We start from the raw sequence: 115,343 nt of genomic DNA on the forward strand, positions 1-115,343 counted from the left end.
ACCTTCACCTTCACCGACACCCCACCCGTCGAAGGCGACGCGAAGTACACCGTCTCCTACGCGGGCGACACCACCCACGGCGCCGCGTCGGGCTCCGACACGGTGGCCGTCTCCCGGACCGCGACCACGGTGACGGTGAGCGCGCCCGCCACGGCCACCCGCGCCAAGCCTCTGACCGTCACCGGCAAGGTCGCGAACACCGACGCGCTGCCGGCCGGCACGGTGCTCACGGTGAAGCGGACGGACCTGGAGTCGCCGTCGGGCAAGGCGCTGGCCTCGGTGAAGACCAAGGCCGACGGCACCTTCTCCTTCACCGACACCCCGCCCGCCGGCGGCGCCGTGAAGTACACCGTCTCCTACGCGGGCGACGCGACCCACGGCGCGGGGTCGGGCTCCGACACCGTGGCCGTCTCCCGGAACGCGACCACGCTGAGCCTGAACAACAACGGCACGGTGTACTCGTACGACAAGGACGTCACCTTCACCGCGCACCTGGGCACCACCTACAAGAACCGCACGGTGGAGATCTGGGCCAACCCCTTCGGCTCGGACAAGCCCGACGTCCTGGTGAAGAGGGCGACCGTCAACTCCAGCGGGAACGTCTCCGCCGTGGTGGACATGAAGCGGGACACCACGGTCACCGCGGTCTTCGCCGGTGACGCCCGCACCGCCCCGAAGTCGGTCAAGGTCACCGCGTACGCGCAGGTGAGCGTCTCCACCTCGGTCACGAAGCACTACAAGACGGGCAAGGTCGGCGGGAGCTCGGAGACGTACTACTGGTTCCGCAAGAACGTCGGCCCGCTGTTCACCACCACGATGAGCTACTACCCGGGCCGCCACCACCGGCTGGACGTCGACGTCTACGTCCAGGGCCAGTGGCACCGCGGTTTCGAGGAGTACTACGCGCTGGGCGCCGACGGCAAGAGCGTCATCGACCTCGGCTCCTCCGACGAGGCGGGCCTGCGCGTCCGGATCCGGTCGGCCTACGTCAACGACTCCTCCGGCGACACCGTCAACTCCACCACCTACAGCTCCTGGAAGTACCTCTACTTCACCAACTGACCCGAGGCGCCGGGCCGTCGGCGGGGAGACCCAGACGGCCCGGCGGCCGAGACTCAAGCGATTTCGATCAGAGACTGTCCTTTTCGGTCACTTCGAGGCCGCGGTCGGGTGGCAGTGGACAAGGCCGGGCGCCGAGGCGCTGCCGCTCGGCCGCGCCGACGGCCGGGCCACCGCCGACCTCGCCACCGTCGCCGCCCCACCGCCCCGCTTCACCCCGGCCCGGCTGGACGCACCCCGGCCGGGTGGTCGCGCTCCGGCCCGATTGGACGGGCTCCAGCCCGCTTCACCCCGTTCCGGACGGGCGCGTCAGATCGGCCGAAGATCGACGGCCGACGCCGGGATGATCGCCGCGATCGTTGATCGCTGTCCGACTAACTCCTAGTGTCGTCAGGCCAGTTGACATTCACCAGGGAGGTTCCGTGGAAGAGCAGACAGACGAGCCGTACGTCGCTCCGATGCTGATCGAGGTCGGTGAGTTCAGCGAGGACACGCTCGGCTTCGGCGGGTGGCACCTCGACTCGATCTTCGGTCTCTACACCTGATCGACGATGCCGTTCGTGATCTTGCCGGACACGGCAGCCGCCGCGGCGATGCGGGCGCGTACGGCGCTCGCCTCGCCGCGCGCGGTGTCGCACGTGTCGGGCCGGCCGTGGCTGGTGGGTTCCTGGACGGACGACCGGATCACGGTGGCCACGGCCGGCCCGGTGCGGGTGGCGGTGATCGGCGACTGCCCGTTCGGTACGGAACGGCTGTCGGAACTGGCGGCCTCGATCACCACCGTCGCCGACGTGGACGGCCTGATACCACTGCTGCCCGGCACGGCTCACCTGGTGGTCTCGACGGGCGGCCGGGTACGTGCGCAGGGCAGCGTCAGCGGGCTGAGCCGGATCTTCCACGCCCGTCTCGACGGCGTCGATCTGGCGTCAGACCGGGCCGATGTACTGGCCGAGACGCTCGGCGCCGCGATCGACGAGGAGTCCCTGGCCGTACGGATGGCCGGCGGCCTCGCCCTGCCACCTCCGCTGAACGAGCGGTGCCTGTGGTCGGGAATCTCGTCCCTGGCCCCGGAACGCTGCCTGGTGTGGACCCGGGACCGGGCCGAGGAGCGCGTGTGGTGGAACCCTCCCGCGCCGCGACTGGGCCTGAGCGACGGCGCGGTCGGCGTACGCGAGGCACTCGCCGCGGCGGTGGGGGACGGCGCGCCGCTCCGCGGACCCGTGAGTGCCGACCTGTCCGGCGGAATGGATTCGACGTCCCTGTGCTTCCTGGCCGCCCGCCACACACCGGAACTGCTGACGCTGCGCTGGGCCGAGGCCGACACGGCCAATGACGACGCCGACTTCGCCGGCCTGTCGATCAAGGCCCTGGACCGGGCCGAACACCTGGTGGTCACCCAGCGCGAGCTCCCCTCGATCTTCGACCTCGAAGGCGTACCGACCGATCCCGAACAGCCCATGGTCACCGTCCGCGCGCTCGCCCGGTTGCACCACAACGCGCGACTGCTGGCCCACCGCGGATCCCGCCGGCATCTGGCGGGCCACGGCGGGGACGAACTGTTCGCGCCCGCCCCGGGCCACCTCGCCCCGTTGCTGCGACGCCACCCGGTGCTCGCGCTCCGACGGCTCCGCCAGAACCGGGCGCTCAAGCGCTGGCCGCTGGGCCCGGCCCTCGCGGGCATGCTGCGCCCGGGAAACGTGGCCGACTGGTGGCAGGCCCAGGCGGACGGCCTCGGCGCGCCCCGCCCGCCGCGGGCACCGGCCATGGGCTGGGGCCTGCACGCCGTACAGGTCCCGGACTGGATCACCCCGGCGGGCCGCGACCTGGTCCGCCAGGCACTGAGAGACACCGCGCGGCGGGCCCGGCCACTGAGCGAGGATCTCGGCCAGCACCAGACCCTGCTCGCGGTCCGCACCACCGCGGCCCACTACCGGCTCATGGCGCGGCTCTTCGCCGACGCCGGAGTGCACCTGGACCTGCCCTACTACGACCAGCGCGTGATCGACGCCGTCCTCCGGGTACGGACCCACGACCAGGCCGATCCGCGGTCCTACAAGCCGCTGCTGGCCACGGCGATGCACGGCGTCGTGCCGCCGGCGATCCTGGGCCGCGCCACCAAGGGCGAATTCGGCCAGGACCTGCGCCACGGGCTCACCGAGAACCTTCCCGCGATCCTGAGCCTCTTCGGCGACTCCGCGCTGGCCGAGCGCGGGCTCGTCGACATCGACGCCCTCCGTCGCCGCCTCCTGGCGCCCCAGCGTGACCTCACCGCCGTCTTCGCGCTCGAAGCCCTGCTCGGCTGCGAACTCTGGCTGCGTGCCGCAACCCGACCCGCGGCACGGACCGCCACCACCCGCCCCGTCGCACAGACTGTGGAACCCGATGCCCCTGCACCTGCACCCTGACGTGGTCACGACCGACACCGACGGCGGCGCCGTCCTGCTGCACCTGCGCACGGGCCGCTACTTCCAGCTCAACACGACCGGTACGAGCGTGCTGCGCGGGCTGCTCGACGGCGGCACGCCCGACGACGTCGCGGCCGAACTCGTCCAGCGCCACAGGATCGGGTCCGAGCAGGCCGAACACGACGTCCACGCCATCCTGGACCAGTTGAACGCCGCCGGCCTGGTGGTGACCTCATGAGCGTCCCCGTCACCCTGGCCGAACGGCGGCGGCTGCCTCCGCACCGACGGGTACTGCCCCTGCTGGCCGTCGCCCTCGCACGTCCCCTTTCCACCGTCAGGCCCGCACGGCTGCGCCGGATCCTGGAACTCTGCCGCCGCGGCGCCAGGCCCGCCGGTGCCGACGATGCCCTCGCCGCACGGCAGGCGGTGGTGTCGGTCAGCCTGCGCTGCGCCGGCCAGCACTGCCTGCAACGCTCCATCGCCACCGCCCTGCTCTGCCGGTTCCGGGGCACCTGGCCGACCTGGTGCACCGGTGTGCGCACTCAGCCCTTCGCCGCCCACGCCTGGGTGGAAGCCGAGGACCAACTCATCGGTGAGCCCTACCCGAAGGGCCACTACCGGCCGCTGCTGACCGTCGGCCCCGTACCGGACAAGGCCGCCGACGCCTGAGCCCGTCCCGGCCGGCACGCGACCTCCGACGTACGGACGCCCGACCCTGGTCGCGCGAACGCCTGAGCCCGCCCGCGGGGCTCGACGCCGGACGCGACGGCCGGACGACGGCCGCGGTCGCCCCACAGCCACGGCCGCGGTCCCCACAGCCACGGGCGCGCCGCCCCCTGTGACCCTCCGTGACCCCGCGCGCCCCCGCCTCGTGCCAGGACGGCCGGAGGAGCACACTTTTCTTAGGGGATTCGCCGGGGGCGGCTGCTTCGGAGGTGATCGCTATGACACAGATGACAGCGATGGAGGCACGGACCACGGTCGGCTGGCACGTCGAGCTGGAATTCCAGGAGGACGACCACCGCACGCGCGCGGCCGCCCTGCTGCGGCTTCCCGACGGCAGCGAGGTACGGGCCCACGGATACGCCAGCCGCCACCCCTCCGACTCGAACCAGCCCAGGGTCGGCGAGGAGGTCGCGGGCGCGCGGGCCCTGAACGAGCTCGCCATGCAACTGCTGACCAAGGCCCACGACGAGATCGACGCGGCCTCGGGCAGGACGTCCCACACACTGAGGTGACACCGCCGGACTCACCGAGGTGATCGGCGGCCGCCTGCGAAATGTTCCGCCGGACCACGAAGCGGCGACTCTCAAATCAGCCCGCGCGGGATGTCGCCGGGGCGCCGCAGATTCAAGCGCGCGAATGGTCATGTCGCCGCAGTCTCGCGTGCGCTTTGGCTCGAACCGCTTTGCGTCGACGCCATCGACACGATCGCATTTCCGGATCTCGCCTCGGGCTCCGACCAGTGCCAGATTCGAGCAGCGGGCGATTCGGCCTCGTCCGAACGTCATCAACGGCAGCCTCTGCTCGGGCCCGCGACCAGTCGATGGTGTGGCTGGGTGGGGAGCTCCTTGGGGAATAGAACTGCCCTACGCAGCAACACCTATTGGAGTCCCGCGATCAGCCCCTGGAGGTGCCGGCTCACTGGGCCTCGACAGGTCGGCTGGGCCATGGAACCGTTCTCTCTACGGATGCGCTGAGTCGTCCGGACAAGCGGTGCTCTCAGGGGGTTGGGCGTGCGGCGCAGCCGAGCGGTGCGGACACGTGCCGGAGCAGGTGCCGCCATCACCGGACTGGGAGCCTTTGTCGCGGTGGTGATGGGGACCGTTGCCGAGCGTGCAGGCGCTGCGGTGCCGGAATGGGCCGGCCACCCCTGGGTGGTCTGGACGATTTTCGGATTGCTCAGCGTTTTGAGCGCGGTCCTGGCCACCGCGAGCCGTCGACTGGAGGTTCCGGCCGAGGACAGCAGCGGATTGGCATCCGGTGCCCGGACCGGTTCACTGCACCCGCCGCACGTGGTCCTTGAGCACGTGCACGGGCGCGAGCGGGAACTCGCCCGCCTCATGGCTCTGCTCAAAAATCCCCACGGCCGGTTCGCTGTGGTGTGCGGGGCAGGAGGCATGGGCAAGACAACGCTTGCAGCAGCACTTGCCGAGCAGGCCCGCCGCGACGGGTACGCGGTGTTCTGGATTCGCTGGCGCGGTCCGGAGATCCTCTCGGACGACTTCGTCCAAACAGCAGTTGGCTGCGGTCTGCCGCGCAGCGCGATCAGCGCGGCACAATCCGGCAGCGACAATCTGCCCGACACCGTGTGGCGCCAACTCGCCGGAAAGAAAAAGTGGTTACTAATCGTCGACAACCTCGACGAGGCCGAACAGATCAGCCTCGAAGGCGAGCGTGTCGCCGACTACCGCAGTTGGGTCCGTCCCTACGGGCGCGGTCTGTTCCTCGTCACCAGCCGTGACACGTCATCCACCACCTGGGGACCTGCCGCAGAACTGATACGGGTCGAGCCGCTGGACGTCGCGGCGGGCGGCAGGGTCCTGCTGGACAACGCACCTGGTGGCGGTACGGCAGCCGAGGCTGAAGCTCTTGCTTCCCGGCTCGGCGGGCTGCCGCTCGCCCTGCAGGCAGCCGGGTCCTACGTGACTGGATCCACCAGCAGACACCGTGGCTTCGCCGCTTATCAAAGCGCGCTGGAAGAGGAGTTGACTGCGTTGGTGGGAGCCGATCACCCACGCCCCGATGATCCGAACGCCTCCAGGTCCACCGTCCGGCGCACCTGGGAGGTCTCGCTGGATCAACTCGACCGAGAAGGCATTCCGCTGGCCCGTCCGCTACTCCGCCAACTGGCACTGTTCGCCCAGGCACCAGTGCCACTGGCCATCATTACACCGGAGCTTCTCACTACGGCCCTCCGTCAGCCCGTCGGCCAGGCCGCCGTCGACCAGGCCTTGGCCGGCCTCGAGCGCTACGGCTTGCTCGGCGTACCGGCAGAACAGCGGCACCCATCCGGCGCCGGGCCTTACGCCGGGCGCAGCGTCACCCTCCACCCACTCGTCCGCGAGATCACCGCGCTGACTGTGACCGCCGACGAACCGGACCGTCTCCAACACTACGAACAAGCAACGGTCAACGCCCTGCGTGGCGAGGTTGCGGCGCTCAGGATCGTCGGCACGGCGGGCTGGAACGCCGCACGGTTGCTCGCCCCGCATCTGCCTCTTCTTCTCGACCATCCAGGTCTCGTCCCAGCCGAGGACGCCTGCGCCGCGCTCAACACGCTGGCGGATGTGCTGGGCGACGCCGGAAGCTACGCCCTCCAGCTCAGTCTGCGGCAGGCCGTTCTCGACCATCACGTCGAGTCTCTCGGCGACCATCACCCCGACACCTTCACTGCCCGCAACCACTTCGCCAACAGCCTTCACTGCCTCGGTTGGTACGAACGGTCGGAGAGTATCCATCGCCAGAACCTTGCCGACCGGATGCGCGTGTTGGGTCCAGAGCATCCCGATACGCTCACGAGCCGCAACAATGTTGGATACGTACTGAACCTCCGCGGCCAGTATGCCGAGGCCGCCACCCTGCACGCTCAGGTGCTCACAGACCGCACCAGGCTCCTTGGGGAGGATCACCTCCTGACCCTGACCAGCCGCGACAATCTGGCCAAGTCATTCGGCCGGCTTGGTGACGCCTCCGCGGCGATCACGCTCCACACCCAGAACATCGCCGAATGCACCCGTGTACTGGGCTCGGACCATCCCCTAACGCTCACGAGCCGCGACAACCTCGCCGCCGCGGTCAACCGTGGCGGCGATCCGGCCCGCGCCGCAGAACTGCACCAGGCCGTGCTCAGAGATCGCACCCGCACCCTCGGCCCGGACCACCCGCACACGTTGACCAGTGGAAACAGTCTCGCGGACGCTCTGCACCGCCTGGGCAGACACACCGAGGCCGCCGAGTTGCTGGAACGGATCCTCACCGACCGCGTGCGCATCCTTGGCGCCGATCACCCGGACTCTCTGGGCACCCGGTTGCAACTGGCTACGTGCCGGTCCGAGTCCGGGCGGCAACAGCGACGCTGAAGCCACCCCGCTCCTCTGGCTCGAATCGTTCTCTCAAAGCCAACAGGAATCTTCCCGGCCCGCCGGATAGCGGACCACCACGTGCCCCAGAAGGTGGGCTCCGGTACGACGGCCACCCGCGAAAGCCGGGTCACAGCCGTACGGCCCCGGACCCATCCCTTGATCATCGAGAAGGTGTTCGGGGCCTCGCCGTATCGAGTGAACCCTGCTTCGACCAGCAAAAAGCCCTCCCGAAGGGGAGGGCGGAGACTGGCGCCCCCGGCAGGACTCGAACCTGCGGCCAAGCGCTTAGAAGGCGCCTGCTCTATCCACTGAGCTACGGGGGCCGGTTGTGTCGGCCTGTGTCCTGGTGCCCGGGTGTGGGCGGATCCGTGACCTTGCCGGGGACAAGGATAGGGCTCCCACATCCCTGTCCCTCGCGCTTCGCCTCCGTGGCTCGATGTGGAGGTTGCGTGAAGCGGTCCTGATAATCGCAGGCGGGTACGAATCGTGCACCGCTTTTGGCGCCTCGCGCATCGGGTGTTGTGCACTCGTTATGCCTGCGCCCCAGTCATCCCTTCCGCCCCGTGTGTCCTGTCGGCGCGCAGACATACCCATATGCTTCAGAAAGACTCCAAAATTGGGCATTCTTCGCATGTGGTGACCTTGGACGTACGGCCTCAGCTGCTCGACGCACTTTCCGCCCTGCGCGACCGTGTCGCCGCCGCACGCTTTCCGCTGCCCCTGGCAGGGGCTCCACGCGCGCGTGCCAACCGCGACGAACTGCTCGCACAGCTCGACGACTATTTGGTGCCCCGGTTGAGAGAACCCGAAGCACCCCTTCTCGCCGTCATCGGAGGGTCCACCGGTGCCGGCAAGTCCACCCTCGTCAACTCCCTTGTGGGGCGCCGGGTCAGCGAAGCGGGCGTCCTGCGCCCGACGACCCGTACCCCGGTGCTGGTGTGCCATCCGGAGGACCATCACTGGTTCAGCGGAATGCGCGTGCTGCCCCAGCTCACGCGCGTGTGGATGCCCCATCGGGAGCCCGGCGACGATCTCCCCGCCACCACCGAACGCGGCGAGCGCGTGCTGCGGATCGAAACCGCCGACACGCTCCCCCGCGGCCTCGCCCTCCTCGACGCGCCCGACGTCGACTCCCTGGTGGCCGAAAACCGGGTACTGGCCGCCGAACTGATCTGCGCCGCCGACATCTGGGTGATGGTCACGACGGCCGCGCGGTACGCGGACGCCGTGCCCTGGCATCTGCTGCGTACCGCCAAGGAGCAGAAGGCCACCCTGGTGACGGTCCTGGACCGGGTGCCGCACCAGGTGCTGTCCGAGGTCTCCCGGCAGTACGGCGCGCTGCTCACCAAGGCCGGGCTCGGCGAGGCACCCCGCTTCACCGTGCCCGAGCTGCCCGAGTCCGCCTGGGGCGGAGGTCTGCTGCCGGCCACGGCCGTCGCCCCGCTGCGTACGTGGCTCACCCACCAGGTCCAGGACCCGGGAGCCCGTCACGGGGCCATGGCCCGTACCGCCCATGGTGTCCTCGACTCGCTGAAGGCGCGGATGCCGGAACTGGCCAGTGCCACCGCCGCACAGTACGCCGCCGCGACCCGGCTCACCGCCGCGGTCGACGGGGCGTACGACAGCGAGCACGCACGCGCGAAGGGACGCCTGCAGGCCGGAGCCGTGCTCTCCGGGGACGCGCTCAAGCGCTGGCGCGCCTACCCCCTCGACTGCACCGCCGAGGAACTGCTCGACGCGCTCGTCGAGAGCCTGTCGGCCCTGCTGCTGTGTTCCGTCACGGCCGCCGACGAACGCGTGGACGACGCCTGGCGCCGTGAACCGGCCTCGGCCGCACAGGGGCTGACGGACCGTGATCCGGCGCTGGAGAGCGCGGAGCACCGGATCGGCATGGCCGTACGGCGCTGGCGGCGCGTCCTGGAGGAGTACGCCGAGGACGAGGTGCGCGATCTCGACAAGAGCGTCGCGCCGGACTCCGCGGTCGTCGCCGCGCTGGTCGCCACCGCGCTCCTGGGCGGCCGCAGGGCGCGCAACGCGGGCGAGGGACTGGCCGAGCGGATCGGGGCCCACGGCGCGCTGCGGCTGCGCGACAAGGGCGGCCGGCTGCTCACGGACCTCGTCGACAGGGCACTGCAGACCGAACGCGAGCGCCGGCTCGCGCCCCTCGAAGCGCTCGACGTCCATCCGGAACCCCAGGCCGAACTCATCGCCGCGCTGTCCGTACTGCAGAAGGAGAGGTGACCGCGGTGACTGCCGTCACTGACCACACGGATCAAGCCGATCGTCCCGGGGACGGGGGGACCGGAGACGGAGGCCCCGGGGACGGGGGACCCGGAGTCGGGCGTCCCGGAGACGGGCGGCCGGAGGACGGCCGTCCCGCCGAGGGCCACTCCGGGGACGGCGTGGGCGAGAACGCCACCTCCCGCGACAACGCCGCCTCCCGCGAAATCACCCCCTCCCAGGCGGTCGCCTCGGACGACAAGCACACCGACCGCGCGGAGGGTGCGGACGGCGTGAACGGCGTGAACGGCGTGAACGGTCTGAACGGCGCGGACCGTGCGGCCCCTTCCGGTGCCCGGTCCCTGGAAGGCGCCGGAGAGGCCACCGGGGCGGCCACCGGGGACGACCGGGCGGGTGGCGGCGTACGGACCGCACGGAGCGACGGTACGAGCGGACAGGGCGCCTCTCGGGACGCCTCCTCCGGAGCGGAGCCCCCCGCGCGTGGGGAGGGCGACGACCCGGCACGCTCGGAGGACGGCCCCGTCTGGGACGACGGCCTCATCGCGCGGCGCGTGACGGAGGCGGCCCCGGCCCGGTACCAGACGCCGTTGGCGGAGACCAGGACAGCCGTCCCGGCGGTGCCCGCCCCCCTCGCGTACGACGGGCCGCTGCGCTCGCGCCTGGACGCGCTCCGCGAACTGGTGGGACTGTCCCGCGCCCGGCTCGACAGCGGAACGCTCGCCGAGGCGGGCCGGGTCCTGGACGAGGCGGCGGCCCGCCGCAGACTCTCCGGGGAACACACCGTCGTCGCCATCGCCGGCGCCACCGGCAGCGGCAAGTCCCAGCTCTTCAACGCGCTCGCGGGCGTGGCGATCTCGGAGACCGGCGTCCGCAGGCCGACCACCTCGGCGCCGATCGCCTGCACCTGGAGCGACGGCGCGGCCACCCTCATCGACCGGCTCGGCATCCCCGGGCGGCTGCGCAGACGCCCGTTGCAGAGCGCCGAGGCGGAGGCACAGCTCCGCGGCCTGGTCCTGATCGACCTGCCCGACCACGACTCGGCGGCCGTCCAGCACCGCGAGCAGGTGGACCGGGTCCTCCGGCTGGTCGACGCCGTCATCTGGGTGGTGGATCCGGAGAAGTACGCCGACGCCGTGCTCCACGAGCGCTATCTGCGGCCGCTCGCCGGGCACGCCGAGGTCACCTTCGTGGTCCTCAACCAGGTGGACCGGCTCCCCGGAGAGGCCGCCGACCAGGTGCTCGACGATCTGCGGCGGCTGCTGGACGAGGACGGCGTCGCGCTCGGCGAGTACGGGGAACCGGGCGCGACCGTCCTGTCGCTGTCCGCGCTCACCGGCACCGGGGTCCCCGAGCTGCGGGAGTGTCTCGGCCAGTTCGTGGCGGACCGGGGCGCGGCCGCGCGGCGGATCTCGGCCGACCTCGACGCGGCCGCGGCGCGGCTGCGCCCCATCTACGCGACGGGACGGCGGGTCGGGCTCAGCGAGGAGGCGCGGGACGAGTTCGCGGACCGGCTCGCGGACGCGGTCGGCGCCGTGGCGACCGGCGAGGCCGCCGAACGGTCCTGGCGCCGCAACGCCAACCGCGCCTGCGGCACCCCCTGGCTGCGGCTGTGGCGCTGGTACCTGGAGCGGCGCGAACCCCCGACCGGGCGGCTGCCCGTGCGCGCTCCCGCGGACGAGGAGGCCACCGCCCGCCAGCGGGTCGAGCAGGCGGTGCGGACGGTCGCCGAACGGGCCGCGTACGGGCTTCCCGCGCCCTGGGCGCAGGCGGTGCGCGAGGCGGCCGTACGGGGCGCGCAGGGGCTTCCGGAGGCGCTGGACGACATGGCGGCGCGGGCGACGGCACCGGCCGGACGGCCGCCGCGTCCCGGCTGGTGGCCCGTCGCGGTGCTGGCGCAGGCGGCGATGACGATCGTTCAGGTCATCGGCGGGCTCTGGCTGGTGGGCCAGATCATCGGGGTCATGGCGCCGAACCTCGGGGTCCCGGTGCTGCTGATGGTGTCGGGCATCGTCGGCGGCCCGGCCGTGGAGTGGGCCAGCAGAATGGCGGCCCGCGGGCCGGCCCGGCGCTACGGCCTGGAGGCGGAGAGACGATTGCGCGAGGCGGCCGCGGCGTGCGGCAGGGCCCGGGTGCTGGATCCCGTGGCGGCGGAACTGCTGCGGTACCGCGAGGTGCGGGAGCAGTACGGGCGGGTCGTCGGAACGGTGCCGGCGGGGACGGCGGGGACGGCGACGGTGGGTGCCGCCGTCGGGTGAGCCGGTCGGGCGGCCGACCCGGCCATCCGCTCGCGCGGCCGACCCCGGCTACCCCCTCGGGTGGCCGACCCGGGCCATCCCGTCCGCTGGTCAACCCGGGCTACCCCCTCGGGCGGCCGACCCGGGCCCCCTCGGGCGGCCGACCCGGGCCATCCCGTCGGGTGGCCTGGTCCCGTACCCCGTCGGGTGGCCTGGTCCCGTACGCCGCCGAATGGCCTGCGCGGGATACCGCACCGGGGGCCTGCTCGGGATACCCCAGCCGTCGGGTGGCATGCTCCGGGCGCCCCGGCCGTCGTGTGACCTGACCGGATACGCCGGCGGGTGGCCTGCCCGGGGTTACCCCGGCGTCGAGTGACCTGACCGGGCACCCCGTCAGATGGCCCGCTCGGGCCACCCGTCGGACGACCGTCCAGGGCCACCCGCTCGGGTGACGCGGTTTTCCACAACCGCCCGGCGGCCCACAGGGCCCAGCGCGCCCGGCCCGGCGGAGGCAGTCTGATCTCGCGGCGATCGCAGCGCATGCGGTCGCCACGGCAGACGCATCCGTACGGGAGGGCTTGACGATGAACGAGACGATGGTGTGCGCGGTGGGCAACGTGGCGACACAGCCCGTGTACCGGGATCTGGCGAACGGCGCGTCGGCGCGGTTCCGGCTGGCGGTGACCTCGCGGTACTGGGACCGCGAGAAGAGCGGGTGGACGGACGGGCACACCAACTTCTTCACGGTGTGGGCCCATCGCGCGCTCGCGACGAACGTGGGCGCCTCGGTCTCGGTGGGCGATCCGGTCATCGTGCAGGGCAGGCTGAAGGTGCGCACCGAGACGCGCGACGGGCAGAGCTGGACGTCGGCGGACATCGACGCGGTGGCGATCGGCCACGACCTCTCACGCGGCACGTCGGCCTTCCGGCGTCCGTCCAAGGAGGGTGAGCCGACCGCGGCGCAGCGCCCCGAACCCAGTTGGGAATCGGTCCCCGACACCCCGCCGGATGGCGCGACCCAACCGCGTCCGGAACCGGCCGGGGTGACGTGATGTCAGCGGAGTGATCGATCCGACCGAACTGCGGCTTATCGACAAATACATGGCGAACAGCCCTTATAGCTTTGTCGATAGTCGCAGTTCACGGAAGCGATCGCGATAACGATTCCGAGTCAGATCTGTTGTCGGACGACATGACCGGGAAGAGCGATGCGGCGCTTCTTTAGGATGCCGAACACAGCTCTCGGGGCTTCTGATTCTGCTGGCGGGACCGTCCCCCATGTCAAAGGGTCCTGCGCGAAGGGGAATTCTGTGTCTTCTGCGTTCTCTGTGTTGTCAGCACGCGGGCGAGGGGCAGCCCGTCTCGCCGCAGCGGCCCTCGTGTGGGGGCTCGCCGCCGCGGGGACGGTCGCCGCCGCCGGCACGGCCGACGCCGAGGAGATACCGCAGAGCCAGGCCGGAGCGAGCGCCACGATAGGCGACCTGAAGACGTACGGTTCCGCGGTCATCCACGAGAACGGCGAGGACTCCTGGGTCTCGGCCGGGCTGTTCGAGATGACCGTCGAGAACGGCGGCATGCTGCAGACCTATTGCATCGACCTCCACAACCCGACCCAGCGCGACGCCCGTTATCAGGAGACCTCCTGGAACGGCACGTCGCTGAGCGGCAACAAGGACGCGGGCCGGATCCGCTGGATCCTCGAGAACTCCTACCCGCAGGTGAACGACCTGGCGGCACTGGCCGAGAAGGCCGGTGTCTCCGGTCTGACCGAGCAGGACGCGGCGGCCGGCACCCAAGTGGCGATCTGGCGGTACTCGGACGGCGCCGACGTGGACGCCGCGGACCCGCAGGCGGAGAAGCTCGCGGACTACCTGGAGAAGAACGCGCGGAGCCTGCCGGAGCCCGCGGCCTCACTGACGCTCACGCCGGCCGCGGTGTCCGGCCGGCCCGGTGAGCGGCTCGGCCCGGTCACGGTGCACACCAACGCGGGCAGTGTGACGGTGACCCCGCCCACGGGTATCGCCGCCGCCGGGGTGAGGGTCGTCGACAAGGACGGCAGGCCGGTCACTTCCGCGACGGACGGCAGCCGGATCTACTTCGACGTGCCCGAGGACGGCGCGGACGGTTCCACCTCGCTCACCGTGCAGGCTTCGACGACCGTGCCGGTCGGCCGTGCCTTCACCTCGGAGACCCGCAGTCAGACGCAGATCCTCGCCGGCTCCAGCGAGTCCACGGTCTCCGCGACGGCGAGCGCGAACTGGGCCGCCAAGGGTGCGATACCCGCCCTGTCCGCCCAGAAGAACTGCGCCAAGGGCGGTGTGGACATCACGGTGGCGAACAAGGGCGACGCGGCGTTCACGTTCGAGCTGATGGGCGACGAGCACACGGTCGCGGCCGGGATATCCGAGACCCTCACCATCCCGCTGCAGGAGGACCAGGTCTACGACTTCACGATCGGCGGCGCAGACGGCGGCGGGAAGCGGTTCAAGGGCGTGCTGGACTGCAAGACCCAGGGCACGGCGAGCGACCTCTCGACCCAGACGCTGAGCGAGCCGAGCCCGGCGTCGGTGGGTGGTTCCGGCGGGGGCACCGACCTCGCCGAGACCGGCGGCTCCGGACTGACTCCCGTCATCGCGGGCGCGGCCATCGGTCTCGTCGTGATCGGCGGTGCCGTGATGGTGCTCCTCGGCAGGAAGCAGACCCCGCCGCAGGCCTAGGGCCTGTCTGACGCGTGTCGGCGAAGACTCGCCCGCCCGCCGCGCGGACGACGCGACGGTGCGGACACGCACGAGAAGTCGCCGCCGCCCCGCAGTGTCGCCGCCGCCCCGCCGACGTGAGTTGACGGGGCGGCGACAGCGGCAGGGCTAGGAACGGGCGTTGCGGACGCGTACGACGGCGAACGCGGCCGCGAGCAGACCGAGGACGCCGACGATCAGGCCCGCGGTGCCCAGGGCGCGCGCGGTGGAGTCACTGCTCTTGGCGCTCGCGGTCGACTCCTCGGCGCCCGAGGACGAAGAGGACGAGGACGGGGACGACGCGTCGGAGCCGGAGGCCCCGGTCCCGGTCGAGGCCGGCTTCTCGGCCGCGCCCTCGGCGGTGAGGGCCAGCACCGGAGCCGGGCTCTCCGGCTCGTCCCCGCCCTTCTGCGCCTGCTCGATCCAGCGGACCACCTTGCCGTCCGAGTAGGTCTGCAGCGTCTTGAAGGTCAACTGGTCGACGTCGTCCGGGAGCTGACCGAAGGCGACCTGGAAGTCCTGGAACTCGCCGTGGCGGATCCGGCCTCCGGTCCAGGTGATCTCGGAGACGGCGTCCGTGATCGTGCCGTCGTCCGTCTTGACGGGCTTCTTCAGCTTCACGGTCGTCGCCTTCGCGGTCCAGCCCGCCTGCGGGGTGACCAGGACGCCCACGACCGGGTGGTCGGTGGGCAGGAAGATCTGCACCTTGGTGGTGCTGGCGGTGTCCTCCTCGTTGGGGACGCGGAAGCTCAGGAGGCCGTCCGTGGCTCCCTTGGCATAGCTCTCGGGGTGGACCGTGACATGCGCGAAGGCCGCGCCGGCGGCGGCCAGGACGCCCGCGGTGGCGAGGGCGGCGACGGTGCCGGTGCGGCGCAGAGTGGTGCTGATCGGGGACATCCGGGGAACTCCGTACTGAGGGGGAACGTGGTCAGGTCGTGAGGGCGAGCCCGGCCGGCGGTCCCCGGCGCGTGACGGCGTGACGCAGCAGCGCCCGGCCGAGCGGCCACGGTTCGGCGGGGGTCCGGCCCACGGCACCCTCGTACGGCCGCACCGGGGGCGGACCCGTCCTCGACCTCCACCACGCGGCGAGTCCCGGCACGAGTGTCGCGGCACGGCGCAGCAGGGACCACAGGGCCGCCTCGCCGCGCCGCAGCCACCACGTCGCCAGCAGGGCGGCGGCGACGTGCGCGGCCGTGGCGTGCGGGGTCAGGGCGTGTGCGGCCGGGTGCGCCATGTGCATCCCGTGCATGTTCATCGTCATGCGCGGCCGGGCGGCCTCGAAGCCGAGGTGGAGGCCGGCCTGCGCGACGAGCATGGCGGCGCCTATCCCGGACAGGGACCGTTCGCGGCCGCCGAGCGCGCAGCCGGCGGCGAAGACGGCGAGGAGTCCCGCGCCCTCGGCGCGGAGCGGCGGCGCCTGGCCGGTGGCGAGGGCGTGCCCCCCGGCGGCCAGCAGCACGCACAGTACGGCGAACACCGCGGCGCGCAGACTCCGTACCGCCGGCGACGCATTCATAGTGCCCAGATACTGCCATGGGGAGGGAGTGACCGTCGCGGCTTCCCCCCGCGACCCTCGGTCCCGGTCCGCCGGGCTCCCCCGCTCACCGCTCGGGTAGGGTCCGGCTGAGCCTGAAGGGACCCGAAATGCGTCTTCGCTGTGCCGTGCTGGACGACTATCAGAGCGTCGCGACCCGGATCGCCGACTGGTCGTCCGTCGCGGACACCGTGGAAGTCACCGGATTCGACCGGCACTTCGGCGACGAGGACGCGCTGGCCGCCGCGCTGGCGGACTTCGACATCGTCGTCACGCTGCGCGAACGCGTGCCCTTCCCGGCGTCCTTGCTGGTCCGGCTGCCGCGGCTGAAGCTGCTGATCGCCTCGGGGATGCGCAACACGGTGATCGACTACGCCGCCGCCGAGGCGCACGGGGTGACCGTGTGCGGGACGCCGAGTTCCTCGACGCCCCCGGTCGAGCTGACCTGGGCCCTGCTGCTCGGCCTCGCGCGGGGAATCGTCACGGAGAGCAACTCCCTGCGGGAGGGCGGTCCCTGGCAGAGCACCGTCGGCGCCGATCTGCACGGCCGGCGGCTCGGTCTGCTCGGGCTGGGCAAGATCGGCGGCCGGGTGGCCCAGGTGGGGCTCGCCTTCGGCATGCGGGTGAGCGCGTGGAGCCAGAACCTCACCGCGGAGCGGGCCGAGGAGGTGGGCGTGGAACGCGCGTCCTCCAAGCAGGAACTGCTGGCGGACAGCGACTTCGTCTCCATCCACCTCGCGCTCGGCGACCGCACCCGGGGGCTCGTCGGCGCCGCCGAGCTGGCGCTCCTCAAGCCCACCGCCTACCTCGTCAACACATCCCGCTCGGCGATCGTCGACCAAGAGGCCCTGCTGGCCGCGCTGCACGCGGGGCGCATCGCCGGGGCGGGCATCGACGTGTTCGACATCGAGCCGCTGCCCGCCGGCCATCCGATGCGCTCGGCGCCCCGGCTGCTGGCCACCCCGCACCTCGGCTATGTGTCGCGGTCCAACTACGAGACGTACTACGGGGCGGCCGTCGAGAACATCCGGGCGTTCCTGGCGGGCACACCACTGCGCCGACTCGGCTGACCGCACCGCCCGCTGCACCGACTCGGCCCACCGCACTGCCCGCTCCCCCACCCGCCCGCCACTCCGGCCGCCCCGGGCCGGACGAACGGCCGTCCCCCCGGCCCCTGTTCGAACAGTGATCCCCTGGCGGAACGCCCGTGACCAGGTGTGGACGGACGCGTTGAAGGGGAAGTGCGGTCGCGTCCGAGCCATCGCACTCGTCGAGTCTAAGGAGAACGTGATGTCTCGCATCGCGAAGGCCGCCGCAGTCGTCGTCGGCACGGGTGCCGTGGCCCTCAGCGGCGCCGGCATGGCCATGGCTGACGCCGGCGCCCAGGGTGGGGCCGTCGGCTCGCCCGGTGTCCTGTCGGGCAACGTCATCCAGGCCCCGATCAACGTGCCGGTCAACGTGTGCGGCAACACGATCGACATCGTCGGCCTGCTGAACCCGGCGTTCGGCAACACCTGCGTGAACGGTGGCGGCCACCTCAAGGAGCACCACGGCGGCAAGGAGCACCACGAGGCCCACGGCTACGGCAACTGAGCCGGTCGTCCGGCACGCGCGAGGCCCCCGGCGGGACGTCACCGCCGGGGGCCTTGCCGTTCCCGGGACGCGTGGCCACGCGTCCCGGCAGATGTCTCTATGTGTACCAGTAGATGCCGGTACGCGCGCCGGAAACCGCCGCTAGGCGTAGCGGTAGATGTGACTGTGGTCCTCCATCGAGGCCGGCGTCACACCCCACGGGGGCATCTTCTCGTGGCGGGCGACGATGCGCCGGTACTGGGCGTCGCGGGCCCCCGGGGGACGCTCGGGCAGATAGCGGGCACCTCGGTGCTTCTTCTGCCAGCGCGACCACTGGAGGTCGACGAAGGCGTGGTGCAGCCAGAAGACGGGGTCGTTGACGGAGGCGCCGCCCAGCATGTGGCCGCCGACCCAGCGGTGGACCCGGTTGTGGTTCTCCCAGGTGGCGTTCCCCGTCCCGTGCCCCCATCCCTCCAGCCGGTTGCGGAAACCGCGCCTGGTCGTGGAGTCGTAGGGCGCCACGTCGTAGACCGGGTCGGCGAGGGCCGCGTCCAGCGTGGCCCGCGTGGGAAGTTGGATCGGCTTGCGCGGGCGGCCGAACTCGCGCATCAGGAACGCGCCGTCGGTCACGCCCTCCTTGATCGTCCATTTGCCCTGCGCGTAGGCGAAGGGTCCCGTCATGACCTGCCGGTCCGAACGCCGTCCGTCGCCGCCCAGCAGGTCCTTGGTCCACGGCGCGGAGGCCGGGGTGCGGTCCCGGGTCCAGTCCCAGTACGGCACGCTCACACCGGAGTCCACGCGTTGCAGCGCCTGCTCCAGGTCCAGCAGGAAACAGCGGTGCCAGGGCAGGAACGAGGGTGCCATGTGGGCCGCGCGCAGTCCGCCGTCGCCGTCGGCGACGTAGTAGTCGATGTGCCGGCGGACGAACTCGTCGTACTCCCCGCGGCGTTTGACCTCCAGCATGGCCTTGACGAAACGGCGGCGCTCCGCGCTCGTGAGGGCGCTGACGTTCTTACGCGTGTACACCATGGTGGTGGCCGCTCCCCTCCGTACCGCCGTCGCGGGTGCCGATCGTCGGCCCTCCGGAGCCGCCCGCCCCGCTCCCCATGCTCCCCATGCCCCCCATGCTTCTGAGCTGCTCGGCCGGGCCCAGTTGGTCCACGGCCGCGCGTGCCGCGGCCAGCGGTGTCGGATACGACTCGTAGTGGTCGACCATGCTCAGATAGCTGCCGTCCGCGCGGCGCATCAGATGCAGCGGGCGGCCGTCCACCGTGACCTGCCACTCGTCGCCCCCGTAGGCGGCCCGGCCGTCGGAGCCGCCGCGCGTGCCGAGGATGTGCCGGCCGTGGTACATCTCGTCGAAGGAGAGGTCCCGGCCGCGGTGGCGCGGCGGCCGTGAGGCCGCGACGACGGGGGCCAGCGCCACCCCGACGGCCGACACGAGCAGTCCCCGCATCGCGCCGCGCCGGGTGAGCGCCAGTCCGCCCGCCACGCGTCCCGTCCCGCGGCCCCGCGCCGGGGCGTCCGGCACCCGGCCGTCGCGCCCGCGCCTCGGTACTCTGCCCGGCATCCACCTGGCGAACATGCTTCTCTCCTCCACGAACTCATGCTGTGACGGTCGGTTTCGGGAAGCCCGACGGCGGCGGGCCGAGGGCCCACGGCGACGAGGGCCGGCGTGCCCCCGGGCGCCGGAGGCGGGCCCGAGGCGGGCTCAGGGGTCCGCGCCGCCGGACGGAAGGTCTAGGAACCGGAGCCCATCTCCAGGTTCGCCACCGGCACGGTCTTCAGCAGCGGTGTGAGCACGGCGGCCTGAGGCGTCTTCAGCCCGGGAAGACCGAGGTGGTCGGGGTTCGGCGCGCCGATCGGGGTGTCCAGGCTCGCTCCGGGGGTCAGCGCTTCGAGGCCGGCCGCGGGAGCGGAGAGCCCGAGGTGGTCGAAGCCGTGGCCGAGGACGCGCGGGAGCGGCGTACGGAGCCGGGCTCCGGGCAGCCCGCCGCTGAGGGGCACCTGCGGCACGGCCCGTTCGGGGATCATCCGGCCCTCGACGTACCGCGGTCCCTCCAGCCGGCCCGGCAGCGGCAACGGCAGTTCACCCGAGACGCTGGGCGCCTTCAGGCCGAGGGACCGCTCGACTCCGTCCAGCGGCACCGGGATCGGAACGGTGTCGGCCGCGACGGCGGGCGCTGCCGAGGCGACACCCACCGCCGCGGCCACCCCGGTCATGACGGCGGCGAGCGTTCCTCGTGTGGTCGGCTTCATCTCAGGTACGGGCCCTTTCAGGATTCGGCGGATCGGCGTCCGTACCCGTAACGATTCCGGGACGTCATCAGCTCAAGATTCCCCCGACGGCCTCATTAGTCGTCCGATAGGCGGATTCAGCTCGTCCAGAAATCCCACCAGCGGGTGAGGATCAGCATTCCGATGACGCCGATGTGCAGTGCCGGGAGAACCCAGGTGAACTCCGCGAGGAATACTTTCAGCCATTCCGGTGCGGGCAGGAATTCGTTCCGCACGTTGAACGACGTGACGTACCAGAACATGATGATCGTGGCGACCCAGGCCAGACAGCACCACAGACAGAGCGCGTTGATCCGGTAGAAGGACTGGAACTGGAGCCAGCTCACGAATCCGACGCCGAACAACGTGCCCGCGTTGAAGGTCAGCCAGTACCACCGCGGAAATCGGGCTCCGGCGAGCAGGCTGACGCCGACACAGATCACCACGCTGTACGTCACCAGGCCGAGCATCGGGTTCGGGAACCCGAAGGCCGAGGCCTGCTCGCTCTTCATGACGCTGCCGCAGGAGACGACGGGGTTCAGGCTGCAGCCCGGGACGAAGTTCGGGTTCTCCAGCAGCTTGAACTTGTCGATCGTGATGACCCACGCGGCGAGGAGGCCGGCCGCCCCGGTGATCACCAGCAGCGCCGCGAGGGCACGGCTGCTGCCTGCGGTGTGTCCGCGCGCGCCGTCGGCTCCGCCGCCCGTGCCCGGTGCCGCGCCGCCCGTCCCCCGCCCCGCGGCGGCCGTCATCAGCCGCGCAGCCTGCGCGCGGGCAGCAGCACGTGGGACGCGCTGAGCAGGGTCTCCTCGTCGCCCGCGAAGGCCGTCAGGTCCTCGGGTGCCACGGGGTGACCGGGCCGGGCGACGGGCCAGGCGCGGGTGGCGAACAGGAAGTAGGCGTAGCCGCGTTCGCCGACCGCCGCGAGCCACTCCGGCGGCGCGACGCACTGGGCGTTGAGGTGCGGCATGCTGACGACGGCCTGGCCGGCCTCGACGAGCAGGGTGAGGGGCAGGCTCGGCTGCCGGGATCCGTCGATGAGCGTGTCGCCCACGGGCAGTCCGTTGTCGATCAGGAGCTGCCGGATGGCCGCCGCGGATCCCTCGGGACCCCCGTCGCCGTCTCCCAGCGAGTAGGCGAGGAGATAGGGCATGTCGCCGTCGGGGGTTTCTCCGCTGAATGCCATGACGGCGAGCGTGCCGAGATCGGCGGCCCGAAGCGGGCTCATTTCACTTGAGGTTGAGGTCACCGCGGAACCTTATCGATGCGCCCGTTCGGGTTCTGCGCCGAAATCACCCGCCCGGGGGATGTCCGAGGGCGTGACCACACGAACGAGGTACGCGGCTCGAACAGCGCGAAGGGCCGATTCCGCACCTGGGGAACCGGCCCTTCCCGCCACTTCGGCCGTACGGCGTCAGTGGTTCAGGCAGGTGTTGCCGAAAGCCGGGTTCAGCAGGCCGACGACGTCGACGGTGTTGCCGCAGACATTGACCGGAATGTGAACGGGAACCTGCAGGACGTTGCCCGACAGGACACCGGGGGAATTGACCGCGGCACCCTCGGCGCCCGAGTCGGCGGCGGCGCTGCCCGCGGCGGCACCCGCGGCCATTCCGGCGGTGGCGAAAATAAGAGCGGCCTTCTTGGCAGTGTTCATTGTGAGCCCTTTCATCGGAGATTTTCTCCAGAGCCTAGGGAAATGCCCGACGCGCATTGTGGAAGACACGCACGCGGGAGATGCGAATAACGGATACGACTAACCCTGAAGGGGAAGTCCGCCGAGGAGCTGCGCCGGGGCGGCGGTCGTGTTGAGCGTCTTCGTCGCGTCGTTCACGCCGCTCAGCACGGAGCCCTTGCTCTCGGTGTCGAGCGCGTTCGACTGGTGCTGGAGGGGAAGAACGTCCTGCACGCTGAGCGAGTGCTGGCTGGTGACGGTCTCCAGGGCGCCGTTGAGGCTGGAGGGCGTGAGGCCGGAGGCTCCGGCGGCGAACGCGGGCGCGGCGGCACCGGCGACGACGAGGGACCCGGCGACCGCGGCGGCGGCCTTGAGAGACTTCATCGTGTTCCTTTCTTCGGCGACGGATGCCGCCGGCGGGAATTCCTCTGTGCGCTGCCTAACGAGCCCCGAACGCGACGGAAACTCCGCGTGCGGAAAATTCCCGTACCACCGGCGTGGGCCGCGACGCGGACCGGCCGCCCCCCGTTTCCGGAGAGCGGCCGGCCAGAAGGGTCCGCGATGACGACGTCAGCCGTTGACGCAGGTGTTCCCGAACGCGGGGTTCAGCAGGCCGATGACGTTGACGGTGTTGCCGCAGACGTTGACCGGGATGTGAACGGGAACCTGCAGGACGTTGCCCGACAGGACGCCCGGGGAGTGGGCGGCCGCGCCGTGCGCGCCGCTGTCGGCGGCGGCGATGCCGGCGGTGCCGGCCACGGCGGCGGCGGCAACGGAGGTCAGGGCCAGGCCCTTCGCGATACGCGACATGGAGAAGTGCTCCTTGAGAAATCGACACAACATCCGGGCGGGATGCCCGGCTCTGGTTCAACGCGTGGCGCTCACGCGGGTTGTGCCTCCAAAGGAGTGATGTCCGGGACGGCCGGGCTTCACCAATCCGACACACATCGTCGCTTTCACTGATAAATGCGGACACCGGCTAGAGTCGGGCTCTCCGAGGGCGTCCGGAAGCGGGCGTCGAGGGGCGCCGGCAGCTCGCGGGGAGCCGAAGCGCACGCGTCTGATGCATCGGATTCTCGGATTTCCGTCCGTCCGCTGGTCCAGAACCTTTTCCCCGAAAGGGCACCGCCGGTCATGCGAACTTCCCCGGGCCTGCCGCTGCGCCGTGCGATCGCGGGCCGCTCCGCCCCCGCCACCCTCCAAACCCCCTGCGGCCCGGCGTCCGCGGAGCCATCCCTCACCGGCAGGACGCGGCCCGCCAACTCCTCAACGGGCCGCCGCAGTTCCACGAGATCCGCCCTGCGCCACGACCCGGACCTCCTCGGTCCCGGCAAGGAGATCCGCGCCGGGGGTGACCAGTTGGCCATCCGGATCGTTTCGCAGCGGGACGCGGCCTGGGTCGGAGCACTGTTCGCCGCCGTCGCAGCGAAGCAGTGACGCGCGCCCCGGCGCGCCGCCCGTGAGCAAGGAACCGCGCATGCATCTGCCAACAGACCCTCCGCCGCGGGTCCTTCATGTCACGCAGCCGGTCGACGGCGGTGTCGCCCGCGTGGTCACCGACCTCGTCGGCGCCCAGCTCGCCGCCGGGACGCGCGTGACCGTCGCCTGCCCGGACGGCAACGGCTTCGCCCGGGAGGTGCGGGCGCTCGGCGCGGACGTTCGCCCCTGGCACGCGACGCGGGCACCGGGGCCGCAGCTCGCCCAGGAGGTACGCAGGCTCGGCCGGGTGCTGGCGCGGGTACGGCCCGACGTGGTGCACGCCCACAGCGCGAAGGCGGGGCTCGCGGCCCGGCTCGCGCTGCGCGGCCGGGTGCCGACGGTGTTCCAGCCGCATGCCTGGTCGTTCGAGGCCGTGGACGGTGCGGCGGCCGCGCTCGCGCTGCGCTGGGAGCGGTGGGGTGCCCGCTGGGCGTCCCGGGTGGTGTGCGTCAGCGAGGCGGAGCGCATGACCGGCGTACGAGCCGGAGTGCGCGCCCCCTGGAGGGTGATCCCCAACGGCGTCGACCCCGAGCGCTTCCGCCCCGACTCCGTGGACAGCGCGCGAGCCGGGATCCCGCTGCTCGCGGGGATGGATCCGGCGGCTCCGCTGGTGGTGTGCGTGGGACGGCTGTGCCGGCAGAAGGGGCAGGACATCCTCCTGGAGGCCTGGCCCGCGGTGCTGCGGCGGGTGCCCGCGGCGCGGCTCGTGCTCGTCGGGGACGGGCCGGACGCGGCACGGCTGCGCGCCGGGGCACCGCGAGAGGTGCTGTTCGCCGGGGCCGCCGCCGACGCGGTGCCCTGGTACCAGGCCGCCGACCTGGTCGTGCTGCCGTCCCGCTGGGAAGGCATGGCGCTGGCCCCCCTGGAGGCCATGGCCTGCGGGCGGCCGGTCGTCATGACGGACGTGGACGGCGCCCGCGAGAGCCTGCCGCCGGGACACGACACACACTGCCTGGTGGCCTCGCCCGAACCGGCGCCACTGGCCGGGGCGATCGCCGCGCTGCTGGCCGACGCCCCGCTGCGCGCGTCGCTCGGCCGACAGGGGCGCGGCCACGTACTGACCACGCACGACGTGCGCCTCACGGCCGACGCGGTCGCGGGGGTGTACCGCGAACTACTGACCGGGCGACAGCCGCAGCACGCCGGGGGCGTCATGTGCGCGGACCACACCGAGTGCAGGGAGTCCATCCACTCGTGACTGCGGAAAGCACCGTTCCCTCCCCCGGCGGCCAGCCCCGGGAGTACGGATCCTCATCCCTCACGGTCATGCCGTCGCGCGGGGCCGGCGGCGGTCTCAGATTCCCGGCCGGACAGCGGCGGCGCACCGTCAGGCGCGCCTCCTGGCTGCCGCTCGCGGCCGTGGACGCCGTCGCGGCGCTGACGGCCGGACAGACCCTCGCGGAGGTCCAGCGGCACCCGCCGGCCCTCGTCGCCCTCCTGTTCGGCGTGGTGTTACTGAACGCGCGGGCCTCCCTGTACCGGCCGGCACCCCTGCCCGCCCTGCTCGACGAACTGCCCGCCGTCTGCGCCCGGATCGCGGTCGTCTGGTGCGCCCTGGCCGCCGTCCTCGCCGCGTTCGCCCCGGACGAGGCGCTGTCGGCCCGGACGCTGGCGCTGGGATGTGCCGCGCAGGCGGTGATCGGCCTGGCCGGCCGCGGCGCGGTGCACTGGCGCCGCCGCCGGGCCCTCGCGCGGCACCCCGCCGCCGCCCTGGTGATCGGTCCCGCCGGGACGGCCCAGCGGGTGGCCGCGGCGTTCCTGCGCCACCCGGACTGCGGGGTGCGGCCGGTCGGTGTCGTCGCCGACCGGCCGACCGGCCTCGACGTCCTGCCGGTGCTCACCACCGGCGAGGAGGTCCAGCGGGCGCTCATCCAGAACAGCGTGCGCGCCGTGCTGGTGGTGGAGCCGCCGAGCCGGCGCGGGCCGACGCTGCGGGCACTGGCCCTCGCGGGCTGCGCGCTGTGGGAGGTCGACCCGGACTCGCCGTCGTACGACCGGGCCGGTGGGCACACGCTGGCCGGCTTCGCCTGCCGCCCCCTGTCGGTCGGCGGGCGGCGCGCCGGTTTCGGGAAGCGGTTCCTCGACGTCGCCGTCTCCGGTGCGCTGCTGCTGCTGGTCAGTCCGCTGCTGCTGGCGTTCGCGGCCGTCCTGCGGCTGACCGACGGACCCGGTGTGGTGTTCCGGCAGGAGCGCATCGGCAAGGACGGACGGCCGTTCACGCTGCTGAAGTTCCGCACCCACCGCCCGGTCGACGCGCACGAGGCCGCGACCCGCTGGAGCGTGGCGGGCGAGCAGGAGATGAGCCGCTTCTGCCAGTTCCTGCGGCGCACCTCGCTGGATGAGCTGCTCCAGCTCATGAACGTCCTCAGGGGCGACATGAGCCTGGTCGGCCCGCGCCCCGAACGGCCCTACTTCGTCACCAAGTTCAGCCAGACCTACCCCGGATACGCGGCCCGTCACCGGATGCAGACCGGCATCACCGGACTCGCCCAGGTGCACGGGCTGCGCGGCGACACCTCGATCGAGGACCGGTGCCGCTTCGACAACGCGTACATCGACAACTGGTCGATGTGGCAGGACATCTGCATCCTGCTGCGCACGGCCGCGGCGCTGGTGCGCCCGACGGGGAGCTGAGCCGGTGAGCCAGGCCCTGCCCCTCACTCCCCTGGACAGCGTGACCGCGGCCCTGCGGCGGGCGCTGCCGGTGCTGCCCGTCGTCGCGGTGATCGCGCTGCTCGGGCTGCCGATCGCGCCGAGCGGCGAGGGCGGCGCGAACATCGCGGACGCCATGTCCGGTCTCGTGGTGCTGTGCTGCGCGGTGCGTCTCGTACGGACCCGGCGGCGCCCCCTGTCCGCGACCGCGGCCCTGGTCCTCGGGCTCCCCGTGGTCGGCATCTCGGTCGCGGCGGCCGGGGCGACGGACCCGGGGGCGGGGATCACCGGCCTCACCCGGTATCTGCAGATCTTCGTGCTGGTACCCGCCGCGGTCCTGCTGCTCGTCCGCGACCGGCGCGACTTCCGGCTGCTGGCCTGGTCGTTCGTCGCGCTGGCGCTGTGGCAGGGGGCGGTGGGGGTACGGCAGTACGTCACCGGGACCGGCGCCTCGTACCAGGGCGAGGACGTCCGAGCGGTCGGCACCTTCGGGCCCACCGACGTGATGGGCATGGCGACGGTGGTCGCGTTCGGGCTGGTGTGCGCGGTGGCGCTGGCCCTGGGAGCGGGTGAGGAGCGGCGGCGCGCGGTCGCCGTGGTGTGCGCGCTGGCCCTGCTGCCGCCACTGGCCCTCTCGTTCAGCCGGGGCGCGTGGATCGCCACGGCCGTGGCCTGCGGCGCGCAGCTCGTGCTGGCGGGGGTGCGGCGCGCGGTGCGGACGGTCGCGGTGCTGGCCGCGGCCGGAGTGATCCTGGTGGGCGGGCTGGGCTTCGGCAGCGCGATGCTCCAGGAGCGGGTCGCCAGCATCACGCAGGTCACCGACGCGCCGGACCAGTCGGTGACGGACCGGTACACGATGTGGGCGGCGGCGACCGACATGTGGCGCGAGCACCCGCTGACGGGCGTCGGGCTGAAGGGCTTCCCCGAGTACCGGGACGGTCATGCCTCGCTCGCGCTGTCCTCGGGCAGCGACATCGCGGGCGCCGGGGCCGCCTTCCACAAGCAGGCGCTGCTCTCGCCGCACAACATGTATCTCCTCGTCCTCAGTGAGCAGGGTCTTCTCGGACTGCTCGCCCTGGCGGGCGGCTGGCTCGTCCTGCTGGTGGGCGCGCTGCGCGGGCTCGTACGGGTGCGCCGCGCGGCACGGGACGGGACGGAATCCGGCCTCGCCTCCGGCCGGAGGCCGCCCGGCACGGACTGCGCGCTCGTGGCGTGCGGGCTGCTCGTCTGGCAGTTGATCGACTTCGTGTACGCGGACATCGGCGGCCCCTCGACGGTTCTGACCGGCGTCGTCTTCGGCGTCATCGGCTGGTGGGCGCTGATGGATCCGTCGGTGACACCGGGCACCGAGGGATCGGCGCCGACGGCCGCCGTTCGGGAAGAGGCCGCGGCGCGATGACGGTGACACCCCCCAGGACGGGCGAGGACCCGGACACGAACCCGTCCCTCGGAACGGGCACGGACACGGGCGCGGGCAGGGATGCGAGCGCGAGCCTGGATGCCTGCGCGAGCGCGGGTACGAGCGCGAGCGCGGGCCGGGGTACGAGCGCGGGCACCAGCGCAGGCACGGGCGCGGGCACGGATACGGGTGAGCGGAAGCGTGCCCGTTCCGGGGCGCGTGACGGGCGGGTGCCCGGGGCGCGGGAGAGCGGGGGCCGGCCCGAGACCACGTCCAACCGGTTCCTCGCCAGGGCGGCCCTCGTCACCATCGCCCTCTCGATCGCCGGAGCCCTCCTGGGCCTCGGCCGGGACCAGGCGCTCGCGCATCTGTTCGGGGCCGGGTCGGACACGGACGCGTTCCTCGTCGCCTGGACGGTGCCGGAGTTCGCGGCGACCCTGCTGATCGAGGACGGGCTGGCCTTCGTCCTGATCCCGGCGTTCAGCGTGGCGGTGACCCGGCGCGCCCGGGGAGCCGCCGGCGATCCCGTGCGCGCGCTGGTCGCCGCCACCCTGCCCCGGCTGACGTTCGCCTTCGCGGCCGTCGGGGCGCTGCTGATCGCGGGGGCGCCTTACCTGGTCGAGGCGCTCGCGCCCGGCCTGCCCGATCCCCGGCTCGCGGTGGACTGCACCCGGCTGACCGCGACCTGCGTGTTCTCCTTCGGGCTCGCCGGGTACTGCAGCGCGGCCCTGCGGGCGCACCGCCGGTTCGTGGCACCGGCGGCGATCTACATGGCGTACAACGCCGGGATCATCGCGGTGATGTTCGTCCTCGGCGCGCGCTACGGCGTGCGGTCGGCGGCGCTCGGTGTCGCGGTCGGCGGCGCCCTGATGGTGGTGGCGCAGGCCCCGTCGCTGTGGCGGCAGCTCCGGCGCGGGGAGTCGGCGGCCGGGACCCCGGACGGTGAACCGGCCCGCCCGATGGACCTCACCCTCGTCGGCACGGTGCTGCTCTTCGCGCTGTGCCGGCAGTCCCAGGTCCTCATCGAACGCTTCCTGGCCTCCTCGCTGCCCGCCGGCGCCATCTCGCATCTGAACTACGCCCAGAAAGTGGCCCAGATGCCGATGGTGCTGTCGCTGATGCTCTGCACGGTCACCTTCCCCGTGGTCGCGCAGGCCATCGCCGAGGGCGACACGGAGCGGGCCCGCGACCGGGTGGAGCGCGATCTGACACTCGTCGCCTGCACGGTGCTCCTCGGCACGGCGGCGGTCGTGGCGTGCGCCCCGCAGATCATCCACCTGCTCTTCCAGCGCGGCGCGTTCACCGCCCAGGACACGGCGGCCACCGCGGCCGTCATGCGGGTGTACGCCCTCGGACTGCTCGGCCACACCCTGGTGGGCGCGCTCGTGCGCTCGTACTTCTGCTCGGGGCGGCCGACCTGGTACCCGCTGTTCGCCATGACCGCGGGAATCGTCGCGACCTGCTGGACCGGGGTCCTGGCCGTCGGCCCCTGGGGGGTCTGCGGCATCGCAGCGGCCAACGCGGCCGGCATCACCCTCACCGCCGGGCTCCTGCTGTACGGCATGGGTCCGCGCAGCGTGCCGATCCGCACCCGCGCGGTGCTGTCCGAGATCGGCAAACCGCTGCGGGCCGCCCTGACCGCGGCGGTGACCGGTGGTCTGTGCGCGAGCGGCGTGGATGACCCGCTGCTCGGACTCGTCGTCGGCGGCACGGTCGTGACCGTCGTCTTCGCCCTGCTGGCCTGGGCCTTCCGGGTCGAGGGGTTCGCCTCCGCTCTCCGTTCCGTCACACGAAGGGTTTCCTGTGCCCGTTTCCGCTGACAGCAGCAGACGTACCGGTACGAACGCCCTCGACGCGCCGCCCTGGGTGGCGATGTACCACTCCGTCGGGGACTGCTCCGACGACCCCTACCGTGTCACGGTCTCCCCCGGCCGCCTGGACCAGCAGCTCCGCTGGCTGAGCCGGCACGGTCTGCGCGGGGTGAGCGTCGCGGACCTGCTCGCGGCCCGCGCCCGCGGCCAGGGCCGGGACCTGGTGGGGCTGACCTTCGACGACGGGTACGCCGACTTCGTCGAGACCGCTCTGCCCCTCCTGCGGCGCCACGGGTTCGGCGCCACCCTCTTCGTGCTGCCCGGCCGGCTCGGCGGCGACAACGCCTGGGATCCGCTGGGCCCCCGCAAGCCGCTGCTCGGCAAGCAGGGCATCCGGGTCGCCGCCGCCTCCGAGGGCATGGAGGTCGGCTCGCACGGACTCACCCACGTCGACCTGACGCGGGCCGACGACGCCGTGCTGCGCGCCGAGGTCGCCGAGAGCAGAGCGGTGCTCTCGGAGTTGATCGGTGCTCACGTCGACGGCTTCTGCTATCCGTACGGGACCGTCGACCGCCGGGTCGTCGACGCCGTCCGCGACGCCGGCTACCGCTACGGCTGTGCCATCGACCCCGGCCCGCTGACCGGCCCGTACGCCCTCCCCCGTGTGCACATCGGCGAGAACGACACCGCCGTCCGAATGTTCCTCAAGCACCGGCTGCACCGGCTGCGCCGCCGCCCCGTCGAGGCGGGCCGGTGAAGGCGCTGCACATCATCACCGGCCTCGGGATCGGTGGCGCCGAGCAGCAACTGCGGTTGCTGCTGCGGCACCTGCCCGTCACCTGCGACGTCGTGACGCTCACCAACCCGGGCCCCGTCGCCGCCGGGCTCGCCGCCGACGGTGTGCGCGTCACCCATCTCGGCATGGCCGGCAACCGCGACCTCGCCGCGCTCCCCCGTCTGGTGAAGGTGATCCGCGCGGGCCGCTACGACCTCGTCCACACCCACCTCTACCGGGCCTGTCTGTACGGCAGGCTGGCCGCCCGGCTGGCCGGGGTGCGGGCGGTCGTGGCCACCGAGCACTCGCTCGGCGACTCGCAGATGGAGGGCCGCCCGCTCGGTGCCGGCGTACGCGCCCTGTATCTGGCCGGCGAGCGGCTCGGCCGGTCGACCGTCGCCGTCTCGCCCACGGTCGCCGAACGGCTGCGCCGCTGGGGTGTGCCCGCACCGCGCATCGAGATCGTGCCGAACGGCGTCGACATCGCCCGCTTCCGCTTCGACCCCGACCTGCGCGAACGCACCCGCCGCCGGCTCGGGCTCCCGCAGGACGCGTACGTCGTCGGCGGGGTCGGCCGGCTCGCGCCCGGCAAGCGGTTCGACGTCCTGATCCGCGCGCTGGCCGAACTGCCCGGCGACTGCCGGCTGCTGCTGGTCGGCGGCGGCACGGAGGAGGTCGCGCTGCGGCGCGCGGCGCACGACGCCGGGGTCGTGGACCGGGTCCTGTTCGCCGGGGAGCGCCCCGCCGACGGTGCTCCCGGCGCCGACCTGCCGTCGCTCATAGGGGCCATGGACGTCCTCGCCTCGCCCTGCCCCGAGGAGGCGTTCGGGCTGGCCGTCGTGGAGGCGCTGGCGGCCGGACTCCCGGTGCTGTACGTCTCCTGCCCGGCTGTCGAGGACCTGCCGCCCGGAGCGGCCCGCGGCGCCACCCGGGTCGACGGCGGCGCGGAGTCCTTCGCCCGCGCCCTGGCCGGCGTCCGGGCCCAGGGCCCAGCCTCCCGCTCGGCCCCGGAGGCGGCCCACCACTACTGCATCACCCGCAGCGCCGCACAGCTCATGGACGTGTACGCGGCCGCTGTCTCGCGCACCTGACTGGAGTGAGTTCCACATGTCCGAAAACCTCACCAGGGGCCACCGTCCCTGGGGTTCGGCCCCTTCCCGGGCGAGGACCATGCCGGCGTGGTCGCTGCTCGCGGCCACGGCCGTGCTCGGCGGCGTGCTCGGCGGCGCGTACGGCGTGGTGAAGCCCCCGTCCTACACGGCCACCAGCTATGTCATCGCCGTACCGACGGACAAGGGCGATCCCTCGGCCGCGCTCGGCTTCGCCCAGGCCTACGGCCGGGTCGCCACGCAGCTCGCGGTGCTCGGGGACGCGCAGGTATGGGCCGGCGTGCCGGTGAAGACGCTGGAGGCGAGCGTGCGGACGGCGACCTCCCCGGACGCCCCGATGGTCGCCGTCTCCGCCACCTCCACCCACCCCGACCAGGCCGCCGACATGGCCAACGCGGTCACCCGCTCGCTGACCCAGCACGCCAACGCGAGCCAGAAGAGCACCCACGTCCAGCTCCTGTCGTTCTCCCGCGCGGTGAAGCCCGCTTCGGCGTCCTCGCCGTCCCCGACGGTGACGGGCCTGGTCGGCGCGAGCGCGGGCGGACTGCTCGGCGGGCTCGTGCTGCTCGTCCGGCCCCGGCGGACCGGCGGCGACCCGGCCCGCCCGGCCTCGGTGCCGAGCCCCGCCACCGCCGCCGATGTGCACGGCCAGCGGTGAGCGCGACGACCCTCCAGGCCGGCGCGCTCGACACCGCGCGGGCCGAACTCGTCACCGAGGAAGGCGAGTTCGCCGACCTCGCGGCGGCCTGGGGGCGCCTGTACCGCCGGTGCGGCGCCGCCACCCCCTTCCAGAGCCACGCCTGGCTGCATTCCTGGTGGCAGTCGTACGGGACACCGGGGCGCCTCAGGCTCGTGGTCGTGCGCGAGGGCGGTGAACTGCTCGCGGTCGCGCCGCTGATGCGGGCCCGCCGCCGGCTGCCGGCGCTCGTGCCGCTCGGCGGACCGATCTCCGACTACGCGGACGTGCTCCTCGACGACGAACACGCCGACCGCGCGGCGGCCCTGCTCGCCGAGGGGCTGTCGGCCGCGGCCCGCACCGCGCTGATCGATTTCCGCGAGGTCCGCCCCGGCGGCGCGGTGGAGCGGGTCTACGAGCACTGGCGCGGACCGCGGCGCCAGGTCGGGGACTCCCTGTGTCTGGAGCTCCCGGCCGCCTCGATGGAGGAGCTGATCGGCCGCCTCCCCTCCTCCAAGGCCCAGCGCGTCCGGGCCAAGCTGCGCAAACTCACCGCGCTCGGGGTCGAACGGCGGGTGGTGGGTCACGACGAGGTGGACACCGCCCTCGGCCGGCTGCTCGAACTGCACCGGCTCCAGTGGGAGGGCCGGAAGGTGACGTCCGAGCACCTCCATGAACGGTTCTCCGAGCACCTGGTCCGCTCGGTGGGCCCGATGGTGCGGTCCGGGGACGCGGTGGTCACCGAGTTCCGGCTGGACGGCGCCGTGATGGCCGTGGACCTCACCCTGCTGTCCCGGCGCCTCGCGGGCGGCTATCTGTACGGCGCCCATCCGGGGCTGCGCGAACGCAAGGCGGACGTCGCGGTGATGCTGCTCGACGCCTGCTCCCGGCACACCGAGGGCGGTGACCGCGGGACGCTGAGCCTGCTGCGCGGCGACGAACCGTACAAGCACCACTGGCGCCCGGACCCGGTCGTCAACCGGCGACTGCTCCTGGCCCGCCGGCGTACGGCGCCGCTGATGTCGGCGGTCGTCTGCGACGTCGCCGCGCGCCGGCGGGGCAAGGAGCTGCTGCGGAGCTGGAGGGAACGCGGCGGCGACGGGCCCTGACCGGCCCGCCGCCGTCCGGGGTCACCAGCCGCTCGACCACCAGTCGCCCGACCACCACTGGTCCGACGGAAGGTCGAGGTGCACGCACGGCTTGCCGCCGATCCAGTACTCCACCCAGTCACCGAGATCCAGCGACGTGCAGCGGGCCGGGTCCGGTGCGGTGTCCGGGACGGGCTCGCGTGCCGGGGGCGGTGTGGGCGTCGGGGTCGGAGTGGACACCGGCACCTGCACCGGGGTCTTGGCGGGCGTCGGGACCGGCTCGGGCGTCGGCGTCTTGACCGGAGTCGGCTTCGGCTTGGACGTCGGCGTCTTGACCGGAGTCGGAGCCGGCTTGGACGTCGGCGTCTGGACCGGAGTCGGCGTCGGCTTCGGCTTCGGCTTGGACGTCGGCGTCTTGACCGGAGTCGGAACCGGCTCGGGTGTCGTGGCCGGCTCGGGTGTCGCGACCGGTTCCGACGTCGGGGTCGGCTTCGGCTCGGGCTTGGAGGTCGGCTCGGGCGTCGGCGTCGCGACCGGCTCGGGCGGGGTGGCCTCGGGCGTCGGGGTGGAAACCGGTTCGGACGTCGGCGTCGAGGCAGGTGCGGAGGCCTCGGGTGTCGGTGTCGACGCCGGTTCGGACGTCGGGGTCGGTGCCGGAGCCGTCGGCTGCGGACCGGTGAGATGGGACAGCGCGGCCCGGTAGGCCTGCGCCGCCAGCGGGTTGTCCTGGCACTGCCACACGCCGTGCGGGCAGTAGTCGGTGAGCGTGTTGTACACGGGCTTGTGCTCGTCGATCCAGGCGAGCATGTCCTTCATGTACGTCGCGTTGTCGCCGTTCCGGTAGAGGCCCCACTCGGGATAGGAGATGGACTTGCCGTGGGCCCTGGCGAAATCGACCTGCTCCTGAAGCCCGTACGGCTCCTTCACCTGCTCCTCGAACGAGAGTCCCGAGGGCTGGTCGTACGCGTCCATGCCGAGGATGTCGACCGTGGCGTCCCCGGGATAGCACTCGGTCCAGGGAACGGCGTCCCGCCCGCGGTTCGGGGCGAAATCGAACCGGAACCTCTGCCCCGGCACCGACCGCATGGCGGTGACGATCCTGTTCCAGTACGTCTTCCACGCCTCCGGGTCGGGACCGCAGCGGTGGGTGTACGTGACGCCGTTCATCTCCCAGCCGAGCACGATGACGGTGTCGGGCACCTTCAGCTCGACGAGCCGCTCGGCGAGCGCGCGGAAGTGGTGGTCGAAGGCCCCCGTCGCGGCCTCGCGCAGCAACAGACGGACCTCGTCGTCGGAAAGGCCCTCCTCGTTGCGCTCCATCATCGGGACGTTGAGGACGAGCATCCGGTCGTCCTGACGGCGCCTCCAGTCCGCCCAGGCGTCCAGGAATCCGGGCGCGCCCTCGATGTTGCTCCAGCGGTCGCCGGGCAGATACGTGTGTCCGACCCGCAGTTCGGTACCGCCCAGCCACTGGCTGAGCTGCGCGATACGGGCGACGCCCTCGGGCCCGTAGTCGAGGTAGGCGCCGAAGGGCGGCAGCCCCGCGGTGCCCGGCCCGGCGGGCAGCGCCGGGTTCGCCCCGTCCCCGGCAGGCTTCGCGGCCGCGGCCTGCGTCGCGGCAGCGGCACCGGTCGAGGTGGACGGCCCGGCGGGCGTCGACACGGGCCGCGCGGCCGGCCTCCCGGCCGGGCTCCCGCCCGCGGCCGGAACGCCCGCGCCCGCCGCGGAGTTCACCGGCGGGTTCGCCGCCGTGGGGGTCGGAGCCGGCGGGTCGCCCACCCGCGCCGCCCCGGTGCCCACGGCGTACGCCGGACCGGACGCGAGGGCGACCGACGTGACGATGCCGGCCGCGATGAACGCCAGCCTTCCGCTCCGGGGCCGCTGCTGCTGTGGGGCCATGCCTGCTCCTCTCCCTCTTGGACCTCGGATTTCCTTTCCGATGACTGACACTCAGTCACACGCATGTTCATTCAGCCAACCGGTGTTCCGGTCTCGCGATCTGACGATCACACTCAGGAGTGACCGGCCCGGTCACCGTGCCTCGCGCTTCCGGTCGGCTCCGAGGAAAGTCCCGTCGGCGGGTCGCGCTTTGTCAGCGAGACGGACCCGCCACCTCCCGCCGGCCCGCCCCTCGCGGACCCGGCCGGGGTGTTGCGCCAAGTGGCCGCCCCGGATCCCGGCCCGCCGGACTGGTCCCGTCGGATGACGTGGGCGCCCTCGCCCGGCGAGCGGGCGGCGTGCGGTCCGACGCGTCTGCCGAAACGTTTCCGCATGATCGGCCGAGACTTCGACGCGTCCGTGCCGGGGTTCCCCGTGGGGGGCCGGGTGTCTTCGCGGCGGGCGTGCGGCGGGTGTCTTCGCCGCGGGCGTGCGACGGGTGTCTTCGCGGCGCGCGCGCTCACCGCCACGGCCACGGCCACGGCCACGACCGGGCCACGCGCCTCGTCCGCGGCGCCGGGTTCACGGCGGACACGCGGCTGCGCGGATCGGCTCCGGGTGCCGGGCGCGAGAGCGCGAACGGCACCCGGAGCGGGGCGTCACGGGCGGGACATCGCCCGGCTGCGCCGGTACAGCAGGGCGCCGCCGACCAGCAGCGCGGCGCTGATCGCGCCGTTGGCGAGCATTCCCTCACTGCCGGTCTCCGCCAGGGTGGGCGGGGTGTACTGCCGGTGCACGGGGGGCTGCTCGTGGATCTTCACGGGCGGGGTGTGCACGGTCGGCGTGTGCGGGGTGTGGTGCTTCGGCGGCTGCGGAACCGTCCGCGGGGGCGTGTGCGGAGGGGTCGCCGGCGGAGTGCAGTGGTGCGGGGTCGTCGGGTGGCCGTGCGGCGCGTGGTGGTGGGCGCACGAGTTGCCGAACACGGGGTTCAGCAGACCGATCACGTCCAGGGTGTTGCCGCAGAGCTCGACCGGGACGTCCACCGGAGCCGCGGCCTGGTCGCCGGACAGGACACCGGGCGAGCCGTGGGTCTGGCCGTACGCCGAGGCGCCGCTCCAACCGCCGTGGTGGGCGGCCGAGTCACGGTGGCCGGGGCCCATGTGACCGGAGTGACCCTGGCGCGAGTCCCCGTACCCGGAGTCGCCGTGGCCGGAGTGGCCCTGGCGCGCGTCGCCGTAGCCCGAGTCGCCGTAGCCGGAGCCCTGCCGGGAGTCGCCGTGGCCGGAGTGACCCTGGCGGGAATCCCCGTACCCGGAGTCGCCGTAGCCCGAGTGACCCTGGCGCGAGTGCCCGTGGCCCGCGTCGCGGTGGCCGCCGCGCTCGCCGCCGTAGCCGCCCTGGTCACGGTGCTCACCGCCGTAGCCGCCGTGCTCGTCGCCGTAACCGCTCTGGCCGCGGTGCTCGCCGCCGTGGCCGGGGTGACCGCCGCGCTCACCGCCGTAGCCACCGGCCGGGTGACCGGCGGGGTGACCCCCGTGGCCGCGCGCGTGGTCGGTGCCGCCGTGGACGCCACCGCGTCCGGGGTGGTGCGCGGAGCCGGCGTCGTGCTGGACGGGGTGGTGCGGCGTCATGTGCCTGCCCTGCGCGACCGGGCCGTTGGCACAGGAGTTGCCGAACGCCGGGTTGAGGGCGGCGACGACGTCGACCGTGTTGCCGCAGATGTTCAGCGGCACGTTCACCGGAACCTGGACGTTGTTTCCCGACCCCACGCCGGGTGAGTCCGAAGCGGTCGCGGTCGTGCTGGAGTCCGCGAAGGCCGGACTGGCGTACAGGGACATGATGCCTGTCGCAGCCGCGGCCAGGACCACTCCCCTACTCAGGTTCGTTCGCACTCTCGTTGTCTTCCTGCTGGGAGAAGTGAGGAAGCCGGCCTTGGGGTCCGCGAGGCGGTCCAAGGCCGGCCGTGGCACAGCCGGAGGCGGCTGAAGTGCCGAAACGTCAGCCGTTGGCGCAGACGTTGCCTGCCGTCGGGTTCAGCAGCGCGAGCACGTTGACCGAGTTGCCGCACACGTTGACGGGGATGTGGATCGGGACCTGGATCACGTTGCCCGAGAGGACACCGGGAGAGTTGGCGGCCAGACCCTCGGCGCCCGAGTCCGCGAACGCCGGGGCAGCCATGCCCAGAGCCATGATCGCGCCGATGACGACGGAAGTGCTCTTCCTGAGCTTCACGTGCTTTCCCTTCTCTGCGGTCATGCCCCTTTGTCGGCCGAAACCGAGCGAGCACACTTGGGCGGCTCGCATCATGACCTGCAGGCTGTAAACGAGGGACCCGCCGCCGAAGAAACTGTGAAACGTACGCCCATGGGGAATTCACTCGAATCGCCCCACCCGGAATGGACACGGGAGCTTCACAACAGGAGAAACGCTCCTTCCGAAGAAGAAGCGTTTCGCCCGGAGCGGGAATGTCAACACGGCAGAACTGGAATTCATATATACGACGAGAACATGCGCCGGGGCCCGGAACCGCCCGCCCGAACACGGCGTGCGGCCCGGGCCCCGGCCGGGCGTCAGCTTCCGAGGGCGCCGTTGCCCGACAGGACCGGGATGTTGTCCGCGATGTGCGACAGCGGCTCGTCGCCCTTGGCCTGGGTGGAGTTCTCGGCGCACTGCTGGTTCTGCGGGGCCGACAGGACCGGGACGTCCTGGAGACCGGCCTGCGCCAGCACGCCGAGCACGTTCTGGACGTTGGCCTTGACGGGCAGACCGACACAGAGCTTGTTCAGCGAACCCTGGACGGCGGAGAGCTGGGGGCTCATGTCGCCCTTGGTGAGAGCGTTGCCGTACGCCTGCTCGGCACCGTTCCCGTTCACCGTGGTGACGCCGTCGTCGTTGCCGATGGCCAGCGCCTGCGAGGCGGCCGCCGCCGAGACGCCGACGACGGAAGCCGCGACAGCCGCCACGGCCATTGCCTTCTTGAACATTTCTCCGGGTTCCTTTTCTGCCGGTGAAGCGTATTCCTGCTGTCACCTCAACCGAAGCCGGCGGGATTGGTTGTCCATAGTCACCCGAACGGATCGCGGAACCCTCCAGAATTCACCTGACCTATGGCCTGAGGATTTACTCGCCACGCCGTTCACATGGGCCATTGGGGTGAATCGGAGCAACCATGCGGCCCGGGGTCAGTTGTCCAGGTCGCTCCGGTGGACGGGGTTACTCCAGAAGGGATCAGCAAGTGATCAAGAAGGTTATGGCTGCTGCGGCGATCGCCGCTTCCGTCGTCGGAGCCAGTGCTGCCGCCGCGCCCCAGGCGCTGGCCATCGGCAACGACGACGGCGTCACCACGGTGAACGGCAACGCCGCCTCGCAGATCTACGGCAACCAGGCCACGTACGGCAACATGAGCCCGCAGATGGCGCTCATCCAGGGTTCGCTGAACAAGCCCTGCATCGGCCTGCCCGCCAAGATCAACGCCCAGAACGTGCTGGGCGCCGCCCAGATCGGTCTGCAGGACGTCCCGATCCTCTCGGCCCCGCAGAACCAGCAGTGCACCGAGAACTCCACCCAGGCCAAGGGCGACGAGCCGCTGTCGCACATCCTGGACAACATCCCGGTCCTCTCGGGCAACGGCGCCCTCGGAAGCTGATTCCACCGCCGCGCACAGCGGGCCGCCGGCTCGTCCGGCGGCCCGCTGCCGCTGTCACCTCCTCGACGACAGCGGCGGCGAGCGCCGGCCCCGGATACACCGCGGGCCATTCGGGGGACACCCCGCAACCACACCATCCGCAGCACTGTTGATCATGGCGCGGCTCCGCTCGGAGTCCGCTCTCCGAAAGGGCAAAACGAACATGAAGAAGCTCTGGGCGACCGCGGTCATCGCCGCCTCCCTGGCCGGTGCCTCCGCCGCCACCGCGCCGCAGGCGCTGGCCATCGGCAACGACGACGGTGTCACCACCGTCAACGGCAACGGAGCCGTCCAGAAGTACGGCAACCAGGCCACGTTCGGCGACATGAGCCCGCAGCTCTCGCTGGTCCAGGGCTCGCTGAACAAGCCCTGCATCGGCCTGCCGGCCAAGCTCAACGTCCAGAACATCGCCGGTCTGGCGCAGATCGGTCTGCAGGACGTCCCGGTCCTCTCGGCCCCGCAGAACCAGCAGTGCACCGAGAACTCCACCCAGGCCAAGGGCGACGAGCCGCTGTCGCACATCCTGGACAACATCCCGGTCCTGTCGGGCAACGGCGCGGTCGGCAGCTGACCACCCCCGCACCACGGACAGCGGGTCGCTCCTCGGAGCGGCCCGCTGTTCCCGTGTCCGGCCACGGTTCCCGCTTCCGGCCGCTGTTCCCGCGCGCGGCTCGTGTTCCGTGTCGGGTCGGGTCGGGGATGCCTCAGCCGCCGTACAGCTTCTCGATCTCGGCCGCGTACGCCGTCGTCACCGCGTGTCTGCGCACCTTCAGGGACGGGGTGAGGAGCCCGTTGTCCTCGGTGAACTCGCCCTCCACCAGGGCGAAGGCGCGAATCGACTCGGCCCGGGAGACGGCGTCGTTGGCGTGGTCCACGGCCTTCTGGACGTCCGCGCGCATCCGGGGGTCGCGGGCGACGTCCGCGAGCGGGGTGTCCGCCGGGAGCCCGCGGACGGCGAGCCAGTGGGCGACCGCCTCGACGTCGAGGGTGATCAGCGCCGCGACGAACGGGCGGTTGTCGCCGACGACGAGGCACTGGCCGACCGGCGCCCGGCCGCGCAGCCGGTCCTCCAGGACGGCCGGCGAGACGTTCTTGCCGCCGCTCGTGACGAGGATGTCCTTCTTGCGGCCCGTGATGGTCAGATAGCCGTCCTGGTCCAGCGCCCCGAGATCGCCGGTGGCGAACCAGCCGCCGGTCAGGACGGCGTCGGTGGCGGCCGGGTCGTTCCAGTAGGCGCCGAAGACGACACCGCCCTTGATCAGCACCTCTCCGTCGTCGGCGATACGGACGGAGGTTCCCGGGACGGGCAGGCCCACCGTTCCCGGGCGGGGGCCGAGCGGCGGGACCACGGTGGCGGCGGCGGTCGTCTCGGTCAGGCCGTACCCCTCGTAGACGATGATTCCGGCGGCGTGGAAGAACAGGTTGAGGTCGCGGTCGAGCGGGGAGCCGCCGCTGATGGCGTAGTGCGCGCGGCCGCCGAGTTCCTTGCGGATGCGCCGGTAGACCAGCAGGTCGTACAGCGCCCAGGCCGCGTACAGGCCGGGCCCGGGGCCCTTGCCCGTCCCGAGGAACCGGTTCAGGTACGCCTCCCCGAAGCGCACGCCGACGCGGTGGGCGCGGTCGAAGGAGGCGGCGCGGCCCATCCTCTCGGCGGTCGCTCGCCCGGTGGCGTGGATCTTCTCGAAGAGGTACGGGACACCGACGAGGAAGGTGGGCCGGAACTCCCGCAGCGCGGGCCGCAGTTCGTCGGGCTTGATGCTCGGGCAGTGGCCCAGTTCGATCCGCGCCATCAGGCACGCGATCTGGAGCGTGCGGCCCATGATGTGGGCGAGCGGGAGGAAGAGGATCGTCGCGGCGGTCCGGCCGGTGACCTGCTGGAAGACCGGGTGCAGCAGTTCGACCGTGTTGGCGGCCTCGGCGTGCAGGTTGGCGTGGGTGAGGACGCAGCCCTTGGGCCGGCCGGTGGTCCCGGAGGTGTAGCAGATCGTCGCGATCGTCTCGGGGGTGAGCGCGGCACGCCGCGCGGCGACCTCCTCGTCGGCGATGTCCCGTCCCAGGTCTGCGAGTTCGGCGAGGGCTCCCGCGTCGAGTTGCCGGACGTGCGGGGGCCGGGGATGGCCCGCGACGGCGGTGGCGACGGTCTCCGCGTTCGCGGGGTTCTCGACGATCACGAAGCGGGCCCCCGAGTCCCGGACGATCCACTCCACCTGCTCGGCGGAGGAGGTGGGGTAGACCGGGACGCTCTGGCCGCCGGCGGCCCAGACGGCGAAGTCGAGGACCGTCCATTCGTAGCGCGTACGGGACATCACCGCGACCCGGCCGCCCGGTTCGAGGCCGGCCGCGATCAGCCCCTTGGCCGTGTCGGTGACCTCGCGGGCGAAGGCGGCGGCGGTCACCGGCGTCCAGCCGCCGTCGACCGGCCGCCGCAGCACGACGGCGCCGGGAGCCTCGGCGGCGTTCGTGAACGGCAGGTCGGCCGTGCTTCCGCCGGCCGGAGCGGGCGCCAAGGTGGCGGCACGCGCCTCGCGGACCGTGCCGCTCTCGTCCCTGACCAGCTCCACCCGGCCGCGGTCCGCCGCCTCCGCGTGCCGCTTCGCCCGTCGCAGATCCTTGCGTACGCCCATCACGGCTCCCGGTCGCAGGATTCTTACCGCCGAGTCAACTTACCCGTGCGTAACGGAATTTCAATGGGTCGCACACGATTCACCGGGGCTCGCTAGCGAGCGCAGCCGTCGGTGCAGACGTCCAGTTCGTCGGCCTGACCGATCGCGGTCGCGAGCGCCGAGACGTCCTTGTCCTCGGTCACGTTCGCCAGCGTGCGGGCCCGCGAGGCGAGTTCCCGGAGGGAGGGGACACCGGGCAGGGAGCTCCAGCGGGCGTCGCCCGCGCGCAGGTCGTCGGCGAAGTAGGCGGCCACGGCGGTGACCTGGAAGGAGTACGGCGAGGTCCAGACGCCGTCGCGCAGGTCGCCGGTCTCCAGGCCGCCGGACGCCTCGTGCGGGGCGCGGGAGTCGGGGTCGAGCCAGCGGACGGTGGCGGTGGCCAGATGTCCGGAGGCGCCGGGGCGGGTGCGGACGGCGTAGAGGGCGGTGACCGTGTGGCCGGGGCCCACTTCGCCGCCGTCCACCCGGTCGTCGCGGAAGTCCTCGTCGGCGACCTTCCGGTCGTCGTAGCCGATCAGCCGGAACCGTTCGACCGTCTGCGGGTCGAAGGCGACCTGCGCCTTGGCGTCGCGTGCCGTGAGGTCGATGTTCTGCGGAAGCTGGTCGCAGAAGACGGTGAGGGCGTCGTCGCGGTCGGAGACGTACGTGGTGTGGCCGTCGCCCTTGTCGGCGAGGCGTTCCATGAGGGCGTCGCCGTAGTCGCTGCCGACACCCACGCCGAACAGGGTGATGCCGTGGTCGCGGCGGGCCGAGGAGATCCGTTCGAGGATGTCGTCCGCGTCCGTGTCGCCGGTGTTGGCGAGGGCGTCGGAGATCAGGACGACCCGGTTGGTGGCCCCCTCGCGCAGCCCGTCGACGGCGGTCGCGTACCCGGTCCGCACGCCCGCGCCGAGGTTGGTCGAGTCGGTGGGCTCCAGGCTGTCGATCGCCCGGTGGACGCGGGCGCGGTGGGCGCCGAGCCGGGTCATCGGCAGCACGGTCTCGGCCTCGTCGCTGAAGGTGACCAGGGCGACCGAGTCGTCGTCGCGCAGCCGGTCGGTCATCACGTCGAGGGATTCCCTGGCCAGGTCGAGCCGGCCCGGCTCCGCCATGGAACCCGAGATGTCGATGACGAAGGTGAGGGCGGCGGGCGGGCGTTCGCGCTCGCTCTCGGCGGGCCGGGTGGCGAGCCCGACCCGGACGAGGGACCAGCGTCCGTCGTTCGTGCGGGCGCCGTCCACGGACAGCGAGAAGCCGTTGCCGTCGGGGCGTTCGTAGTCCTGGCGGAAGCTGTTGACGAACTCCTCGGGGCGGACGGTCGAGGGGTCGGGGGCGCGACCGTCCGCGAGGCTGCGGCGGGCGTAGCCGTACGACGCGGTGTCGACGTCGAGGGCGAAGGTGGAGAGGTAGTCGGGCGACGGCTGGACGTCCGGGGCGTCCGACTGCTCGCCCTCGGTGCCGCGCTCGGCCGCGCCGCCGGTCGGCTGGGCGGGCGCCGGCAGCGGGAGGTTGTTGCGGCCGCCGGACCTGTCCGGGCCGTCCGTGGATTTGCTGCTGTCGCCCGCGCCGCATCCGGTGAGCAGCAGCGCGCCCGCGATCGGCAGGGCGAGCAGCGCTCCGGCCGCCCTGCGGCGGCTCCCCCGCCGTGCGCCGCCGCGCGGATGGCCCGTGTCGGCCGCCGTCCGTGTGTACTTCATCCCCATCTGTGCCCCCTCGGCGTACGGCCCGTGTGTGGGCCGACCAGTGTGACTGTGACGGCCGAGGGGGCCGTGACGTGCGCTCGGACGGGTTGCGGAAGGGTTGCGAAGCGGCCACGACGCGGGATCGCCGAGACCGGTGGGTGATCTTCCGGTGGGCTACGACACGATGTCCTTCTGCCGGAAGCCGCGGAACGCCAGGGCGAACAGGACGAGCGCGTATGTCACGGAGATCGCCGTTCCCTGGATCATGCCTCCCCACTCCGGTGTCGGCTGGATGGCGTCGGCCCACGCGAACTGCCAGTGGGCGGGCAGGAAGTCGCGCCAGTGGCCGAGTGCGGTGACCGCGTCCAGGACGTTGCCCACGATGGTCAGGCCGACCGCGCCGCCGACCGCGCCGAGCGGGGCGTCCGTCTTCGTCGACAGCCAGAACGCGAGCCCTGCGGTGACCAGTTGGGACACGAAGATGTACGCGATCACCGCGAGGAGCCGCTGGGCGGCGGTGCCCGCGGGGAGCGCGCCGCCGGTGGGGATCTCCAGCGGGCCCCAGCCGTACGCGGCGGTTCCCACGGCCAGCGCGACGACCGGCAGCAGGATCATCGCGGCGAGGCTGAGGCCGAGCGCGACGGTGAGCTTGGACCACAGCAGCCGGGCTCGGGGCACGGGCGCCGCCAGCAGGTAGCGCAGGGAGGACCAGCTCGCCTCGGAGGCGACGGTGTCGCCGCAGAACAGCGCGACCGGGATCACCAGGAGGAAGCCCGCCGACACGAACAGGTTCACCGCGGCGAAGTTGGCGCCCGACGCGGTGGCCGTGTCCATGAGGGTGACCTGGTTGTTGCGGCCGCCGGGGTCCCCGCCGATGGCGAAGGCGGCGAGCAGCACGAAGGGCAGGGCCGCGAGGACGATCCCCATGACCAGGGTGCGGCGGCGCTTGAGCTGGCGGACGAGCTCGACGCGCAGCGGCAGGGTGCGGCGCGCCCGGTAACCGTCGGCCGTCTCGGTCCGCTCGAGGAGCGTGCTCATGCGGAGCCTCCGATCAGGGTGAGGAACGCGTCTTCCAGACGGCGGTGGGGTCCCACCGACGCCACCGGCACTTCGAGGCGTACGAGTTCCACGACCAGGCGTTGGGCGCTGCCGCCCGGGTCGAGGCGGACCAGGAGTCCGTCCTCGGTCGCGACGGCCGAGAGCACGCCCGGCAGCGCGCCCACCTTCTCCACGACCGGCGCGTCGACGGGCGCGCCGGTGCCGACGAGCAGGGTGTCGCCGGAGCCGATGATCTCGGACACCGGTCCTGCCTGGACGAGCCGGCCGCGGTCCATGACCACGAGGTGGGTGCAGGACTGCTCGACCTCGGCGAGGAGATGGCTGGAGACGATGACCGTGCGGCCCGCGGCGGCGTAGCGGATCATCACCTGGCGCATCTCGCGGATCTGCGGCGGGTCGAGGCCGTTGGTGGGTTCGTCCAGGATCAGCAGGTCCGGGAGGCCGAGCATGGCCTGGGCGATGGCGAGGCGCTGGCGCATGCCCTGGGAGTAGGTGCGCACCGCGCGGGCGAGGGCGTCGCCGAGTCCGGCGATCTCCAGGGCCTCCTCCATGTGGGCGTCCTCGGGGGGACGGCCGGTGGCCCGCCAGTACAGTTCCAGGTTCTCGCGGCCGGTCAGGTGCGGGAGGAAGCCCGCGCCCTCGACGAACGCTCCGACGCGGGAGAGGACCGGCGCGCCGGGGCGGATGGCGTGCCCGAAGACGTGGATCTCGCCGTCGTCGGGCTTGATGAGGCCCATGAGCATGCGCAGGGTGGTGGTCTTGCCGGCGCCGTTGGGCCCGAGGAGGCCGAGGACCTGGCCCTTCTCCACGCGGAACGACAGCTCCCGTACCGCGTACCGGTCGGCGGACTTGGCGTAGCGCTTGCTCAGGCCGGTGATCTGGAGCGGGACTTCGGCCAGTTCGGGGTCGGGCTCCGGGGCGCTCGTGCGGCGGCGGCCGGTCACCAGCAGCGCCAGCGCGGCGAGCGCGCCGGCGAGCGGCAGCCACCACACCCAGGAGGGCAGCGGCGCCGCGGCGGTCTTCACGCCGGGGGCCGTCGGCACCTGAAGGCCGCCGCTCCGGAGCGAGACGGTGTACGTGGCCGGGGCGGCCGGGGAGGCGTAGCCGAGGTCGGTCGAGGCGAGGACCAGGCGCAGCCGGTGGCCCTTCTGGACCGCGTGGTCGACGGCGGGCAGGGTCAGGGAGACGTCCTTGCCGTTCTTCGCGCCCTCGACGCGGACCGGGGTGACGAGCTGGGAGGGCAGCACCTGCCGGGTGCCGCCGGGGCCGACGTCGTACACCTTCGCGAAGAGGACCGCGTCGTCGGTGCTGGACCGGACGTGCACGGTGACGGTGGGCGAGCCGGTGATCCGCAGGTCCTCGCGCAGTGGCACCGACTCGAAGCGGGCGTACTGGCCGGGGAAGTCCAGGGAGACGCCGACGCCGAGGCTGGAGAGCTGGGAGAGGCCGCCGCCGCCGAGTCCGGGCAGCGCAGAGATGGCGGGCGGGGTGGCGCCGGCCGGGTTCTGGAAACGCTGCTCGCCGCCGATCAGGGCGACCGTGTGCGGGCCGCTGTCGAGTCCGGGGTAGGTGTCCGAACTCGCGCCGCGCAGCAGGGCGGCGCCGTCGGTGGAGTCCACGCCTCCGGTGCGGGTGACGCGGAAGGCGGGGCCGGTGGCGACGCTCTTGTCGTCCTTCAGATAGCGGTCGAACCAGGAGACGACGCGGGAGGTGACGCGGTCCGTCTCCATGTCGCCGCCGTCGTGTCCGCCCGCGATCCAGTCGACGTCGACGGGAGCGCCGTTGGCCTTGATCGCGGCGGCCATCGCGTCGGCCTGGCCGAGCGGGAAGAGGGAGTCTGACTGGCCCTGGGTGATGAGGGTGGGGACCTTGATGCGGTCGCCGACGGCGGAGGGGCTGCGCTCCTCCAGCAGCTTCGCCGCCGCCGCGTCCGGCTTCCCGGACTCCGCGACCCGGTCGTACATCGCGCACAGCTCGGGTTCGAAGCGGGCGCAGCCGCCGCCGGAGTTGATGAAGATGCCCGCCCAGAGCTTCTTGAACACGCCGTTCGGGAACAGGGCGTCGGCGAGGTTCCAGTAGGTGATCGACGGGGCGATGGCGTCGACGCGCCGGTCGTCGGCGGCGGCCAGCAGGGAGATCGCCCCGCCGTACGAGGCGCCCGCCACGCCCACGCGCGGGTCGCCGCTGCCGTCGAGCCGGACCTCGGGGCGCCGGGCGAGCCAGTCGACGAGCCGGGAGACGTCGGCGACCTCGGCCTTGGGGTCGTTCAGCCCGATCCGGCCGGTGGACCTGCCGAAGCCGCGCGCCGACCAGGTCAGGACCGCGTAGCCGTCGCGGGCGAGCTTCTCGGCCTGGTCGCGGACGTCCGCCTTGCTGCCGCCGAAGCCGTGTGCGAGGAGGACGGCGGGGCGGCGCTTCGAGGACGGTCCCGCGGTGAAGTACGAGGTGTCGAGCCGCACTCCGCCGTCCATGGTCATGACGCGGTCGGAGCGGTGGACGGCGGGCGCCTCGTCGGAGGCGACGGCCGTCCAGGTGCCCGCGCCGGCGAGCACCACGAGGGCAGCGGCGGCGGCCGCCCATCTCCCGCGGGCTCGCGCCGTCGTGCGAGCGGCGAGATGTCCCCGGCGCGGCCCGCGCGGCCGGGGCAGTCGAAGATCCATGCCTCAACGGTACGGGCGCCGGGCGGCGACAGGGACAGCCGCCGGGCTGAACCGGACCCCCTCCCGGGGAGGTACGGCGGGGGCCGCGTGTACCGCGTCCGTGGTACGAACGGGCCATGGAGCTGCGCCGCGCCGCCACGGCCCTGGAACTGACCGCCGCCGAGTACCTCTTCGACGCTCCGGTGCGTCCCGAATGGGCCCGGCGGTTCCTGGAGACACCGGGCCACCATCTGTTCCTGGCCTACGAGGACGGGGTGCCGGTCGGCTTCGTCAGCGGTGTCGAGACGGTCCACCCGGACAAGGGCACCGAGATGTTCCCGTACGAGCTGGCCGTGGCGGAGGCGTTCCGGCGGCGTGGCATCGGACGGGCGCTGGTGCGTGAACTCGCGGCCCTGGCCCGCGAACGCGGCTGCTACGGCATGTGGGTGGGTGTGGACAGGGGAAACGACATCGCCCTCGCCACGTACCGCGGTGCGGGTGGCGAGGACGACGGGTCGTGCACGGTGATGACGTGGGCCTTCGGCTGAGGTCCCCGGGGAGCGGCGGGCCGGGCGAGGGAGCCGGGGGGTGCCGCTCCGCTTACGCCTGGGCGTCCTCCGGGATCGACACCAGCCAGCGGGTGTCGCGGCGCGGGCGCAGGTAGAAGGCCCAGTACAGGGTGGCGGCGGCGGTGATGCCGCCGGTCCACAGGAGGTACTGCGTCTCCTGCTGGGTGAGGACGTAGGCGAGCACGACGATCAGCAGGACGGGCATCGCGGGCCACAGCGGCATCCGCCAGGCGGGGGTGTGGCGGTGGTGGCCGCGCCGGGCGAGCAGGGCGGCGACCGCGACGAGCAGGTACATGGCCGTCACCGACACGCCGGTGACGCCGTACAGGGTGTCGAGGTTGACGAAGCAGAGGGCGGCGCCGGGGACGCCCACCAGGAGGGTGGCGACCCAGGGGGAGCCGAACCGGCCGAGCCGGGACAGGCCCTTGTTGACCGGCTCGGGCCAGGCCTTGTCACGGGCCGAGGCGAACAGGACGCGCGAGTTCTGGATGACCATGACGATGCCCGCGTTGATGATCGCGAGGGCGACGCAGAGGCTGACGAACGTGCCGACGGCCGAGTTCGACCAGGCCGTGACCATGCTGCTGATGTCGCCGCCGGTGAGCTCCCCGATGTCGGAGGCGCCCATGGTGATCGCGACGACGGGGACCAGGATGACGACCGTGGAGATGGCGAGGGTGGCCAGCACCGTGCGGGCGACGTTGCGCCGCGGGTTCTCCAGCTCCTCGGAGAGGTAGACGGCGGTCGAGAAGCCCTGGGTGGCGAAGAGGGCGATGGCGAGCCCGGAGATGACGAGCATGCCCGTCACGGCGTCGGTGTGTCCGCCGGTTCCGGCGACCTGCAGGGAGGTCAGGCTGCCGAGGCCGCGCTGGCTGTGCGTGAAGCCGAGGAGGGCCACCACGCCGGCGGCGACGACTTCGAGGACGAGGAAGATGCCGGTGATCCAGGCGTTGGCGCGCAGGTCGAGCAGACCGGCGAGGGTGGCCAGCAGCATCACGCCGGCGCCGGTCATCGCCGGGTCGAGGTGGACCACGGGGGCGAGGTAGTCGGCGGTGCCCATGGCGATCACCGGCGGGACGATCATCACCACCAGCAGGGACATCACGAAGACCAGCCAGCCCGCGAGCCGTCCGGCCAGCGTCGAGACCATGGCGTACTCGCCGCCCGCGCTGGGGATGAGGGTGCCCAGCTCCGAGTAGCAGAACGCCACGGCGATACAGAGCAGCGAGCCGATCGCGATCGTGAGGGCGGTCGCGGTGCCGAGCGAGCCGAAGAGGTCGGGGATGACCACGAACAGCGTGGAGGCGGGGGTCACGCAGGACAGCGTCAGCAGGGTGCCGCCCACGACGCCGATGGAACGCTTGAGCGTCTTGGGGTTCCCGGTCTCCGTCGGTGCTGCGTCGTCCAGGACGGCGGTCTCGACGGGGCGGAGCGTGTCGGTCATGAAGCGGTTCCGATCGACTCGTGCATCAGATGTTCGGTCGGGAGCGATATCGCCTCCGGCGGCTCGCGTCGTTGTTCGTTCTCGTCCGCTCCCGCGTTGATGGAACCTTGACGGAAACCGTTGCGTCAATGGCCGTTTACCTACGGAATCCGCAGTTGCGGAGCGACGCACGTCACATAACTTTCCCAGGCCGTAACACGCACGTGTTGCAATCCTCAATACTCCACAGACTGTGACCTTGCTTTCAAAGGACATGAGGCTGAAACACCTGCACTACCCGTTTCGTCACGACGTGACGAGAACCGCAGCGCGAGCTCCGAAACTCACTGGAATCGGTCCGCATTCCGGACGCTAATCTGTGGTGGTCATGTCAGTCCCTGCCACTAGAGTCCTGCCGCACGGACGAAGCACGGACAGGGGTGGGGAACATGCGGTACATGCGGGGCGTGGTCTGGGCGGGGGTGGCCGCCGCGGCACTGGCCGGGACGGTCGGATGCGGTGCGGAGACGACGAAGAAGGCCGCCGAGGCGGTCAGCCACGCCGACACGATCATGGCGGCGCTGGGGCGGGCCACCGACCGGACGGAGGCCCTGGGCTCCGCCGAGGTCAAGATGACCACCGAGGCGAACGGCGCCACTCCCATCGCCATGGAGGGCACCTACTCCTGGGGCCACGGCTACGCCTACGACGTCCGCATGGACACCAAGGCCGCGAAGATGCAGACGCTGACGGCCTCCCCGACGATCCGCACGCTCCTCGTCGACGGGGCCTACTACTACGACGTCGACCCGCAGCCCTCCGGCCCGCTCAAGGGCAAGGAGTGGATGAAGGTCGACGGGTCGGCCGTCTTCGGCGCGGCGGGCGCCGAGGCGATGCGCGGAAACTCGGGCGCGGGCAGCCCGGCGGCGAGCATGCGGAGCCTGAAGTACGCGAGCGACGTCGAGGACCTCGGCAAGGAGACCGTCGACGGCAGGAGCGCGACCCACTACCGGGCCGTGATCGACAAGAGCCACATGGGCAAGTACAAGGACGCCCTCGCGGGCGGGGACGACACGCTCTTCGGCTCGGCCACCGGCACCGTCGACGCGATCACCATGGACATCTGGGTCGGCTCCAAGGACCTGCCCGTCCGCTTCAAGGAGGTCATCGGCACCATGACGGTGACCATGGACTTCGAGAAGTTCGGCGCCACCGCCGACGTGAAGGCCCCGCCGGCCGCACAGACCGGTGATGTCACCGAGCTCATGAAGAAGGCCGCGGCGCAGCAGCAGTAGACCCCGGCACGACGGTGCCCCGCCCCTCGTGCGAGGGACGGGGCACCGTCGTGCGCGGACGCCTCAGTGGTTGCGCGGGAAGCCCAGGTCGACGCCCGCCGGGGCCTCGGACGGGTCCGGCCAGCGGGTGGTGACGACCTTGCCGCGGGTGTAGAAGTGCGTGCCGTCGTTGCCGTAGATGTGGTGGTCCCCGAACAGGGAGTCCTTCCAGCCGCCGAAGGAGTGGTAGCCCACCGGCACCGGGATCGGCACGTTCACGCCGACCATGCCCGCCTCGATCTCGAGCTGGAAGCGGCGGGCGGCGCCGCCGTCACGGGTGAAGATCGCGGTGCCGTTGCCGAAGGGCGACGCGTTGATCAGCGCCACGCCCTCGTCGTAGGTGTCCACGCGCAGCACGCACAGCACCGGGCCGAAGATCTCGTCCTTGTACGCGTCCGCCGTCACCGGCACCCGGTCCAGGAGCGAGAGGCCGATCCAGTGGCCGTCCTCGTAGCCCTCGACCGTGTAGCCGGTGCCGTCGAGGACGACCTCGCAGCCCTGGTCGGCGGCGCCCTTCACGTAGGACGCCACCTTGTCGCGGTGGACGGCCGTGATGAGCGGCCCCATCTCGGAGGCCGGGTCGTTGCCGGGACCGATCTTGATCTTCTCGGCGCGCTCGCGGATCTTGGCCACCAGCTCGTCGCCGACGGAACCGACCGCCACGACGGCGGAGATCGCCATGCAGCGCTCGCCGGCCGAGCCGTACGCGGCCGAGACGGCGGCGTCGGCGGCGGCGTCCAGGTCGGCGTCCGGCAGGACCAGCATGTGGTTCTTGGCGCCGCCCAGGGCCTGGACCCGCTTGTGGTTCGCGGCGGCGGTGGTGTGGATGTAGCGGGCGATCGGCGTCGAGCCGACGAAGGACACCGCCTTGACGTCCGGGTGCTCCAGGAGGCGGTCGACGGCCACCTTGTCGCCGTGCACCACGTTGAAGACACCGTCGGGCAGACCGGCCTCGGCCAGCAGCTCGGCGAGCTTCATGGCGGCCGACGGGTCCTTCTCCGAGGGCTTGAGGACGAAGGTGTTGCCGCAGGCGATGGCGATGGGGAACATCCACATCGGGACCATCGCCGGGAAGTTGAACGGCGTGATGCCCGCGACGACACCCAGCGACTGGCGGATCGAGGACACGTCGACCCGGGAGGCCACCTCGGTCGACAGCTCGCCCTTGAGCTGCGTCGTGATCCCGCAGGCCAGCTCGACGATCTCCAGACCGCGGGCGACCTCGCCGAGCGCGTCCGAGTGCACCTTGCCGTGCTCGGCGGTGATCAGGGCGGCGATCTCGTCGCGGTGGGCGTCGAGCAGCGCGCGGAACTTGAACAGGATCGTGGTGCGCTTGGCCAGCGACGACGTCCCCCAGGTGGCGTACGCGTCCTTCGCGGCGGCGACGGCGGCGTCGACCTCCTCGACGCTCGCGAACGCGACCTTCGTGGTCACGGCGCCGGTCGCCGGGTCGGTGACCGGCCCGTACGTACCCGACGCACCCTCGACGGACTTGCCACCGATCCAGTGGTCGACGGTCTTCGTCATGGCCAATTACTCCTTCACAGATGGCGGCGTCGGGCGGCGACGTGCCGGTCGTACTCCTCACGTGCCTTGACCGCCGACGATCGGGTCGCGGTCTCGGCCACAGGTACATCCCACCAGGCCTGGGCCGGGGGCGCGCCCGACACTGTGTCTGCCGTTTCGGTCTCCACGTAGACACAAGTGGGAGTGTCCGCCTCACGCGCCTCGGCCAGGGCCGCCCGCAGGTCACGCACGGTCCTCGCGCGCAGGACCCGCATACCCAGACTGGCCGCGTTGGCCGCGAGATCCACCGGCAGAGGCACTCCCGTGTACGTACGGTCGGCGGCCAGACGGCGGTACGCCGTGCCCAGACGCTCGCCGCCCACGGACTCCGAGAGCCCGCCGATGGACGCGTACCCGTGGTTCTGCAGGATGACCACCTTGATCGCGACATCCTCCTGGACGGCGGTGACGATCTCGGTGGGCATCATCAGATACGTGCCGTCGCCGACCAGTGCCCACACGGGCCGGTCCGGGGCCGCCATCCGCACCCCGATCGCGGCCGGGATCTCGTAGCCCATGCACGAATAGCCGTACTCGACGTGGTACTGGTCCCGCGACCGCGCCCGCCACAGTTTGTGCAGGTCGCCGGGGAGCGAGCCGGCCGCGTTGATCAGGATGTCCTCGTCGGTGACCAGCTCGTCGAGGACGCCGAGGACCTGCGGCTGGGTGGGGCGGATGTCGATGTCCTCCGCCTCGTAGGCCGCGTCGACGCGGTACTCCCAGCGCTCCTTGTCGTCCGTGTACTCGGTGACGTACGCGGGCTCCGCGCGGTGGCGGTGCCGCAGCAGCGCCTCGGTGAGCGCCTCGAGACCGGCGCGGGCGTCGGCGATCAGCGGAGAGCCGGCGAGCTTGTGCGCGTCGTACGCGGCGATGTTGAGGTTGAGGAAACGGACGTCCGAGGCCGCGAACAGCGTGCCCGAGGCGGTGGTGAAGTCGGTGAACCGGGTGCCGACCCCGATCACCAGGTCGGCGGTGCGGGCCAGCTCGTCGGCGGTCGCCGTGCCGGTGTGCCCGATGCCGCCGACGTCCTGCGGGTGGTCCCAGCGCAGCGAACCCTTGCCCGCCTGGGTGGAGGCGACGGGGATACGGGTGGCCGAGGCGAGCTCGGCCAGCGCCTCCTCGGCACGGCTGTGGTGGACACCGCCGCCCGCGACGATCAGCGGACGCCGGGCCCCGCGGACCGCCTCGACGGCGCGGGCCAGCTCGCCGGCGTCGGGCGCCGGGCGCCGTACCGCCCAGGTCCGCTCGGCGAAGAACTCCTCGGGCCAGTCGTACGCCTCCGCCTGCACGTCCTGGGGCAGCGCGAGGGTGACGGCGCCGGTGTCGACGGGGTCGGTGAGCACGCGCATCGCCTGGAGCGCCGCCGGAATCAGGGCCTCGGGGCGGGTGATCCGGTCGAAGTACTTCGACACCGGGCGCAGACAGTCGTTGACCGACACGTCCCCGGCGAAGGGGACCTCCAGTTGCTGGAGCACCGGGTCGGCGGGGCGGGCCGCGAACACGTCGCCGGGCAGCAGCAGCACCGGCAGCCGGTTGACGGTGGCGAGCGCGGCGCCGGTGACGAGGTTGGTGGCGCCCGGCCCGATCGAGGTGGTCACGGCGTGCGTGGACAGCCGGCCGCACTGGCGGGCGTAGCCGACGGCCGCGTGCACCATGGCCTGCTCGTTGCGCCCCTGGTGGAACGGCATCACGGGAGGTGCGGCGGATGTCCCGCCGCCGGGGACCGTGGCGTACTCGACGAGCGCCTGGCCGATCCCGGCGACGTTCCCGTGGCCGAAGATGCCCCAGACGGCGCCGATCAGCCGGTGGCGCTCGCCGTCCCGTTCGGTGTACTGAGCGGCCAGGAACCGCACCAGCGCCTGCGCGACCGTCAGCCTCGTCGTCGAGGTCATCGGTATCCCCCTGTGCTCTTCGCGTGTCCCGGGTGGAAGCGGATCCGCCACTCCCTGTCCCCGCCCGGCCCCGCCATGACGTTCAGGTAGTACATGGTGTGACCGGGCTGGGCGATGGACGGGCCGTGCCATCCGTCGGGGACGAGGACGGCGTCGCCGGTGCGGACCTCGGCGAGGACGTCCGAACCGCCCTCACGGGAAGGGAATACGCGCTGATAGCCGAAACCGTTCGGTCCCTCGATCTCGAAGTAGTAGATCTCCTCCAGCAGGGACTCGACCCCGGGCAGGTTCTCGTCGTGCTTGTGCGGCGGGTACGAGGACCAGTTGCCGCCCGGGGTGATCACCTCCACGGCGATGAGCCGGTCGCAGTCGAAGACGTCCGCGGCGGCGAAATTGCGCACCTGGCGCGCGCACGCGCCGCTGCCGCGGTCTTCGACGGGAACCTCCGGCGCGGGGCCGTAGCGGGCGGGGAGTCGGCGCTCGCACTTCGCTCCTGCCAGGGCGAAGCGGCCTCCCGCGCCGGAGGCGATCTGGGCCCGGGCCTCACGGGGAACGTACGCGAAGTCGGAGACCCCGTCGAACACGCTCCGCCTGCCCAGGAGTTGGAACTCCTGCTCGTCCATGCCGTCCTTGGTGCGCACCGTGCAGCCGCCGCCGAGCGGGAGCACGATCCATTCGCTGTCCCCGGTGGTGAAGGTGTGGGTGCCGCCGGGGGCGAGCTCCACGATCCGCAGGCTGCTGTGGGTCCAGCCGGCCCGTTCGGGGTCGATGTCGAGGGCGTAGTGGGCGTCGGCCGTGGTGCCCGCGGGCACGTACAGCTCGTTGCTCGGACGACTCATGCGGCCCTCACAGAAGTCCTACGGCGGTGTCCACGGCCGCGGCGACGTCGCCGTCCGCGGGATACAGCAGCGAACGGCCCACCACCAGGCCCTGCACGGTGGGGAGTTGGAGCGCCCCGCGCCATTTCTCGTACGCACCCTCCTGGTCCTCGCCGACATCGCCGCCGAGCAGGACGGCGGGCAGCGTGGAGGTCTCCATGACCCGGGCCATGTCGTCCGGGTTCTCGGTGACGGGGACCTTCAGCCAGGTGTACGCCGAACTGCCGCCCAGGCCGCCGGCGATGGCTAGGGACTTGGTGACGGCCTCGGCGCTCAGATCGTTGCGCAGGGTGCCGTCGTCCCGGCGACGGCAGAGGAACGGTTCGACGAAGACGGGAAGTTGACGTTCGGCCATGTCGTCGATCACGCGGGCGGCGGACTCCAGCGTGCGCAGCGAGCCGGGGTCGTCGTAGTCGATGCGCAGCAGGAGTTTTCCGGCGTCGAGGCCGAACCGCTCGATGTCCCTCGGGCGGTGACCGGTGAACCGGTCGTCCATCTCGAAGGCGGAACCCGCCAGGCCGCCGCGGTTCATCGAGCCGACGGCCACCTTGCCGTCGAGCACGCCGAGGAGCAGCAGGTCGTCCAGTATGTCGGCGGTGGCGAGCACCCCGTCGACCCCGGGACGGGCGAGCGCGACGCACAGGCGCTCCAGCAGATCGGCGCGCCCCGCCATGGCCAGTCTCCGCTCGCCCACGGCCAGCATGCCGCGGGCCGGATGGTCCGCGGCGACGATCATCAGCCGGCCCGAGCCCTCCATCAGCGGCCGCCGCACGCGCCGGGCCGCGGCCTCCGCGACCGCCTCGGGCGTGCGGGCCCGGGTCCGGGCGAGGGCGGAGACGTCGACGCGTACGGGCGCGGGGCCGTCACCGCCCTGTTCGGGGCGTGCTCCCCCGACGTGGCCCGCTCTCACCGCACCGCTCCGAAGGCGAGGGCCTGTTCGATCTCGTGCGCGGTGGGCATCGCGGAGGAGCACTCCAGCCGGGAGGCGACGATGGCGCCGGCCGCGTTGGCGTGGCGCACGGTCTTCTCCAGGTCCCAGCCGGCGAGCAGTCCGTGGCAGAGGGAGCCGCCGAACGCGTCGCCCGCGCCGAGTCCGTTGAGGACCTCGACCGGGAGGGGCGGGACCTCGGCCGTGGTGCCGTCGCGGTGGACGGCGAGGACGCCCTTGGGTCCCTGTTTCACCACGGCGAGTTCGACGCCGGCGGCGAGGAGCGCGGCGGCCGCCGCGTGCGGATCCCGTTCCCCGGTGGCGACCTCGACCTCGTCGACGTTGCCGACGGCGACGGTGGCGTGGCGCAGGGCCTCGGCGTAGAAGGGCCGCGCGGCGGCCGGGCCCTCCCAGGCCGCGTCTTTCCAAAACATGGGGCGCCAGTCGAGGTCGAAGACCGTCGCACCGGAGCGGGCCCGGTGGGCCAGGGCGGTGAGGGTGGCCGTCCGGCTGGGTTCCGCGCTGAGTCCCGTGCCGGTCATCCAGAAGACGCGGGCCTCGCGCAGGGCGTCGAGGTCGAGTTCGCCGGCGTGGATCTCCAGGTCGGGGGCCTTGGGCTGCCGGTAGAAGTACAGGGGGAAGTCGTCCGGCGGGAAGATCTCGCAGAAGGTGACCGGCGTCGGCAGTCCCGGGACCTCGGTGACCCAGCGGTCGTCGACACCGAAGTCGCGCAGCGCCTCGCGCAGATAGGTTCCGAAGGGATCGGCGCCCGTTCGGGTGACGACGGCGGTACGCCGTCCGAGCCGCGCGGCGGCCACCGCCACGTTGGTGGCCGAGCCGCCGAGGAACTTGCCGAAGGAGGTCACCCGGGACAGCGGGACCCCCGTCTGCAAGGGGTAGAGGTCCACGCCGATCCGCCCCATGGTGATCAGCTCGTACGCCATCGAGTTCCCTTCTCGGCGGTCCCTGCGGCTGCTCCCAGGTCTAGCCCCGCGAGGGGACCCTGTCAACGTTTTGTCCAGACATTCGGACCATGGCTTGACACCTCCCGGGAGCCGCCGGAAGCTGGCGCCCATGACGTCGTCGCCGCCGCAGTCATCGCCGCAGTCATCCCCCGGACCCTCGCCGAAGTCGTCACCGCGGTCGTCACCTCCGTCCTCACTCTCGCGCATCCGGATCGGTTCGGCTCCCGACTCCTGGGGCGTCTGGTTCCCCGACGACCCCCTGCAAGTCCCCTGGCAGCGTTTCCTCGACGAGGTCTCCGGATCGGGCTACGAGTGGATCGAGCTCGGTCCGTACGGCTATCTGCCCACCGATCCGGACGTCCTGCGCGAGGAGACCGCCCGGCGCGGGCTCGGCGTGTCGGCGGGCACGGTCTTCACCGGGCTGCACCGGGGTCCCGACGTGTGGGAGTCCACCTGGGCGCACGTCTCGGACATCGCGGCGCTCACCCAGGCCATGGGGGCCGGGCACCTCGTGGTCATCCCGGCCTTCTGGCGGGACGACAAGACCGGCGCGGTGCTGGAGGACAGCGAACTGACGCCGGCCCAGTGGCGGGATCTGGCCACCCAGACCGAGCGGCTCGCCCATGAGGTGCGCGAGCGCTACGGGCTGCAGGTGGTCGTCCATCCGCACGCGGACACGCACATCGACAGCGAGCGGAACGTCACCCGCTTCCTCGACGCGACCGACTCCTCGCTGGTGTCGCTGTGCCTGGACACGGGTCACTACGCCTACTGCGGCGGCGACAGCGTCAAGCTCATCGAGACGTACGGCGAGCGCATCGGCTACCTCCACCTCAAGCAGGTGGACCCGCGGGTGCTGGCCGGGGTGCGGGCGGAGGAGCTGCCGTTCGGGCCCGCCGTGGCGCGCGGCGTGATGTGCGAACCGCCCTCCGGCGTGCCGGAGCTGGAACCCGTCCTCGCCGCCGCGCAGGACCTCGGCGTCGAGCTCTTCGCGATCGTCGAGCAGGACATGTACCCGTGCCCGCCGGACAAGCCGCTGCCGATCGCGCGGCGCACCCGGGAGTTCCTGAGGTCCTGCGGGGCCTGACTCCCGCGTCCCTGGGCACCCGGACGGAGGACCCACCGGCCCGCCGGGTGCTCGGGGCCCGGCGGGCCGTCCGCGCGGCCCGGCGGCGGTGACCTCATCCGGCTGCCGCCCACGCAGGACGGGGGCCGGGCATCCCCGTCCGGCGAGCGGGGCGGATCGGCGGGCGGGCGCCGGACAGCGGGCGCCGGACAGCGGGCGTCGGACAGCGGGCGTCGGACGGCGGGCAGGGGTCGGACGGCCCGGCGGCGACTCCGTCCCGCTACCGCCCATGCGTCACTCGTGTCACAAAAAACTCCTTCGTGTCACACATGTCGCGTATACGCGGGTCTTGCGTCACACCCGGGCCACAGCCACGGCCCAGCCCTCACGCTGCGTCGTTCACCGGGCACACGCTTTGTGATCACCAGCGCAGCGCCCGGCTCCCCCGACGACCGTCCCAGGCCGCCGCCGCGGCGCGCGCGGGGAGGTGCCACTCATGACCGACCGCCGGCTCTGGTCGTACAAGGAGATCGCCGCGCACATCAAGGTGCAGCCGGACACCGTCCGGTCCTATCGCAAACACGGGCTGCTGCCACCACCCGACCACGTCGAGGCCGGAAAGCCCTACTGGTACGCCGACACCGTCCGTGCCTGGGTGGCCTCCCGCCCCGGGAACCGGGGCCGCAGGGACAACTGACGCCTCCGGGCGGGGGGGGGCCCCCCCGGGGGGCGCCCCCCCCCCCCCCCCGCCCCCGGCCCCCCGCCCCCCCCCCCCCCGCCCCGCGCCGGGCCGCCCCACCCCCCCCGCCCGCGGCCCCGGGCCCCCCCCCCGCGCGCGGGGGCGCGGCCCCCCCCCCGCGGCCCGGGGGCCCGCCCCCCCCCCGGCGGCCGCGGCGCGGCCGCCCCCGGGGGGCGCCCCCCCCCCCCCGGCCGGATCACCCTCGCGCCGGACCCGTCCGCTCCTGCGCCTCGACCGGCGCCCTCACGCCCACGGCTCGACGACCGTCACGCCCCGGCCCGGAGCCGACCCCATGGCGGCCAGGGCGGAGGGCGCCGCGTCCAGCCCGATGGTGGAGGTCACGAGGAGATCCGGGCGGAGCACTCCGGCGCGGACCAGCTCCAGCAGGGGCGGGTAGGCGTGGGCCGCCATCCCGTGGCTGCCGAGGAGTTCGAGTTCGAGGGCGATCACGCGGGCCATCGGGACCGGGGTGAGACCGGTCGGTGTGGGCAGCAGGCCGACCTGGACGTGCCGGCCGCGGCGGCGCAGGCCGTTCACCGAGGCCGCGCACGTGCCCGGCGATCCGAGGGCGTCCAGCGAGACGTGCGCGCCCCCTCCGGTCAGCTCACGGACCGCCCCCGCCGGGTCCGTGACGACGGAGGCGTCCACGCACTCCGCCGCTCCGAAGCTCCGTGCCAGAGCGAGTGCCTCGGGAGACACGTCGACGGCCACGACCCGTGCGCCGGAGGCCGCCGCGATCATCACCGCCGACAGGCCCACGCCCCCGCAGCCGTGCACCGCGACCCACTCCCCCGGAGCCGCCCTCCCCTGCGCGACCACCGCCCGGAACGCCGTGGCGAACCGGCAGCCCAGCGAGGCCGCCGTCGCGAAGGACAGCTCCTCCGGCAGCGGGATCAGGTTCACGTCGGCGTGGTCGAGCGCCACGTACTGGGCGAAGGAGCCCCAGTGCGTGAACCCCGGCTGGGTCTGCCGCTCGCACACCTGCTGGTCGCCCGCCGCGCAGGCGGCACAGCCACCGCAGGCGCAGACGAAGGGGACGGTGACCCGGTCGCCGGGGCCGTGACCGCTCACCCCGGCGCCCACCGCCTCGATGACACCGGCCAGTTCGTGGCCGGGCACGTGCGGCAGGGTGATGTCCGGGTCGTGGCCCATCCAGCCGTGCCAGTCGCTCCTGCACAGTCCCGTGGCCTCGACCCGCACCACCACCCCGTGCTCCGCGGGCACCGGGTCCGCCACCTCCCGGACCTCGGCCGGCTCCCCGTACCGCTCGAACACCACTGCCCGCATCGGCTCCCGCCCTCCACTCGGAGATCACTCCCGAGGAGACGCTAGCGGCGCGCCTCCGCCGTGTCCCGGGTGGACTCGGCGTCCGGCTCCTCCGCGGCGTCCGGCTCCGGCTCCGCCCCGGACACCTTGTCCAGGGTGGCCCCCGCCGCCGGGGACCGGGTGCCGGAGGCGGACTCGGTGTCCGTGACCGGCTCGGCGTCCGGAGCCGGCTCGGTGTCCGTGACCGGCTCGGTGTCCGTGACCGGCTCGGTGTCCGGGGACGGGGCCGAGGCCGTCGGTGGTTCCGACTCGCTGAGGCCGAAGCGGTCGTGGAAGCGGCGCAGCGGGCCCGGTGCCCACCAGGTGGCCCTGCCCGTCAGCCGCATGACCGCAGGGACCAGCAGGCTGCGGACGACCATCGCGTCCATCAGGACGGCCAGCGCGACCCCGAGTCCGAGCATCTTGGTGTTGGCCACCCGGGAGGTGCCGATGGCGACCATCACCACCGCGAGGATGACCGCCGCCGCGGTGATCAGCCCACCGGTGCGCTGGAGTCCGAAACGGACCGCCTCCCGGTGGTCGCCGGTGTGGTCGTACTCCTCCTTGATGCGGGAGAGGAGGAAGACGCCGTAGTCCATGGAGAGGCCGAAGGCGACGCAGAACATCAGGACCGGGAGGGTCGTCTCGATCGAGCCGGAGCTGGTGAAGTCGAGGAGGCCGGAGAGATGGCCGTCCTGGAAGACCCAGACCACGGCGCCGAACATCGCGGTCAGACTGAGCGCGTTGAGCAGGACCGCCTGGAGCGGTATCAGCACGCTGCCCGTCAGCAGGAACACCAGGAACAGCGTGACGATCGCGATGAAGCCGGCCGCCCACGGGAGCCGGTCGCCTATCGCGTGCTTGGAGTCGACCAGGACGGCCGCCGTGCCGGTCACGGAGGTCTTGAACGGAGCGTCGGCCGAGCGGAGTTCGCCCACCAGCCGCTGGGCCCCCTCGTCCACGGCCTCGCCCTTCGGCAGGACCGAGAAGTAGGCGGCGTCGCCCTTCACCAGCGGGCCGTCCACGCGCAGCACCCCGGGCAGGGCGGCGATCCGCTCGCGGTACCCGGCGTACTCCGTGTCCGTGGCGCCACCCTCGGCCAGGACCTCCAGAGCGCTGCCCGGACTGCCGGGGAAACCGTCGCGGATGTGCTGCTGCACGATGTGCGACTCCGCGCCCGAGGGGAGCTGCCGGTCGTCGGCCGTGCCGAACTTCACGCCCAGGAAGGGCAGTCCGAGAACGATGAGGCCGGCCGTGGTGGCCACCGCGAAGAGCGGCGCCCTGCGCATGACGAGCGAGGCCGTGCGTCCCCAGAGGGCCCCGCCGGCGGCCGGGTCCGGCGTGCCGCGCCGGAACAGCCGCCTCAGGTCGAGGGAGTTCACCCGGTCGCCGAGGAGCATCAGCGCCGCGGGGAGCAGGATCAGGGCGGCGGCCGCGGCGAGCAGCACGACGGCGATGCCCGCGTAGGCGAAGGAGCGCAGGAAGTACTGCGGGAAGACGAGCATCGCGGCCAGCGACACGGCGACCGTGAGGGAGGAGAAGAGCACGGTCCGGCCCGCGGTGCGCAGGGTGATCCCGATCGCGGTGCGCGGCGGCGCGCCGCCGGCCAGTTCCTCGCGGAACCTGCGGACGATGAACAGGGCGTAGTCGATGGCGAGTCCGAGGCCGAGGGCCGTCGTGAGGTTCATCGCGAAGACCGAGACGTCCGTGACCTCGGTGAGTCCGCGCAGCACGGCGTTGGTGCCGAGGATCGCGATGATCCCGACCCCGAGCGGGAGCAGGGCCGCGACGGCGCTCCCGAAGACCATGACCAGCAGCAGGAGAGTCACCGGAAGGGCGATCATCTCGGCCCGGGTGAGGTCCTCCTTGATGGTCGTCTGCATCTCGTGGCGCACGGCGACCGGTCCGCCGACCTCGACCTCGACGGGCCCGCTCTTCCCTCGGTAGGAGGGTGCGATGCGGTCCAGGGTGCGGGCCGCGGCCGTCTCGTCGCCGGTGAGCCGGGCGGCGATCAGCGCTTCGTGGCCGTCGCGGGCCTTCAGCGTGGGCGAATGAGTCTGCCAGTACGAGCCGACGCCGGTGACGCCGTGCTCGGCGGCCAGACGTGCCGTGATCCGCCGGGCCTCCGCGGCCACCGCGGGGTCGTCGACCGAGGCCTTGCCCGTGTCGAGAAGGAGCAGCAGGTTGGGCTGCGAGGCGGGGAACTCCCGCTCCAGGGCCTTGGTCGCGTACGTGGACTGCGCGGTGGGGTCCTCCCAGCCGCCGCTGCCCAGCCGGTCCGCGACGCCGCTGCCGGCGACCACGGCGAGCGCGGTCAGCAGGAGGGCGACGAGCAGGGAGAGCCGGGGGCGCGCGGTCACGAACCGGGTCCAGCCGCCGAGGCGCGCCCCCTCGTCCGTACCTCCGCCCGAGCCCGTACCCCCGCGCTCGGCCCCCTGCTCGGCCCGGCTGCCGCCGGGCCCCGTCGCGGGCCCGTCGTCCGCGCCGTCGACTTCGGACATGATGCGGTGTCCCCTTCACCGTGACCCGATGACCCGCATCCGTGCAGGCATCATGGATCGCCTATTGCCATAGACTGGCAAACACGAGACGTCGCTCGCGTTTTTCAAGAATGCGAGTGCCCGCTCGCGTTTGTCAATCGTGTCCCGAGAAGCTGGGGATGACCCGTGCCCGAGAAGCAGCAGACCGAGGAGCCCCCGGAGCACCCGCAGCCGGCCGAGGAGAGGCCGCGCCGCCGCCAGGCCCGCGGGGAGCGCCGTGTCGCCCAGCTCCTGGAAGCGGCGGCCTCGGTGTTCTGCCGGTCCGGCTACACCGCGGCGAGCACCAACGCCATCGCCCGCGAGGCCGGTGTCTCGCCCGGCACGCTCTACCAGTTCTTCCCGAACAAGGAGGCCATCGCCGTCGGCCTCAGCGACCAGCTCCTCGACCACTGGGCCCGCTCGCACGGACAGGCGCTCGCCCAGGAGAACCTCGACCTCCCGCTGGACCGGATGCTCGACGCGGTCCTCGACCCGCTGATCGAGTTCAACGTCGAGAACCCGGCCTTCGCCGTCCTGATGCACGGGGCCGACACCCCGGGCGTGATCGTCGAGGAGATCGGCACCCTGCACGGCACCCTCCTCGCCCGCGTCGAGGAGATGATCGCGGCCCGCCTGCCGGACCTGCCGTCCGACGAGCGCACCCGCGCGGCGAACATGACGGTCCATCTGTTCAAGGCCGGCCTCACCCTGGTCATGTCCCACGAGGGCGCCGAGCGTGACGGCTACATCGCGGAGCTGAAGACGGTCATGCACCGATATCTGGAGCCGCTGCTCGCGAGCGGGTCGCCCGCCGGGCACTGAGCCGCGCCGGACGGGGCGGCACCAGCGCTCCCGCCTGCGACATCCGGGACATGTGTCATAAGGTTCGGACAAATCGATCAGCGATCCGCGGCATCGATGCGTCCGCGCACCCGTGCCACGCGCGCCGGGCCGCCCCGGCGCACCGGAACGCGGGTCCCCCGCCCGAACCCACGGGCCGCCCCCGGGGGACAGAGGGATGGCCGTGACCCAGAACCAGCCGCCGGGCACACCCCGGGCCCGCATTCCCGGACCGCAGCAGCCCCCTCCGCCGTACCCCCGGATCCCCGCCGGACTCTGGAAGCGCTGCCTGGTCACCGGGGCGGCCCTCTGGACGCTGACCGCGGTCGTCACGTACGCCACCAGGGACGTCACACCGCTGCCGACGCTGATCCTGCTGGGCGGTTTCCTCGTGCCGGTCGCCTTCGTGCTCTGGGCGTACGAGCGGCACGGCCGCGACCTGGGCACGAGCACGCTCCTCGGCTGCTTCCTGGCGGGCGGCGCCCTGGGCGCGGTGGGCGCCTCGGTGACGGTGTACCAGCTCACCCGCCCCTCGACGGGGACGTTCGTGTGGGCCGGACTCGCCGAGGAGGCCGTGAAGCTCGGCGCGCTGATGTTCCTGCTGCGCCGACACCCCCGGATCCGCGGGCCACGGGCCGGCCTGGTGCTCGGCGCGACGCTCGGGTTCGGCTTCGCGGCCCTGGAGAGCGCGGGCCACGCCTTCGAGGCGGCCCTCTCCCTGCAAGGCGTCGGCCTGCGCACGCTCCTGGAGACCGAGACCCTGCGCGGGGCGCTCACCCCGTTCGGGCACGGCCTGTGGACCGCGGTCACGGGCGCCGCCCTGCTGGCGCGGCGCCGCCCCGACGGGCGCTTCCGCCCAGGCGTCCAGGTGGCCGGCGCCTGCCTCGGCGCCTCCCTGCTGCACGCCCTGTGGGACTCGACGCACGGGATCGCGCTGTGGCTGGTGGGCCGGCTCGGCCACGCCGGACCCGCCGGAACGCTGCCGGACCGCGGCGGACTGCCGAGACCCACCGGCGGACAGGACCACCTCCTCGCCCTGCTCTCCGTGGGCGGCCTGTTCCTCGTCGCGCTCGCCGGACTGGTCTGGGCGCGCTCCCTGGCGCACCGCGACACCGCTTGGAGAAATACCCCCTAGGGGTATAGTGTGGTGAGTGTCGAGGGGAACCCTGGGTTCCCAGGGATCCCTCCCGTGCACGCACACCCCAGAACGCCTCGATGAGGAGTAACGTCATGACCGCCCAGACCGGCACCCCGGGTTCCGTCACCACCGTGTACAAGGTGAGCGGCATGAGCTGCGGCCACTGTGAAGGCTCCGTCGGCGGCGAGATCTCCGCGATCCCCGGCGTGAGCTCCGTGAAGGCCGTCGCCTCCACCGGCGAGGTCACCGTCGTCTCCGATGCCGCGCTCGACGAGGGCGCCGTCCGCGCCGCCGTCGACGAGGCGGGCTTCGAGCTCGTCGGCCTGGCCTGAACGAGCCCCGCAGCTCTCCTTCTCCGTACCGGGCCGTGCCGACCGGCTGATACCGGCTCCGCGCGGCCCGGCCCCTTCCTGGAGCCGCACCATGACCACCGCAGCACCCGAGACGCCGATAGGCACGCCCTCGGAGATCGAACTCTCCATCGGCGGGATGACCTGCGCCTCCTGCGCGGCCCGCGTCGAGAAGAAGCTCAACCGCATGGACGGCGTCACCGCCACGGTCAACTTCGCGACCGAGAAGGCCAAGGTGTCCTACCCCGAAGGGGTACGGGTCGCCGATCTGATCGCCACCGTGGTGAAGACGGGCTACACCGCCGAGGAGCCCCCGCCGCCCGCGCCGCCCTCACCGCCCGAGCGGGAGGCCCCCGCGGCCGTCGACGACCCCGAGACGGCCGCCCTGCGCGAGCGGCTGACCGTCTCCGCGGTGCTCGCCCTGCCCGTGGTCCTCATGTCGATGATCCCGGCCCTCCAGTTCGACAACTGGCAGTGGCTCTCCCTGACGCTCGCCGCGCCGGTCGTGGTCTGGGGCGGACTGCCCTTCCACCGGGCCGCCGCGACGAACGCGCGGCACGGCGCGGCCACCATGGACACCCTGGTCTCGGTCGGCACCCTCGCCGCGTTCGGCTGGTCCCTGTGGGCGCTGTTCTTCGGCGACGCGGGCATGCCGGGCATGCGGCACGGCTTCGAGTTCACCGTCTCCCGTACGGACGGCGCCTCCACGCTCTATCTGGAGGTCGCCGCGGGAGTCATCGCGTTCATCCTGCTCGGCCGCTTCCTGGAGGCCCGCTCCAAGCGGCGCGCGGGAGCGGCGCTGCGGGCGCTGCTGGAACTCGGCGCCAAGGACGTCGCCGTCCTGCGGGACGGCCGTGAGGTCCGCCTCCCCGTGGCGCTGCTGGCCGTCGGCGACCGCTTCGTCGTGCGGCCCGGCGAGAAGATCGCCACCGACGGCACCGTCGTCGAGGGCACGTCGGCCGTGGACGCGTCCATGCTGACCGGCGAGTCGGTACCGGTGGACGTGGGCGTCGGGGACGCCGTCACCGGTGCGACCGTGAACGCGGGGGGCCGGCTCGTCGTCGAGGCCACCCGGGTCGGCGCGGACACGCAGCTCGCGCGGATGGCCCGGCTCGTCGAGGACGCGCAGAACGGCAAGGCCGAGGTGCAGCGTCTGGCCGACCGGATCTCCGGGGTCTTCGTGCCCGTCGTCCTGCTCATCGCGCTCGGCACCTTCGCGGCCTGGATCGCGGTCACCGGCGACACGGTCGCGGCCTTCACCGCCGCCGTCGCGGTGCTGATCATCGCCTGCCCGTGCGCGCTCGGCCTGGCCACCCCGACCGCCCTCATGGTCGGCACCGGCCGCGGCGCCCAGCTCGGCATCCTGATCAAGGGACCCGAGGTCCTGGAGTCCACCCGCCGTGTCGACACCGTCCTCCTGGACAAGACCGGCACGGTGACGACGGGCCGCATGGGCCTGCACGAGGTCCACGTGGCCGAGGGACGGGCCGAGGAAGACGTCCTGCGGCTCGCGGGAGCCCTGGAACACGCCTCCGAGCATCCGGTTGCCCGAGCGATCGCGACAGGCGCTCAGGAGCGCGTCGGTGACCTTCCGGCGCCGGAGCACTTCGAGAACGTGCCCGGGCGGGGCGTGCGCGGGCGGGTGGCCGGCGTCGAGGTCACCGTCGGCCGGTTCCCCGGGACACTGCCGGGAACGCTTGCGGACGCGAAGAGCGCGGCCGAGGCGGCGGGCCGTACGGCCGTCGTGGTCGCGCTGGACGGCACGGCGGCGGGCGTGCTGGCCGTCGCCGACACGGTCAAGGAGACGAGCCCCGAGGCCGTGCGCGAACTGCGGGAGCTCGGGCTCACGCCGATGCTGCTGACCGGCGACAACCGGGCGGTCGCCGAGGCCGTGGCGCGGGAGGTCGGCATCGGCCCGGACGACGTGATCGCCGAGGTGCTGCCCGAGGACAAGGTCGCCGTGGTCGCCCGGCTCCAGGGCGAGGGGCGGACCGTCGCGATGGTCGGCGACGGGGTGAACGACGCGGCGGCGCTCGCCACCGCCGATCTGGGCCTCGCGATGGGCACCGGCACGGACGCGGCGATCGAGGCGAGCGACCTGACGCTCGTGCGCGGGGATCTGCGCGCGGCCGCGGACGCCATCCGGCTGGCGCGCGCCACCCTGTCGACGATCAAGGGAAATCTGGTCTGGGCCTTCGGATACAACGTGGCCGCGCTGCCGCTCGCGGCCGCCGGTCTGCTCAATCCGATGATCGCGGGGGCCGCGATGGCCTTTTCGTCCGTTTTCGTGGTCACGAACAGCCTTCGACTGAGAGCATTCGCGTGACGACAGAGCCTGAGTCCCCCTAGAGTCCAACGAGAGCCTCACATAAGCTCTTCACAAGGCTCGCGCATCTTCCTTACGATTGGTCCGCGATTCCCATATCGGGGCTCTTGCGTATCTTCAGGACATATGCAAGAGATCCAGATCACAGTGATGTGAACGTAACCACCGAAGGGGTTCGTCAGTCTAAGTTGGCGATGTCAGAAGCGTCTTGGGGGGCGTGACTGGCATCTGGGGATGTCTTGGGGGACGTTCCCGGAAATTGCGTCGCCGGGGCACGTACTGCGGGGAGCTTTGAGCGGCCCTCCCGATCCGTACGCGTCCCGGCAGATCGCACCGCACCACCGAAGTACGGCGAGTTCCGCTCGCCCGGCTCACCGTCGGCCCCGTGCCGGCACACAGCGATTCAGGCGCTGTCCACAGACGCCCGGCCGGATCCCGTGGGGGGAATCCGCACCGGGACAAGGAAAGCGCCCTGACTGCCGGCCCGTGGGGGGACCGGTAGCAGGGCGCTTTCCGTTTTTCGCCTGGTCACAGGTTCACCGGGCCCCGCCTACGGAGCCCGGTGGTCGTGTGCGAGCCTCAGCGGGCCTCGACCGGCACGAAGTCGCGCTCGACGATGCCCGTGTAGATCTGGCGCGGACGGCCGATGCGGGAGCCGGGCTCCTTGATCATCTCGTGCCACTGGGCGATCCAGCCCGGCAGCCGGCCGAGGGCGAACAGGACCGTGAACATCTCGGTCGGGAAGCCCATGGCACGGTAGATCAGGCCGGTGTAGAAGTCGACGTTCGGGTAGAGATTGCGCGAGACGAAATAGTCGTCGGAGAGCGCGTGCTCCTCCAGCTTCAGCGCGATGTCGAGCAGCTCGTCGGACTTGCCGAGAGCGGACAGGACGTCGTGCGCCGCGGCCTTGATGATCTTCGCGCGCGGGTCGAAGGACTTGTACACCCGGTGGCCGAAGCCCATCAGGCGGACGCCGTCCTCCTTGTTCTTCACCTTGCGGATGAAGGAGTCGACGTCGCCGCCGTTGGCCTGGATGCCCTCGAGCATCTCCAGGACCGACTGGTTGGCGCCGCCGTGCAGCGGGCCCCACAGCGCGGAGATGCCGGCGGAGATCGAGGCGAACATGTTCGCCTGCGAGGAGCCGACCAGACGCACGGTGGACGTCGAACAGTTCTGCTCGTGGTCCGCGTGCAGGATGAGCAGCTTGTCGAGCGCGGAGACGACGACCGGGTCGAGCTCGTACTCCTGGGCGGGGACCGAGAAGGTCATGCGCAGGAAGTTCTCGACGTACCCGAGGTCGTTCCGCGGGTAGACGAAGGGGTGGCCGATCGACTTCTTGTACGCGTACGCCGCGATCGTCGGAAGCTTGGCGAGCAGCCGGATGGTGGAGAGGTTGCGCTGCTTCTCGTCGAACGGGTTGTGGCTGTCCTGGTAGAAGGTCGACAGCGCCGAGACGACCGACGACAGCATCGCCATCGGGTGGGCGTCGCGCGGGAAGCCGCGGTAGAAGTTCTTGACGTCCTCGTGCAGCAGGGTGTGCTGCGTGATCTCGTTCTTGAAGGTGGAGAGCTCGTCGATGTTCGGGAGCTCGCCGTTGATCAGCAGGTAGGCCACCTCAAGGAAGGTGGACCGCTCGGCGAGCTGCTCGATCGGGTAGCCGCGGTAGCGGAGGATGCCCTGCTCACCGTCGAGATAGGTGATCGCGGATTTATACGCGGCGGTGTTGCCGTACCCGCTGTCCAGCGTCACCAGACCGGTCTGGGCGCGGAGCTTGCCGATGTCGAAGCCCTTGTCGCCGACGGTGCTGTCGATCACCGGGTAGGTGTACTCGCCATCGCCGAACCGCAGTACTACAGAGTTGTCGCTCACGTCATCCCTCACCGACGTTGTGCCTCTTCTTCGAGGTGCCCTGACTGTCTCTACCATCCCCCATTTGGCCCTGGAGAGTGCACTCGGGGTCGACCATTGGGCCTATCGGCGGCACTGAGTGCCGCCAACCTGCTCATCCTGCCGCGTCCACCCCGCAACCGGAAGTGCTCTGTGACCTTCATGACTCGTTTGATCGATCATTTTTTCCGACGGGCCCCGTCGCATGCCCGAAAGGCCCCGTTCGCCACTCCCGCGGGGCCCGTACGCCGTGTGGGGGGCGGTGGTTCACGAGCGGGTCGTCCACGAGCGGTCGTTCACGAGCCGGAGAGCCGGAAGTCCAGGGCCGTGCACCGGCGTCCCGCGGACACCGTACGCACCGCCTGGCCTATCGCCTTGCGCGAACCGACGAGAACGACCAGCTTCTTGGCCCGGGTGACCGCCGTGTAGAGCAGATTGCGCTGGAGCATCATCCAGGCGCCCGTGGTCACGGGGATCACCACCGCCGGATACTCGCTGCCCTGGGAGCGGTGGATGGTCACCGCGTAGGCGTGGGCCAGTTCGTCGAGCTCGTCGAATTCGTACGGCACCTCCTCGTCCTCGTCCGTGCGCACCGTCAGCCGCTGTTCGACGGGATCGAGGGAGGTGACGACACCCACCGTGCCGTTGAAGACGCCGTTCTCCCCTTTGTCGTAGTTGTTGCGGATCTGGGTGACCTTGTCGCCGACCCGGAAGACCCGGCCGCCGATCCGCTTCTCGGCGAGGTCCGGGCGGCCGGGGGTGATGGCCTGCTGGAGCAGTCCGTTCAGGAGACCCGCGCCGGCCGGGCCGCGGTGCATGGGGGCGAGGACCTGGATGTCCCGGCGGGGGTCGAGACCGAACTTGGCCGGAATCCGACGGGCCGCCACGTCCACGGTGAGCCGCCCCGCCTCCTCGGTGTCGTCCTCGACGAAGAGGAAGAAGTCCTTCATGCCGTCGGTGACCGGATGCTGCCCGGAGTTGATCCGGTGCGCGTTGGTCACCACCCCGGACTGCTGGGCCTGGCGGAAGACCTTGGTGAGACGCACCGCGGGGACCGGGCCCCGCTCGGCGAGCAGGTCGCGCAGCACCTCGCCGGCGCCGACGCTCGGGAGCTGGTCGACGTCACCGACGAAGAGCAGATGGGCTCCCGGGGGCACCGCCTTGACCAGCTTGTTGGCGAGCAGCAGGTCGAGCATGGAGGCCTCGTCCACGACGACCAGGTCGGCGTCCAGCGGGCGGTCCTTGTCGTAGGCCGCGTCACCGCCCGGCTTGAGCTCCAGAAGCCGGTGCACGGTGGAGGCCTCGGCCCCGGTCAGCTCGGCCAGACGCTTGGCGGCGCGGCCGGTGGGTGCCGCGAGCAGCACCTTCGCCTTCTTGGCACGGGCCAGCTCCACGATCGAGCGGACCGTGAACGACTTGCCGCAGCCCGGACCTCCGGTGAGCACGGCGACCTTCTCGGTGAGCGCGAGCCGGACCGCCGCCTCCTGCTCGGGGGCCAGGTCCGCGCCCGTACGCGCCTTGAGCCAGGCCAGTGCCTTGTCCCAGGCGACGTCACGGAAGCCGGGCATCCGGTCGCGGTCGCTGCGCAGCAGGCGCAGCACCTGTGCGGAGAGGGAGAGTTCGGCGCGGTGGAAGGGGACGAGGTAGACCGCCGTCACGGGCTCGCCGCCGTCCGGGCCCGGGACCTTCTCCCGTACGACACCGGGGTCCTCGCCGTCCTCGGCGGGCGCCGCCAGTTCGGCCAGGCACTCGATGACCAGGCCGGTGTCGACCTGGAGCAGCTTCACCGCGTCCGCGATCAGCCGCTCCTCGGGGAGGTAGCAGTGGCCCTGGTCGGTGGACTGCGACAGGGCGTACTGAAGGCCCGCCTTGACGCGCTCGGGGCTGTCGTGCGGGATGCCGACGGACTGGGCGATCTTGTCGGCGGTGAGGAAGCCGATGCCCCAGACGTCGGACGCCAGGCGGTAGGGCTGGTTCTTCACGACCGAGATCGAGGCGTCGCCGTACTTCTTGTAGATGCGGACCGCGATGGAGGTGGACACCTCGACGGTCTGGAGGAAGAGCATGACCTCCTTGATCGCCTTCTGCTCCTCCCAGGCGTCGGCGATCCGCCCCGTGCGTTTGGGCCCGAGGCCGGGGACCTCGATGAGCCGCTTGGGCTCCTCCTCGATGATCCGCAGGGTGTCCAGGCCGAAGTGCTCGGTGATGCGGTCGGCGAAGACCGGCCCGATGCCCTTGACCAGGCCGGATCCGAGGTAGCGGCGGATGCCCTGGACGGTGGCCGGGAGCACCGTCGTGTAGTTCTCCACGGTGAACTGCTTGCCGTACTGCGGGTGGGAGCCCCAGCGGCCCTCCATGCGCAGGGACTCGCCGACCTGGGCGCCGAGCAGGGATCCGACGACGGTGAGCAGATCGCCGGCGCCCCGGCCGGTGTCGACCCGGGCGACCGTGTAGCCGTTCTCCTCGTTGGCGTACGTGATGCGTTCGAGCACGCCTTCCAGCGTGGCCAGTCGTCGCTCGCCCTGCTGGGCGGCCCCCGCCTGATCGGTCATGATCCGACCGTACCGCCCGTCACCGACAGCGCTCCGGCGCTGTCGAGGACTCACCCGGTCGGGGCTCGCGACCCGGTCGCGGCTCGCGGAAAACTTCGAGGGGCCCGGTCCGTCGACCGGGCCCCTCGCTTTCCCCTCCTCATCAGAACCCCCGCGATCCCCCCGGATCCCCCTCCAAAGGTCCTGATGCCACGTACGACCCACGAGGTCGCGGAAGGGTTGCACGCGCTTCCGAAGATTTTTTCTCCGGGCGGGAGACGGGTCAGCCCGCGTGCTCGACGAACCGCGCCGCCGTCTCGGCCAGCACCTCGCGCCCGTCCCTGGCCCACAGCTCCTCGTTGAAGAGCTCGACCTCGATGGGCCCGGTGTAGCCCGCGGCCTCGACCAGGCCGCGCCACATCCGGAAGTCGACCGAGCCGTCGCCGAGCTGGCCGCGGCCGTCGAGGACGCCCGCGGGCAGCGGGGTGGTCCAGTCGGCGAGCTGGAAGCCGTGGATGCGTCCGCCCGCACCCGCTCGGGCGATCTGGGCGGGGGCCGTGTCGTCCCACCAGAGGTGGTAGGTGTCGACGGTGACGCCCACCTGGTCGGCGGGGAAGCGTTCCACGAGGTCCAGGGCCTGGGCGAGGGTGGACACCACGCAGCGGTCGGCCGCGTACATGGGGTGGAGCGGTTCGACGGCCAGACGCACCCCGCGGGAGGCGGCGTACGGGCCGAGTTCGCCGAGCGCGTCGGCGATGCGCTCCCGGGCTCCGTGCAGGTCCTTGGAACCCGGCGGCAGGCCGCCGGAGACGAGCACGAGGGTGTCGGTGCCGAGGGCCGCCGCCTCGTCGACGGCGGCCCGGTTGTCGTCCAGGGCGCGCCGCCGCTCCCCCGGGTCGATCGCCGTGAGGAAGCCGCCCCGGCACAGGGTGGTGACGGCCAGACCCGCGTCGTGGACGAGTTTCGCGGTGGCGTCGAGGCCGTACGACCGCACGGGTTCGCGCCACAGGCCGACGCCCGGGACGCCCGTCTCCAGGCAGGCGGCGACGAGTTCGGGCATCGAGAGCTGTCTGACCGTCATCTGGTTGACGGAGAAGCGGGCGAGGCTGCTCATGAGGTCACTCCGTACAGGGCGAGCAGGGTCTTCATCCGGGTCTCGGCGAGCCCCGGGTCCGGGAACAGGCCCAGTGCGTCGGCGAGTTCGTAGGCGCGGGCGAGGTGCGGCAGGGAGCGGGCCGACTGGAGGCCGCCCACCATCGCGAAGTGGTCCTGGTGGCCGGCGAGATGGGCCAGCAGGACGACGCCCGTCTTGTAGAAGCGGGTCGGGGGCTGGAAGAGGTGCCGGGCCAGCTCGACCGTCGGGTCGAGGAGTTCACGGAAGCCCTTGGTGTCGCCGGTGTCCAGGACGCGCACCGCGCGGGCGGCGAGAGGGGCGAGCGGGTCGAAGACGCCGAGCAGCGCGTGGCTGAAGCCGCGTTCGTCGCCCGCGATCAGCTCGGGATAGTTGAAGTCGTCGCCGGTGTAGCAGCGGACGCCGTCGGGGAGGCGGCGGCGCAGCGCGACCTCCCGTCCGGCGTCCAGCAGGGAGACCTTGACGCCGTCCACCTTGTCCGGGTGGGCGGCGATCACCTCCAGGAACACCTCCGTCGCCGGGTCCAGGCGGTCCGAGCCCCAGTAGCCCTCGAGGGCCGGGTCGAACATGGGGCCCAGCCAGTGCAGGATCACCGGTCCTGCCGCCTGGCGCAGGAGGTGGCCGTAGACGTCGAGGTAGTCCTCGGGTCCGGTGGCGGCCGCGGCGAGGGCGCGCGAGGCCATCAGGACCGGCCGTGCGCCCGACTCCTCGACGAGGGCGAGCTGTTCCTCGTAGGCGGCCCGCACCCCGGGGAGCGTGGCCGGGCCGGTGAGCTGGTCCGTGCCGACGCCGCAGACGATCGCGCCGCCGACGGCCCCGGCCTCGGCCGAGGACCTCCGGATCAGTTCGGCCGCTCCCTCCCAGTCAAGACCCATGCCGCGCTGGGAGGTGTCCATCGCCTCGGCGACCCCGAGGCCGTGCGCCCACAGGTGGCGCCGGAAGGCGAGGGTGGCGTCCCAGTCGACGGCGGCGGGCGCGTCGGGCGAGACGTCCGCGTACGGGTCGGCGACGACGTGCGCGGCGGCGAAGACCGTACGGGAGACGAGAGGCTCATCCGCGGGGAGAACGGGAAGGGGGTCGGCGCGCGGCTCGTAGGTACGCAACCGGCCGCCGGAGTCGGGGAGTCGGATGCTCACAGGGTGATCTCCGGTACGTCGAGGCGGCGGCCCTCGGCCGAGGACTTCAGCCCCAGTTCGGCGAGCTGGACACCGCGGGCGCCGGCCAGGAGGTCCCAGCGGTAGGGGGCGTCGGCGTAGACGTGCCGCAGGAACAGCTCCCACTGGGCCTTGAAGCCGTTGTCGAACTCGGCGTTGTCGGGGACCTCCTGCCACTGGTCGCGGAAGGAGTAGGTGGCCGGGATGTCCGGGTTCCAGACCGGTTTGGGGGTCGAACCACGGTGCTGGACGCGGCAGTTGCGCAGTCCGGCGACGGCCGAGCCGTCGGTGCCGTCGACCTGGAACTCCACCAGCTCGTCGCGGTTGACGCGCACGGTCCAGGAGGAGTTGATCTGGGCGACCGCGCCGCCCTCCAGCTCGAAGATGCCGTAGGCCGCGTCGTCGGCCGTGGCGTCGTAGGGCTTGCCCCGCTCGTCCCAGCGCTGCGGGACGTGGGTGGCGGTGAGCGCCTGGACGGAGGTGACGCGGCCGAAGAGTTCGTGCAGGACGTACTCCCAGTGCGGGAACATGTCGACGACGATGCCGCCGCCGTCCTCGGCGCGGTAGTTCCAGGAGGGCCGCTGGGCGCTCTGCCAGTCGCCCTCGAAGACCCAGTAGCCGAACTCCCCGCGCACGGACAGGATCCGGCCGAAGAAGCCGCCGTCGACGAGCCGCTTCAGCTTGAGCAGTCCGGGCAGGAAGAGCTTGTCCTGGACGACGCCGTGCCGGACGCCCGCCGCGTGCGCGAGGCGGGCCAGTTCGAGGGCTCCGTCGAACCCGGTGGCGGTCGGCTTCTCCGTGTAGATGTGCTTTCCCGCCGCGACGGCCTTCCTGAGGGCCTCCTCGCGGGCGGACGTCACCTGGGCGTCGAAGTAGAGGTCGACGGACGGGTCGGCGAGCACCGCGTCCAGGTCCGTCGTCCAGTGGTCGAGGCCGTGCCGCGCGGCGAGCGCCTCGAGCGCGTCCTCGCGGCGGCCGACGAGGACGGGTTCGGGCCACAGCACGGTGCCGTCGCCGAGGTCGAGGCCGCCCTGCTCGCGCAGGGCGAGTATCGAGCGGACGAGGTGCTGCCGGTAGCCCATGCGTCCCGTCACGCCGTTCATGGCGATCCGCACCGTCTTGCGTGTCACGTCTTTCCCTCCGTACGCCTCGGCCGCCGCGCACGCTGACTGGTGAGCGTGCCAGCAAGCGCTTTCTATGCCTGGAGAAGCTAGCCTCTGTGCAGCGGTATGGACAAGACCACCGCGAAGACGAGTTGTTCGAGGGGGCGAACAACGGGGGCCGATGGCCGTATGGTCTGCACGGACCCTGCCCACAGGAAGCGGCGCGCCCGGCCTTCGACTCCGTGTTCGACGCCGTACGACGAGACATGACCAGGCACGACGACGTACGACATGTACGACCCCGTACGAAGTGGTACGACAAGGCGCGACCGGAGGACGACGAGATGACGGTGACCCTGGCGGACGTGGCGGCCCGCGCGCAGGTCTCTCCCGCGACGGTGTCGCGCGTGCTGAACGGGAACTACCCGGTGGCCTCCTCCACGCGCGAGCGGGTGCTGCGGGCGGTGGACGAGCTGGACTACGTGCTGAACGGGCCGGCGAGTTCGCTGGCCGCGGCGACCTCCGACCTCGTCGGCATCCTGGTCAACGACATCGCCGACCCCTTCTTCGGGATCATGGCGGCGGCCATCCAGTCGGAGATCGGCGGGCCCGGGGGGCGCGCGGGCGGGGAGCGGCTCGGGGTCGTCTGCAACACCGGCGGCTCCCCGGAGCGCGAACTCACCTACCTCACGCTCCTTCAGCGCCAGCGTGCCGCCGCGGTGGTGCTCACCGGCGGGGCGATAGAGGACACCGCGCACGCGGGCGCGGTCGCCGCCAAGCTGCGCAAGCTGACCGAGGCGGGGACCCGGGTCGTGCTGTGCGGGCGGCCGCCCGCGCCGGAGGCGCCCGAGGCGATCGCGCTCACCTTCGACAACCGCGGCGGCGGCAGGCAGCTCACCGAGCACCTGATCGGTCTCGGCCACCGGCGGCTCGGCTACATCGCGGGTCCCGAGGAGCGCACGACGACCCGGCACCGGCTGGAGGGGCACCGGGCCGCGCTCGACGCCCACGGCGTCGAGGACGATCCCCGGCGGACCGTGCACGGCCGCTACGACCGCCGGTCCGGGTACGAGGCGACGCTCGAACTCCTGCGGCGTGATCCTTCGTTGACGGCTGTCGTCGCCGCCAACGACACCGTGGCGCTGGGAGCCTGTGCCGCGTTGCGGGATTCCGGGCTGCGCATCCCGCACGACGTGTCCGTCGCGGGCTTCGACGATCTGCCGTTCAGCATCGATGCGGTGCCGGCTCTCACGACCGTGCGGTTGCCGTTGTCCGGGGCGGGGGCCCGGGCCGGGCGGATCGCCATGGGGCGGGAGGAGGCGCCGCCCGGAGGGATCGCCACGGTGCGGGGCGAACTGATGGTACGAGGGTCCACCGGGGCTCCCCGGTCCTGACCTCCCTTCCCGAACTACCCCGGGCCCCGGGGTTTCCCGAGCCCCCGGGGCGGGTTGGGGAAAAGCCCTTCTTCGCCCCCTCCGCCCCTACCCTCCCCCAAGGTCTCGGCTTCGCTCGACCAGGGGGGACCCCCATCGCACCTGGGGCTCCGCCCCAGACCCCGCTCCTCAAACGCCGGAGGGGCTGAAACTTGCCCCGCGACCGGCCCGCGACCGGAGGGTAGGCCCGAGGGTCGGACCGGTTCTATGCTCGGGGTGGCGATATCTCTGACTGGGTCAGGTATCCAGGCGGAGCAGGCCGACACCGTGTTCAGCCGACCTCGGGGGCCGATCATGACCGTCCAGGACATCCGCTCCTTCAACCGCTTCTACACGAACGTCATCGGCGCGCTCGACTACGGCCGCCACCTGTACGCGCCGTACACGCTGACCGAGTCCCGCGTCCTGTACGAACTCGCGCACACCCCCCAGGCGGACGCCGCCGACCTGCGGACCGAACTCGCCCTGGACTCCGGCTACCTGAGCCGGATCCTGAACAAGTTCGAGCAGGACGGACTGGTCGAACGCACCCCGTCCGACAAGGATCCGCGGCGCCGCCGGATCACGCTCACCGCACGCGGCCGGGAAGCCGCCGCGCTGCTGGACGAACGGGCCCGCCAGACCGTGGGCACCCTGCTGGCGACCGTGCCACCCGCCGACCGCACCCGCCTCACGGAGGCGATGCGCACGGTACGGACCCTCCTGGGGGACGGACGGGCCACCCCCGGCCCCGAGGACGTCCTCCTGCGCGAACCGGGCCCCGGCGACCTCGGCTGGATCGTCCAGCGCAACGCGGCGCTGTACGCGGCCGAGTACGGCTGGAACGCCGACTACGAGGGCCTGGTCGCGAGGATCGTCGCCGACTTCGCCGAGGACCACGACCCCCACCTGGAACGGGTGTGGATCGCCGAGCTCGACGGCCGGCCCGTCGGCTGCGTGATGTGCGTACGGGACGACGCCCCCGGCACCGCCCGCCTCCGGCTGCTGCTGGTCGAGCCGGAGACGCGGGGCCTCGGCATCGGCGACCGTCTCGTCGGCGCCGTCACCGACTTCGCCCGCGGGGTCGGCTATCACGAGCTCGTCCTGTGGACCAACGACGTCCTGACCGCCGCCCGGCGCGTCTACCAGCGCCACGGCTTCGCCCTGGTCGCCGAGAAGCCGCACCGGTCCTTCGGCGCGGACCTGACCGGCCAGGACTGGCGGCTCGACCTGCGCGCCGGCCGGGAATGAGCCGGACCACCACACCGCGCCCGGGGCCGCACCGTCCGGAGTGCGGACAACCCGTCCGCCCGTTGAACGAAGCCGCATCGCAGAGTTAACTCAAACACCTACCGTACGGAACCGCTCACGCAACCTGGGTGCGGGACCGTACTCCCCCAAGTAACCCGTACCCAGGGGGAGTTGGCATATATGCAAGGCACCGTGGAGGGCTTCGAGTTCGGGGCGGTGACTCCGGCGGCCTCCTATCTCGTCGCCTGTCTGGGCAGCGCCCTGGGGCTGCGCTGCGTCGTCCGGTCCCTGAACAACCGGCAGTCGTGGAAGCCGGGTTGGCTGGCCCTCGGGGCGGCGACCATCGGCTGCGGCATCTGGACCATGCACTTCGTCGCGATGGTCGGCTTCAGGATCCAGGGGATCCCGATCGACTACGACCCCCGTCTCACCTCGCTCAGCCTCGTCGTGGCCATCGTGACGGTGGGCCTCGGCGTCTTCGCCGTGGGATACCGCGGCGCCACCCCCGTCACCCTCACCGCGGCCGGGATCCTCACCGGGCTCGCCGTGGTGGCCACGCACTACATCGGCATGGCCGCGATCGAGCTGAACGGCTCCCTGGACTACGACTCGTTCATGGTGTCGGCCTCCGTGCTGCTCGCGGTCACCGCCGCCACCGCCGCGCTGTGGACGGCCGCCTCCTACCGGGGTTTCACGGCCGCCCTCGGCGCCTGCCTCCTCATGGGCGTCGCCCTGACCGGCACGCACTACACCGCCATGTCCGCCCTCGGCGTGCATCTGCGCGGTGCGACGGACGCGTCCTACGTGTCCGGGCTGTACGGCAACAGCTCACCGGCCTCGATCCTGCTCCCCATGCTCATCGGACCGGTCGTCTTCCTGATCCTGGCCGGAGTGGTCGTGATGTTCGACCCGCAGCTCGTGCTCGGCGACGGGGACTGGAGCCGGTCCTCGCAGCGCCGGCGCCGGGGCACGGTCGTCGTCCCCGAGCGCCCGGCGCACCGCCCGCAGACCGCCTCCCTGTTCGATCCCCGCGACCAGCGGGCGGGCGCCCACGACCAGCGGGCAGGCGTCCACGACGAGCAGGGAGGCGTCCACGACCGCCAAGTGGGCGTCCCCGGACAGCGGCAGGGCCCGCGCGGTCAGCGGGTCGGCCGGCACACTAGCCCGCGCGGGCGGTGAGCGGCGCCGTCCCGTCCAGACACCACTCCAGCACCGCGGGCCAGGGCCCGTACCCCGCGTCCATGCCGAGATGCCCGGCCCCGGGCAGGATCCGGGCCGGTACGCCCAGGGGGTCGCCGTAGACCGTGTCGGCGCCCTCGGGGCAGTACGGGTCGTCGTCGCCCGCGACCAGCAGGGTGGGACAGGGGAGGGTGAAGTCCTTCTCGGTCAGGGTGAATCCGGCGATCTCGGGCAGCCCCGCGAGGACGGAGGCGGACGGCGGGGCGACGAGCAGCACCCGGTCGACGCCCGCGACGCCGGGCAGCCCGCGGGCGGCGGCCCGCAGCCACAGCACGGCCCCCAGGCTGTGGGCGACGACCACGCGCTCGGAGCCGCCCCGGGCGTCCAAGTGGCGGGCCAGCTCGGCCAGCCACACCTCCGGATCCGGGTCGTCGGCGTCCGGGAGCTGCGGATAGACGACGTGCTGCCCCAGCTCTCGGAGCCGCCCGGCGAGCCAGTGCTGCCAGTGGCCCTCCGGGCGGTGGTTCTGCCAGCCGTGCAGGATCAGGAAGGACCGCGGTTCCGGCGCCGGGGCGCCGCCCGCGAGATCGTCGTACGTGCTCATGAGCAGATCGTTTCCGATTCCCGGCTCCCGGGTCCAGGGGCCCGGTGGATCAACCGCGCCTCCGTCGCCCCCACGCCACACCCGGCACACAGGGCCGGGACTCCCCGCGCCCCGGCGAGGGCCCCGCTACCGGGCCGTCGCCCCGCCCGCCGCGGACGACGCCCCCGCCACCCGCGCGGTCAGCCGGTCGCGGCACTCGGGCCACTCGGCCGCCGTCACGGAGAAGACCGCGGAGTCGCGCAGCAGGCCTTCCTCGCCGGGCGCCCAGGAGCGGGACCAGTTGCGCAGGACCCCCTCCAGGCGGGCGCCGGTGCTCGCGATCGCCGCGCGGGAGCGGGCGTTGCGGGCGTCGGTCTTCAGGTCGACGCGTGCCACACCCCACTCCTCGAAGGCGTGCCGGAAGAGGAGGAGCTTGGACTCGGCGTTCAGGCCGGTGCCCTGGGCGGAGGCGGCGAGCCAGGTGAAGCCGACCTCGACGGCGTCCAGCCGGTCGTCCGACCGCCAGCACCGCGGCTCCCAGTACGAGGTGGCGCCGACCGCCCGTCCGGAGGCGAGGGAGATCTGCGCGTAGGGCGCCAGCCTGCCCGTCGCGGCGCGGGCGAGCTGCGCGTCGACGTAGTCCCCGACCTCGTCGGCCCGGGGCACCCAGGTGAACGCGTACGAGTCCCGGCGTTCCTCGGCCGCCTCGGCGAGGTCGGCCGCGTGCCGGTGGCCGAGCGGCTCCAGCCGTACCAGCGTGCCTTCGAGGACCGGCCCCTCCAACTGGAAACCCAACGCCCCGCGTCCCTTCGCCGATCCGGTCGTGTCCGCTGCGATTCCTACGCGGTGCGGGCGGCCCGTGTCCAGCGGTTATACGGCCTCGACGGTGCCCGCGCGGCGGGCACGTTCGGCGGCCAGCACGGTGAGATGGCTGGTGAGGGACTCCCGGGGACCGGACTTCACGAGGCCGGGGTTCCCGGTGGCGACGGCGGCGACGAACGCGTCCATCAGGGCGGCGTCGCCCCCGCCGTGGCCGCCCGCCGCGTCCATGGCGCCCGGGGCGGCGAGGTCGACGGCCTCCTCGGTCCGGGTCAGGAAGTCGTAGACGCTCAGGCTCCCGCCGTCGCCGCGCAGTTCGCCGCGGGTCCCGAAGATCCGGGTCCGGCGGTCGGCCTGTTCGGTGAAGGCGGTCATGGTGAAGGTGGCGGTGGCCCCGGAGGCGAACTCCATCGAGACCACCTGGTGGTCGACCACGTCGTTGTCGCAGGCGTACACGCACCGCCCGTACGGGCCCTCGCGCAGGGCGGTCTCCAGGGCCTCGGGGGTGTAGTCGTCGAGGAGCACGCTCAGCGGCCAGTGGTGTTCGCCGCGGGCGAGCCGGTCGCCGTACTCGCGCCGGGCGGAGTAGGGGCAGGTCTGCTCCACCGCGCAGTCGAGGCAGCGGTCGGCCGCGCCCTCGGGCCTGTTCTCGGGCCGGAAGTGGGAGAGGCGTCCGAAACTGGAGACACGGACCGGGGGTTGGCCGAGGACGTACTGCAACCAGTCGATGTCGTGGCAGGACTTGGCCATCAGCATGGACGTGGCCCGGTCCGTGCGGCCCCAGTTGCCGCGGACGAAGGAGTGGGCCTGGTGCCAGAAGCCGACGGGCTCCAGGTGCTGGACGTTGATCACGTCCCCGAGACGGCCGGAGTCCACGACCTCCTTCACGGCGCGGGTGTACCGGGTGTAGCGCAGGACGTGTCCGACCGCGAGGATCACACCGGCCTTCTCCACCGCGTCGACGATGCGCCGGCACTCGTCCTCGGTGAGGGCCATCGGCTTCTCCAGCAGGATGTGATAGCCGAGGGCGGCGAACTCCAGGACGGGTTCGAGGTGTTCGCGGTCGAGGGTGCAGACCAGTACCGCGTCCGCGATCCGGCCGCGGGCGGCGAGCACGCGCCAGTCGTCCACGGCGGCGTCCGGTTCGAGTCCGTGGGCGGCCGCGAACCGCTCGCGCCGGGTCCGGCGGGGTTCGGCGACGGCCACCACCTCGGCCCGCCCGGGGTGGTCCAGGGCCCAGCGCGCGTGACCGGTCCCCCGGTCCCCGGCGCCGACGACGGCGAGTGTGACAACGGAGGCACCGGAGGACATCTGTTCACCGCTTCCCGGTCGGGTCTCAGGCGCTGTCGGCGCCGTCCGTCGCGAAGCTAGCCGCCCCGGATCTTCCCGACAAGACGCGGGCGCCGGTCGCCGGTCCCGCTCAGCCGCCGGTCCCGGTGGCGGCCCAGGCTCCGAACACCTCGTGGAAGGCGGGGAAGGTCTTGCGGACGCAGCCGGGGTCGTCGAAGGTCATGCCGGGGGCGCGCAGCGACGTGACCGCGAAGGCCATGACGATGCGGTGGTCGCCGTACGTCCTGATCTCGGTGGCTGCGGGGACGCCCGGGTGGATCTCGATCCAGTCGGGGCCGGTCTCCACCCGGACGCCGAGTGCCCGGAGGTTCTCCGCGCAGGCCTCCAGGCGGTCGCACTCCTTGACCCGGGTGTTGGCGACGTCCTCGATGCGGACCGGTCCCGAGGCGAAGGGCGCGATCGCGGCGAGGGTCGGCATGGTGTCGGAGATGTCCCGCATGTTGACGGTGAGGCCGCGCAGTTCGCCGGTGCCGCGCACGGTGGTGCGGTCGGGGCCGGTCTCCACGTACGCGCCCATCCGGCGCAGGACGTCCACGAAGGCGAGGTCGCCCTGGAGCGCCTGCGCGCCGAGGCCATGGACGGTGACCTCGCGGCCGGTCAGGGCGGCCGCGGCGAAGAAGTAGCTCGCGGTGGAGGCGTCGGGTTCGACGGGGTAGGTGGTGGCCCGGTAGCCGCCGGGCGCCACCTCGAAGACGTCGCCGTCCACCGTCACCTGCGCCCCGAACGCCCGCATCATCGCGAGGGTGATGCCGACGTAGGGGGCGGAGACCAGGTCGGTGACCTCGATGCGCAGGCCGGTGCGGGTCAGCGGGCCAAGCAGGAGCAGGGCGGTGAGGTACTGGGAGGACTGGCCCGCGTCGAGGGTGACCGTGCCGCCCTCCACCCCGGAGGCCGAGATGGTCAGCGGATGGTGGCCGTCCGCCTCCTCGTGCCGCAGGTCCACGCCCAGGTCCCGCAACGCCTGGGACAGGGGGCCGAGGGGGCGGCGGCGCATCTGTGCGCTGGCGTCGAAGCGGTAGGTGCCGTGTCCGGCGGCGGCCAGGGTCGGCAGGAAGCGGGCCGTGGTGGCGCCGTCCCGGCAGTACACGTCGGCCCGTTCCGCCGCCGGACCCTGCGGGCGGCCGTCGATGTGCCAGCTCTCCGGGGTCCGGCCGACGCGGTAGCCGAGCCGGCTCAGGCCCTCCGCGAAGCCCTCGGTGTCGTCCGAGCGCAGCGGGCGGACGAGGCGGGTGACCCCGTCGGCCGCCGCTGCGAGGAAGAGCGCGCGGGCGGTGATGGACTTGGAACCGGGGATGTCGACGACGGCCATGGGGTCATGCTGGCGCCCCGGCCCGTTCCGGCGCCGGAGCGTCCGCCGACTGGACCGCGCGTGGCGTCCGTGAGGTGAGCGCCACCCCGCCGACCAGCAGGGCCGCCGCCGCCCACCGCAGCGGGCCGATCGACTCGTGCAGGAAGAGGGCGGCCGAGGACATGCCGAAGACCGGGACGAGCAGGGAGAAGGGCGCGACGGTGGACGCGGGGTGCCGGTGCAGCAGCCAGCCCCAGGCGCCGAAGCCGAAGACGGTCGTGATCCAGGCGACGTAGACGACGACTCCGATGCCCTGGACGTCCAGGGCGCCGAGCGCGTCGAGGTCGCGGGAGGGGCCCTCGGTGAGCAGGGACAGGCCGAGCAGCGGCAGGACGGGGACCGTGCTCACCCACACCATGAAGTTCAGCGGGTCGGGCGGGGAGGCTTTGCGGGTGAGGACGTTGGACAGTCCCCAGCAGGCCGCCGCCGCGACGACCAGGGCGAAGGCGCCGAGGGGGCCGGCCGTGCCCTCGTCGACGGCGGCCAGGCCCACTCCGGCGAGGGCCACGGCCATGCCGGCGAGCCGGACGCGGGTGGGGCGTTCGCCGAGGAAGGCGGAGGCGAGGACGGCGGTGAAGACCGCCTGGATCTGCAGCACGAGGGAGGACAGTCCGGCGGGCATCCCGGCGTCCATGCCGATGAACAGCAGTCCGAACTTCGCCACGCCGAGGACGAGTCCCACCGCCACGATCCACTTCCACGCCACCTTGGGGCGGCCCACGAAGAACACGGCGGGCAGGGCCGCCACGAGGAAGCGCAGGGCCGAGAAGAGGAGTGGCGGGAAGTGGTCGAGTCCGACCTCGATGACGGTGAAGTTCACGCCCCAGACGGCGGCGACGAGGACGGCGAGGCTGATGTGTGCGGGTCGCATGCGTCGAGCATCGGACGCAACGACCGTGTAGCACCAGCGCGAATGTCTGCATGGATGGATGAAGCAACGCTTACGTAAACTGGCGGGGAGCGACATCGCGGACCGGGAGGCCTCCATGCTCGATCTCCAGCGCCTGCGGGCCCTTCACGCCGTCTCGGTGCACGGTACGGTTGGCGCCGCCGCGGCCGCGCTCGGCTACACGCCCTCGGCCGTGTCCCAGCAGATCGCGAAGCTGGAGCGGGAGACGAGGACCGTCCTGCTGGAGCGGCGCGGACGCGGTGTCCGGCTCACCGAGCAGGCCGAACAACTCGCTTCTACCGCGCAGGAGTTGCTGGCGATCGTGGAGCGCGCGGAGACCGAACTGGAGGAACGCCGGGGGCTGCCTGCGGGGCGTCTGACGGTGGCCGCGTTCGCCTCGGCGGCCCGCGGTCTGCTGCCCGCGGTGCTGGCCGACCTGGCCGCCCGGCATCCGGCCCTGGACACCCGGCTGACGGAGATCGACCCGCATCTGTCCGTCGACCTGGTCGCCCGGGGCGCGGTCGACCTGGCCGTCGCGCACGACTGGGACATCTCCCCGCTGCCCGCCCCGCCGGGGGTGGAGCAGGCGGTGATCGGCGACGACCTGTGCGATCTGCTCGTGCCCGCCGGGCATCCCTTCGCCGGGCGGGCCTCCGTGCGGCGCGAGGACCTGGCCGGCCAGCGGTGGATCTGCCAGCCGCCGGGGCGGGTCTGCCACGACTGGCTGGTGCGCACCCTGCGCGCGGCGGGCAGCGAGCCGGACATCGTCCACCAGGCCGAGGAGAACCCGACCCTCATCGCCCTCGTCGCCGCCGGTCTCGGCGTCGCCCTCATCCCGCGCCTCGGCCGCGGTCCCCTGCCCGAGGGGGTGGTGGAGGTGTCGCTCGACCCGCTGCCGGTCCGCCGGCTGTACGCGCTGTGGCGCGCGGGGGCGGCGCGCCGGCCGGCGATCGCCGAGACGGTCCGCACGCTCCAGGCGCACTGGCCCTCGGTGGCGGACCGCGGCTGAACGGCCCCCACGTCCCGCTGCGCCACCCGCCCGGGTCCGACGACCCGCCCGTACTGCGCACACCCTTGACTGGAAGAAACTTCCCGGATAATCGTGACCCCTCGGAAGTTTCCTTCACGAGGGAAGGAGCGCTTGTGCGCGACTCCAGCACGGGAAGCACCGCAAGACCGTCCGGGCCGGCCGGACCGGACAGACCGTCAAGGCCCTCCCGGCGCACGGTTCTCGCCGTCACGGCGGGCGTCACCGCCGCGCTGGCCGCCGGCACCCCCGCCGCCCACGCGGCACAGGCCCGCCCGGGCTCCGACAAGGCCCTGCGCGCCCTGATCTCCCGTATGACACTGGAGGAGAAGGTCGGCCAGCTCTTCGTCATGCGGGTGTACGGCCATTCGGCCACCGCGCCCGACCAGGCCGACATCGACGCCAACCTCAAGGAGATCGGCGTCCGCACGGCCGCCGAGCTGATCGCCAAGTACCGCGTCGGCGGCATCATCTACTTCGCCTGGGCGCACAACACCCGCGATCCGCACCAGATCGCCGCCCTGTCGAACGGGATCCAGCGCGCCTCGCTGGAACTGCCGCGCGGGCTGCCGCTGTTGATCTCGACGGACCAGGAACACGGGATAGTGGCCCGGGTGGGCAAGCCCGCGACGCTGTTCCCGGGCGCCATGGCGCTGGGCGCGGGCGGTTCGCGGTCCGACGCGCGCACGGTGGGCCGGATCAGCGGTGCCGAGCTGCGCGCGATCGGCATCAACCAGGACTACTCCCCCGACGCCGACGTGAACGTCAACCCGGCCAACCCGGTGATCGGCGTGCGCTCCTTCGGCGCCGATCCGGACGCGGTCGCGGGCCTGGTGGCGGCCGAGGTGAAGGGGTACCAGAGCTCGGGGGTCGCGGCGACGGCCAAGCACTTCCCCGGCCACGGCGACACCGCCGTGGACAGCCACTTCGGCTTCCCCGTCATCACCCACAGCCGCGAACTGTGGTCGGAGCTCGACGCGGTGCCCTTCCGGGCGGCGATCCGGGCCGGCATCGACTCCATCATGACCGCGCACATCATGGTCCCCGCGCTCGACCCGGCCGGCGACCCCGCCACCCTCTCCCACCCGATCCTCACCGGCATCCTGCGCGGCGAACTCGGCTACGACGGCGTCGTGGTGACGGACTCGCTGGGCATGGAGGGCGTGCGCACGAAGTACGGCGACGACCGCGTCCCCGTCCTCGCGCTCAAGGCCGGTGTCGACCAGCTCCTCAACCCGCCGGACCTGAACGTCGCGTGGAACGCGGTGCTGAACGCCGTGCGCGGCGGTGAGCTGACCGAGGCCCGGCTCGACGAATCGATCCTGCGCATCCTGCGGCTCAAGGCGAAGCACGGGGTGCTGAGCGACCCGTACGTCCGTGACGCGGCCGTGGACCGGGTGGTCGGCGTCCCGGAGCACCTCAGGGCGGCCGACCGGATCGCCGAGCGCACCACCACCCTGCTGGTCAACGAGGAGGGGCTGCTCCCGCTGTCCCGGCTGCGCACCCCGAGGGTGCTGGTGGTGGGCGCCGATCCGGCCTCGCCGTCGCTGTCCGACGGTCCGCCCACCACCGTCATGGCCGCCGCGCTGACGGGACTGGGCTTCACGGCGACGGCCCTGTCCACGGGCACGGCCCCGTCGGCGGCCACGATCGCCAAGGCCGTCACGGCGGCGGCCGACGCGGACCTGGTGGTCGCCCTGACGTACAACCTCACGGCGACCGGGGCCCAGAAGACCCTGGTCGACCGGCTGGTCGCCACGGGTGTGCCGGTGACGGCCGTCGCGATCCGCAACCCGTACGACATCGCCCAGATCCCGGGCGTCGGCGCCTGCCTGGCCTCGTACTCCTGGACCGATGTCGAAGTGCGCGCCGCCGCCCGGGTGATCGCCGGCCGGGTGGAGCCGCGCGGCGCCCTGCCGGTGCCGGTGCAACGGGCGGACGACCCGGCGCAGGTGCTGTACCCGATCGGGTACGGGCTGAGGTACTAGCGCCGCGCGGCCGCGCCCGCCCCCGTGCGCAGGGGCGGGCGCGGCCGTGTTCCGGTCACGGGCGCAGGGTCATGTCCCGTTCGGTGTCGCGGCGGTCCAGCTTCGCGTCGAACCGCGCGAGCGGCCGGGCCGCCGAGGGGTCCGCCTGGACCGTCGTGGAGGCGACGCCCGCCCAGTCGAGGATGCGGGCGGTGGCCAGCGCCTTCTCGTCGGCGACGAGCCCGGCGACGTTGGCACCGTGGTTCAGGCCCGGGGCCGTGAAGACGTACGCGTCGCGCGCCGTGGATCCGAGACGGAACCGCTCGGCGCCCCACGGGTCGTTCTGGCCGTAGACGAACAGCATGTGGTGCGCGTTCCTGCGGACCCAGCCGTCCACGTCACGCATCGCCGACGGCCGGAACTTCATCGGGATGGAGCGCGGCACGAAGGTGCGCGGGGCCTGGTAGCCGTAGCGGACGTACTTCTTCTCGATGTACGGGAAGTGGATGGTGGGCGCGCCCAGTTGGGTGCCCGCCTGGTAGTAGTACGGGGTGTACGGCTCCAGGCCCTGGTCGGTGTAGAACGAGAACCCGGAGATGGTGTCGACGGAGTTCCAGATGTCGTCGTCGCTCGCGTGCGCGGCGTCCGCGGGGATCGTGTCGCAGTCCTTGAGCAGGCTGTACTGCCAGAAGCCCCACACGTAGTCGAGCACGACCGCCTCGTACGCCTTGTCGAGGCTGCCGACCGTGGTGAAGGTGTAGCCGTTGTCGGCGGCGTACTGGGCGTACTTCTTCTCCAGCGGCTCGCGGCGCACCAGGGCCTCGCGCTGCACGGCGTTCAGCCGGTCGCGGCACTCCTTGGTGCCGACCTGCCGGAAGAAGCGGTCGTACGCCGAGTCCTCGTCGTTCACGACGTCGTTGGGCGCGACGTAGGCGACGACGCCGTCCATGTCGCGCGGGTAGAAGCGCTCGTAGTACGTGGCGGTCATGCCGCCCTTCGAGCCGCCGGTGGAGATCCACTTCTTGTCGTAGACCGGCTTCAGCGCCTCGAAGATGCGGTGCTGGTCGCTCGCCGCCTGCCAGATGTCGAGCTTGGACCAGTCGGCCGGTTCGGGCCGGGACGGCGTGAAGTAGCGGTACTCCATGGAGACCTGGTTGCCGTCCACGATCTGGGTCGGCTCGCGCCGGCTGGGCGTGGTCGAGACGTTGTAGCCGCCGGTGTAGAAGACCGTCGGGCGCGAGGTGTCCTTGTGCAGCACGGTGATCCGCTGCTGGAACGTGCCCTTGGACGGGTGCCGGTGGTCGATGGGCTGGGTGTAGTTCAGGACGAAGAACCGGTAGCCGGTGTACGGCTTCTCCTGGACGAGGCTCATGCCCGGGATCGCGAGCAGCCGGTCCAGGATGTCCTTGCCGTCGTCCGCCGTGCTGGTTGCCGCCGTGGTGCCGTGGGCCTCGGACCGGACGGCGGTGGCCGTCCCGGCCGTGCTCAGCGTGCCGATGAGCACCGTGAGCACGAGCAGCCCTCTGAGCGCCTTGCGCATGCACCCTCCCCTGGGAATACGCGATTGTCCGCCGGAACCTAACGGAGCAACTCCCGTGACACCAGGGGGTCTTGGGTCATACGTGCATCAGCACAGGATCCAGCCGGAGCTCACCGAGCCCGAGCCGACCGAGCCCTTGATCCGGACGCAGCGGTGACCCGCGTACAGGGTCACCGGGCCCGCGTGATGCGCGAAGTGTCCGGAGTCCACCACCGGCCGGCCGCCGCGCGCCTGCACGCTGACGGACATCCGTTTGCGCGAGCCCCGCGCCTCGGGGAAGGTCACGGCGCACACATAGCCGCTGCGCTTGTACACCTGCACGGAGCCGGTCGTGAACGGCAGGGTGCGGACCTTGCGGCCCGAGCAGGAGGAGGAGGCCGCCTGGGCGCTGCCCGCGCTCATGAAGGCGAGCAGTCCGCCCGCGGTCAGCACGGCCAGGCCGAGCGCCAGCCGTCGCCGTATCGCACCACTGTCCACTGTCGTCCCTCCCGCAGCAATCAGCGTACTGGTGTACGGACGCAGGACGTACGGCGGATGGTTGCGTACCGCTACGAACTCACCGGCCGCGCATGCCACCTTGCGAGGTTTTTGCCTTCTTTGGATACAACGGTGCCTGTTTCTCCCGAGTCCAACTCACGGGTCCGCTTCTCGGGCCCGACTCATGAGGAAACGAAGGCGGTTCACCATGTCCGGTACCAAGTCCTCCCTCACCACCGGCCGCGCGGTCGTCGCCGCGGCCCTGCTGATCGCCGCCGGCGCCTCGGTGCCGGCCGTCGCGAGTTCCACCGCGGCACCGCCCGCCCGCAGCGGGAGCAACGGTCCCGCCTACGACCGCGTGGCCGACTTCTACGGCGCCTACATCGACGCCGTGACCGACGGGGACTCCGGCACCCTGAGCACCCGGCTGCGGTCCTTCTACCTGACCCCGGCGCTGCGCACCCAGCTCACCGGCTGGGAGCACCGGCAGCACGCGGACGGGGTGCTGCGCGCCCAGGACGTGCCGAGCGCCTGGAAGGTGACGGCGGGCGACAGCGGCGCCGGGCACACCTGGTCGACGGTCCGGCTCACCTGGGGCTCCGCCGCGCACCCGACGTACACCTATCTGACGGTGCAGTCGGACCTGGCGACGAAGAAGATCTCCGGCATCAAGCCGAGGAGCTGACCGGCTCCTCGGGCTCGGGAGCGCCCACGAAGGTCCGCCACAGCGCGGCGTAGCGGCCGTCCAGGCGGAGCAGTTCCTCGTGGGTGCCGTCCTCGGCGACCCGGCCGTGGTCCATCACGACGACCCGGTCGGCGCGGGCCGCCGTCGTCAGCCGGTGGGCGACCACCAGCGTCGTACGGCGGCCCGCCAGCCGGTCGGTCGCCTGGTTGACCAGGGCCTCGGTCGCCAGGTCGAGCGCCGCCGTGGCCTCGTCGAGCAGCAGCACGTCCGGGTCGACCAGCTCGGCGCGGGCCAGCGCGATGAGCTGGCGCTGGCCGGCGGAGAGGTTGCGGCCGCGCTCGGCGACCTCGTGGAGGTAGCCGCCGTCCAGGGTGGCGATCATGTCGTGCGCCCCGACCGCGCGGGCGGCGGCCTCCACCTCGGCGTCACCGGCGCCGGGACGGCCGTAGGCGATGGCGTCGCGGACGGTGCCCTGGAAGAGGTAGGCCTCCTGGGGCACGACGCCGAGCCGGTGCCGGTAGGCGGTGATGTCCAGATCGCGCACGTCCATGCCGTCGACCGTCACCCGCCCGGACGTCGGGTCGTAGAACCGGGCGACCAGTTTCACGAGCGTCGACTTGCCCGCGCCGGTCTCGCCGACGAAGGCGACGGTCTGCCCGGCGGGGATGCGCAGGGACACCGCGCTGAGCGCCTCCTCGGCGTCGTCCGCGCCGCCGTAGGCGAAGCCGACGTCCTCGAAGGCGATCTCGCCGCGCAGCGAGGGCACGTCCAGCGGCGCGTCGGCGGACTTGGTCGAGGTCGGCTCCCGGAGCAGCTCCTGGATGCGGCCCAGCGACACGGTGGCCTGCTGGTAGCCGTCGAACACCTGCGAGAGCTGCTGCACGGGCGCGAAGAACAGGTCGATGTACAGGAGGTAGGCGACCAGCGCGCCGGTGGTGAGCGTGCCGGAGTCGATCCGGTGGGCGCCCACGATCAGCACGGCCGCCGCCGCCCCCGAGGCCAGGAGCTGGACGAAGGGGAAGTACACGGAGATGAGCCACTGGCCGCGGATGCGCGCCCTGCGGTAGCTGTCGCTGCCCTCCGCGAAGCGCCGCCCGCTCGCGCCCTCGCGCCGGAACGCCTGGAGGATCCGCAGCCCGGACACCGACTCCTGGAGATCGGCGTTCACGACGGACACCCGCTCGCGGGCCAGTTCGTACGCCTTCACGCTCGCCCGGCGGAAGAAGAACGTGCCGACGACCAGCGGCGGCAGCGTCACGAAGACGACCAGCGCGAGCTGTACGTCGATCACGAGCAGCGCGGCCATGATGCCGAAGAAGGTGACGACGGAGACGAACGCGGTGACCAGCCCGGTCTGCAGGAACGTGGACAGGGCGTCGACGTCGGTCGTCATCCGGGTCATGATCCGGCCGGTGAGCTCGCGCTCGTAGTAGTCGAGTCCGAGGCGCTGGAGCTGCGCGAAGATCTTCAGACGCAGGCTGTACAGGACCCGCTCGCCGGTGCGGCCGGTCTTGCGGGTCTCGCCGATCTGCGCGGCCCACTGGACGAGCACCGTGATCAGCGCGAGCGCGGCGGCGGCCCAGACCGCGCCGAGCGCGAGCCGGGTGACGCCCTGGTCGATGCCGTGCCGGATCAGGATGGGCAGCAGCAGCGTCATGACCGCGTCGACGGCGACCAGGGCGAGGCTGACGAGCAGCGGGGCGCCGAAGCCGCGCAGCAGCCGGCGCAGTCCGTAGGAGTCCTCGGGCGTGACCGCGCGGACCTCGTCGACGTCCGGCACGTCGGTGGCCGGGGGCAGCGCCTCGACCTGGGCGAGCAGTCCGGGGGTGGCGGGCATGCCTTCGAGCGCGTTGTCGCGGGGCTCGCGGTCGCCGGTCCACAGGTGCGGTGTGACGCCGCGCTCGGCGTCGAACTCGGCGTCCAGCTCCTCGCGTACGGAGCTGTCCTCCCGCGGCGCGGCCGGCAGGGCGTGGCCCGGGGAGACCCCGCCCAGCTCGTCCGGGTCGGTGAGCAGCCGCCGGTAGAGCGCCGAGCGTGACTGGAGCTCGTCGTGGGTGCCGATGTCGGCGAGCCGGCCGCCGTCCAGGACGGCGATGCGGTCGGCGAGGTTGAGGGTGGAGCGGCGGTGGGCGATCAGCAGGGTCGTGCGGCCCCGCATGACCTGGCCGAGCGCCTCGTGGATCTCGTGCTCGACCTGGGCGTCCACGGCGGAGGTGGCGTCGTCGAGGACGAGCAGCCGCGGGTCGGTGAGGATGGCGCGGGCGAGCGCGACGCGCTGGCGCTGGCCGCCGGAGAGGGTGAGGCCGTGCTCGCCGACCTTGGTGTCGTAGCCGGCGGGCAGCTCGGCGATGAAGCGGTGCGCCTGGGCGGCGCGGGCGGCGGTCTCTATCTCGTCCTGGGTGGCGTCGGGGCGGCCGTAGGCGATGTTGGCGCGCACGGTGTCGGAGAAGAGGAAGGAGTCCTCGGGGACGAGCCCGATCGCGGCGCGCAGGGACTCGGTGGTGAGCTCGCGAACGTCGTGCCCGCCGATGAGGACGGCGCCGTGCGTCACGTCGTAGAAGCGGGGCAGCAGCAGCGAGACGGTCGACTTGCCGGAGCCGGAGGAGCCGACGACGGCGAGGGTCTCGCCGGGCCGGATCTCGAAGCTCAGCCCGTCCAGGACGGGCCGGTCCGGGGTGTAGCCGAAGGACACGTCGTCGAACTCGACGGTGGCGGGCGCGTCCGCGGGCAGGGTCTTGGTGCCGTCCTTGATCGACGGCTGGGTGTCGATGAGCTCCAGCACGCGCTCGGCGCCGGCGCGGGCCTGCTGTCCGACGGTCAGCACGACGGCCAGCATCCGCACCGGTCCGACGAGCTGCGCGAGGTAGGTGGAGAACGCCACGAACGTGCCGAGCGTGATCTCGCCGCGCACGGCGAGCCAGCCGCCGAGCGCGAGCATCGCGACCTGGCCGAGGGCGGGCACGGCCTGGAGGGCCGGGGTGTACTTGGCGTTGAGGCGGATGGTCCGCAGCCGGCCCGCGAAGAGCCGCCGGCCGACCTCGCGCAGTTTGCCGGTCTCCTGATCCTCCTGGCCGAAGCCCTTCACCACGCGGACGCCGCTGACGGCGCCGTCCACGACACCGGCCACGGCGGCGGCCTGCGCCTGCGCGTACCAGGTGGCGGGGTGCAGCCGGGAGCGGCTGCGCTTGGCGACGAACCACAGGGCCGGGGCGACGGCCAGCGCGACCAGGGTGAGCGGCAGGGACAGCGCGGCCATGATCCCGAGGGAGATCAGGAAGAGCAGGACGTTCCCGATGGTCATCGGGAGCATGAACAGCAGGCCCTGGATGAGCTGGAGGTCGCTGGTCGCGCGGCCCACGACCTGTCCGGTGGACAGCTCGTCCTGACGCCGCCCGTCCAGCCGGGTGATCGTCTCGTACATGTCGGTCCGCAGGTCGTGCTGGACGTCGAGCGCGAGCCGGCCGCCGTAGTAGCGGCGGACGAAGGTGAGGGCGTAGACGAGGACGGCGGCGCCGAGCAGCGCGCCCGCCCAGGGGGCCATGCCCCGGCTGTGGTCGCCGATGACGTCGTCGATGATCACCTTGGTGATCAGCGGGACCACCGCCATCAGGGCCATGCCGCCCAGGGAGGACCCGAGTGCGAGCACCACGTCCTTCGGGTACCGCCAGGCGTACCCGGCGAGCCGCCGCGCCCATCCCCGTTCCGTCGCCACTCCGGCACCTTCCGTAGATCTCACTCCGCCGGAAGGGACCAACACCGAGCGAAGCGGATTTCATCCCTCCGCAACAATCGTCCGCCCGCCGGGCCGGTGGCCGGGCGGGCGGACGACGGAGTTCGAAAGGCAGTACGAAAGGGCGTGCGAGGTGCCGACGCGGGCTCCCCGGCCCCGGTCAGCCCGCCGGGACGGCCGGGAAGGCCTCCGTCGGCTGCGAGGTCGGCGTGAACCGCTGGGGGGCGACGCTGGTCGGCACGAGGTCCTTGTGGATGACCTTGGCGACGGCCTGGATGGTGGCGACGCCGTAGTCCATGGTGCTGCTGCCGACGGTGAGCACCGACATCATGTAGTCACGGCCGCCGCCGTTGAACGTGCCGAGGCTGTGCACCCGCCAGGCGTTCGAGGAGCGCGAGAGCCAGCCGTTCTTGACGTGCACGGCGACCGTCGAGGGCGCCCCGGCCGGCGTCCCCCAGCGCTGCGAGGAGACGACCTGACCCATGAGCTTCAGGATGTACGCGCGCGAGTTGTCGCTCAGCACCGTGTTCTTGGCGGTGACGAGCTTGAGCAGCTTCTGCTCGTCGGTGACGTTGATCTGGGTCAGACCCCAGTAGCCGCCGGTGCCGGGCGTGGTCTTCGTCATCCCGGCCGCGGTCAGGAAGCCCTTGATCTTCGTCAGACCGAGCTGGTTCCACAGCTTGGTCGTCGAGGCGTTGTCCGACTGGGTGATCATCTTGGTGGCGAGCGAGGTCTCGGTGCTCGTCAGATAGCGGTTGTGCTTCTTCGCGTCCCACAGCAGCGTGGCGAGGACGGTGACCTTCACCGTGCTGGCCGAGTCGAACGAGGTGGTGGCGCGGAGCGTGCAGGTGGTGTTGGTGGAGCGGTCGTACAGTCCGACCGCGACGGTGCCCCTGCGGTTCGCGAGCGCCGCGGTGATGTCCGTCTGCAGCTTGGCGGCCAGACCGGCCTTGCTCGACGTACAGCTGACCGTCGGCGCCGGCGCGGCACCGGCCGGGGCCGCGGCGATCGCGATCGGCACGATCACCGCGGCACCGAGGCTCGTTGCGAGCACACGGGCAGCCCGGGATATCCGGTGAGTCATGGAGGCTTCCCATCCCCTTGAAGCGATACGGAGCGCGCCAAGGGCGCGCTCGCATCGAAGACTCACGGGGGCACCCGATAGTTGTACAGATGTTCCGGGCACGGAAGTTCGGGACCGGTTGGCTGAACATCTCGGACATCTCGGATAGTTCAGGGTGAAAGGCGCCTCGGGCCCGGCAGGCTCTGCGGGCACTGCGGGCACTGCGGGCACTGCGGGCACTGCGGGCACTGCGGGCACTGCGGGCCCCGCAGGCACCGCACACGCCGGGGAGCACGCGCCGCAGGCACCACCGACACCGCGAGGGGCAGGCGCGGCCGACACCGCGGGCACCCGGGCGACGCACGGCAGCCGTCCCTCCGAAGCGGCCGGGCCGGCGGGTCGTCCTGGCGTGACGGCCCGGCGACCCCCGACCGATTCGGCCGGAGGCCACCCGTTCCGTCATGTCCCGCGAAGAACAACCGAGTTGTTGAATCCCGACACAGAACCAACACGCCCCCTTAACCTCCTGAACCTCATGTCCATGTCACCCTCCCGGTTATCCGCTCCATTCAACCCGCGTAGAACGGACACCCCACGATGCCCGCCACGCAGATACGCCGCTGGAAGACCCTGGCGGTGACCACCTCCGCCGTCCTCGTCGGGATCACCCTTCCGACGATGACCGCGACCCCCGCGAGCGCCACCACGACCGCGTACGACAGCACGTACTACAAGAACGCGATCGGAAAGTCCGGCACGAGCCTGAAGTCCTCGCTGCACACCATCATCAGCAGCCAGACCAAGATCTCGTACTCCGCGGTCTGGAACGCGCTGATGGCCACCGACCAGGACCCGAACAACAGCAACAACGTGATCCTGCTGTACAGCGGTGTGTCCCGGGCCAAGTCCCTCAACGGCGGCGACGTCGGCGACTGGAACCGCGAGCACACCTGGGCCAAGTCGCACGGCGACTTCGGCGAGGTGACCGGTCCCGGCACCGACCTGCATCATCTGCGTCCGGCGGACGTCCAGGTCAACAGCATCCGCGGCAACCTGGACTTCGACAACGGCGGCAGCGCGGTCACCAACGGCGGCGGCAGCAAGGTGGACTCCGACTCCTTCGAGCCGCGCGACGCGGACAAGGGCGACGTGGCCCGCATGATCCTCTACATGGCGGTCCGCTACGAGGGCGACGACGGCTTCGCGAACCTGGAGCCCGACGAGAAGGTCAACAACGGCAGCACCCCGTACATCGGCAAGCTCTCCGTGCTCAAGGCGTGGAACGAGGCGGACCCGCCCAGCGCCTTCGAGGAGAAGCGCAACCAGGTCATCTACGACTCCTACCAGCACAACCGCAACCCGTTCATCGACCACCCGGAGTGGGTCGAGGCGATCTGGTAGACGGGCGGTCACGCGAGGCCCCCGGGGCCCCTTCCGCACGGAAGGGGTCCCGGGTGACGCTCGTCCCCGGCGAGGCCGGCCCTCAGTCCAGGTGGGTCGGCGCGAACATCCGCAGCAGGGCCGGCAGGACGACCACCGAGGGGCCCGGCGTGGCCAGCGCCTTGGCCAGGTCCTCCTCCAGCGTCCCGGGAGTCGTCAGGACGCCCGGGACGCCGAAGGACTCGGCGAGGGCCACGTAGTCCGGGCGGGACAGCTCCGTCGCCGTGGCCTGGCCGAAGGCGTCGGTCATGTACTCGCGCAGGATGCCGTAGCCGCCGTCGTCGACGATCAGCCAGGTGACGTCCAGGCCGTACTGCCGGGCCGCGGCGAGTTCGGCGATCGAGTAGAGCGCGCCGCCGTCGCCGGACACCGCGAGGACCGGGCGGGAGGGATCGGCCGCCGCCGCGCCGAGGGCGGCGGGGAAGCCGTAGCCGAGGCCGCCCGCGCCCTGCGCGGAGTGCATGGTGTTGCTCCCGCGCGGGTCGAAGGCCGACCACGCCCAGTACGCCAGGATCGTCATGTCCCAGAAGGACGGCGAGCCGGCCGGCAGGGCCCGGCGGACGGCCGCCAGCACGTCCTGTTCCAGGGTGAGTTCCTGGGCGGCGATGCGTTCCGCCACCCGGGCGAGGACCGTGCGCACGCGCTCGGCCGCCGACGGGTCGGGGCGCTCCTCCACCGTCTCCAGGAGCGCGGACAGCGCGAGGCGCGCGTCCGCGTGGATGCCGATCGCCGGGTGGTTGGACTCCAGCTTGCCGAGGTCGGCCTCGATCTGGATCACCCGGCCGCGGGGCTTGAACGTGTGGTAGTTCGAGGACAGTTCACCGAGACCGGACCCGACGACCAGCAGGACGTCCGCGTCCTCCAGGAAGTCGGTGGTGTGCCGGTCCTCCAGCCAGGACTGGAGCGAGAGCGGGTGGGTCCAGGGGAAGGCGCCCTTGCCGCCGAAGGTGGTGACGACCGGCGCGTCCAGCTTCTCCGCGAGCGCCCTCAGCTTGCCGGACGCGTCGGACCGGACGACACCGCCGCCCGCGATGATCGCGGGGCGGGCCGCCGAGGACAGCAAGTGGGCCGCGAGCGCGGTCAGTTCGGGGCGGGGGACGACGTCCTCGGGGGTCGCGTCCATCGCCGTGACCTGCGGCAGGTGGGTCTCCGCGAGCAGGACGTCCTGCGGGATCTCCACCCACACCGGCCCGTGCGGGGCGGTCAGCGCCGACTCCCAGGCCGCCGCGATGGCGGAGGGGATCTGCGACTGCGTACGGACCGTGTGGACGGACTTGACGACACCCCTGAACGACGCCTGCTGGTCGGGGAGTTCGTGGAGGTAGCCGTGCCGGCCGCCGCCGAGTCCCGCGGTCGGGATCTGGCTGCTGATGGCGAGGACCGGGGCCGAGGCGGCCCTGGCCTCCTGGAGCGCGGCGAGCGAGGTCAGCGCCCCGGGGCCGGTGGAGAGCAGCAGCGGGGCCGCCTCACCGGTGATCCGGCCGTAGGCGTCCGCCGCGAATCCGGCGTTGTTCTCGACGCGCAGACCGATGTAGCGGAGCGAGGAACGGCGCAGCGCGTCGAACATGCCGAGCGCGTGCTGGCCCGGCAGTCCGAAGACGGTCGTCGCGCCGAGACCGGAGAGGGTCTCCACGACCAGGTCTCCGCCGTTGCGGCCGGGGGGCGGGTTGAGCGCGGCCTCCGTCTGCGCCGCCGTCGGACGGAGAACCAGGTCGTGGTCGTGGGTCACTTGCTCCGGGCCTCCGCGATCTGGCGGGACATGATGGTGGTCAGTTCGTACGCGGTGTGGGACGCGGCCACCGCGGTGATCTCGGCGTGGTCGTAGGCCGGGGCGACCTCGACGACGTCGGCCGAGACCAGGTTGCAGGACGACAGTCCGCGCAGGATCTCCAGGAGCTCGCGGGAGGTCATGCCGCCCGCCTCCGGGGTGCCGGTGCCGGGCGCGTGCGCCGGGTCGAGGCAGTCGATGTCGATGGAGATGTAGAGCGGGCGGTTCCCGATGCGCTGGCGGAGCTGGTCGGCGACCTCGTCGGCGCCGCGGCGGTAGATGTCCGCCGAGGTGACGATGCCGAAGCCCATCTTCTCGTCGTCGGTGAGGTCCTGCTTGCCGTACAGCGGGCCGCGGGTGCCGACGTGGGAGAGGGCCGAGGTGTCGAGGATGCCCTCCTCGACGGCGCGGCGGAACGGGGTGCCGTGGGTGTACTCGGCGCCGAAGTAGGTGTCCCAGGTGTCGAGGTGCGCGTCGAAGTGGAGCAGGGCGACCGGGCCGTGCTTCTTGGCGACCGAGCGCAGCAGGGGGAGCGCGATGGTGTGGTCGCCGCCGAGGGTCATCAGGCGGGCGCCGGTGCCGAGCAGTTCGTCGGCGGCGGCCTCCACCGTCTCCACGGCCTCGTTGATGTTGAACGGGTTCGCCGCGATGTCACCGGCGTCCGCGACCTGCGCGAGGGCGAACGGGGAGGCGTCCTGCGCCGGGTTGTAGGGCCGCAGCAGCCGGGACGCCTCGCGGATCGCGTTGCCGCCGAAGCGGGCGCCCGGCCGGTACGAGACGCCGGAGTCGAACGGCACACCGACGACGGCGACGTCGGCGGTGCCGACCTCGTCGAGGCGCGGCAGCCGGGCGAAGGTCGCGGGACCGGCGTACCGCGGGACGCGGGAGGAATCGACGGGACCGCGGGGCGTCTCGTTGCTGCTCATGGGGTTTTGCCTTCTTTCCTACGCTTCGTCGCGTATGTACAACTAAGTACAAGTAACACGACTCTACTGGTGAACCGGGACCGGCTCGGACAGGGGTTCGGCGTCACGGCCGGCGAGCCGCTCCCGCCAAGTGGCCAGTACCGCGGCGTCGGTCGCCGGGGTGGCCAGCGAGACGATCACGTAGGCGGCCAGGGAGAGGAGCAGTCCGTAGTAGACGGGCTCGTTCGCGAGGATGCCGTACGTGGCCATCAGGCCGATGACCGCGACGCCGCCGACGACGACGGAGGCGAGCGCTCCGTGGACCGTGCCGCGCTTCCACAGCAGTCCGCCGAGGATCGGGACGAGCAGACCGCCGACGAGCAGGTTGTAGGCGACGGTCAGCGCCTCGACGACGTTGTTGAGCGCGATCGCCGTGCAGATCACGGCGATGCCCATGACCAGGATGAAGGCGCGGTTGCCCTTGACCTCGTCGTGCTCCTCGCCCGCGTCGCGCTTCACGGCGCCGCGCAGCCGGGACCAGATGTCGTTGTTGGCGACGGTGGCGCAGGCGATCAGGGCGCCGGAGGAGGTGGACATCACGGCGGCGAGGGCCGCGGCGAGGACAAGTCCGCGCACGCCGACCGGGAGTTCGTCCTTGACGATGGTCGCGAAGGCGGTGTCGGCGCTGGGCAGCTTCGGGTACATGACCTTGGCGGCGGTGCCGATGACGGCGCCGGCGAGGGCGTAGACCAGGCAGTAGGTGCCGGCCACGGTGCCGCCCCACTTGGCGGTGCGGTCGTTGCGCGCGGTGAAGACGCGCTGCCAGATGTCCTGCCCGATCAGCATGCCGAACGTGTAGATCAGCACATAGGTGAAGATCGTCTCGCCGCCGATGCCCAGCGGGTCGAAGTACTCGGTGGGCAGCTTGGCCTTCATCGCGGAGAAGCCGCCCGCCTTGACCACCGCGATGGGCAGCAGCAGGAGCAGCACGCCGATCGTCTTGACGACGAACTGCACCATGTCGGTGAGCGTGATCGACCACATGCCGCCGAGCGTCGAGTACGCGACGACGATCGAGCCGCCCAGGATGATCGCGAGCGTCCGGTTCATGTCGAAGAGGACGTCGAAGATCGTGGCGTACGCGATGGTCGAGGTGACCGCGAGCATCAGGGTGTACGCCCACATGACGACGCCGGATATGAGGCCGGCCCGGCCGCCGTAGCGCAGGTCGAGCATCTCGGAGACGGTGTAGACCTTGAGGCGCGCGATGCGGGCGGAGAAGAAGACGGACAGGGCCAGCAGGCCGAGGCCGATGGTGAAGACCATCCAGGCGCCCGAGAGGCCGTACTGGTAGCCGAGGCCGACGCCGCCGATGGTGGACGCGCCGCCCAGGACGATCGCGGCCATGGTGCCGGAGTACATGACGGGCCCGAGCCGTCGTCCGGCGACGAGGAAGTCGCTCTTGGACTTGGCGCGGCGCATGCCCCACCAGCCCATGGCCAGCATGCCGGCCAGATAGACGACGATCACTGTGTAGTCGACGGCCATGGGTCTCCTCCAGGTGCTCGGTGGCGTGTCGTGCGGGGGTGTGGGGGACGAGCCGGCGACTGATCACGGGGACATACGCCCGTACCCGTGACTGCCGGTCGGGACCGACCTTAGGTGGCCGGAATGCGGCTGCGAAGTGTACGTTTCATCCATTCGAACCGAACGGGATGGAGGAATCGTCCATCCTGATCCGCCGGGACGGCGCGACCGTCCGTCCCGGTCCGAACGGGATGGAGGAACCGTCCTCGTGCCGGACCCGTCGACGCCGTCCGTCCCCGCCGTGTCCGCCCCGGCCGTGCCGCCCACCCCTCCCGTACCGCTGTCGGCGCTCCTGGCCCGCGAGGACCTGGGCCTGCGCCTGATCGCCGGGCCCGCGGAGCCCGACACGGTGATCCACTGGGCGCACACCTCGGAGATGGCCGACCCCTACCCGTACCTGCTGGGCGGCGAGCTGCTGCTGACGGCGGGGGTCCACGTGCCCTCGGCGGCCGCTCCCGGCGAAGGCCCTTCCGGCGCGGACGCTCCCGGCCCGGTCGAGTACTTCGACGGCTATGTCTCCCGGATCGTCGCGGCGGGCGGCGCGGCCCTCGGGTTCGGTCTCGCGCCGGTCCACGACACGGTCCCGCCCGCCCTCGTCGCGGCCTGCGACACCCACGGGCTCCCCCTGCTGGAGGTCCCGCCCCGGACGACGTTCTCCGGGGTCGCCCGCGCGGTGTGGCAGCTCATGGCCCAGGCCCGGCTGGCCGAGCTGCGCCGGGTGACCGAGGCCCAGCAGAGCCTGGCGGCCGCCGCGGCCCGCCCCGATCCGGTCCCGGCGGTCCTGCGGCAGCTCGCCCGGCGGGTGAACGGCTGGGCGGCGCTGTACGGCCCGGAGGGCACGGAACTGGCCCACGCCGGAACCGTCCCACCGCCCGGCCCGGTCCCGCCGCCCGGCCCTCCGAAGGCGCCCCGCCCCGGCCCGGCGGCTCCCGCCCCCTCGGACGGCGGGGCGTCCCCCGAGGACGTGCTCGGCGAGCTCGCCGGTGTGGTGCGGCCCCGTGAGGCCCAGGGGCCCGCCCCGTCCTCGGCCACCGACACCGTGGGCGGGGTCCACCTCACGGCCTACGCCCTCGGCAGCGGCCAGGGCTTCGTCCTGGGCGTCGCCGCACCGCGCCGCGACCCCGGCGACCACACGATCGCCTCCGTCGCGTCCGTACTGCTCTCCCTGCTCACCGGGGAGCACCAGAGCGCGAGCGCCGCCGGGCGGTCGGCGGCACTGGTGCGGCTGCTGCTCGGGGCGGCGCCCGAGGCCGTGGCACCGCTGCTCGGCGGGGAGCGGTGGGTGGTCGTGCACGCCCGTCCCGCCGGGGACGGCCCCGCCCCGGACACCGTCGCGGCGTCCGCGCTCGCGGCCGCGCTGGGCTCCGCCCTGGTGGACGTGGACGGCGACGTCGTCCGCGTCCTGGTCCCCGGCGACCGCGCGCCCGCCGCGCAGCCGGGCTGGGTCTGCGGGGTCAGCGCTCCGGCGGGCCCGCACGGATGGGCGGGCGCCGACACCCAGGCGGCCCGCGCGCTGGCCCGCGCCCGCGCCACCCGGGCGGACCTGGTCCGGCACGGCGACCGTCCCGCGCTCGCCGACCTCGTCCCCCCGGCGGACGCCGAGGCCCACGCCCAGACCCTCCTGGCCCCCGTCGCCGGGACTCCCGCCCTGACCGAGACCCTGCGCACCTGGCTCTCCCTGCACGGCAGTTGGGACCGCACGGCCATCGCCCTGTCAGTCCACCGCAACACCGTCCGCCAACGCATCGCCCGCTGCGCCGCGTTGCTGGACACGGACCTCGACGACCCGGACGTACGCATGGAGTTGTGGTTCGCGCTGCGGGAGGAGGGGACCCGGGGCGGCGGGAGCGGCGCGGCGGCCCGTACACACGAGTGACGCATGTCCCAGCGACCGGGACGGCCGCGCCCCGTGGCCGGGCGCACCGGCACAATGGTGCTATGCCGATACCCGGGACGCCCAGCCGCGCCGAACTCGTCGACCACCTCGTGAAGACCCGTATCGCGGGCGATGTCGCCACGCCCCGCGAGAACAACCTCTCCCACTACCGCAAGCTGGCGAACGGCGAGCGCAACTGGTGGCTCGGTCTGGAACTCGGCGACCGCTGGAGCGACGAGCAGGACGTGCTCGCGGTGATGGCGGAGCGGGTCGGCGTCAACGACGACCCCGAGCACCGCTACGGCCAGGACACCATCGACCCCGAGCTGACCGTGGACGCGCTGGAGCGTCTCGCCGGGCGGCTGCGCAAGGCGGCCGAGGACCGGCAGCGGGTGCTGTTCGCGACCGGTCACCCGGGCGGTCTGCTGGACGTGCACCGGGCCACGGCCGCCGCCCTGCGCGCGGCCGGCTGCGAGATCGTGGTGATCCCGGACGGTCTGCGGACGGACGAGGGGTACGTCATGCAGTTCGCGGACGTGGCGGTGCTGGAGCACGGCGCCACGCTGTGGCACACGCACTCGGGCGAGCCGATGCGCGCGATCCTCACCGCGCTGGAGCGGGAGGGCCGCCCCCTGCCCGACCTGGTCGTGGCCGACCACGGCTGGGCCGGCTACGCGGGTCAGCACGGCGTGGACTCCGTGGGCTACGCCGACTGCAACGACCCGGCGCTCTTCTGCGCCGAGTCGGAGGGAACGCTCCAGGTCGTGGTGCCGCTCGACGACCACGTCCTCAGCCCGCGCCACTACGACCCGATGACGGCGTACCTGCTGAACGAGGCCGGACTGGCCTGAGTCGCGGCCCCGGATCCCGCGGCGGGCGCCCCGTTCACGGCCAGGGGTTGAGCCCCTCGGACCGGCGCTGGGCGTAGCCGGGGGTCGGGTCCAGGTACACCCTGCTCACGGCGGGGAACGCCGACCGGATCCGGTCCTCGGCCTGTTCGCAGGCCCACTCGATCTGGGCCGCGGTCGACGCGTCCCGGAAGTCGACCTTGGCGGCGACGAGCGCCTCGCGGGGCCCCTGCACGAGCGTGATGAGCTCCAGTACGGCCTCCACGTGCTCCACCCCCAGCAGCTCCGCCCTGATCCGCTCCCGCGCGGACTTCGGCAGCGGCCGTCCGATCAGCAGCTCCGCGTTGGAACGGCCCAGCACCCAGGCGACGTAGAGCAGCAGGAGACCGATGAGCAGCGAGGCGATGCCGTCCCAGACGCCCGATCCGGTGAGCTGGCCGCCGAGCAGCCCGCCCGCGGCGAAGACCAGGCCGACGAGTGCGGCCGAGTCCTCCATGACGACGGCCTTCACGGCGGTGTCCGGGGTGCGCCGGAAGTAGGTCTTGAAGGGGGCGTCGAGCCGGGCGGCCTCGCCGCGCGCCTGCCGCAGTCCCGTCCGCAGGGAGAAGCCCTCCAGGACGAAGGCGACGGCCAGCACGATGTACGAGACGAGCGGGTCGCCGAGTTCCTCGCCCGCGACCAGGGTGTGGACACCGTCGTAGATGGAGAAGACGGCGCCGCCCACGAAGGTGGCGACGGCGGCGAGCAGGGCCCAGATGTAGCGCTCGGGGCCGTAGCCGAGCGGATGGTCCTCGTCCGCGGGCTTCTCACTGCGTTTGAGGGCGGTGAGCAGCAGCAGTTCCGTGACGGTGTCGGCGACGGAGTGTGCGGCCTCCGACAGCATCGCGCTGGAGCCGCTGATGACCCCCGCGACCGCCTTGGCGAGGGCGATCCCGAGGTTGGCGACCGCGGCGACGATCACCGTGAAGACGCTCTCGCCGCTGCCGGTGTCCTGCGGTGTGTCGGTCATGCCTCCACTTCTACCCGCGAAGGCCTACCGGGGGACGCGGACCACGCCCTCCTGGATCACCGAGATGGCCAGCCGGCCGTCCTGGGTGTAGATCCGGGCCTGGCCCAGGCCCCGGCCGCCCGACGCGGACGGCGACTCCTGGTCGTACAGGAGCCACTCGTCGGCCCGGAACGGGCGGTGGAACCACATGGCGTGGTCGAGCGAGGCGCCGACGACGTCGCCGGTCACCCAGCCGCCGCGCCCGTGGGCGAGCAGGATGGAGTCGAGGAGCGTCATGTCCGAGACGTACGTCGCGAGGACGACGTGCAGCAGCGGGTCGTCCGCGAGCTTGCCGTTGGTGCGGAACCACACCTGGGAGCGCGGTTCGCGGGGCTCGCCGACGGTGCCGTAGGGCGGCGCGTCGACGTAGCGCAGGTCGACGGACTCCCGGGCCTCCAGGATGCGCTCCACGACGTCGGCGTCGGTGAAGACGTCGGCGTAGAGCGGGAGCAGTTCGGCGGCCGTGGGCAGCGTCTCGGGGTCCGGGGCGGGCGGCATCGGGGCCTGGTGCTCCATGCCCTCCTCGTACGTCTGGAAGGACGCGGAGAGGTGGAAGATCGGCTGTCCGTGCTGGACGGCGACCACCCTGCGGGTGGTGAAGGAGCGGCCGTCGCGGATGCGGTCCACCGAGTACACGATGGGTGCGCCGGGGTCGCCGATCCGCAGGAAGTACGCGTGCAGGGAGTGGGCGAGCCGGTCCTCGGGGACCGTGCGCCCCGCGGCCACGAGGGCCTGCGCCGCGACCTGTCCGCCGAAGACCCTGGGGACCACGGCGGACCGGGAACGGCCGCGGAAGATGTTCTCCTCGATCCGCTCGAGATCGAGCAGATCGAGGAGATCCTGAAGTGCCTCGCTCATAAGGCAGTTGTACCGCGCAGTCTTTTCTCGGACCTTACAGGCCCATGTCCTTGGCGATGATCGTCTTCATGATCTCGCTGGTGCCGCCGTAGATGCGGTTGACGCGGTTGTCCGCGTACAGGCGGGCGATCGGGTACTCGTTCATGAAGCCGTAGCCGCCGTGGAGCTGGAGGCAGCGGTCGATGACGCGGTGCGCGACCTCGGTGCAGAACAGCTTGGCGCTGGCGGCCTCGGCCGGGGTCAGCTCCCCGGCGTCGAGGGCCTCCAGGGCGCGGTCGACGACGGCCTCGGCCGCGTCCACCTCGGACTGGCAGGCGGCCAGCTCGAACTTGGTGTTCTGGAAGTGGGCGACCGGCTTGCCGAAGACGGTGCGCTCCTGGACGTACTCCTTGGCGAACCGGACCGCGGCCTTGGCCTGCGCGTAGGCGCCGAAGGCGATGCCCCAGCGCTCGGAGGCGAGGTTGTGGCCGAGGTAGTAGAAGCCCTTGTTCTCCTCGCCGAGCAGGTCCTCGACGGGCACCTTCACGTCGACGAACGCCAGCTCGGCGGTGTCGGAGGTCTTCAGGCCGAGCTTGTCGAGCTTGCGGCCGATGGAGTAGCCCTCGGACTTGGTGTCCACGGCGAACAGCGAGATGCCGTGGCGGCGGTCCTCGGCGGTGGGCGCGGAGGTGCGGGCGCAGACGATCACGCGGTCGGCGTGAACGCCGCCGGTGATGAAGGTCTTGGCACCGTTGAGGACGTAGTGCGTGCCGTCCTCGGAGAGCTTGGCGGTGGTCTTCATGCCCGCGAGGTCGGAGCCGGTGCCCGGCTCGGTCATCGCGAGGGCCCACATCTCCTCGCCGGAGACGAACTTCGGCAGGAACCGCTTCTTCTGCTCGTCGCTGGCGAGCATCTTGATGTAGGGCAGGCCGAGCAGCACGTGCACGCCGGAGCCGCCGAAGGTGATGCCCGCGCGGGCGGTCTCCTCGTACACGATGGCTTCGAACTTGTACGAGTCGATGCCGGCGCCGTCGTACTCCTCGTCGACGCGGATGCCGAAGACGCCGAGCTCGGCGAGCTTGTAGTAGAAGTCGCGCGGCGCCTGACCGGCGGCGAGCCACTCGTCGTAGACCGGGACGACCTCGGCCTCGATGAAGGCGCGCAGGGTCTCCCGGAACGCCTCGTGGTCCTCGTTGAACACAGTACGGCGCACCGCCGCCACCTCCGCCTGGATACCTGGTGTTATGTCTAAGCGCTTGCTCAGATATGAGGTTACCCGCCGGTCACGAGCGCCGTCCAGGGGTCACCCCCCGAGACGCTCGTCACGCACCGGGAGCCACAGCGGCCGCTCCGAACGCCCCCCGTGCCATCCGGTGCAGCAGCTCCGCCGTGCCCGCGCGCCCGGGCAGCGCGCCGGGCCGCCCCAGGTGCGGGGTCGAGTTCAGGAGACCGAAGACCGAGTGGACCGCGGAGCGGGCGGCGGGCTCGGCCAGATCCGGGTACACCTCGCGCACCACCTCCACCCACAGCTCGACGTACTGGCGCTGGAGCTGGCGCACCATCTTGCGGTCGCTGTCCCGCAGGCGGTCCAGCTCGCGGTCGTGCAGGGTGATCAGAGGACGGTCGTCGAGCGCGAAGTCGATGTGTCCCTCGATGAGCGAGTCGAGGAGGCACTCGGCGCCGCCCTCGGCCTCGGCCACCCTGCGCCGGCCGCCCGTGAGCAGTTGCCCGCTGATCCCCACCAGCAGCTCGGCGAGCATCGCGTCCTTGCCGGCGAAGTGCCGGTAGAGACCGGGGCCGCTGATTCCGACCGCCGCTCCTATCTCGTCCACTCCCACGCCATGGAAGCCACGCTCGGCGAACAGCCGCGCGGCCTCCCTCAGGATCTGCTCACGCCGCGTGGGGGCGTCGGTTCTGGTGGCCATGAAAACAATTCTAGACATCACGGTTAGCGGTCGTTAACCTGAAGGAGTTGCGTTAACGCTCATTAACTGGTCGACCACTGGTGAGGGGACCGCAGGATGCAAGAGGCACCGGAGCTGACGAGCGCGGCCGATCCCGCGTCGGAGGCCTGGAGGGCCAACGAGGCGGCACACCGCGCGCTGGGCGAGGAGCTGCGCCGCAAGCTGGCCGCGGTGCGGCTCGGCGGCGGTGAGAAGGCACGGGCGCGGCACACCGCGCGCGGCAAGCTGCTCCCCCGCGACCGCGTGGACGCCCTGCTCGACCCCGGCTCCCCGTTCCTGGAGCTGGCGCCGCTCGCCGCCGACGGGATGTACGACGGCGCGGCCCCGGCCGCCGGTGTCATCGCCGGGATCGGCCGGGTGAGCGGGCGCGAGTGCGTGATCGTCGCCAACGACGCCACCGTCAAGGGCGGCACGTACTACCCGATGACGGTGAAGAAGCACCTGCGCGCCCAGGAGGTCGCGCTGGAGAACCGTCTGCCCTGTGTATACCTCGTGGACTCCGGGGGCGCCTTCCTGCCCATGCAGGACGAGGTGTTCCCCGACCGCGAGCACTTCGGGCGGATCTTCTACAACCAGGCGCGGATGTCCGGCGCCGGGATCCCGCAGATCGCGGCCGTCCTCGGCTCCTGCACGGCCGGCGGCGCGTACGTACCGGCGATGAGCGACGAGGCCGTGATCGTCCGCAACCAGGGGACGATCTTCCTGGGCGGGCCCCCGCTGGTGAAGGCGGCCACCGGTGAGGTGGTCACCGCCGAGGAGCTGGGCGGCGGCGAGGTCCACTCCCGGACCTCCGGCGTCACCGACCACCTCGCCGAGGACGACGCGCACGCGCTGCGGATCGTGCGCACCATCGTCTCCACCCTCCCCGCGCGCGGGAAGCTGCCCTGGGAGGTCACCGCGGCGGCCGAGCCCAAGGTCGACCCGTACGGGCTGTACGGCGCGGTGCCGGTCGACTCCCGCACCCCCTACGACGTACGCGAGGTCATCGCGCGCGTGGTCGACGGTTCCCGCTTCGCGGAGTTCAAGGCCGAGTTCGGGCAGACCCTGGTCACCGGCTTCGCCCGGATCCACGGCCACCCGGTGGGCATCGTCGCCAACAACGGCATCCTGTTCTCGGAGTCGGCCCAGAAGGGCGCCCACTTCATCGAGCTGTGCGACCAGCGCGGCATCCCGCTGGTGTTCCTGCAGAACATCTCCGGCTTCATGGTGGGCCGCCAGTACGAGGCGGGCGGCATCGCCAAGCACGGCGCGAAGATGGTGACGGCCGTCGCCTGCACCCGCGTGCCGAAGCTGACCGTCGTGATCGGCGGTTCGTACGGCGCGGGCAACTACTCGATGTGCGGCCGGGCCTATTCGCCGCGCTTCCTGTGGATGTGGCCGGGCGCCAAGATCTCGGTGATGGGCGGCGAGCAGGCCGCCTCGGTCCTCGCGACCGTCAAGCGCGACCAGATCGAGGCCCGCGGCGAGTCCTGGCCGGCCGCGGACGAGGAGGACTTCAAGGACCCGATCCGCCGCCAGTACGAGCAGCAGGGCAGCGCCTACTACGCGAGCGCCCGGCTCTGGGACGACGGCGTGATCGACCCGATGGAGACCCGGCAGGTCCTCGGACTCGCCTTGACCGCCTGCGCCAACGCGCCCCTGGGTGACCCCCAGTTCGGCGTCTTCCGGATGTGAGGGGACCCATGTTCGACACAGTGCTTGTGGCCAACCGGGGTGAGATCGCCGTACGCGTCATCCGCACCCTGCGCGCGCTCGGCGTGCGCTCGGTGGCCGTCTTCTCGGACGCGGACGCCGACGCCCGGCACGTCCGGGAGGCCGACACGGCGGTACGGATCGGACCGGCGCCCGCGTCGGAGAGCTATCTGTCGGTGGAGCGGCTGCTGGAGGCGGCGGCCCGCACCGGCGCCCAGGCGGTGCACCCGGGATACGGCTTCCTCGCCGAGAACGCCGCCTTCGCGCGGGCCTGCGCGGAGGCCGGACTGGTCTTCATCGGCCCGTCCGCCGAGGCGATCTCCCTGATGGGCGACAAGATCCGGGCCAAGGAGACGGTGAAGGCGGCCGGCGTCCCGGTCGTCCCCGGCTCCTCGGGCAGCGGTCTGACGGACGCGGAGCTGATCGCGGCCGCCCGCGAGATCGGCGTCCCGGTGCTGCTGAAGCCGAGCGCGGGCGGCGGCGGCAAGGGCATGCGCCTGGTCCGCGACACCGCCGTCCTGGCCGACGAGATCGCCGCCGCCCGGCGCGAGGCGCGCGCCTCCTTCGGCGACGACACGCTGCTCGTGGAGCGCTGGGTCGACCGGCCCCGGCACATCGAGATCCAGGTCCTGGCGGACGGGCACGGCAACGTCGTGCACCTGGGCGAGCGCGAGTGCTCCCTCCAGCGCCGCCACCAGAAGATCATCGAGGAGGCGCCCAGCGTGCTCCTCGACGAGGCCACGCGCGCCGCGATGGGCGAGGCGGCCGTCCAGGCGGCCCGCTCCTGCGGCTACCGGGGCGCGGGCACGGTGGAGTTCATCGTCCCCGGCGGCGACCCGTCCTCGTACTACTTCATGGAGATGAACACCCGCCTCCAGGTGGAGCACCCGGTCACCGAGCTGGTGACCGGCCTCGACCTCGTCGAGTGGCAGCTCCGGGTCGCCGCCGGCGAGCACCTGCCGTACGCGCAGGAGGACATCACCCTCACCGGACACGCGGTGGAGGCCCGGATCTGCGCCGAGGACCCGGCACGCGGGTTCCTCCCCTCCGGGGGCACCGTGCTCGCCCTGCGCGAGCCGCAGGGCGACGGGGTGCGCACCGACTCGGGCCTCACCGAGGGCACCGAGGTCGGCAGCCTCTACGACCCGATGCTCTCCAAGGTCATCGCGTACGGGCCCGACCGGCCCACGGCGCTGCGCAGGCTCCGGGCCGCCCTCGCCGAGACGGTCACGCTCGGGGTCCAGACCAACGCGGGCTTCCTGCGCCGGCTGCTGGCCCACCCGGACGTGGTGGCCGGCGACCTGGACACCGGTCTGGTCGAGCGGGAGGCCGACGGTCTGGTCCCGGACGGGGTGCCCGAGGAGGTGTACGAGGCGGCCGCGGCCGTCCGGCTCGCCGCCCTGGCCCCGTCGGGCGAGGGCTGGACCGACCCGTTCTCGGTGCCGAGCGGCTGGCGGCTCGGCGGCACCCCGAAGCCGGTCGGCTTCGCCCTGCGGGTCCTCGACCCGGTGGAGTACACCCCGCGCGGCACCCACACGGTCAGCGCCGACCGGGTCGCGGTGACGCTCGACGGCGTGCGGCACACCTTCCACCGGGCCGCCGACTGGATCGGCCGCGACGGAGACGCCTGGCACGTGCGCGACCACGACCCGGTGGCCGCGTCGCTCACCGGCGCCGCGCACGCCGGGGCCGACTCGCTGACCGCGCCCATGCCCGGCACGGTGACCGTCGTGAAGGTCGCCGTCGGCGACGAGGTGGCGGCCGGACAGAGCCTGCTCGTGGTCGAGGCGATGAAGATGGAGCACGTCATCTCCGCGCCGCACGCCGGGACGGTCAGCGAACTGGACGTCACCCCGGGCACGACGGTCGCCATGGACCAGGTCCTCGCGGTCATCACCCCCGCCGAGGAGGACACGGCGTGAACACCTCCGAACTCGGCCTGCCCATGGCCGTACCCGCCCAGGACCTGCCCGCCCGGGTACGGATCTACGAGGTCGGCGCGCGCGACGGGCTGCAGAACGAGAAGGCGACCGTGCCGACCGAGGTGAAGGCGGAGTTCATCCGGCGCCTCGCGGACGCGGGTCTGACCACGATCGAGGCGACCAGCTTCGTCCACCCGAAGTGGGTGCCCCAACTGGCCGACGCGGAACAGCTCTTCCCGCAGGTCGCCGACCTTCCGGTGGCGCTCCCGGTGCTGGTGCCGAACGAGCGCGGGCTGGAGCGGGCGCTCGCGCTCGGCGCCCGGCACGTGGCCGTCTTCGCCAGCGCGACGGAGTCCTTCGCGAAGGCCAACCTGAACCGGACGGTCGACGAGTCGCTCGCCATGTTCGAGCCGGTGGTGAACCGCGCCAAGGAGGCCAGGCTCTCCGTCCGCGGCTATGTCTCGATGTGCTTCGGCGACCCGTGGGAGGGACCCGTCCCGGTCCATCAGGTCGTCCGCGTCTGCAAGGCGCTGCGGGACATGGGCTGTGACGAGCTGAGCCTCGGCGACACGATCGGCGTGGCGACACCGGGCCATGTGCAGGCCCTGCTCGCCGAGCTGAACGAGGAGGGCGTGCCCACCAGCTCGCTCGGCGTGCACTTCCACGACACCTACGGCCAGGCGCTCTCCAACACCCTGGCCGCCCTCCAGCACGGCGTCGCGACGGTCGACGCCTCCGCGGGCGGCCTCGGCGGCTGCCCGTACGCGAAGTCGGCGACGGGCAACCTCGCCACGGAAGACCTCGTGTGGATGCTCCAGGGCCTCGGTATCGACACCGGGGTCGACCTCGGCCGCCTCACCGCCACCAGCGTGTGGATGGCCGGACAACTGGGCCGACCCAGCCCGTCCCGCACCGTAAAAGCCCTCTCCCACCAGGAGTGAACAGCATGTCCCTGGACCACCGTCTCTCCCCCGAGCTCGAAGAACTCCGCCGCACGGTGGAGGAGTTCGCGCACGACGTCGTGGCGCCGAAGATCGGCGACTTCTACGAGCGGCACGAGTTCCCGTACGAGATCGTGCGGGAGATGGGCCGCATGGGCCTGTTCGGGCTGCCGTTCCCCGAGGAGTACGGCGGCATGGGCGGCGACTACCTCGCCCTCGGCATCGCCCTGGAGGAGCTGGCCCGCGTCGACTCCTCCGTGGCCATCACCCTGGAGGCGGGCGTCTCGCTGGGCGCCATGCCGATCCACCTCTTCGGCACCGAGGAGCAGAAGCGGGAGTGGCTTCCGCGGCTGTGCTCCGGCGAGATCCTGGGCGCCTTCGGCCTGACCGAGCCGGACGGCGGCTCGGACGCGGGCGCGACCCGCACGACCGCCCGCCTCGACCCCGAGACGGACGAATGGGTCATCAACGGCAGCAAGTGCTTCATCACCAACTCGGGCACGGACATCACGGGCCTGGTGACGGTCACCGCGGTCACCGGCCGCAAGCCCGACGGCAAGCCGCTGATCTCGGCGATCATCGTGCCCTCCGGCACCCCCGGCTTCACGGTCGCCGCCCCGTACTCGAAGGTCGGCTGGAACGCCTCCGACACCCGTGAGCTGTCCTTCTCGGACGTGCGCGTCCCGGCGGCCAACCTGCTCGGCGAGGAGGGCCGCGGCTACGCGCAGTTCCTGCGCATCCTGGACGAGGGCCGCATCGCCATCGCGGCGCTGGCCACGGGTCTGGCGCAGGGCTGTGTCGACGAGTCCGTCAAGTACGCCAAGGAGCGGCACGCGTTCGGACGGCCGATCGGCGCCAACCAGGCGATCCAGTTCAAGATCGCCGACATGGAGATGAAGGCGCACATGGCCCGGGTGGGCTGGCGCGACGCCGCATCCCGTCTCGTCGCGGGCGAGCCCTTCAAGAAGGAGGCGGCGGTCGCCAAGCTGTACTCCTCCACGATCGCCGTCGACAACGCCCGTGACGCCACCCAGGTCCACGGCGGCTACGGCTTCATGAACGAGTACCCGGTCGCCCGCATGTGGCGCGACTCCAAGATCCTGGAGATCGGCGAGGGCACGAGCGAGGTCCAGCGCATGCTGATCGCCCGGGAACTGGGGCTCACGGGCTGAGACCCGCGCACCACCGGCACGACCGCGGCCACCGACGGGCACCCGCCCGCCGGTGGCCGCGTCGCGTTGCGTCGCGCGGGGTGTGTGGCCGCGCCAGGCCGGCCGTCACGGGCCGCGACACAGGGGCCAACTCGCAGGCGAGCGGGGCGCGTTGTGCAGAAAGCTGGTGACCCCGGCGCGTCGGACACGCCGTCAGGGGCCGCGGCCCCCAGGGCAGGTCGTCGGTCGCGGACCCGGTCGAGGTGCCCCGCCCTCTGGACACGAGCTGAGGTTAGGCTAACCTATCTTCGAACTGATCCGGCGGATCTCCCCGCCCCATGTCGAAAGCAGCCACCTTCATGTCCAACGCCCGTGCCACTCAGCTCTCCCGTCGCGGCATCCTCGCCGCGGGCGGCGTCCTCGGCCTCGGCGCCGTCCTCGCCGCCTGCGGTGACGACGACGCCTCGAAAGACAGTGGCTCGGACGCGACCAAGGCCGCGGCGAAGGCCGGCCCCTGGACGTTCAAGGACGACCGCGGCACGACCGTGAAGCTGGACAAGACCCCGGCGAACATCGTCGCCTTCACCGGTGTCGCCGCCGCCCTGTTCGACTACGGGATCGAGGTCAAGGGCGTGTTCGGCCCGACCACGACCAAGGACGGCAAGGCCGACGTCCAGGCCGGCGACATGGACGTCAGCAAGCTGACGGTCCTCGGCAACGAGTGGGGCCAGTTCAACATCGAGAAGTACGCGGGCCTCGCCCCCGACGTGCTGATCTCCACGATGTTCGACTCCGCGGGCACCCTCTGGTACGTCCCCGAGGAGTCCAAGGACAAGATCCTCAAGCTCGCGCCGAGCGTCGGCGTCTCCGTCTACGACCGCCAGATGCCGCAGTCCCTGGAGCGCATGTACGCGCTGGCCCAGTCCCTGGGCGCCGACGTGAAGTCCGCGAAGATCGTCGAGGCGAAGAAGAAGTTCGAGGCGGCCGCCGAGCGGCTGCGCAAGGCCGCCAAGGCGCGCCCGGAGATCAAGGTGCTGGCCGGTTCCGCGAGCCAGGACATCTTCTACGTCTCCGGCTCCAACCTCTCCATCGACCTGGAGTACTTCAAGGCCCTCGGCGTGAACATCGTCGAGCCCTCCGCCAAGGACCTCAAGGCGAGCGGCGGCTGGTTCGAGAACCTGAGCTGGGAGAACGTCGACAAGTACCCGGCCGACATCATCATCATGGACGACCGCAGCGCCACCATCCAGCCGGCCGACATCACCGAGGCCACCTGGAAGAAGCTGCCCGCCGTCAAGGCCGGCCAGGTCATCGCCCGGACCCCCGAGGCGATCCTGTCGTACGACAAGTGCACCCCGATCATCGAGCGCCTCGCCGAGGCCATCGAGAACGCCAAGAAGGTCGCCTGACACCCCAGCGGTGACACCCTGACGATCACTCAGGAGCACGCATGACGACGGCCGTAGCCGCCCCGTTCCGTTTCTTCACCCTCCGGGTCGTACGGACGAGGCGGCTCGGCCCGTCTCTGGTCCGGGTGACCTTCGGCGGACCCGACCTGCGGGACTTCCACTCCGACGGGCGTGACCAGTCCCTGTCGCTGTTCCTCCCGCACCCCGGCCAGATCGAGCCGGCCGTCCCGGTCGAGCTCGGCGACAACTGGTGGCAGGGCTGGCGCGAACTGCCCGACGACGTACGGGCGGTGATGCGCTCGTACACCCTGCGGGCCCTGCGCCGCGACCCCGACGAGATCGACATCGACTTCGCGCTGCACGGCCTGGAGCCGGGCGCGGCCGCTCCCGCCGGACCCGCCTCGCGCTGGGCGTCCGGCGCCGCGCCCGGCGACCGGGTGGTCCTGCTGGGTCCCGCCGTGGCGGACAACCGGGCCATCCGCTTCCGGCCGCCCGCGGACGCCGACCTGGTGGTCCTGTGGGGCGACGAGACGGCCCTTCCCGCGGTCTCCGCGATCCTCGAATCGCTCCCGGCGGGAGTGCCGGTGCGGGCCTGGCTGGAGGTCCCGCACGCGGGCGACATCCAGGACCTGGCCACCCCGGCCGACGCCGAGATCACCTGGCTGGTCGGTGACGACCACTGCGCCCGGGAGCGCCCCCTGGCGCTCGACGCCCTGCGGTCGGCGCATCTCCCGCCCGCCGAGGCCCCCTACGCCTGGATCGCCGGCGAGTCCGGATGCGTACGGGAACTGCGCCGCCACCTGGTGCGCGAGCGCGGCCTCGACCGCCGCCGGGTCACCTTCGTCGGGTACTGGCGCCAGGGCCTGACGGAGGAACAACTGCGGGAACGGGGCGAGTAGTTCAGCCCCTCCGCACGATCGGGCGCTTCACGAAGAGGCGTACGTCACGAAGAAGGAGGAAGGGCGGGGAAGCGCAAGAAACTTAGGTTAGGCTAACCTAAGTCGAACGTCGCGACCTCGCCCTTTCCCGTGTCCCGCTCGGACTGTCTCCCCGCACGGAGGACCCCCACATGCGCTCGCACCTGCTCAACGACACCACCGCGGACCGGTACCGGCGCTCCGTGACGGAAGGGGTCGAGCGGGTGGCCGCCAGACTCGCCGCCACCGACCGCCCGTTCACAGGTGTCACGGTCGACGAACTCGCCCCCCGCATCGAGGGGATCGACCTCGACAAGCCCCTGCACGACGCCACGGCCGTCCTCGACGAGCTGGAGGAGGTCTACCTGCGGGACGCGGTCTACTTCCACCACCCGCGCTACCTCGCCCACCTCAACTGCCCGGTCGTCATCCCGGCCTTGCTCGGCGAGGCCGTCCTGTCCGCCGTCAACTCCTCGCTGGACACCTGGGACCAGTCGGCCGGCGGCACCCTCATCGAGCGCAGGCTCATCGACTGGACGAACGAGCGCATCGGTCTGGGCCCGGCCGCCGACGGGGTGTTCACCAGCGGCGGCAGCCAGTCCAACCTCCAGGCCCTGCTCCTGGCCCGCGAGGAGGCCAAGGCGGAGAACCTCGCCGATCTGCGGATCTTCGCCTCCGAGGTCAGCCACTTCAGCGTCAAGAAGTCGGCCAAGCTCCTCGGCCTCGCCCCCGACGCCGTCGTCTCGGTCCCCGTCGACCACGACAAGCGGATGCAGACCGTCGCCCTCGCCCACGAGCTGGAGCGCTGCCGGCGGGACGGCCTCGTGCCCATGGCCGTCGTCGCCACCGCGGGCACAACCGACTTCGGCTCCATCGACCCGCTGCCCGAGATCGCCGAACTGTGCGCCCAGTTCGGCGCCTGGATGCACGTGGACGCGGCCTACGGCTGCGGACTGCTCACCTCGCTGAAGAACCGGGACCGCCTCGACGGCATCGAGCGCGCCGACTCCGTCACCGTGGACTACCACAAGTCCTTCTTCCAGCCCGTGAGTTCCTCGGCCGTACTGGTCCGCGACGTCGCGACCCTGCGCCACGCGACCTACCACGCGGAGTACCTCAACCCGCGCCGCATGGTCGCCGAGCGCATCCCCAACCAGGTCGACAAGTCCCTCCAGACCACCCGCCGCTTCGACGCCCTCAAGCTGTGGATGACCCTGCGCGTCATGGGCGCCGACGGCATCGGCGAACTCTTCGACGAGGTCTGCGACCTGGCGGCCGAGGGCTGGAAACTACTCGCCGCCGACCCCCGCTTCGACGTCGTCGTACGGCCCTCGCTGTCCACCCTGGTCTTCCGGTACATCCCGGCCGCGGTCACCGACCCGGCCGAGATCGACCGCGCCAACCTGTACGCCCGCAAGGCCCTGTTCGCCTCCGGAGACGCCGTCGTCGCGGGCACCAAGGTCGGCGGACGCCACTACCTGAAGTTCACCTTGCTCAACCCCGAGACCACACAGGACGACGTCGCCGCCGTCCTCGACCTGATCGCCGGCCACGCCGAGCAGTACCTGGGAGAGTCCCTTGACCGCGCTTGCTGAATCCACGGACATCACCTACGACTTCGTGGGAATCGGGCTCGGGCCCTTCAACCTCGGCCTCGCCTGCCTCACCGAGCCGATCACCGAACT

At 72.2% G+C, this 115,343-nt stretch carries 94 protein-coding genes, 1 tRNA gene and 2 pseudogenes (1 of these 97 only partly in view); 49 read left to right on the forward strand and 48 right to left on the reverse strand.

Annotated features, from left to right (window positions below; all coding sequences use genetic code 11):
- From ACFRIC_RS25250 to ACFRIC_RS25280, 7 genes and pseudogenes are all read left to right on the forward strand, one after another.
- Positions 1–1,062, forward strand: a pseudogene (locus ACFRIC_RS25250) (Ig-like domain repeat protein); the annotation flags it as partial.
- 419 nt (positions 1,063–1,481) lie between these two features.
- A complete protein-coding gene (locus tag ACFRIC_RS25255) occupies positions 1,482–1,604 on the forward strand; it encodes a lasso RiPP family leader peptide-containing protein (RefSeq protein ID WP_382789658.1) in 123 nt (40 codons plus the stop codon).
- A gap of 6 nt (positions 1,605–1,610) precedes the next feature.
- Positions 1,611–3,464: an asparagine synthase-related protein gene (locus ACFRIC_RS25260; protein WP_382789661.1), complete on the forward strand. Its 1,854-nt coding sequence runs from the start codon at positions 1,611–1,613 to the stop codon at positions 3,462–3,464.
- Positions 3,442–3,702: a lasso peptide biosynthesis PqqD family chaperone gene (locus tag ACFRIC_RS25265; protein WP_382789664.1), complete on the forward strand. Its 261-nt coding sequence runs from the start codon at positions 3,442–3,444 to the stop codon at positions 3,700–3,702. Before ACFRIC_RS25260 ends, ACFRIC_RS25265 begins: the two co-directional genes overlap by 23 nt.
- Positions 3,699–4,133: a lasso peptide biosynthesis B2 protein gene (locus tag ACFRIC_RS25270; RefSeq protein ID WP_382789667.1), complete on the forward strand. Its 435-nt coding sequence runs from the start codon at positions 3,699–3,701 to the stop codon at positions 4,131–4,133. Before ACFRIC_RS25265 ends, ACFRIC_RS25270 begins: the two co-directional genes overlap by 4 nt.
- Positions 4,134–4,417: 284 nt before the next feature.
- Entirely contained in the window at positions 4,418–4,702 is a 285-nt protein-coding gene (locus tag ACFRIC_RS25275) for a DUF1876 domain-containing protein (protein ID WP_382790438.1), read from the forward strand.
- Positions 4,703–5,200: 498 nt separating this feature from the next.
- Positions 5,201–7,546 carry a tetratricopeptide repeat protein gene (locus tag ACFRIC_RS25280; protein ID WP_382789670.1) on the forward strand — a complete coding sequence of 782 codons (2,346 nt, stop codon included), beginning with the start codon at positions 5,201–5,203 and terminating at the stop codon, positions 7,544–7,546.
- 250 nt (positions 7,547–7,796) lie between these two features.
- Here the strand turns inward: ACFRIC_RS25280 and ACFRIC_RS25285 are convergent.
- Positions 7,797–7,872 (reverse strand) — tRNA-Arg (locus ACFRIC_RS25285).
- A 310-nt stretch (positions 7,873–8,182) separates the two neighbouring features.
- Here ACFRIC_RS25285 and ACFRIC_RS25290 point away from each other — a divergent pair.
- The 4 genes from ACFRIC_RS25290 (at position 8,183) to ACFRIC_RS25305 (ending at position 14,741) form a co-directional block, all read left to right on the forward strand.
- Positions 8,183–9,790: a dynamin family protein gene (locus ACFRIC_RS25290; protein ID WP_382789673.1), complete on the forward strand. Its 1,608-nt coding sequence runs from the start codon at positions 8,183–8,185 to the stop codon at positions 9,788–9,790.
- 161 nt (positions 9,791–9,951) lie between these two features.
- Positions 9,952–12,045 carry a GTPase gene (locus tag ACFRIC_RS25295; protein WP_382789676.1) on the forward strand — a complete coding sequence of 698 codons (2,094 nt, stop codon included), beginning with the start codon at positions 9,952–9,954 and terminating at the stop codon, positions 12,043–12,045.
- A gap of 563 nt (positions 12,046–12,608) precedes the next feature.
- On the forward strand, positions 12,609–13,076 hold the full coding sequence (locus ACFRIC_RS25300; protein WP_382789679.1) for a single-stranded DNA-binding protein: 468 nt from the start codon (positions 12,609–12,611) through the stop codon (positions 13,074–13,076).
- 174 nt (positions 13,077–13,250) lie between these two features.
- Positions 13,251–14,741 (forward strand): Cys-Gln thioester bond-forming surface protein, encoded by a 1,491-nt coding sequence (locus tag ACFRIC_RS25305; RefSeq protein WP_382789682.1) that lies wholly within the window; start codon positions 13,251–13,253, stop codon positions 14,739–14,741.
- A gap of 147 nt (positions 14,742–14,888) precedes the next feature.
- Here the strand turns inward: ACFRIC_RS25305 and ACFRIC_RS25310 are convergent, their stop codons facing one another.
- Entirely contained in the window at positions 14,889–15,656 is a 768-nt protein-coding gene (locus ACFRIC_RS25310; protein ID WP_382789684.1) for a YcnI family protein, read from the reverse strand.
- A 31-nt stretch (positions 15,657–15,687) separates the two neighbouring features.
- Positions 15,688–16,275, reverse strand: coding sequence for a hypothetical protein (locus tag ACFRIC_RS25315; protein ID WP_382789687.1), 588 nt, complete (start codon positions 16,273–16,275; stop codon positions 15,688–15,690).
- 128 nt (positions 16,276–16,403) lie between these two features.
- On the opposite strand from ACFRIC_RS25315, the gene ACFRIC_RS25320 reads away from it, so the two are divergent.
- On the forward strand, positions 16,404–17,363 hold the full coding sequence (locus tag ACFRIC_RS25320) for a D-2-hydroxyacid dehydrogenase family protein (protein WP_382789690.1): 960 nt from the start codon (positions 16,404–16,406) through the stop codon (positions 17,361–17,363).
- Between the two features lie 220 nt (positions 17,364–17,583).
- Positions 17,584–17,886 carry a chaplin gene (locus ACFRIC_RS25325; RefSeq protein WP_382789692.1) on the forward strand — a complete coding sequence of 101 codons (303 nt, stop codon included), beginning with the start codon at positions 17,584–17,586 and terminating at the stop codon, positions 17,884–17,886.
- Between the two features lie 141 nt (positions 17,887–18,027).
- Here ACFRIC_RS25325 and ACFRIC_RS25330 read toward each other — a convergent pair whose 3' ends face one another.
- The 8 genes from ACFRIC_RS25330 to chpG form a co-directional block, all read right to left on the reverse strand.
- Positions 18,028–18,894, reverse strand: a complete 867-nt coding sequence (locus ACFRIC_RS25330; protein ID WP_382789695.1) for a tyrosinase family protein — start codon at positions 18,892–18,894, stop codon at positions 18,028–18,030.
- Complete coding sequence (locus ACFRIC_RS25335; protein WP_382789697.1) at positions 18,878–19,450, reverse strand: tyrosinase family oxidase copper chaperone; 573 nt, start codon at positions 19,448–19,450, stop codon at positions 18,878–18,880. Before ACFRIC_RS25335 ends, ACFRIC_RS25330 begins: the two co-directional genes overlap by 17 nt.
- A 155-nt stretch (positions 19,451–19,605) precedes the next feature.
- The gene (locus ACFRIC_RS25340; protein ID WP_382789700.1) at positions 19,606–20,124 is read right to left on the reverse strand and encodes a hypothetical protein; all 519 of its coding nucleotides are present in this window, start codon (positions 20,122–20,124) and stop codon (positions 19,606–19,608) included.
- Between the two features lie 116 nt (positions 20,125–20,240).
- On the reverse strand, positions 20,241–20,894 hold the full coding sequence (locus tag ACFRIC_RS25345) for a vitamin K epoxide reductase family protein (RefSeq protein WP_382789703.1): 654 nt from the start codon (positions 20,892–20,894) through the stop codon (positions 20,241–20,243).
- Entirely contained in the window at positions 20,894–21,391 is a 498-nt protein-coding gene (locus ACFRIC_RS25350) for a DUF5949 family protein (protein WP_382789706.1), read from the reverse strand. The genes ACFRIC_RS25345 and ACFRIC_RS25350 overlap by 1 nt, the downstream gene beginning before the upstream one ends.
- A 165-nt stretch (positions 21,392–21,556) precedes the next feature.
- Positions 21,557–21,796: a chaplin gene (locus ACFRIC_RS25355; RefSeq protein WP_382789709.1), complete on the reverse strand. Its 240-nt coding sequence runs from the start codon at positions 21,794–21,796 to the stop codon at positions 21,557–21,559.
- A gap of 99 nt (positions 21,797–21,895) precedes the next feature.
- A complete protein-coding gene (locus ACFRIC_RS25360; RefSeq protein WP_382789712.1) occupies positions 21,896–22,198 on the reverse strand; it encodes a hypothetical protein in 303 nt (100 codons plus the stop codon).
- Between the two features lie 186 nt (positions 22,199–22,384).
- Complete coding sequence (gene chpG, locus ACFRIC_RS25365; protein WP_339129423.1) at positions 22,385–22,624, reverse strand: chaplin ChpG; 240 nt, start codon at positions 22,622–22,624, stop codon at positions 22,385–22,387.
- A gap of 324 nt (positions 22,625–22,948) precedes the next feature.
- On the opposite strand from chpG, the gene ACFRIC_RS25370 reads away from it, so the two are divergent.
- The 9 genes from ACFRIC_RS25370 to ACFRIC_RS25410 are packed head-to-tail and all read left to right on the forward strand — an operon-like array spanning position 22,949 to position 32,824.
- Positions 22,949–23,251: a hypothetical protein gene (locus ACFRIC_RS25370; protein WP_382789717.1), complete on the forward strand. Its 303-nt coding sequence runs from the start codon at positions 22,949–22,951 to the stop codon at positions 23,249–23,251.
- Between the two features lie 40 nt (positions 23,252–23,291).
- A complete protein-coding gene (locus tag ACFRIC_RS25375; RefSeq protein ID WP_382789720.1) occupies positions 23,292–24,491 on the forward strand; it encodes a glycosyltransferase family 4 protein in 1,200 nt (399 codons plus the stop codon).
- Complete coding sequence (locus ACFRIC_RS25380; protein WP_382789724.1) at positions 24,488–25,927, forward strand: exopolysaccharide biosynthesis polyprenyl glycosylphosphotransferase; 1,440 nt, start codon at positions 24,488–24,490, stop codon at positions 25,925–25,927. Before ACFRIC_RS25375 ends, ACFRIC_RS25380 begins: the two co-directional genes overlap by 4 nt.
- Positions 25,928–25,931: 4 nt before the next feature.
- Entirely contained in the window at positions 25,932–27,344 is a 1,413-nt protein-coding gene (locus ACFRIC_RS25385) for an O-antigen ligase family protein (RefSeq protein WP_382789727.1), read from the forward strand.
- Positions 27,341–29,164: a murein biosynthesis integral membrane protein MurJ gene (gene murJ, locus ACFRIC_RS25390; protein WP_382789730.1), complete on the forward strand. Its 1,824-nt coding sequence runs from the start codon at positions 27,341–27,343 to the stop codon at positions 29,162–29,164. The genes ACFRIC_RS25385 and murJ overlap by 4 nt, the downstream gene beginning before the upstream one ends.
- A 52-nt stretch (positions 29,165–29,216) precedes the next feature.
- The gene (locus ACFRIC_RS25395; protein ID WP_382790443.1) at positions 29,217–29,912 is read left to right on the forward strand and encodes a polysaccharide deacetylase family protein; all 696 of its coding nucleotides are present in this window, start codon (positions 29,217–29,219) and stop codon (positions 29,910–29,912) included.
- Positions 29,909–31,021 (forward strand): glycosyltransferase, encoded by a 1,113-nt coding sequence (locus tag ACFRIC_RS25400; protein WP_382789732.1) that lies wholly within the window; start codon positions 29,909–29,911, stop codon positions 31,019–31,021. The genes ACFRIC_RS25395 and ACFRIC_RS25400 overlap by 4 nt, the downstream gene beginning before the upstream one ends.
- A gap of 16 nt (positions 31,022–31,037) precedes the next feature.
- Positions 31,038–31,697, forward strand: coding sequence for a lipopolysaccharide biosynthesis protein (locus ACFRIC_RS25405; RefSeq protein WP_382789734.1), 660 nt, complete (start codon positions 31,038–31,040; stop codon positions 31,695–31,697).
- Positions 31,694–32,824: a GNAT family N-acetyltransferase gene (locus tag ACFRIC_RS25410; protein WP_382789736.1), complete on the forward strand. Its 1,131-nt coding sequence runs from the start codon at positions 31,694–31,696 to the stop codon at positions 32,822–32,824. The genes ACFRIC_RS25405 and ACFRIC_RS25410 overlap by 4 nt, the downstream gene beginning before the upstream one ends.
- 516 nt (positions 32,825–33,340) lie before the next feature.
- Here ACFRIC_RS25410 and ACFRIC_RS25415 read toward each other — a convergent pair.
- The 4 genes and pseudogenes from ACFRIC_RS25415 to ACFRIC_RS25430 all read right to left on the reverse strand — a co-directional run.
- Positions 33,341–34,702: pseudogene (locus ACFRIC_RS25415) on the reverse strand (glycoside hydrolase family 26 protein); the annotation flags it as partial.
- Between the two features lie 638 nt (positions 34,703–35,340).
- Positions 35,341–36,573, reverse strand: coding sequence for a chaplin (locus ACFRIC_RS25420; protein WP_382789739.1), 1,233 nt, complete (start codon positions 36,571–36,573; stop codon positions 35,341–35,343).
- Between the two features lie 106 nt (positions 36,574–36,679).
- Positions 36,680–36,937, reverse strand: a complete 258-nt coding sequence (locus ACFRIC_RS25425; RefSeq protein ID WP_361683647.1) for a chaplin — start codon at positions 36,935–36,937, stop codon at positions 36,680–36,682.
- A gap of 314 nt (positions 36,938–37,251) precedes the next feature.
- Positions 37,252–37,665, reverse strand: a complete 414-nt coding sequence (locus ACFRIC_RS25430; protein WP_382789742.1) for a rodlin — start codon at positions 37,663–37,665, stop codon at positions 37,252–37,254.
- Between the two features lie 251 nt (positions 37,666–37,916).
- On the opposite strand from ACFRIC_RS25430, the gene ACFRIC_RS25435 reads away from it, so the two are divergent.
- The gene (locus ACFRIC_RS25435) at positions 37,917–38,327 is read left to right on the forward strand and encodes a rodlin (protein ID WP_382789745.1); all 411 of its coding nucleotides are present in this window, start codon (positions 37,917–37,919) and stop codon (positions 38,325–38,327) included.
- Between the two features lie 202 nt (positions 38,328–38,529).
- Positions 38,530–38,937, forward strand: a complete 408-nt coding sequence (locus tag ACFRIC_RS25440) for a rodlin (protein WP_382789748.1) — start codon at positions 38,530–38,532, stop codon at positions 38,935–38,937.
- A gap of 133 nt (positions 38,938–39,070) precedes the next feature.
- On the opposite strand, the gene ACFRIC_RS25445 is transcribed toward ACFRIC_RS25440, so the two are convergent.
- The 4 genes from ACFRIC_RS25445 to ACFRIC_RS25460 all read right to left on the reverse strand — a co-directional run bounded on the left by ACFRIC_RS25445 (position 39,071) and on the right by ACFRIC_RS25460 (position 46,409).
- Positions 39,071–40,990, reverse strand: a complete 1,920-nt coding sequence (locus ACFRIC_RS25445; RefSeq protein ID WP_382789751.1) for an AMP-dependent synthetase/ligase — start codon at positions 40,988–40,990, stop codon at positions 39,071–39,073.
- A gap of 92 nt (positions 40,991–41,082) precedes the next feature.
- On the reverse strand, positions 41,083–42,705 hold the full coding sequence (locus tag ACFRIC_RS25450; protein ID WP_382789753.1) for a von Willebrand factor type A domain-containing protein: 1,623 nt from the start codon (positions 42,703–42,705) through the stop codon (positions 41,083–41,085).
- Between the two features lie 159 nt (positions 42,706–42,864).
- On the reverse strand, positions 42,865–43,728 hold the full coding sequence (locus ACFRIC_RS25455; protein ID WP_382789756.1) for an ABC transporter permease: 864 nt from the start codon (positions 43,726–43,728) through the stop codon (positions 42,865–42,867).
- The gene (locus ACFRIC_RS25460) at positions 43,725–46,409 is read right to left on the reverse strand and encodes an alpha/beta fold hydrolase (protein WP_382789759.1); all 2,685 of its coding nucleotides are present in this window, start codon (positions 46,407–46,409) and stop codon (positions 43,725–43,727) included. Before ACFRIC_RS25460 ends, ACFRIC_RS25455 begins: the two co-directional genes overlap by 4 nt.
- A 116-nt stretch (positions 46,410–46,525) precedes the next feature.
- On the opposite strand from ACFRIC_RS25460, the gene ACFRIC_RS25465 reads away from it, so the two are divergent.
- Positions 46,526–46,936: a GNAT family N-acetyltransferase gene (locus tag ACFRIC_RS25465; RefSeq protein ID WP_382789761.1), complete on the forward strand. Its 411-nt coding sequence runs from the start codon at positions 46,526–46,528 to the stop codon at positions 46,934–46,936.
- A gap of 52 nt (positions 46,937–46,988) precedes the next feature.
- Here ACFRIC_RS25465 and ACFRIC_RS25470 read toward each other — a convergent pair whose 3' ends face one another.
- Complete coding sequence (locus tag ACFRIC_RS25470) at positions 46,989–48,401, reverse strand: APC family permease (protein ID WP_382789764.1); 1,413 nt, start codon at positions 48,399–48,401, stop codon at positions 46,989–46,991.
- Between the two features lie 428 nt (positions 48,402–48,829).
- On the opposite strand from ACFRIC_RS25470, the gene ACFRIC_RS25475 reads away from it, so the two are divergent.
- A complete protein-coding gene (locus ACFRIC_RS25475; protein ID WP_382789766.1) occupies positions 48,830–49,675 on the forward strand; it encodes a hypothetical protein in 846 nt (281 codons plus the stop codon).
- Between the two features lie 63 nt (positions 49,676–49,738).
- On the opposite strand, the gene mmsA is transcribed toward ACFRIC_RS25475, so the two are convergent.
- From mmsA to iolC, 5 genes are read right to left on the reverse strand one after another with little or no spacing between them, the layout of a single operon-like run.
- Positions 49,739–51,241: a CoA-acylating methylmalonate-semialdehyde dehydrogenase gene (mmsA, locus tag ACFRIC_RS25480; RefSeq protein ID WP_382789769.1), complete on the reverse strand. Its 1,503-nt coding sequence runs from the start codon at positions 51,239–51,241 to the stop codon at positions 49,739–49,741.
- A gap of 14 nt (positions 51,242–51,255) precedes the next feature.
- A complete protein-coding gene (gene iolD, locus ACFRIC_RS25485; RefSeq protein WP_382789772.1) occupies positions 51,256–53,172 on the reverse strand; it encodes a 3D-(3,5/4)-trihydroxycyclohexane-1,2-dione acylhydrolase (decyclizing) in 1,917 nt (638 codons plus the stop codon).
- Entirely contained in the window at positions 53,169–54,011 is an 843-nt protein-coding gene (gene iolB / locus ACFRIC_RS25490; protein ID WP_382789775.1) for a 5-deoxy-glucuronate isomerase, read from the reverse strand. The genes iolD and iolB overlap by 4 nt, the downstream gene beginning before the upstream one ends.
- A gap of 7 nt (positions 54,012–54,018) precedes the next feature.
- Positions 54,019–54,960, reverse strand: coding sequence for a deoxyribose-phosphate aldolase (locus tag ACFRIC_RS25495; protein WP_382789779.1), 942 nt, complete (start codon positions 54,958–54,960; stop codon positions 54,019–54,021).
- The gene (iolC, locus tag ACFRIC_RS25500) at positions 54,957–55,922 is read right to left on the reverse strand and encodes a 5-dehydro-2-deoxygluconokinase (RefSeq protein ID WP_382789782.1); all 966 of its coding nucleotides are present in this window, start codon (positions 55,920–55,922) and stop codon (positions 54,957–54,959) included. Before iolC ends, ACFRIC_RS25495 begins: the two co-directional genes overlap by 4 nt.
- A 130-nt stretch (positions 55,923–56,052) precedes the next feature.
- Between iolC and ACFRIC_RS25505 the strand changes: the two genes are divergently transcribed.
- Positions 56,053–57,030 (forward strand): sugar phosphate isomerase/epimerase family protein, encoded by a 978-nt coding sequence (locus ACFRIC_RS25505; protein ID WP_382789785.1) that lies wholly within the window; start codon positions 56,053–56,055, stop codon positions 57,028–57,030.
- 475 nt (positions 57,031–57,505) lie between these two features.
- Complete coding sequence (locus ACFRIC_RS25510; protein WP_382789788.1) at positions 57,506–57,706, forward strand: helix-turn-helix transcriptional regulator; 201 nt, start codon at positions 57,506–57,508, stop codon at positions 57,704–57,706.
- A 285-nt stretch (positions 57,707–57,991) separates the two neighbouring features.
- On the opposite strand, the gene ACFRIC_RS25515 is transcribed toward ACFRIC_RS25510, so the two are convergent.
- Together ACFRIC_RS25515 and ACFRIC_RS25520 are read right to left on the reverse strand one after the other, a co-directional pair.
- Entirely contained in the window at positions 57,992–59,035 is a 1,044-nt protein-coding gene (locus tag ACFRIC_RS25515) for a zinc-dependent alcohol dehydrogenase family protein (RefSeq protein WP_382789791.1), read from the reverse strand.
- Between the two features lie 41 nt (positions 59,036–59,076).
- Complete coding sequence (locus ACFRIC_RS25520; protein WP_382789794.1) at positions 59,077–61,554, reverse strand: MMPL family transporter; 2,478 nt, start codon at positions 61,552–61,554, stop codon at positions 59,077–59,079.
- Positions 61,555–61,719: 165 nt separating this feature from the next.
- Between ACFRIC_RS25520 and ACFRIC_RS25525 the strand changes: the two genes are divergently transcribed.
- From ACFRIC_RS25525 to ACFRIC_RS25540, 4 genes are all read left to right on the forward strand, one after another.
- The gene (locus tag ACFRIC_RS25525; RefSeq protein ID WP_382789797.1) at positions 61,720–62,394 is read left to right on the forward strand and encodes a TetR family transcriptional regulator; all 675 of its coding nucleotides are present in this window, start codon (positions 61,720–61,722) and stop codon (positions 62,392–62,394) included.
- Between the two features lie 202 nt (positions 62,395–62,596).
- On the forward strand, positions 62,597–63,547 hold the full coding sequence (locus ACFRIC_RS25530; protein WP_382789800.1) for a PrsW family intramembrane metalloprotease: 951 nt from the start codon (positions 62,597–62,599) through the stop codon (positions 63,545–63,547).
- A gap of 95 nt (positions 63,548–63,642) precedes the next feature.
- Positions 63,643–63,882, forward strand: coding sequence for a heavy-metal-associated domain-containing protein (locus ACFRIC_RS25535; RefSeq protein WP_382789802.1), 240 nt, complete (start codon positions 63,643–63,645; stop codon positions 63,880–63,882).
- A gap of 91 nt (positions 63,883–63,973) precedes the next feature.
- The gene (locus ACFRIC_RS25540; RefSeq protein ID WP_382789805.1) at positions 63,974–66,226 is read left to right on the forward strand and encodes a heavy metal translocating P-type ATPase; all 2,253 of its coding nucleotides are present in this window, start codon (positions 63,974–63,976) and stop codon (positions 66,224–66,226) included.
- A 579-nt stretch (positions 66,227–66,805) separates the two neighbouring features.
- On the opposite strand, the gene ACFRIC_RS25545 is transcribed toward ACFRIC_RS25540, so the two are convergent.
- The 5 genes from ACFRIC_RS25545 to ACFRIC_RS25565 all read right to left on the reverse strand — a co-directional run bounded on the left by ACFRIC_RS25545 (position 66,806) and on the right by ACFRIC_RS25565 (position 74,060).
- Positions 66,806–68,095: a citrate synthase gene (locus ACFRIC_RS25545; RefSeq protein WP_382789808.1), complete on the reverse strand. Its 1,290-nt coding sequence runs from the start codon at positions 68,093–68,095 to the stop codon at positions 66,806–66,808.
- Positions 68,096–68,409: 314 nt separating this feature from the next.
- The gene (locus tag ACFRIC_RS25550) at positions 68,410–70,665 is read right to left on the reverse strand and encodes an ATP-dependent RecD-like DNA helicase (RefSeq protein WP_382789811.1); all 2,256 of its coding nucleotides are present in this window, start codon (positions 70,663–70,665) and stop codon (positions 68,410–68,412) included.
- A gap of 262 nt (positions 70,666–70,927) precedes the next feature.
- Positions 70,928–71,758: a sugar phosphate isomerase/epimerase family protein gene (locus ACFRIC_RS25555; RefSeq protein ID WP_382789814.1), complete on the reverse strand. Its 831-nt coding sequence runs from the start codon at positions 71,756–71,758 to the stop codon at positions 70,928–70,930.
- The gene (locus ACFRIC_RS25560) at positions 71,755–72,912 is read right to left on the reverse strand and encodes a dihydrodipicolinate synthase family protein (protein ID WP_382789817.1); all 1,158 of its coding nucleotides are present in this window, start codon (positions 72,910–72,912) and stop codon (positions 71,755–71,757) included. The genes ACFRIC_RS25555 and ACFRIC_RS25560 overlap by 4 nt, the downstream gene beginning before the upstream one ends.
- The gene (locus ACFRIC_RS25565; protein WP_382789819.1) at positions 72,909–74,060 is read right to left on the reverse strand and encodes a Gfo/Idh/MocA family protein; all 1,152 of its coding nucleotides are present in this window, start codon (positions 74,058–74,060) and stop codon (positions 72,909–72,911) included. The genes ACFRIC_RS25560 and ACFRIC_RS25565 overlap by 4 nt, the downstream gene beginning before the upstream one ends.
- A 317-nt stretch (positions 74,061–74,377) precedes the next feature.
- On the opposite strand from ACFRIC_RS25565, the gene ACFRIC_RS25570 reads away from it, so the two are divergent.
- The 3 genes from ACFRIC_RS25570 (at position 74,378) to ACFRIC_RS25580 (ending at position 77,875) form a co-directional block, all read left to right on the forward strand.
- Positions 74,378–75,427 (forward strand): LacI family DNA-binding transcriptional regulator, encoded by a 1,050-nt coding sequence (locus ACFRIC_RS25570; protein WP_382790446.1) that lies wholly within the window; start codon positions 74,378–74,380, stop codon positions 75,425–75,427.
- Positions 75,428–75,760: 333 nt separating this feature from the next.
- Positions 75,761–76,696 carry a GNAT family N-acetyltransferase gene (locus ACFRIC_RS25575; RefSeq protein ID WP_382789821.1) on the forward strand — a complete coding sequence of 312 codons (936 nt, stop codon included), beginning with the start codon at positions 75,761–75,763 and terminating at the stop codon, positions 76,694–76,696.
- Positions 76,697–76,876: 180 nt separating this feature from the next.
- Positions 76,877–77,875 (forward strand): MHYT domain-containing protein, encoded by a 999-nt coding sequence (locus ACFRIC_RS25580; RefSeq protein ID WP_382789824.1) that lies wholly within the window; start codon positions 76,877–76,879, stop codon positions 77,873–77,875.
- On the opposite strand, the gene ACFRIC_RS25585 is transcribed toward ACFRIC_RS25580, so the two are convergent.
- From ACFRIC_RS25585 to ACFRIC_RS25605, 5 genes are all read right to left on the reverse strand, one after another.
- Positions 77,856–78,479: an RBBP9/YdeN family alpha/beta hydrolase gene (locus ACFRIC_RS25585; protein ID WP_382789827.1), complete on the reverse strand. Its 624-nt coding sequence runs from the start codon at positions 78,477–78,479 to the stop codon at positions 77,856–77,858. The genes ACFRIC_RS25580 and ACFRIC_RS25585 overlap by 20 nt on opposite strands.
- Positions 78,480–78,605: 126 nt before the next feature.
- The gene (locus tag ACFRIC_RS25590) at positions 78,606–79,253 is read right to left on the reverse strand and encodes a GNAT family N-acetyltransferase (RefSeq protein ID WP_382789830.1); all 648 of its coding nucleotides are present in this window, start codon (positions 79,251–79,253) and stop codon (positions 78,606–78,608) included.
- A 75-nt stretch (positions 79,254–79,328) separates the two neighbouring features.
- Positions 79,329–80,588: a Gfo/Idh/MocA family protein gene (locus tag ACFRIC_RS25595; RefSeq protein ID WP_382789832.1), complete on the reverse strand. Its 1,260-nt coding sequence runs from the start codon at positions 80,586–80,588 to the stop codon at positions 79,329–79,331.
- Between the two features lie 109 nt (positions 80,589–80,697).
- Entirely contained in the window at positions 80,698–81,936 is a 1,239-nt protein-coding gene (gene aroA / locus ACFRIC_RS25600) for a 3-phosphoshikimate 1-carboxyvinyltransferase (protein ID WP_382789835.1), read from the reverse strand.
- Positions 81,937–81,940: 4 nt separating this feature from the next.
- Positions 81,941–82,846 carry an EamA family transporter gene (locus tag ACFRIC_RS25605; protein ID WP_382789838.1) on the reverse strand — a complete coding sequence of 302 codons (906 nt, stop codon included), beginning with the start codon at positions 82,844–82,846 and terminating at the stop codon, positions 81,941–81,943.
- A gap of 115 nt (positions 82,847–82,961) precedes the next feature.
- Between ACFRIC_RS25605 and ACFRIC_RS25610 the strand changes: the two genes are divergently transcribed.
- Both ACFRIC_RS25610 and ACFRIC_RS25615 read left to right on the forward strand, forming a co-directional pair.
- Positions 82,962–83,873: a LysR family transcriptional regulator gene (locus ACFRIC_RS25610; RefSeq protein WP_382790449.1), complete on the forward strand. Its 912-nt coding sequence runs from the start codon at positions 82,962–82,964 to the stop codon at positions 83,871–83,873.
- Positions 83,874–84,007: 134 nt separating this feature from the next.
- Entirely contained in the window at positions 84,008–85,879 is a 1,872-nt protein-coding gene (locus ACFRIC_RS25615) for a glycoside hydrolase family 3 protein (protein WP_382789840.1), read from the forward strand.
- A 55-nt stretch (positions 85,880–85,934) separates the two neighbouring features.
- Here the strand turns inward: ACFRIC_RS25615 and ACFRIC_RS25620 are convergent, their stop codons facing one another.
- Both ACFRIC_RS25620 and ACFRIC_RS25625 read right to left on the reverse strand, forming a co-directional pair.
- Positions 85,935–87,398 (reverse strand): S28 family serine protease, encoded by a 1,464-nt coding sequence (locus ACFRIC_RS25620; RefSeq protein WP_382789844.1) that lies wholly within the window; start codon positions 87,396–87,398, stop codon positions 85,935–85,937.
- An 87-nt stretch (positions 87,399–87,485) separates the two neighbouring features.
- Entirely contained in the window at positions 87,486–87,875 is a 390-nt protein-coding gene (locus ACFRIC_RS25625) for a hypothetical protein (protein ID WP_355775025.1), read from the reverse strand.
- A 208-nt stretch (positions 87,876–88,083) separates the two neighbouring features.
- Here ACFRIC_RS25625 and ACFRIC_RS25630 point away from each other — a divergent pair, with 208 nt between their 5' ends.
- A complete protein-coding gene (locus ACFRIC_RS25630; protein ID WP_382789847.1) occupies positions 88,084–88,560 on the forward strand; it encodes a hypothetical protein in 477 nt (158 codons plus the stop codon).
- On the opposite strand, the gene ACFRIC_RS25635 is transcribed toward ACFRIC_RS25630, so the two are convergent.
- Together ACFRIC_RS25635 and ACFRIC_RS25640 are read right to left on the reverse strand one after the other, a co-directional pair.
- Positions 88,544–92,272, reverse strand: coding sequence for an ABC transporter ATP-binding protein (locus ACFRIC_RS25635; RefSeq protein WP_382789849.1), 3,729 nt, complete (start codon positions 92,270–92,272; stop codon positions 88,544–88,546). The two genes, ACFRIC_RS25630 and ACFRIC_RS25635, sit on opposite strands and share 17 nt — an antisense overlap.
- A 178-nt stretch (positions 92,273–92,450) precedes the next feature.
- A complete protein-coding gene (locus tag ACFRIC_RS25640; protein ID WP_382789852.1) occupies positions 92,451–93,374 on the reverse strand; it encodes a serine hydrolase in 924 nt (307 codons plus the stop codon).
- A gap of 576 nt (positions 93,375–93,950) precedes the next feature.
- Here ACFRIC_RS25640 and ACFRIC_RS25645 point away from each other — a divergent pair.
- On the forward strand, positions 93,951–94,754 hold the full coding sequence (locus ACFRIC_RS25645) for an endonuclease I family protein (RefSeq protein WP_382789854.1): 804 nt from the start codon (positions 93,951–93,953) through the stop codon (positions 94,752–94,754).
- An 82-nt stretch (positions 94,755–94,836) separates the two neighbouring features.
- Here ACFRIC_RS25645 and ACFRIC_RS25650 read toward each other — a convergent pair whose 3' ends face one another.
- From ACFRIC_RS25650 to ACFRIC_RS25660, 3 genes are all read right to left on the reverse strand, one after another.
- Positions 94,837–96,522: a thiamine pyrophosphate-binding protein gene (locus ACFRIC_RS25650; RefSeq protein ID WP_382789856.1), complete on the reverse strand. Its 1,686-nt coding sequence runs from the start codon at positions 96,520–96,522 to the stop codon at positions 94,837–94,839.
- The gene (gene speB, locus ACFRIC_RS25655; RefSeq protein ID WP_339129477.1) at positions 96,519–97,487 is read right to left on the reverse strand and encodes an agmatinase; all 969 of its coding nucleotides are present in this window, start codon (positions 97,485–97,487) and stop codon (positions 96,519–96,521) included. The genes ACFRIC_RS25650 and speB overlap by 4 nt, the downstream gene beginning before the upstream one ends.
- 63 nt (positions 97,488–97,550) lie before the next feature.
- The gene (locus ACFRIC_RS25660) at positions 97,551–99,014 is read right to left on the reverse strand and encodes a sodium:solute symporter (RefSeq protein WP_382789859.1); all 1,464 of its coding nucleotides are present in this window, start codon (positions 99,012–99,014) and stop codon (positions 97,551–97,553) included.
- 280 nt (positions 99,015–99,294) lie between these two features.
- On the opposite strand from ACFRIC_RS25660, the gene ACFRIC_RS25665 reads away from it, so the two are divergent.
- Together ACFRIC_RS25665 and ACFRIC_RS25670 are read left to right on the forward strand one after the other, a co-directional pair.
- Positions 99,295–100,929 (forward strand): PucR family transcriptional regulator ligand-binding domain-containing protein, encoded by a 1,635-nt coding sequence (locus ACFRIC_RS25665; protein ID WP_382790452.1) that lies wholly within the window; start codon positions 99,295–99,297, stop codon positions 100,927–100,929.
- A 62-nt stretch (positions 100,930–100,991) separates the two neighbouring features.
- Positions 100,992–101,780, forward strand: coding sequence for a phosphatase (locus ACFRIC_RS25670; RefSeq protein ID WP_382789862.1), 789 nt, complete (start codon positions 100,992–100,994; stop codon positions 101,778–101,780).
- Positions 101,781–101,814: 34 nt separating this feature from the next.
- On the opposite strand, the gene ACFRIC_RS25675 is transcribed toward ACFRIC_RS25670, so the two are convergent.
- The 4 genes from ACFRIC_RS25675 to ACFRIC_RS25690 form a co-directional block, all read right to left on the reverse strand.
- Entirely contained in the window at positions 101,815–102,786 is a 972-nt protein-coding gene (locus ACFRIC_RS25675) for a cation diffusion facilitator family transporter (RefSeq protein WP_382789864.1), read from the reverse strand.
- Positions 102,787–102,810: 24 nt separating this feature from the next.
- Complete coding sequence (gene tesB, locus ACFRIC_RS25680) at positions 102,811–103,683, reverse strand: acyl-CoA thioesterase II (protein WP_382789867.1); 873 nt, start codon at positions 103,681–103,683, stop codon at positions 102,811–102,813.
- 34 nt (positions 103,684–103,717) lie between these two features.
- A complete protein-coding gene (locus tag ACFRIC_RS25685; protein WP_351861650.1) occupies positions 103,718–104,875 on the reverse strand; it encodes an acyl-CoA dehydrogenase family protein in 1,158 nt (385 codons plus the stop codon).
- A 109-nt stretch (positions 104,876–104,984) separates the two neighbouring features.
- Positions 104,985–105,587, reverse strand: coding sequence for a TetR/AcrR family transcriptional regulator (locus ACFRIC_RS25690; protein ID WP_382789871.1), 603 nt, complete (start codon positions 105,585–105,587; stop codon positions 104,985–104,987).
- Positions 105,588–105,683: 96 nt separating this feature from the next.
- Here ACFRIC_RS25690 and ACFRIC_RS25695 point away from each other — a divergent pair, with 96 nt between their 5' ends.
- From ACFRIC_RS25695 to ACFRIC_RS25730, 8 genes are all read left to right on the forward strand, one after another.
- On the forward strand, positions 105,684–107,300 hold the full coding sequence (locus ACFRIC_RS25695; protein WP_382789874.1) for a carboxyl transferase domain-containing protein: 1,617 nt from the start codon (positions 105,684–105,686) through the stop codon (positions 107,298–107,300).
- Between the two features lie 8 nt (positions 107,301–107,308).
- Entirely contained in the window at positions 107,309–109,240 is a 1,932-nt protein-coding gene (locus ACFRIC_RS25700) for an acetyl/propionyl/methylcrotonyl-CoA carboxylase subunit alpha (RefSeq protein WP_382789877.1), read from the forward strand.
- The gene (locus ACFRIC_RS25705; protein WP_382789879.1) at positions 109,237–110,181 is read left to right on the forward strand and encodes a hydroxymethylglutaryl-CoA lyase; all 945 of its coding nucleotides are present in this window, start codon (positions 109,237–109,239) and stop codon (positions 110,179–110,181) included. Before ACFRIC_RS25700 ends, ACFRIC_RS25705 begins: the two co-directional genes overlap by 4 nt.
- Before the next feature lie 11 nt (positions 110,182–110,192).
- Positions 110,193–111,353, forward strand: coding sequence for an acyl-CoA dehydrogenase family protein (locus tag ACFRIC_RS25710; RefSeq protein ID WP_382790455.1), 1,161 nt, complete (start codon positions 110,193–110,195; stop codon positions 111,351–111,353).
- Between the two features lie 338 nt (positions 111,354–111,691).
- A complete protein-coding gene (locus tag ACFRIC_RS25715) occupies positions 111,692–112,741 on the forward strand; it encodes an ABC transporter substrate-binding protein (protein WP_382790458.1) in 1,050 nt (349 codons plus the stop codon).
- A 41-nt stretch (positions 112,742–112,782) separates the two neighbouring features.
- Positions 112,783–113,640 (forward strand): siderophore-interacting protein, encoded by an 858-nt coding sequence (locus tag ACFRIC_RS25720; protein ID WP_382789882.1) that lies wholly within the window; start codon positions 112,783–112,785, stop codon positions 113,638–113,640.
- Between the two features lie 170 nt (positions 113,641–113,810).
- The gene (gene desA, locus ACFRIC_RS25725) at positions 113,811–115,253 is read left to right on the forward strand and encodes a lysine decarboxylase DesA (RefSeq protein ID WP_382789884.1); all 1,443 of its coding nucleotides are present in this window, start codon (positions 113,811–113,813) and stop codon (positions 115,251–115,253) included.
- Positions 115,237–115,343, forward strand: partial view of a lysine N(6)-hydroxylase/L-ornithine N(5)-oxygenase family protein gene (locus tag ACFRIC_RS25730; RefSeq protein WP_382789887.1) — the start only. It continues 1,171 nt past the right edge of the window; 107 of the gene's 1,278 nt are visible here — the first part of the coding sequence; the start codon lies at positions 115,237–115,239; the stop codon falls past the right edge of the window. The genes desA and ACFRIC_RS25730 overlap by 17 nt, the downstream gene beginning before the upstream one ends.

The sequence above is a fragment of the Streptomyces sp. NPDC056738 genome (assembly GCF_042790435.1).
Taxonomy (GTDB): domain Bacteria; phylum Actinomycetota; class Actinomycetes; order Streptomycetales; family Streptomycetaceae; genus Streptomyces.

Coding starts and splice junctions, on each gene's coding strand:
- ACFRIC_RS25260 (WP_382789661.1), top strand. CDS start 1,611: ATGCCGTTCGTGATCTTGCCGGACACGGCAGCCGCCGCGGCGATGCGG.
- ACFRIC_RS25265 (WP_382789664.1), top strand. CDS start 3,442: ATGCCCCTGCACCTGCACCCTGACGTGGTCACGACCGACACCGACGGC.
- ACFRIC_RS25270 (WP_382789667.1), top strand. CDS start 3,699: ATGAGCGTCCCCGTCACCCTGGCCGAACGGCGGCGGCTGCCTCCGCAC.
- ACFRIC_RS25275 (WP_382790438.1), top strand. CDS start 4,418: ATGACAGCGATGGAGGCACGGACCACGGTCGGCTGGCACGTCGAGCTG.
- ACFRIC_RS25300 (WP_382789679.1), top strand. CDS start 12,609: ATGAACGAGACGATGGTGTGCGCGGTGGGCAACGTGGCGACACAGCCC.
- ACFRIC_RS25305 (WP_382789682.1), top strand. CDS start 13,251: ATGCCGAACACAGCTCTCGGGGCTTCTGATTCTGCTGGCGGGACCGTC.
- ACFRIC_RS25310 (WP_382789684.1), bottom strand. CDS start 15,656: ATGTCCCCGATCAGCACCACTCTGCGCCGCACCGGCACCGTCGCCGCC.
- ACFRIC_RS25315 (WP_382789687.1), bottom strand. CDS start 16,275: ATGAATGCGTCGCCGGCGGTACGGAGTCTGCGCGCCGCGGTGTTCGCC.
- ACFRIC_RS25320 (WP_382789690.1), top strand. CDS start 16,404: ATGCGTCTTCGCTGTGCCGTGCTGGACGACTATCAGAGCGTCGCGACC.
- ACFRIC_RS25325 (WP_382789692.1), top strand. CDS start 17,584: ATGTCTCGCATCGCGAAGGCCGCCGCAGTCGTCGTCGGCACGGGTGCC.
- ACFRIC_RS25330 (WP_382789695.1), bottom strand. CDS start 18,894: ATGGTGTACACGCGTAAGAACGTCAGCGCCCTCACGAGCGCGGAGCGC.
- ACFRIC_RS25335 (WP_382789697.1), bottom strand. CDS start 19,450: ATGTTCGCCAGGTGGATGCCGGGCAGAGTACCGAGGCGCGGGCGCGAC.
- ACFRIC_RS25340 (WP_382789700.1), bottom strand. CDS start 20,124: ATGAAGCCGACCACACGAGGAACGCTCGCCGCCGTCATGACCGGGGTG.
- ACFRIC_RS25345 (WP_382789703.1), bottom strand. CDS start 20,894: ATGACGGCCGCCGCGGGGCGGGGGACGGGCGGCGCGGCACCGGGCACG.
- ACFRIC_RS25355 (WP_382789709.1), bottom strand. CDS start 21,796: ATGAACACTGCCAAGAAGGCCGCTCTTATTTTCGCCACCGCCGGAATG.
- ACFRIC_RS25360 (WP_382789712.1), bottom strand. CDS start 22,198: ATGAAGTCTCTCAAGGCCGCCGCCGCGGTCGCCGGGTCCCTCGTCGTC.
- chpG (WP_339129423.1), bottom strand. CDS start 22,624: ATGTCGCGTATCGCGAAGGGCCTGGCCCTGACCTCCGTTGCCGCCGCC.
- ACFRIC_RS25370 (WP_382789717.1), top strand. CDS start 22,949: ATGCGAACTTCCCCGGGCCTGCCGCTGCGCCGTGCGATCGCGGGCCGC.
- ACFRIC_RS25375 (WP_382789720.1), top strand. CDS start 23,292: ATGCATCTGCCAACAGACCCTCCGCCGCGGGTCCTTCATGTCACGCAG.
- murJ (WP_382789730.1), top strand. CDS start 27,341: ATGACGGTGACACCCCCCAGGACGGGCGAGGACCCGGACACGAACCCG.
- ACFRIC_RS25395 (WP_382790443.1), top strand. CDS start 29,217: ATGTACCACTCCGTCGGGGACTGCTCCGACGACCCCTACCGTGTCACG.
- ACFRIC_RS25405 (WP_382789734.1), top strand. CDS start 31,038: ATGTCCGAAAACCTCACCAGGGGCCACCGTCCCTGGGGTTCGGCCCCT.
- ACFRIC_RS25425 (WP_361683647.1), bottom strand. CDS start 36,937: ATGACCGCAGAGAAGGGAAAGCACGTGAAGCTCAGGAAGAGCACTTCC.
- ACFRIC_RS25430 (WP_382789742.1), bottom strand. CDS start 37,665: ATGTTCAAGAAGGCAATGGCCGTGGCGGCTGTCGCGGCTTCCGTCGTC.
- ACFRIC_RS25440 (WP_382789748.1), top strand. CDS start 38,530: ATGAAGAAGCTCTGGGCGACCGCGGTCATCGCCGCCTCCCTGGCCGGT.
- ACFRIC_RS25445 (WP_382789751.1), bottom strand. CDS start 40,990: ATGGGCGTACGCAAGGATCTGCGACGGGCGAAGCGGCACGCGGAGGCG.
- ACFRIC_RS25450 (WP_382789753.1), bottom strand. CDS start 42,705: ATGAAGTACACACGGACGGCGGCCGACACGGGCCATCCGCGCGGCGGC.
- ACFRIC_RS25455 (WP_382789756.1), bottom strand. CDS start 43,728: ATGAGCACGCTCCTCGAGCGGACCGAGACGGCCGACGGTTACCGGGCG.
- ACFRIC_RS25460 (WP_382789759.1), bottom strand. CDS start 46,409: ATGGATCTTCGACTGCCCCGGCCGCGCGGGCCGCGCCGGGGACATCTC.
- ACFRIC_RS25465 (WP_382789761.1), top strand. CDS start 46,526: ATGGAGCTGCGCCGCGCCGCCACGGCCCTGGAACTGACCGCCGCCGAG.
- ACFRIC_RS25470 (WP_382789764.1), bottom strand. CDS start 48,401: ATGACCGACACGCTCCGCCCCGTCGAGACCGCCGTCCTGGACGACGCA.
- ACFRIC_RS25475 (WP_382789766.1), top strand. CDS start 48,830: ATGCGGTACATGCGGGGCGTGGTCTGGGCGGGGGTGGCCGCCGCGGCA.
- mmsA (WP_382789769.1), bottom strand. CDS start 51,241: ATGACGAAGACCGTCGACCACTGGATCGGTGGCAAGTCCGTCGAGGGT.
- iolD (WP_382789772.1), bottom strand. CDS start 53,172: ATGACCTCGACGACGAGGCTGACGGTCGCGCAGGCGCTGGTGCGGTTC.
- iolB (WP_382789775.1), bottom strand. CDS start 54,011: ATGAGTCGTCCGAGCAACGAGCTGTACGTGCCCGCGGGCACCACGGCC.
- iolC (WP_382789782.1), bottom strand. CDS start 55,922: ATGGCGTACGAGCTGATCACCATGGGGCGGATCGGCGTGGACCTCTAC.
- ACFRIC_RS25505 (WP_382789785.1), top strand. CDS start 56,053: ATGACGTCGTCGCCGCCGCAGTCATCGCCGCAGTCATCCCCCGGACCC.
- ACFRIC_RS25510 (WP_382789788.1), top strand. CDS start 57,506: ATGACCGACCGCCGGCTCTGGTCGTACAAGGAGATCGCCGCGCACATC.
- ACFRIC_RS25515 (WP_382789791.1), bottom strand. CDS start 59,035: ATGCGGGCAGTGGTGTTCGAGCGGTACGGGGAGCCGGCCGAGGTCCGG.
- ACFRIC_RS25520 (WP_382789794.1), bottom strand. CDS start 61,554: ATGTCCGAAGTCGACGGCGCGGACGACGGGCCCGCGACGGGGCCCGGC.
- ACFRIC_RS25535 (WP_382789802.1), top strand. CDS start 63,643: ATGACCGCCCAGACCGGCACCCCGGGTTCCGTCACCACCGTGTACAAG.
- ACFRIC_RS25540 (WP_382789805.1), top strand. CDS start 63,974: ATGACCACCGCAGCACCCGAGACGCCGATAGGCACGCCCTCGGAGATC.
- ACFRIC_RS25550 (WP_382789811.1), bottom strand. CDS start 70,665: ATGACCGATCAGGCGGGGGCCGCCCAGCAGGGCGAGCGACGACTGGCC.
- ACFRIC_RS25555 (WP_382789814.1), bottom strand. CDS start 71,758: ATGAGCAGCCTCGCCCGCTTCTCCGTCAACCAGATGACGGTCAGACAG.
- ACFRIC_RS25570 (WP_382790446.1), top strand. CDS start 74,378: ATGACGGTGACCCTGGCGGACGTGGCGGCCCGCGCGCAGGTCTCTCCC.
- ACFRIC_RS25575 (WP_382789821.1), top strand. CDS start 75,761: ATGACCGTCCAGGACATCCGCTCCTTCAACCGCTTCTACACGAACGTC.
- ACFRIC_RS25580 (WP_382789824.1), top strand. CDS start 76,877: ATGCAAGGCACCGTGGAGGGCTTCGAGTTCGGGGCGGTGACTCCGGCG.
- ACFRIC_RS25585 (WP_382789827.1), bottom strand. CDS start 78,479: ATGAGCACGTACGACGATCTCGCGGGCGGCGCCCCGGCGCCGGAACCG.
- ACFRIC_RS25595 (WP_382789832.1), bottom strand. CDS start 80,588: ATGTCCTCCGGTGCCTCCGTTGTCACACTCGCCGTCGTCGGCGCCGGG.
- aroA (WP_382789835.1), bottom strand. CDS start 81,936: ATGGCCGTCGTCGACATCCCCGGTTCCAAGTCCATCACCGCCCGCGCG.
- ACFRIC_RS25605 (WP_382789838.1), bottom strand. CDS start 82,846: ATGCGACCCGCACACATCAGCCTCGCCGTCCTCGTCGCCGCCGTCTGG.
- ACFRIC_RS25610 (WP_382790449.1), top strand. CDS start 82,962: ATGCTCGATCTCCAGCGCCTGCGGGCCCTTCACGCCGTCTCGGTGCAC.
- ACFRIC_RS25620 (WP_382789844.1), bottom strand. CDS start 87,398: ATGCGCAAGGCGCTCAGAGGGCTGCTCGTGCTCACGGTGCTCATCGGC.
- ACFRIC_RS25630 (WP_382789847.1), top strand. CDS start 88,084: ATGTCCGGTACCAAGTCCTCCCTCACCACCGGCCGCGCGGTCGTCGCC.
- ACFRIC_RS25640 (WP_382789852.1), bottom strand. CDS start 93,374: ATGACTCACCGGATATCCCGGGCTGCCCGTGTGCTCGCAACGAGCCTC.
- ACFRIC_RS25645 (WP_382789854.1), top strand. CDS start 93,951: ATGCCCGCCACGCAGATACGCCGCTGGAAGACCCTGGCGGTGACCACC.
- speB (WP_339129477.1), bottom strand. CDS start 97,487: ATGAGCAGCAACGAGACGCCCCGCGGTCCCGTCGATTCCTCCCGCGTC.
- ACFRIC_RS25660 (WP_382789859.1), bottom strand. CDS start 99,014: ATGGCCGTCGACTACACAGTGATCGTCGTCTATCTGGCCGGCATGCTG.
- ACFRIC_RS25670 (WP_382789862.1), top strand. CDS start 100,992: ATGCCGATACCCGGGACGCCCAGCCGCGCCGAACTCGTCGACCACCTC.
- ACFRIC_RS25675 (WP_382789864.1), bottom strand. CDS start 102,786: ATGACCGACACACCGCAGGACACCGGCAGCGGCGAGAGCGTCTTCACG.
- tesB (WP_382789867.1), bottom strand. CDS start 103,683: ATGAGCGAGGCACTTCAGGATCTCCTCGATCTGCTCGATCTCGAGCGG.
- ACFRIC_RS25690 (WP_382789871.1), bottom strand. CDS start 105,587: ATGGCCACCAGAACCGACGCCCCCACGCGGCGTGAGCAGATCCTGAGG.
- ACFRIC_RS25695 (WP_382789874.1), top strand. CDS start 105,684: ATGCAAGAGGCACCGGAGCTGACGAGCGCGGCCGATCCCGCGTCGGAG.
- ACFRIC_RS25700 (WP_382789877.1), top strand. CDS start 107,309: ATGTTCGACACAGTGCTTGTGGCCAACCGGGGTGAGATCGCCGTACGC.
- ACFRIC_RS25715 (WP_382790458.1), top strand. CDS start 111,692: ATGTCCAACGCCCGTGCCACTCAGCTCTCCCGTCGCGGCATCCTCGCC.
- ACFRIC_RS25720 (WP_382789882.1), top strand. CDS start 112,783: ATGACGACGGCCGTAGCCGCCCCGTTCCGTTTCTTCACCCTCCGGGTC.
- desA (WP_382789884.1), top strand. CDS start 113,811: ATGCGCTCGCACCTGCTCAACGACACCACCGCGGACCGGTACCGGCGC.